Below are 115,343 nucleotides of genomic sequence, written 5' to 3'. Positions count from 1 at the left end.
CGTACTTCGCCTACGTCGAGGACGAGGGCGGCGCGTTCCGGCTGGTCTTCGAGTCCGACCTGACGAACGAGCCCGCCGTGCGTGAGCGCGTGGACCGGGTGGCGCTCCAGTGCGCGGAGGCGATCTCCGACGTGATCGCGTCGGACACGGGCCTCTCCAAGGAGGAGTCCATGATGCTGGCGGTCGGACTCGGCGGCGTCTCCCAGGTGGTGGCGCGCTACTGGCTCTCCAGCGAGTCGGTCATCCCGCGCGACAAGGCCGTGGAGCTTCTCACCTCCCTCGCCTGGCGCGGCATCGCCGGATTCCCGCTGCACGGCAGCGAGCAGCACCCCGGCGCCTGACGGGCGGCCGAGCCGACCCTCCGGCCTCCTGACGCGGTCCGTGTTCGCTGCGGGCGTGCCCCACCACCGTCATCGGCGGCGTCTCTCCGGGCTAATGTGTGCTGCGTACCGCGCGGTTGACCGCGCAACGCACTGACCGTTCGGAGGGACATAGCGGTGGAGGTCAAGATCGGCGTGCAGCACACGCCCCGCGAGATCGTTCTGGAGAGCGGGCAGTCCGCCGAGGAGGTCGAGAGCGCCGTGGCCGACGCACTCGCCGGCAAGGCGAAGCTGCTCAGCCTCACGGACGAGAAGGGGCGGAAGGTGCTCGTACCGGCCGAACGGATCGCGTACGTGGAGATCGGCGAGCCGACGACCCGACGGGTGGGCTTCGGCGCTCTCTAAGGGCACCACAGCGACAGAGGAGTGGCCCGGCGGGATTCCCGCCGGGCCACTCCTTTGTTGGGTCTTCGGATCGCGGAGGGTTGCCCCGCGCGCACTCCGGGTAGACCGGGCTACGACTCAATCGGCCCGGCTCGCTCGGTGAGGTGATCAGCGGTGATCTTGGAAGCTCTCGGTGCGGTCCTGCTCGGACTGGGTGCCTCGTGGGCCGCGCTCCAGCGGCTGCCCCACCGGCTCCCCTCCCCCCGTCTCGTGCTCACCGCGGGACCCCTGGGCGCCGTCTTCGGCGCGATCCTCACGCACGCGGCGCTCGGCCCCGGTCATGTCGTCGCGACGCTGATCGGCGCGGTGGCCGTGGGGGCGGTTCTGCTCTCGCTGCTGCTCCGCCCCGCAGGCCATGTCCTGAGCCGGCCGATGCCCTCGTGACGCCGGCCTGTCTCAGGCGGCCAGTCCCAGCGCCGCCATCCGCTTCGTGTGCGCCTCGGTGATCCGCGAGAACATCCGGCCCACCTCGGCCAGGTCGAAGCCGTCGGCGACCCCGCCCACCAGCATCGTCGAGAGCGCGTCGCGGTCGGCCACCACACGCTGCGCCTGCGACAGCGCCTCGCCCATCAGCCGCCGCGCCCACAGCGCGAGCCGCCCGCCGACCCGCGGTTCGGCCTCGATCGCGGCCCGGACCTTCTCGACCGCGAAATTGCCGTGCCCTGTGTCATCGAGCACAGCGAGCACCAGGTCGCGGGTGTCGGAGTCCAGCCGCGCGGCCACCTCGCGGTAGAAGTCACTGGCGATCGAGTCGCCCACATAGGCCTTGACCAGGCCCTCCAGCCAGTCCGACGGCGCGGTCTGCCGGTGGAAGTCGTCCAGCGCGGCGGCGAAAGGATCCATCGCGCCCGTCGGATCGGCGTCGATTTCACCGAGCCGGTCGCGCAGTCTCTCGAAATGGTGGAATTCCGCTGAGGCCATCTTCGCGAGTTCCGCCTTGTCGTCCAGCGTCGGTGCGAGTTTGGCGTCCTCGGCGAGGCGCTCGAAGGCCGCCAGTTCGCCGTAGGCGAGTGCTCCCAGCAGATCCACGACCGCGGCCCGGTACCTCGGATCGGCGGAGGCGGTCGCCCAGTCCTGGGCGGCGATCCCGGTGTGCTCCGCGGGCGCGGACCCCGGTGTGGACTCGGGCGCAGTGGCGTTGTCAGACGTCTCCATGGAGCGCACAATAGCCCGCTCGGCGCAGGGCGCAGAGTCCGCTCCGCGCACCGCGTAAGGGCCCGGCCGACAACTGCCCGGAGCCTGTTCCGACGAATTCGTCCAACACACCTGCGCGATTCCGGGGTACAGTGGTAATGCGCCTGCCGAGTATTCGGTGGGCCATCGCAGTGTTTGACCGGGAGATCTGTCCCGGACAGGCCCCATGAGGATGCCCGGTCGGTGGCCCGATCGGCTCCGCCCCCGACCGCCCTCCGCGCGGACCGTGCGCACAGCTGCGTACGACCTGCAGATGAGGGGCCCCCTCAGCGGCACGAGCGCTCGAGCGACGGCAGTGGTCCCGCGCCATCCGGCCAATCCACGGCCGGCCGAGTACCCAGGTGCGGTACGACCCCCAGCGTTCGCCTCGCGTCGCGTCTCACAGAAGAGGCAGCACCCTGACTACGACTTTCCGAGACCTCGGAATCCTTCCCGAGACAGCCGAAGCGCTAGAAGCCGTCGGCATCCTGTCTCCGTTCCCCATCCAAGAGATGACCCTGCCGGTCGCGCTGTCCGGCAAGGATGTCATCGGCCAGGCCAAGACCGGCACCGGCAAGACGCTCGGCTTCGGCCTGCCGCTCCTGGAGCGCGTCACCGTCCCCGCCGACGTCGAGGCGGGCCGGGCCGCTCCCGAGCAGCTGACCAACGCCCCGCAGGCCCTCGTGGTGGTCCCCACCCGCGAGCTGTGCCAGCAGGTCACCAACGACCTCCAGACCGCCGGCAAGGTGCGTAACGTACGCGTGCTGGCGATCTACGGCGGCCGTGCCTACGAGCCGCAGGTCGAGGCCCTCAAGAAGGGCGTCGACGTCGTCGTCGGCACTCCGGGCCGGCTGCTCGACCTGGCGGGCCAGCGCAAGCTCGACCTGTCGCACGTGCGCGGGCTCGTCCTGGACGAGGCCGACGAGATGCTCGACCTGGGCTTCCTGCCCGATGTCGAGCGGATCATCCAGCTGCTGCCGGCGAAGCGCCAGACGATGCTGTTCTCGGCGACCATGCCGGGCGCGGTCATCGGTCTCGCCCGTCGCTACATGTCGCAGCCGACACACATCAGCGCCACGTCGCCCGACGACGCGGGCGCGACGGTCGCCAACACCACCCAGCGTGTCTACCGCGCCCACTCCATGGACAAGCCGGAGCTGGTCGCGCGCATCCTCCAGGCCGAGGGCCGCGGGCTCGCGATGATCTTCTGCCGTACGAAGCGTACGGCCGCCGACATCGCCGACCAGCTGGCCCAGCGCGGCTTCGCCTCCGGCGCCGTCCACGGCGACCTGGGCCAGGGCGCGCGTGAACAGGCGCTGCGCGCGTTCCGCAACGGCAAGGTCGACGTGCTCGTCTGCACCGACGTCGCCGCGCGCGGTATCGACGTCGAGGGCGTGACGCACGTCATCAACTACCAGTCGCCCGAGGAGGAGAAGACCTACCTCCACCGCATCGGCCGCACCGGCCGCGCGGGCGCGTCCGGTATCGCCGTGACGCTGGTCGACTGGGACGACATCCCGCGCTGGCAGCTGATCAACAAGGCGCTGGACCTGGGCTTCCCGGACCCGCCGGAGACGTACTCGACCTCGCCGCACCTCTTCGAGGAGCTGAACATCCCGGCGGGGACGAAGGGCATCCTGCCGCGTACGGACCGTACGCGTGCCGGTCTCTCGGCCGAGCAGGTCGAGGACCTCGGCGAGACGGGCGGCCGTGGCCGCAAGTCCGCCGGCCCGGCGCGTTCGGCCGCCGCCGTGCAGGAGGAGCGCCCGGCGCGTACGCGTACGCCGCGGCAGCGCCGTCGTACGCGCGGCGGGACTCCGCTGGAGGCCGGCGAGGCGCAGCCGCAGACGGCTTCGGCGGCGACCGAGGCGGTCGACACCGCCGAGGGCGCGGACGAGCCGCGCATCCCGCGCCGTCGTCGGCGTACGCGCGTGAGCGTGCCCGCGGACGCCGCCGTGGCTGTCGCCACGACCGTGGCGGAGCCGGCGCGTGAGGTGTTCGTCGAGCCGATGCCGCAGGCGCAGGACACGGCGGAGGCCGAACCGGCCACCAAGCCGCGTCGTCGTCGTACGCGGGCCGCCAAGCCCGCGGTCGAGGCCGTGGACACGGTCGAGGGCGCGGTCACCGACATAGACGACGGTACGAAGGCCACGAAGGCGGAGACCGAGACCAAGCCCCGGCGTCGTACGCGCGCCGCCAAGGCCCCGGTCGAGGCCGAGACGGCGAAGGCCGCCGAACCGGTGGCGGCCGAGGCCCCCGCCGCCGAGGCCAAGCCGCGCCGTCGCCGTACGCGCGCGGCGGTCGCCCAGCCCGAGAGCTGACGCACAGGGGCCGCGAGGCTCCTCCCGATGGCCCGGTCCCCACAGGGGGGCCGGGCCATCGGCGTACGGGTGAGGCGGCGCCGGGCGCGGGGTCTTACGCTCGTCGCATGAGCCGGCCGCCCACGTTCACTCCCCCGTCCTGCGCACACGCGTACCAGCTGTCGACGCGGCGCGGGCACTTCGCCGTGCTCGACGCGCGCCCCGAGGGGACGCCGCGCGGCACCGCCCTCCTGATGCCCGGATTCACCGGCAGTAAGGAGGACTTCATCGCGATGCTGGAACCGCTCACCGCGGCCGGCTATCGCGCCGTCGCCGTCGACGGCCGCGGACAGTACGAGTCCGCCGGACCCGACTCCCAAGAGGCTTACGCCCAGCGGGAGTTGGCGGCGGACGTGCTGGCGCAGGCCGAGGCGGTCGGCGCCCCCGTCCATCTCGTGGGGCACTCTCTGGGCGGGCAGATCGCCCGCGCCGCCGTCCTTACGGATGCCGGGCCGTTCCTGACGCTGACCCTGATCTCCTCGGGCCCCGCGCGTATCTCGCCCTCGCAGCAGGAGCGGGTACGGCTGCTGAGCGAGGCCCTGGAGCTCACCCATATGGACATGGGAGAGGTCTGGGAGGGCATCCGGGCGATGGAGCCCCCCGAGGAGACGGATGTCGACGGCGGGGATCTGCGCCGTCGCTGGCTGCGCCACAACCCGGCCCAACTGCTCGCCACGGGGCGTCAGTTGACGGTGGAGCCGGACCGGGTCGCCGAGCTGGCCGCCGTGCACCCGCTGCCCAGGCATGTGATGTCGGGCGAGCGGGACGACACCTGGCCGGTGCCGTTGCTCGACGACATGGCGCGGCGGCTGGGCGCGCGACGGACGGTGATCGAGGGCGCCGAGCACTCGCCGAACACCGATCAGCCGGCGCGTACGGCCGCCGCGCTCAGCGCCTTCTGGGACAGCCCCGACCGCGCCGGCTGAGGCGCGCGGGGAACGGGCCCCGCGCTCAGAACTGCGCCTCCAGGTGCTGCCAGAACCCGTCCCGCAGCGCCCGGCGCAGTCCGGCATGGCCGCGCAGCGACCGTTGCAGCAGCTTCTCCGCCTCGATCAGCAGGTCCTGGTCCACCGGCCCCGGCAGATACGGATGACCGGGCAGCAGCTCCGCCATCGCCACCCGCCCGCGTCCGACCAGCCAGCTCGCGGCGATCTGCGCGCCGATGAAGCGCACCTGTTCGCGCGAGGGCGGCGGGTCGCCCTCGCTCTCGTACGTGGTGACCGGCCGCCGCGTCACGTACGGCTGCCAGAACGCGAGGTCGAAGATGCGCTGGCTGTCGACCTCCCAGAGAAGCGGCTCGGCCTGGTTGCGCCCGTCGGCGGCCTCGATGCCCCAGAGGTGGACGCGGGCGCCGTAGCCCTGCGCGGCCTCCACGGCGGACACCAGGTCCTCGTCACCGCCCACCAGGGCGGCGTCGCTGATGGCGCGGTGCCGGGCGAGCGATTCGAGATCCGTGCGGATCAGTGAATCGACGCCCTTCTGCTGGTTGTTGGCGTTGAGATTGCCGAGTCTGACCTTGACGTCGGGCAGTTCCGCGATGCACTGCTGCTCGGGTGTGTGGATGCGCCGCCTGGCACCGTCGTACCAGTAGACGCGCAGCAGCCTGCTGTCAGCGAAGATCGTGCGCGCCTTGTCGATGAACGCCTCGATGAGCCCCTCGGCGTCGAGATCGAAGGACCGCCGGTCCTCGGTCCCCGCCACCAGTAATCCGGCTGCCGCGTAGACGTAACCCGCGTCGACGAAAATAGCGTGGGTGGACGGGGTCTTCGCGACCTCGGCGAGCATCCGCTGGAGCAGCTCGTTCGTGCGCTCCAGACGGGCGCCGACCTCGGCGATGTCGGGATTGATCTCTGCCTCGCTCATACGCGGTCCATTGTCCGTGGACGCGCCTGTACCCGCCAGTAGTTAGCCAGCCGAAAAATTTCTTTAGTGTAGGGAATGTTTGCAGAGGGCAAGGCGTTGTGGCCTTATGTAATCAATGATGGGCTACCCGTCACACACAGTTCTCCTACGGAGGATCAGACGAAGGGAGAAGCGATATGCGCTTCGAGATCATGCGACTGAACGATGCCGACGGCACAGCCGTCGACAGCACCGTTGTGGACGCCGCCTCCGTCAATCAGATCGTGCAGCAGGCCGCCTCAACAGGGCAGCGCCTCTACATCCGCCCGGCCGAACCCACGGCCTCGTAACGCCCGGATCCACCGGATCCACTGATCGGCTCACGTCGAGACGCCCCCGTACGGAGATCCGTACGGGGGCGCTTTGGGTCTCACGCGCCCTGGACGACCTGGGTGACGCCGTTGATGATCTGCTGCACGGCGATGGCGGAGAGCATCATTCCGGCGAGCCGGGTCACCAGCACCACGCCGCCGTCCTTGATCAGCCGGATGATCACCAGCGAGTAGCGCATCGTCAGCCAGAGCACGGCGTGCATCGCCACGATCGCCGCCCACACCGACGCCTGCGCCGCGGCCCCGTCGGCGTGCTGCACGGCGAGGATGACGGAGACGATCGCGCCGGGACCGGCCAGCAGCGGCATGCCGAGCGGTACGAGGGCGACGTTGACGTCCTTCGTCTGCTTGGGCTCGTCGGTCTTGCCGGTGAGCAGATCGAGCGCGATGAGCAGCAGGAGAAGTCCGCCCGCGATCATCAGGGCGGGGACGGAGACATGCAGATAGTCGAGGATCTGCTGGCCGAGCAGCCCGAAGACGGTGATCACGCCGAAGGCGACGGCCACCGCCTGCCAGGCCATCCTGCGCTGGACCTTGGCGGGGCGTCCTGAGGTGAGGGCGAGGAAGATCGGCGTGATCCCCGGCGGGTCCATGATCACGAAGAGGGTGAGGAAGAGGGAACCGAAAACGGCAGCGTCGAACACGGGGTGGCCTTGCGATAAGTGGGTGGACTGAGCGGGGGACGCGGTGGCGGACGTCGTACGGGCGCGGCAGGGGCGCCGTACGGGTCGCTCAGGCGTGTCCGCCCGTACCGGGGACCGGGAACGCGCCCGAGGCGCGGCGGACGATCTCGCCGTAGATCTCGGGGTCGGTGCTGTACTCCCCGAGCCGGACCGTCTTGCGGCTGCCGTGGTAGTCGCTGGAGCCGGTGGTGAGCAGGCCCAGCTCGGCGGCGAGTCCGCGCAGGCGCGCGCGCGTGGGCTCGTCGTGGTTCATGTGGTCGACCTCGACGCCGTCGAGACCCGCCTCGGCCAGGCGCACCAGCGCCGCCTCGGCGACGACCGCGCCACGGGTCACGGCCAGCGGATGGGCGATGACGGTGACGCCGCCGGCGGCCTTGACCAGCCGGATCGCCTCGAAGGGGTCCAGCTCGTGCCGGGGCACGTGCACCCGGCCGTGGTCGGAGAGCCACTGGGAGGTGAACGCCTCGTCGACCGAGCCCACGACGCCCAGTTCGACGAGCGCGGACGCGACATGCGGGCGGCCGATCGAGCCGTCCCCGGCGATCCGGGCGACCTGCTCCCAGGTGATCGGCACACCGAGCTCCTGGAGCTTGGCCACCATCGCCCGGGCGCGCGGCACCCGGTCGTCGCGCACCAGCTCGCGCTCGCGCAGCAGTTGGGGCTCGTCGGCGTCGAAGAGGTACGCCAGCATGTGCAAACTCACACCGTCGGCCCGGCAGGACAGCTCGGCGCCGGTGACGAGCGTGAGATCGCCGTCCAGTTCGGCGAGCGCCTTCAGCGCCTCGGCGTGGCCCCGGGTGGTGTCGTGGTCGGTGAGCGCGACGACGTCCAGACCGGCGGCTGCGGCGTTGCGTACCAGCTCGGCCGGGGTGTCCGTACCGTCGGACGCCGTGGAGTGGGTGTGCAGGTCGATGCGCACGACGCGTACTCCAGGGGCTCCGAGGGGCAGGGGACGCTCCAGGATAACGGGCGTACGAGAGGGCCCCGGCCGGTCGCGGCGCCGGCCCTCAGCTCAGCAGCCGCGGGGACAGCGCCCCGCACGGCAGCAGGTCCACCTCGGCGCCCGCGTCGCGCAGGTCGGTCAGCACCAGTTCGTCGTACATCAGCAGCCCCGTCTGCTCCGGCCAGACGATCGCCCAGAGCCACAGCCCGAGCGCCTCGCCCGCGAAGACCGCGCGGTCCGGCGGGACGTCGGGCACGTGCCAGAGCGGGGTGGGGCGGCCGGCGGCGAGCAGCTTGGCGTGCGGGGGCCGGTCGACGCGGATGTGCGGGCCCGGGTCGGGGCCGTCGATCCCCGCGTACCGCGCCCCGAGTCCGACGCCCAGCTCCTCGGCGACCAGCAGCAGCTCTCCCGAGCCGCCGAGCGGGCCGGGTCCCGAGCAGGCGACGGCGGTGGCCCGGCCGCCGCTGCGGTCGTCGCCCGCGTACGCCACACCGGTGTAGAGCCAGCCGACCGGGAGCGGCCAGGGCATCCAGACGGGGACGCGGGCGCGGTTCACGACGACACCGAGGGCTTCGACGCTGGGCGGTATGACCGGCTGCATGGGATGCACCGTGCCGTGCGTGTCGCACTGCCAGGAGTCGGCGAAGAGACCGGGCGCCCTGACCCGGCCACCGCACTTCGGGCAACCTGGTTCGCCCCTCATGGTGCCCAACGGTCCTCCCCGGCCGACGCCCCGTCAAGGACGATCACCCGTCCGGCACAGAACCCCGGCAAATACCGGCGGCCTGTACGAGACGGGTACTCCTCCGCACGGCGTAGGGGGTTCAGGGGCTACGGGGGTCTTACGCGTACATCGCCCGGTCCGACGCGCGGCCGGACCGGGGGGTCGTCAGTCCAGCGCGACCGAGCCGCGCAGCGGGTCGCGCAGATCCGTCCCGTGCGCCAGCCAGCGCTCCTGGAGCGCCTGCGCGCCCTTGACCCGCTTCCACGCGGCCTCGTTGGGCGTCATCGGGAGCAGTGGCAGAAACCGTACGGGTTCCAGCGGCGCGGCCAGCTCCAGGTCGGGGACCAGGCCGCCGGACTCCCCGACGAGCACGGAGCTGAACGGCGCGCCCGGCCACAGGGGTTCACCGACCTCCAGCGAGGCGCCGGCGGACACGACCAGGCCCTCGACCTGGGGCGACGCTGCCAGTACGGCGAGCGGGTGGAGCACCTTGTCGGTGTCGGCGAGCCCGGCGCGTACGGACAGGATCAGCTCGGCGCGCGGCCCCCGGTCCGGGTCGGGGACGACGACCGTGGGGTCGGCCATCGGCCGCGCGGACATCCCCAGCGTGGCGTACCGCACGACGGCGCCTTCGCTTTCGCCGGAGTCCGGCGACTGTCCCGGGTCGAGGAACCGCAGCACCTCGATCCGGTCCGTGCCCACGAACGTCATCGCCGCGCGCGCCTCGGGTTCGCCGAGCGCGGAGCGCAGCCGGGCCTCGACCGATGAGAGAACTTCTGCCATCCGGTGAGCATAGAACGCCTTCTTAACGGGCAAGAGACCGAATTGGCCCCGATCGGCTGCTAGTCTGGGCCGCCGGTCGGGACAGCACGCACATCGCGTCGCTCTCCGGTCCCGACACACGTCATCCCCTACGGGGGACCGGCCGGAGGAGGTGGGGCTGCGGTGGATCGAAGTCACCCGGCCAGTACCAACCGCTCTTCCTCGCGCTGTACCGCCTCACACATCTGAGGCCCTGCCCCGTACAGGCCCGCGGCTTGTCGCACGACGGAAGAGCACTGCACCAGCACTGTCTTTCCTGTCTGTAGCGAACGCCGTCACCGCGTCCTCGCGGTGCCGCCCGCTTTGCGGACGTATGCGCGCAGCGCCGTGTCAGGTCATGCCACGCCGTTTCGAATCCGTGTCAGCACGTACGCGCGTCACGTCCCCGTTCCGGGCTGCGCCACGCCCCGCCGACGGCCTCTCCGTGAGGAGCCAGCCATGTCGATGATCCGTGACCTGCGGGCGGCGGTCCGCCCGTCCCTGCGCAAGAGCAGCACCGCCTACACCTACGACTCCACCCGCGACCCCTCGGCGTCCAGCGCCGTCGTCGACTGCGCCGTCTACCGGGGCGGCCGGCGGGTGAAGGACGAGCCGTGCCTCACCCCGCACGAGGCGATGCTGGAGGTGCGCAAGGGCGGCGGCTTCGCCTGGATCGGCCTCCATGAGCCGACCGAGGCCGAATTCGCCGGTATCGCCGAGGAGTTCGGGCTGCACCCGCTCGCCGTCGAGGACGCCGTGCACGCCCACCAGCGGCCCAAGCTGGAGCGGTACGACGACACCCTCTTCGCCGTCTTCAAGACGATCCACTACATCGAGCACGCCGAACTGACCGCGACCAGCGAGGTCGTGGAGACCGGCGAGGTCATGTGCTTCACCGGCCGGGACTTCGTCATCACGGTGCGGCACGGCGGCAAGGGCTCGCTGCGCGCGCTGCGGCACCGGCTCGAGGACGACACCGAACTGCTCGCCAAGGGACCGTCGTCGGTCCTGCACGCCATCGCCGACCATGTCGTCGACGGGTACATCGCGGTGGCCGCCGCCGTGCAGGACGACATCGACGAGGTCGAGATCGCCGTGTTCTCGGCGCCCGCCAAGGGCAGCCCGCCGGGCTCGGACGCCGGGCGGATCTACCAGCTCAAGCGCGAGGTGCTGGAGTTCAAGCGGGCCGTGGCGCCGCTGCTGCGCCCGATGCAGCTGCTGAGCGAGCGTCCGATGCGGCTGGTCGAACCCGACGTACAGAAGTACTTCCGCGACGTCGCGGACCATCTGGCGCGGGTGCACGAGGAGGTCATCGGCTTCGACGAGCTGCTGAACTCGATCCTCCAGGCCAATCTGGCGCAGGCGACGGTGGCGCAGAACGAGGACATGCGCAAGATCACGTCGTGGGCGGCGATCATCGCCGTACCGACGGCGGTCTGCGGCGTGTACGGCATGAACTTCGACCACATGCCCGAACTCGGCTGGAAGTACGGCTACCCGATGGTGCTGTGCGGCATCGCCGTCGTCTGTCTGTCCATCCACCGGACGCTGAAGCGCAACGGGTGGCTGTAGGCGCCGTCAGGGACGCCCTGGGCCGTGTCTGACAAATCCCGTCTGGCGCACGACGCCCGGCACGCACGCTCCCTGCGTTGTCGGAGTCGCTCAAGTACGTCCAGTACGAGAGCGATCCTCCGCCTTGCGATCGCACGCACCGGACGCCGTGCGCCCCGCCCTGCGGGCGGACGACGCCATTTGTCAGACACGGCCTAGGCTGCCGGGCATGACAGACACCGTTCCCGGCTCCCCGCTCCTCGGCAAGGCTCTCGTCGAGGAGGCCACCAAGAAGTCCGGCCTCATCTGGGTGCGGGCGGGCGGGCCCGCCCGTGCCTTGTGGCACGTCTGGCTCGACGGGGCCGCGCTGGTCGTCGGGGACGGCAGCGGCGAGCAGCCCCTGCCGGGCCTGGTCGACGGCTCCACCGCCGATGTGACCGTACGGAGCAAAGACAAGGGCGGGCGGCTGGTGGCCTGGACCGCGTCCGTCACCGAACTCGCTCCTCGTACGGAGGCGTGGGAGAGCGCTGTCGCCGAGCTGAAGGGCAAGCGGCTGAACGCGCCGGACTTCGACGAGATGACGGACCGCTGGGCGCGCGAGTCGCGGGTGCTGCGCCTGGAGCCGCGCGACGCGATCACCGACCTGCCCGCCGACTCCCAGGCGGCGGCGCCGCTGCCGACGCCGGCGACGACGCGCCTGCCCGCGCCGGCGGCCGTGCCGAGGCTGCTGTTCAAGCGTCGTAAGAAGGACTGACGGGGCGGCGGCCGGGGCCGGCTCAGGTGCCCGGCAGCGTGCTGCCGTAGTCCACCGTCTCGCCCTTGGCCGGCGCCTTCAGTGGGAAGTCCTTGCCCCAGTCGCTGAGGGTGAGCGTCCCCGCGTCACCCGCGCGGGCCATCTGCAGCGGATACGGCGTACCTTCCAGCGACACGTTCAGCGAGCCGCCCGCGCCGCCGCTGCCGTTGACCGCGATGGTGCGTATGCCGCCGATCTCGGCGCGGTCGCCCTTGTCGCGCTTGCCGTGCAGCCCCAGCAGCCCGTCGAGCAGCACGCTCTTGTCGGTGAAGCCCCGCAGCTGCTCGTAGGCCGGATCGTCCTTGGGGACCTTCACGTACTTGTCGTCGAGCTTCTCCGCGGCCTCGGAGTCGGCCTCGGAGGGCTCGCCGCCCTTGCCCTCGCCGTCGCCCTCGTCACCGCCGTGGCTCCAGAACTCCGCCTTCGCCTTCAGGAACAGCTCGTCGTCGACGCGCAGCAGCTCGAACGTGCCGCCGGTCTCGGAGCTGACCGATCCGGTCCCGCCGGCCTCCTTGAGCGACATGTTGAGCTTGTACGTCTGCCCGTCGGTGACGAGCGTGCCCGACAGGCGCACCGCGTCCGCGCTCTCGGCGGCGGCCTTGGCCTTCTTCTCGATCCCGGCGGCCGACAGCTTGCCGACGCCGTTCGTCCCCGCGTCCGGATCCTCGTCGCCCCCGCAGGCCGTGAGCGCCAGGGTCATCCCGACGCAGAGAGCCACGGGAACCGCGGCCCGGCGAAGTCGGGCGGAGGACCGAAGAAGGGTCACGAACGCACTGCCTCTCATGCCTGACGGGGGACGGCAGACCGCAGCGTACCGGTGCCGGCCGCACCCATCGACAACGAGCCCCGGCGACCGTCCGCCCGTACCGTACGGACGGATCCGCCAAGGCGGCACGGAGCGGTACGGGCTAGCCTGAACCCGTTGTCGCGGTCGATACGGGGACAGTCACGGCACGGCCGGAACAGCCGGCCGGGACAGTCGCGGGCAAGGAGGAGCGGATGATGGCGTCGGCCGCCTCCCGCGTCTTCGTCTCCCACCTCGCCGGTGTGCCGGTCTTCGACCCCAACGGTGACCAGGTGGGACGGGTGCGGGACCTGGTGGCGATGCTCCGCGTCGGCGGCCGTCCGCCACGGGTGCTCGGCATGGTCGTCGAGGTGCTCAGCCGGCACCGGATCTTCCTGCCGATGACCCGCATCACGGGCGTCGCGTCGGGCCAGGTGATCACCACGGGCGTGGTCAACATGCGGCGCTTCGAGCAACGTCCCACGGAGCGGCTGGTCCTGGGCGAGCTGCTCGACCGCCGCGTACAGCTCGTGGAGAGCGACGAGCAGGTGACCGTCCTCGATGTCGCCGTCCAGCAGCTGCCCGCCCGCCGCGAGTGGGAGATCGGGAAGGTCTTCGTACGGCGCGGCAAGACCGGCGCGCTGCGGCGTCGCGGCGAGACGCTGACCGTCGACTGGTCGGCGGTGACCGGCTTCTCGCTGGAGGAGGACGGCCAGGGCGCGGAGAACCTGGTCGCGACCTTCGAGCGGCTGCGCCCGGCCGACCTGGCCAACGTGCTGCACCATCTGACGCCGAAGCGGCGCGCGGAGGTGGCCGCCGCCCTCGACGACGACCGGCTCGCCGACGTCCTGGAGGAGCTGCCCGAGGACGACCAGGTGGAGATCCTGGGCAAGCTCCAGGACGACCGGGCCGCCGACGTGCTGGAGGCGATGGACCCGGACGACGCGGCCGACCTGCTGTCGGAGCTGCCCGAGGAGGACAAGGAGCGGCTGCTGGCGCTGATGCGGCCCGGCGACGCCGCCGACGTACGGCGGCTGCTGGCGTACGAGGAGCGGACGGCGGGCGGCCTGATGACGACCGAGCCGATCGTGCTGCGCCCGGACGCGACGGTCGCCGACGCGCTGGCGCGGGTGCGCCGGCAGTCCCTGTCGCCCGCGCTGGCCGCGCAGGTCTACGTGTGCCGGGCGCCGGACGAGACGCCGACGGGCAAGTACCTGGGCACGGTGCACTTCCAACGGCTGCTGCGCGACCCGCCGTTCACGCTGGTCGGCTCGATCGTGGAGAGCGACCTGCCGCCGCTGTCGCCCGATACGCCGCTGTCCGAGATCACCGGGTATCTCGCCGCGTACAACATGGTGGCCGCGCCGGTCGTGGACGAGAGCGGGTCGCTGCTCGGCGCCGTGACCGTCGACGACGTGCTGGACCACCTGCTGCCCGACGACTGGCGGGAGACCGGCTTCCACGGCCTTCAGGAGGCCGAGGATGGGCATTGAGCGGGCGGACAAGGACGCGTCGAGGGAAAGGGCCGCCGCGGTCCCGGGAGCCAGCGCTGTGGCGCGTGGGCCGCGCGGACGGCTCGACCAGCCGCGCACGCCCCGGCGCAAGCTCCTGCCGGACTACGACCCCGAGGCCTTCGCCCGGCTCTCGGAGCGGATCGCGCGCTTCCTCGGGACGGGTCGCTTCATCGTCTGGATGACGCTGACGATCATCGTGTGGGTGCTCTGGAACATCTTCGCGCCCCCGTCGGTCCGCTTCGACGAGTACCCGTTCATCTTCCTGACGCTGGCGCTGTCCCTCCAGGCGTCGTACGCGGCCCCGTTGATCCTGCTGGCGCAGAACCGCCAGGACGACCGTGACCGGGTCACCCAGGAGCAGGAGCGCAAGCAGAACGAGCGCTCCATCGCCGACACCGAGTATCTGACCCGCGAGATCGCGTCGCTGCGGATGGGACTCGGCGAGGTCGCCACCCGTGACTGGATCCGCTCGGAGCTCCAGGACCTGGTGCGGGAGCTGGCCGAGCAGCAGGCGCCGCCGCGTATCGAACCGGGGCGGCGACGTGACGAATCAGACCGCCCGGAGCACTGACGCGCTTTTTGGAGCGTGCGCGGCGCGCCGTACCATCTCCCTATGGCTACGGACACGCACGGAACCGTCGCGCCCTCGCAGGACGCGGTACGCGCAGCGCTGGCGACGGTGAACGACCCCGAGATCCACCGGCCGATCACGGACCTCGGCATGGTCAAATCGGTCGACATCGGGGCGGACGGCGCGGTGGCTGTCACGGTCTATCTCACGGTGTCCGGCTGCCCCATGCGCGACACGATCACCACGAACGTGACGGAGGCCGTCGCAGCGGTCGCGGGTGTCACCCGGGTCGACGTCACGCTCGACGTGATGAGCGACGAGCAGCGCAAGGACCTCGCGGCGTCGCTGCGCGGCGGGACCGCCGAGCGCGAGGTGCCGTTCGCCAAGCCCGGCTCGCTGACCCGCGTGTACGCGGTGGCCTCGGGCAAGGGCGGCGTCGGCAAGTCGTCGGTGACGGTCAACCTGGCGGCGGCGATGGCCGCCGACGGTCTGAAGGTCGGCGTCGTCGACGCGGACATCTACGGGCACAGCGTGCCGCGCATGCTGGGGGCCGACGGGAAGCCCACCCAGGTCGAGAACATGATCATGCCGCCGTCGGCGCACGGCGTGAAGGTCATCTCGATCGGGATGTTCACTCCGGGCAACTCCGCGGTGGTGTGGCGCGGACCGATGCTGCACCGCGCGCTCCAGCAGTTCCTCGCCGATGTGTACTGGGGCGATCTGGACGTGCTGCTGCTGGACCTGCCGCCGGGCACGGGCGACATCGCGATCTCGGTGGCGCAGCTCGTGCCGAACGCCGAGATCCTGGTGGTCACCACGCCGCAGCAGGCCGCGGCCGAGGTCGCCGAGCGGGCCGGCTCCATCGCCGTACAGACCCATCAGAAGATCGTCGGCGTGGTCGAGAACATGGCGGGCCTGCCGTGCCCGCACTGCGACGAGATGATCGACGTGTTCGGGACGGGCGGTGGCCAGCGGGTCGCCGACGGGCTGACGAAGACGACCGGCGCCTCGGTGCCGGTGCTCGGCGCGATCCCGATCGACGTACGGCTGCGGGAGGGCGGCGACGACGGCAAGCCCGTCGTGCTGTCCGACCCCGACTCCCCCGCGGGCGCGGCGCTGCGGTCGATCGCCGGGAAGCTCGGCGGGCGGCAGCGCGGACTGGCGGGCATGACGCTGGGTCTGACGCCGCGTAACAAGTTCTGACACCTGCCGCACGTACGCGTAAGGGGCGCCCGCCATGGCGGGCGCCCCTTACGCATGCGGTGTCGCGCCGGCTACTCGGGGACGTACGTGTTGATGTCCTCGATCACCGAGAAGCCGAGGCCGTACGCGCTCATGCCGCGCCCGTACGCGCCGAGGTGGACCCCGCTCCCGTCCGGGCCGGTGGCGCCCGTCGAGCCGGCGAGTACCCAGCCGAATTCGGATTCGCGATAGTGGAACGGCGTCGGCACACCGTCAACGGGGAGCGAGAGCACCGACCAGGCGGAGCCGTTCAGATCGTCGGCCAGTTCAAAGGCCGTCTCGGTCTGCTGGTCCAGCCAGTCGTCGCGCAGCGTGTGGTCGAGCTGCGCGGGCCAGGTCGACACCAGGAGCGCCGAACCGGCCAGCCAGGCCGCCGAGGACACCGTGGTGGCGTCGAGCACGCCCGTGCCGTCACCGCTGCGCCGTACGGGGCTCGCCGGGACGGTGACGACCGCCGCGAAGCGTTCCTTCTCCGTGCCGGACGGGTCAGGTCTTATCGACGGCTCCTCGCCGTGGCCCGTGGAACCGTGCTGCACGGTGCCGTCCGCCGCGAAGCCCACCTGCATCAGCCACCGGGGGCCGGTGAACGCGTCGTCCAGTCCGTACCAGGGGAAGGTGGCCCGCAGATAGCCGTCGACGGCGCGCCCCGCCCCCGGCAACCCGTCCGTCGTGCCGGCCGCGCCATGGGCCCCTACCCGACGTGTCGTCTCCATCTGTCCGGACCGCCTCCTCTATCTCGGGGTCCGGGCGGCCCGCCCTCACGGACGTCTCACTACCGGACAGATGGAGGATAGCCACCCGTTACCGGCTCGCCGGGCAGGGTGGGCTTCAGGGGGTGTCTGCGTCGATCCCGCCGGATCGGGAGCGCGAACCGGCGGGATCGCACGACCCGCTCTAGGTGGCGTCGGCGTCGAACGGCGGGCGATCGGCCTGCTGGGGCTTCTCGGGCTTCTTGAGCAGGTCAGAGGTGCCGGACGGGCTCTTGGTCAGGCTCGGCGCCGTGCTGTCAGCCGTACCGCTGTCGCTGCTCGCGGTGTCGTCGTTCCGGCCGTGGACCGAGTCCGCGACGTCGTTGATCTCCTTCTTGAGGTTGAAGCTGCTGCGGATCTCCTTCAGCCCCAGATCGTCCTCGTGCTCCGACAGCTGCTTTCGGACAAACTTCTTGGGATTGAGGTCCTCGAAGTCGAAGTCCTTGAACTCGGGTCCCAGCTCGGAACGGATGTCCTCCTTGGCGTTGTCGGAGAACTCGCGCACCTTGCGGATGAAACGGGAAACGTCCTGGATGACCTTGGGCAGCTTGTCCGGGCCGAAGACGAGCACGGCGAGAATCACGAGCGTCACCAGCTCAAGCGCGCCTATGTCATTGAACACCTAGCTGCTCCTTGTGTTCTCCGTGCCCGCAGGCGAGACCTCGTCGGCCTGGCCTGTGAAGGGGCGAGGCCCGGGCCGCTCCACGGTACCCGGCGGACCTGGCCGGACGGTACCTTCATTCGACACTCACCTGCCTTCCGCGCTGCCGAGGACCAGAGTCATGGTCTGCTCTTTACCTCCGCGAGTCAGTGTCAGCTCCAGTTCGTCACCTGGGCGGTGGGAACGGATCTTCACGATCAGCTCCTCGCCGCTGTGCACCCGCTGGCCGTCCACCTCGGTGATGATGTCGCCGGTCCTGATGCCCGCCTTCGCGGCCGGGCCGCCTTCCTCCACCGACGGTCCGCCGTCGGCGCTCTTGGCGCCGACCTTGGCGCCGTCGCCCGTGTACTCCATGTCGAGCGTGACACCGATCACGGGGTGCGACGCCTTGCCCGTGTTGATCAGCTCTTCGGCGACGCGCTTGCCCTGGTTGATCGGTATGGCGAAGCCGAGCCCGATGGAACCGGCCTGGGCGCCGTCCGGCGTACCGCCGCCGTCGGCGCCGCGGATCGCGCTGTTGATGCCGATGACCTGGGCCTTCGAATTCACCAGCGGGCCACCGGAGTTGCCGGGGTTGATCGGGGCGTCGGTCTGGAGGGCGTCGACGTAGCTGACGTCGCTGCCGTCGCCCTTCTCACCGCCGGCCGTGATCGGGCGCTCCTTGGCGCTGATGATGCCCGACGTGACGGTGTTCTGGAGGTCGAAGGGCGCGCCGATCGCCACGACGGGGTCGCCGACCTGGACGTTGTCCGAATTGCCGAGCGGCAGCGGCTTGAGTCCGGAGACCCCGGTGACCTTCACGACCGCCAGGTCGTAGCCGCTGTCCTTGCCGACGAGCTTCGCCTTGGCGGTCTCGCCGCCGCTGAAGGTGATCGAGATGTCGCCGGACTCGCCGGCCGGGTCGACCACATGGTTGTTGGTCAGGATGTGGCCCGTGCGGTCCAGGACGAAGCCGGTGCCGGTGCCCTGTTCGCCGCCGCCGCTGACATGGAGGGTGACGACGCTCGGCAGGGCGCTGGAGGCGATCCCGGCGACGCTGTCGGCCGGGCGGCCTCCGCCGTCGTTGCCGGCCTGCGGCAGTTCGACGCTGGTGAGGCCGCCGTTGCGCTCGATGTACGCGCCGACGCCGCCACCGATGAGGGAGGCGCACAGGGCGAGGGCCAGGGCGCCGACGAGGCCGATGCCCCGGCGCTTCTTCCGGGGCTCGCCGGGGTCGGGGTACGAGAGGGTGCCCTGCTGCCCGGGGGTGCTCCAGGGGTCGTACTGGAGCCACTGGGTGGGCTGCTGGTGCTGGGGATGAGGCTGGGGCTGCTGATGCGCGTGCGGCGGGGGCAGCTGCTGGGCGGCCTGCGTCGGGACGCCGTAACCGGACGTCGACTGCGACTGCGGCTGCGGATGTGGCTGGGCCGCGGGCTCGGGCATGGGCTGCTGCCCGGTGTAGTGCTGCGGCGGGATGGGGGTGCCCTGGGCCGGGGTGGGCACCGGTCGCTGCACGGGCGGCGCGGGCGCCCAGGGCCCCGGGCCGCCGTAGGGCGGTGTGCTGTAAGGGTCGGGCTCGTGCAGCGGCTGCGGACGGCCCTGTGCGGCCGTGCCCGCTTCCGTACCGTCCGGGGTGTCCGCACCCGTACCCGGGCCGGTCGGCGCGCTCACCGTCGAGGGAGCGCGCTCGGGCGGGGCGAGGACGTGGTCCTCGGGGTCCGGGGGGACTTCATCGGTGACCGGCGACAGTTCCGTCGTCTCCTCTGTGTTCCGGTGCTCCGGTACGCCGGGCTCCCGCGGTATCGCGCGTCCCGATGCCGGGCGGCTCCACCACTTGGCCTTGGGTCCGGTGGGCTTGCCGTCGTCCATGCTCTCCCCGCACCTGCCTCGTCCGTGCCCCGACAAGGGCACCCGTGCAGGGATTCAACCAGGTTTACGAATGTCCGCGCAGGGACCCCGTCACCGACGCTGCGAAAGCGGCGCGCCGGGCTGCGTGGGCGCGGCGAGCTGGGTGGGGTCGGGCGTGGCCGTGGGGGCGGTCGAGCCAGGGTTCGCCGCGAGCTGGAACGCCGTGCCCGTAGGACGTATCAACGGCGCCGCGGGGAAGTGGTTCAGCACCGCCGACTGGAACGGGTGTGGGGTGAGCGGCGCCCGCATCGTGCCGGGGGCGAGCACCGGCGCGCTGTTCACCGACTGCGGAAGAATCCCGCCGCGCTCGCCGCCCTGCCTGCTCCGCGTCCCGTTGCCGGGCGGCGTGGTGGTGGCCCTGGTCAGCGGTGTGATGCCCGCGCCCGTGCCACGGGCGGCCGTGTCGGCGGTGGCGCCCATGGGCAGCGCGCTCAGCGCCATCGCGGCGAACGACACCGCGCTCGCCGCGGCGAAGGCGAACCGCCGGCCGCGCCACGGAGAGCGCTCGGCCTCCGTGCGGCCCACCTCGTGGATCCTGAACCCCGAGCCGGAGCCGGAGGGCAGGGGCGAGGCGTGAGATCCCGCCGGGCGGTAGCCGAAGGCGTCGCTCCGGACGCCGAAGACACCGTTGTTGAACGCCGAGCCGTCGAACGGGCCGGGCGTCCCGTCCTTGTCGTCGTCGGTGGATCCGCCGGGCAGTCCCTGGAGCCGGGCGAGAAAGCCCTCGGACAGCGGCGGGGGCGCCGACTGTGCGAACGCGTTCTTCAGCCTGCGCTGGGCGTCGGCCTCCGCCTTGCACTTGGCGCAGGTCGCGAGGTGTGCCAGCACACGCTCCCGGGCGTCGTGACCGAGCTCCCCGTCCACCAGGGCGGCGAGCCGGTCCCCCAGGTGCTGCTCCGCGGGGGTCGGTCCTGTGCCACTCACGCGAGTCCGCCCTCCCCGGCCACGCTCGCGAACGTGCGCTGCTCGGCCCGGGCCTCGGGGGAACGGTGCGAGAGGGCCTTGCGCAGATGCGAACGGCCGCGGTGGATCCGGCTGCGCACCGTGCCGAGCTTCACGCCGAGCGTGGCGGCGATCTCCTCGTACGACAGTCCTTCGATGTCGCACAGGACGACCGCGGCCCGGAATTCGGGAGCGAGGGTGTCCAGCGCCTGCTGCACGTCCGCGTCGAAGTGGGTGTCGTGGAAGACCTGCTGCGGTGAGGGCTCACGGCTGGGCAGCCGCTCCGCCGCGTCGTCACCGAGCGCGTCGAAACGGATCCGCTGCTTGCGGCGGACCATGTCCAGGAACAGATTGGTGGTGATGCGGTGCAGCCAGCCCTCGAACGTGCCGGGGGTGTACGTCGACAGCGACCTGAAGACCCGGACGAAGACTTCCTGGGTCAGATCCTCGGCGTCGTGCTGGTTGCCCGTGAGACGGTAGGCCAGGCGGTACACGCGGGCGCTGTGCGTGCTGACGATCTCCTCCCAGCTGGGAGGCGTCCACGCCTGCGATTCCGCATCCGATGCGAAGGTCGCCGTAACTGCGGAGTCGGTCGAGCGAGAACGGTCAGCGAAGTTGGTCACGGATTTCGGCTCACCGGCCGACCTGAGAAAGCGCTTGAACGCTCCTCCCCGATCCGCAGGCGCAGCCGCACCTCCCCTATCGACTCTGGTGGTGTCCAGCGGAGCACCTACCATAGCCACCTCGCCCGTTAGCTCCGGATAAGAATCTTTGCCTGAATTTGCGCCTGGTCCCTGGTCTTCATCCATGCGTTCCCCCACGCCTTCATAACGCCCGGTCCCATCAGCGGGTTCCCGCACGCAGCGGATACAGTCACCGGTGCGCCAACTACGGGGACAGGAGAGGGTCATTACCGCCAACCGGCAGACAAGCTGGGCGTTCGCCGACGCTTTTGTCGCCGAGGACGAGGCACTGCGCTGGGCCCGCGACAGGGCCCGGGACATGGGGCTCCGCTCCGTGTCACCGGGCACGGGCGCCGCGCTTCGTCTGCTTGCCGCCACGGCGGACGCCAAGGCGGTCGCGGAGATCGGTACGGGTACCGGGGTCTCCGGGATCTATCTCCTGAACGGCATGCGGCCCGACGGCGTACTGACCACGGTCGACACGGAGCCGGAGCGGCAGCAGTTCGCCCGCGAGGCGTTCCGCGCGGCCGGCTTCACCAACAATCGCGCCCGCTTCATCCCCGGCCGGGCGCTCGACGTACTTCCCCGGCTCGCCGACGGCGGTTACGACCTGGTCTTCTGCGACGGTGACCGGCTGGAGTCCCAGGAATATCTCGCTGAATCGTTGCGCCTGCTGCGACCAGGGGGGCTCGTGTGCTTCGAGGGAGTCTTCGCCAACGGCCGTACGGTCGACTCGGCGGCCCAGCCCCACGAGGTGCTGCGGCTGCGCGAGCTGCTGCGCACGGTCCGCGAGATGCAGGACGAGCTGCTGCCCTCGCTGCTGCCGGTGGGCGACGGGCTGCTCTGCGCCGTACGCCGCTGAGCGGCCGGCGTCCTGGAGAGGCCGACGGCATGAAGCTGCCCCGCCACGGAGGTGTCCGGGGCGGGGCAGCGTGGGAGTGCGCGTTCTGTCCGCGTCAGCCGACGACCTTCTTCAGGGCGTCACCCAGCGCATCCGCCTCGTCGGGGGTCAGCTCGACGACCAGCCGACCGCCGCCTTCGAGCGGAACGCGCATGACGATGCCCCGCCCCTCCTTGGTCACCTCGAGCGGGCCGTCGCCCGTCCGCGGCTTCATGGCCGCCATGCTCGTTCCCCTTCCTGAAACCAGCTCATCGCAGCCGGCGGCCCCATGACAGGCGCTGTGTCACCGGCATCGAACACATTGCTTCCAGGCCATTATCCCGCATGGCGGGACCCGATGACCAACATCGGACGGCATCGCTTGCGCAACGCGCTCTCTCAAAACGACTCAATTCGGCGATCCGCCTGCGATACTTCGCCGCTGTTCACGGCTCCGCGGCCCTGGATTGTTTGACGCAGGTCACATGCCGACCTGCGGTGATCTCCGCCATGCTGGGGCCGGACAGGACAGCGGACAGGCAGTCAGACTCGCGGAGGAGATCCGATCATGGCCGACACGGTGCTGTACGAGGTGAGCGACGGGCTCGCGACCGTCACAATCAACCGGCCCGAGGCCATGAACGCGCTGAACGTCGCGGCGAAGGCCGCCCTGCGGGACGCGCTGCGCACCGCCGGTGACGACCCGGGCGTCCGGGCCGTGCTTCTCACCGCGACCGGGCGGGCCTTCTGCGTGGGGCAGGACCTGAAGGAGCACATCTCCCTGCTCGCGGCCGACGCCGCCGACGGCAGCGGCGGGACCATGAGCACCGTGCGGGAGCACTACAACCCCATCGTGCGGGCCCTGACCGAGATGCCGAAGCCGGTCGTCGCGGGGGTGAATGGGGTCGCGGCCGGGGCGGGTCTCGGCTTCGCGCTCGCGTGTGACTACCGCGTCGTCGCCGACACCGCCTCCTTCAACACCTCGTTCGCGGGGGTGGCGCTGACCGCCGACTCCGGCGTGTCGTGGACGCTGCCCCGGCTGATCGGGCAGAGCAGGGCGGCCGATCTGCTGATGTTCCCGCGCTCGATCACCGCCGAGCGGGCGCACGAGCTGGGGATCGTCAACAAGCTGGTCCCCGCGGCCGATCTCGCGGCGGAGGCGGCGGCGGTCGCGCGCGCCCTCGCGCAGGGCCCCACGCTGGCGTACGCGGCGCTGAAGGAGTCCCTGGCGTACGGCGCCGCTCACTCGCTGTCCGAGACGCTGGAGAAGGAGGGCGAACTCCAGAACCGGGCGGGCGCGTCGCAGGACCACGGGATCGCGGTCCAGGCCTTCATCGACAAGGAGAAGCCGCGCTACGTGGGTCACTGACACCGCCGCCGGGTCGGCCGGCCCGCCGGCCGGTCGGCTCAGGCCGGCGCGTCGGCGAGCTGTCGCCGGACGAGACACCCGGCGAGGTGGTCGTCGACCAGGCCGCACGCCTGCATCAGCGCGTACGCCGTCGTGGGACCGACGAATCGGATACCGCGCTTCTTGAGCGCCTTGGCCAGCGCGGTGGACTCGTCGGTGACCGCCGCGACGTCCCCGATCGTCCTCGGCACCGGGCGCGTCGCCGGGTCGGGGGCGTACGACCAGATGAGGCCGTCCAGCTCGCCGGCGGACCAGCCGGCCAGCTCGCGCGCGTTGGCGAGCGTGGCGTCGATCTTGGCGCGGTTGCGGATGATGCCCTCGTCGGTCAGCAGCCGGGCGGCGTCCGCGTCGGTGAAGGCGGCGACGGCCGGGATGTGGAAGCCGGCGAAGGCCCGGCGGAAGCCCTCGCGGCGGCGCAGGATGGTGATCCAGGACAGGCCGGACTGGAACGCCTCCAGGCACAGCCGCTCGAAGAGCGCGTCGTCGCCGTGGACGGGGCGGCCCCACTCCTCGTCGTGGTACTTGACGTAGTCCTCGGTCGACAGGCCCCAGGGGCAGCGCAGCTCGCCGTCCGGTCCCGCCACCGCTCCGCCGTCGCTCATCACTGGTCCTCCTCGCCCGGGTTCTTGAAGAGGTCGGGCCCGGCGACCGCCGTCGCCTGGGCGCCCGCCAGGCTGGACTCCAGCTCGGCGATCCGCGCGTCGCGCTCGGCCAGCTCGGCGCCGAGCCTGGCCAGCACCTCGTCCACGTCCGCCATCCGGTAGCCGCGGGGGGCGACCGGCAGCCGCAGGGCCTCGATGTCGGCGCGGCCCACCGGGCGGGTCGCCGGCAGGGGGTCCACGAGCTGTTCGCGCGCCGCCTCCGGCAGCACCTCGCGGTCGCCGCCGCCGACCACCGCGAGGGTGACGGCGGCCACCACCACGACCATCGCGATGAGCAAGAACAAGAACACGAGCTTCTCCCCGGGGCCGGATAACGTCCGGTGCCGATGGTGCCATGCGGGACTGACAGTCCGGGACCGGCGGCTAAGGTCGCTGGCGACGCAACGGACGGCGGGAACGGGCGGTGACCAGGGGATGAGCAGCGGCACTCTGCGGCTGGGACGGCGGGAGTTCGACGCGTACGAGCCGGTGGTCATGGCCATCGTCAACCGCACCCCGGACTCGTTCTACGACCAGGGCGCGACCTTCCGCGACCGGCCCGCGCTCGACCGGGTGGAGCAGGCGGTGGCCGAGGGGGCCGCGATCATCGACATCGGCGGGGTGAAGGCGGGGCCCGGTGACGAGGTGACGGCGACCGAGGAAGCGCGCCGTACGGTCGGCTTCGTCGCCGAGGTCCGCAGGCGTCACCCGGACGTGGTGATCAGCGTCGACACCTGGCGGCACGAGGTCGGCGAGGCCGTCTGCGAGGCGGGCGCCGATGTGCTCAACGACGCCTGGGGCGGGGTGGATCCGAGGCTGGCCGAGGTCGCCGCCCGGTACGGCGCGGGGCTGGTCTGCACGCACGCGGGCGGAGCGGAGCCGCGGACCCGGCCGCACCGGATCGCGTACGACGACGTGCTCGCGGACATCCTCCGCGTGACGCTGGGGCTGGCCGAGCGGGCCGTGGAGCTGGGCGTGCGCAGGGACGGGATCATGATCGATCCGGGGCACGACTTCGGGAAGAACACCCGGCATTCCCTGGAGGCGACCCGCAGACTGGGCGAGATGACGGAGACCGGCTGGCCGGTGCTCGTGTCGCTGTCCAACAAGGACTTCGTCGGCGAGACCCTCGACAAGCCGGTGAAGGAGCGGGTGATCGGCACGCTCGCGACGACGGCCGTCTCGGCGTGGCTGGGGGCGCGCGTCTACCGCGTGCACGAGGTGGCCGAGACGAAGCAGGTACTGGACATGGTGGCGTCCATCGCGGGGCACCGGCCCCCGGCGGTGGCCCGCCGGGGACTGGCCTGAGCCGCACTCCTCCGCACGGCCGGGCGGCGTCCTTCGTACGGATGCCGCCACCGGTGCGGCTACTTGCCGGTCTCCTTGGTCACCAGCGCCACCGCCTCGTCCACGTCGTCCGTGACGTGGAACAGCAGCAGGTCCTTCTCGGAGGCCTTGCCCTGCGCCACGACCGTGTCCCGCAGCCAGTCGATGAGACCGGACCAGTACCGCGTCCCGAAGAGGACGATGGGGAAGCGGGTCACCTTGCGGGTCTGGACGAGGGTGAGCGCCTCGAACAGCTCGTCCAGTGTGCCGAGACCGCCCGGCAGCACGACGAAGCCCTGGGCGTACTTCACGAACATCGTCTTCCGGACGAAGAAGTACCGGAAGTTCACGCCGATGTCGACGTGCGGGTTGAGCCCCTGCTCGAAGGGCAGCTCGATACCGAGTCCGACGGAGACGCCCTTCGCCTCCCGCGCGCCCTTGTTCGCGGCTTCCATCGCGCCGGGGCCACCGCCGGTGATCACCGCGAAGCCGGCGTCGACCAGTGCGCGCCCGATCCGCACGCCCGACTCGTAGTCCGGTGAGTCGACGGGCGTACGGGCCGAACCGAACACGCTGATGGCGCTGGGCAGTTCGGCGAGCGCGCCGAAGCCCTCCACGAACTCCGACTGGATGCGCATGACCCGCCAGGGATCGGTGTGCACCCACTCGGAGTCGCCCTCGGTGTCCAGCAGCCGCTGGTCGGTCGTGCCGGGCTGCACCTGGTCCCGGCGACGCAGCACCGGCCCGAGACGCTGCGTGTCCGGCTTCCGTGCTTCCTCAGGACTGCCCATGGACTGCTCCCTCCGCTGCTGTGCCAGTTCTCGGCCAGCGTAGATCCATCGAGGTGACAAACGGCGAAATTCCGGCGGTCGGTCCGGCTCCCCCCGGTGTACCGACCGCCCCGCCGTCGCCTCTTCAGGAGGTCAGCCACTCCCGCAGCCGGTTCTCGCAGTGCGTGATCCGTTCGACGGCCACGTGCTCGTCCCGCTTGTGGGCCAGCAGCGCGTCCCCCGGGCCGTAGTTGACCGCGGGCACCCCGAGCGCGCCGAAGCGCGAGACGTCCGTCCAGCCGAACTTGGGCTGCGCGGTGCCGCCCACGGCCGCCATGAACGCGGCGGCGGCGGGGTGCGAGAGGCCGGGCAGGGCGGCGCCCGAGTGATCGTCCACGACGAACTCCCGGATCCCGCAGTCGGCGAACACCTCGCGCACGTGCGCCACCGCCTCCGCCTCGCCACGGTCGGGCGCGTAGCGGTAGTTGACGACCACGGTGCACGCGTCGGGGATGACGTTGTTCGCCACGCCTCCCTCGATCGCCACGGCGTTCAGGCCCTCCCGGTACTCCAGTCCGTCGATCACCGGGCGGCGTGGTTCGTACGCGGCGAGGCGGGCCAGGATCGGCGCGGCGGCGTGGATGGCGTTGGACCCCATCCAGCCGCGCGCCGAGTGCGCCCGCTCGCCCTCCGTACGGAGGTGGATCCGCAGGGTCCCCTGACAGCCGCCCTCGACCTGCGCGTCGGAGGGCTCCAGGAGGACGGCGAAGTCCGCCTCCAGCAGGTCGGGGCGGGCGGCGGCCACGTGCCCGAGCCCGTTGAGGTCGGCGGCGACCTCCTCGTTGTCGTAGAAGACGAACGTGAGGTCGCGGTTGGGGGCCGGGACGGTCGCGGCGATCCGCAGCTGGACGGCGACGCCCGACTTCATGTCGGTGGTGCCGCAGCCCCACAGGATGCCGTTCTCGTCCAGCCTGGAGGGCACGTTGCCGGCGATGGGCACGGTGTCGATGTGCCCGGCCAGGATGATCCGCTCGGCCCGTCCGAGATCCGTACGCGCGACGACGTTGTTGCCGTACCGCTCGACCGTGAGGTGCGGCAGGGCGCGCAGGGCCTCCTCGACGGCGTCCGCGAGGGGCTTCTCGGTGCCGCTGACGGACGGGATGTCGACGAGCCGGGCGGTCAGCTCCGGGGCGTCCAGCGTGAGGTCGAGCGTGGTTCCAGGCTTCGTTTCGGGCATGGCCAGACCCTACGACGTGGCCGGTACCGGACGGGGTCCGCGGGGTCCGGTCGTACCGGTTCTGGCCGGGCGGCGGGGCCGGTACGGTGTGCCCGTGTCCGAGACCGCCTCCCCTCCTCGCCGTGGCCGTTTTCTCCGCGCCGTGGCCGCGTTCACCGTGCTCCTCGCGGTGGCCGGCTACCTCGTGGTGCGATTCGGCGCCGACGACATCGGCCCGCCGCGCTGCACGGCGCGGGCCGCCGAGCCGTCGGACGGTGAGATCCGCACGTACGAGATGAGTCCGGAGCAGGCGGCGAACGCGGCCACGATCTCTGCGGTCGGCACCACCCGCGGCATGCCCGAGCGGGCCGTCACGATCGCCCTGGCGACCGCTCTCCAGGAGTCGGCGCTGCGCAACATCGACTACGGCGACCGGGACTCCGTCGGCCTCTTCCAGCAGCGGCCGTCGAAGGGCTGGGGCACGGTCGAGCAGATCCTCGACCCCGCGTACTCGGCCGGGCAGTTCTACACGAAGCTCGCCGAGGTGCCGGGCTACTACCGGCTCCCTCTTACGGACGCGGCGCAGCGGGTGCAGCGCAGCGCGTTCCCGCTGGCGTACGCGAAGCACGAGCCGGACGCCACCGTGCTGTCCGCGGCGCTCACCGGCAAGGCCGCCGCGACCCTCACCTGTACGGGCGGAGGCGACGGCGAACCGGGTGACGCGGCGGCCGTACGGGCCGCCCTGACACGCGACTTCGGGTCGAAGGTGCTGCCTGGCGGCGCCGGCAGCGACCCGGGGGCGAAGGTCGCCGAGGCGGGCGGCCAGGCGGGCGGTGAACCGGCCGCGACGACCGGGCCTTCGGAGGTCACCGTGCCGGTCAAGTCCGCCGACAGGGCCCGTAGTTGGGAATTCGCCCACTGGGCGGTGGCGCACTCCGCGGAACTGCGGATCGCGGAAGTCTCCGTAGGAGACCGGGTATGGAGCGTGGCGAAGTCCGGACAGGGCTGGCGGAAGACCGGCGGCGAATCCGGCACCGCGCGACCCGGCGGGAACGACGTCCGTCTGCGTATCGCGCAGTAGTGCGGCGAGGTCACCCGAACGGAGTAGTCGCGGCATATCCGGTCGGCATTGCGCCCACACCTCGGCCGATTCACTCGTCCGGCGTCAAATCCCTTGCGCTAAAGGCGAAGTGACGGTTCGGCAGATCTCCGGGCGGAGGATCCTTTGACCGTTTTTATCCGTAACGGATAATGCGACGCATTGCCAATTCTTTACCCTCGCACACCGCAACCTCAGGTGCCCTTCGAGGGGTTGTCACAGCGTCCGATCGCTGGACACGACAATTCCCTTCCCGTCAAAGGAGCACCATGTCCCTCCCCCTGACCCGTCGGATCGCCCGTGCCGCGCTGCTTATCGCGGCGGGCGCAGCCCCCGTGGTCGGTGCGGCCGGCTCCGCCAGCGCAGCAGCCCTCCCCCAGACCGCCGACCTCGGCAGCGTTTCCCAGCTGGACGGCGCCGCCCTCGGCAACACGCTGGACAACGGCGCCCGCCAGGCGACCGGCATCGCGGGCGAGGTCGGCGCCGAGACGGTTCGCACCTCCGTCCCGGCGGCCGGCGAGACCCTCGGCGGTGTCGCCAAGTCGGCGACCCCCGTCGCGCAACGGGCGGCCGGTGAAGCCGCCGGCGGCGCCGGTCAGGCCCTCGGCGACGCGGCCACGTCCGTCACCGAGAACGGTCTGCCGACGGACTCCCTCGGCAAGGGCCTGCCCACGGACAAGCTCCCGGTCAACACCCTGCCGCTCGGCTGATCGACGCATCCACGAAGGGGCCCGGGGAGTACGTACTCCCCGGGCCCCTTCGTGTTGTGCTTCGGGTGGAACCGCCGGACGTCAGCCGAGCCGTTTGACGGCGGCCTCGACGCGCTCGTCGGTCGCCGTGAGCGCCACCCGTACGAAACGGTCGCCCGCGGGCCCGTAGAAGTCCCCGGGCGCCACCAGGACGCCCAGCTGCGCCAGACGGGCCACCGTCTCCCAGCACGGCTCGTCGCGCGTCGCCCAGAGGTACAGGCTGGCCTCGCTGTGCTCGATCCGGAAGCCGTGGCCCTCCAGGGCCGCGCGCAGGGCGGTGCGGCGGGCCGCGTACCGCGCGCGCTGCTCCGCCACATGGGTGTCGTCGCCCAGCGCCGCGACGGTCGCCGCCTGCACCGGGGCGGGCGTCATCATGCCGCCGTGCTTGCGGATCTGGAGCAGTTCGCCCAGGACGGCCGCGTCGCCCACGAGGAAGGCCGCGCGGTAGCCGGCCAGGTTGGAGCGCTTGGAGAGCGAGTGGACGGCCACGACGCCCTCGTACGAGCCGCCGCAGACGTCCGGGTGGAGTACGGAGACGGGCTCGGCCTCCCAGCCGAGTTCCAGGTAGCACTCGTCACTGAAGAGCAGCACGCCGTGCTCACGCGCCCAGGCGACGATCCGGGTCAGCTCGGCCTTGTCCAGGACCCGGCCGGTCGGGTTCGACGGCGAGTTCAGCCAGAGCAGCCTGAGGCCGGCCGGGTCGAGGTCGGTCGGGTCTTCGTAGGAGACGGGCTCCGCGCCGCACAGCCGGGCGCCCACCTCGTACGTCGGGTAGGCCAGCCGCGGATACGCGACCCGGTCACCGGCGCCGAGGCCGAGCTGGGTCGGCAGCCAGGCGACCAGTTCCTTGGAGCCGACCACGGGAAGGACGTTGGCGTGCGCGACGTCGCGCACGCCCAGCCGCCGTTCGGCCCAGCCCGTCAGCGCGTCGCGCAGCTGGGACGTACCCCACACCGTGGGATATCCGGGCGAGTTCGCCGCGGCGACCAGGGCCCGCTGGATCAGGTCGGGGACCGGATCGACCGGGGTTCCGACGGACAGGTCCACGATGCCGTCCGGATGGGCCGCCGCTGTCGCCTTGTAGGGCTCCAGCTTGTCCCAGGGGAAGACCGGAAGTCGCGAAGAGACTGCGGACACGGTGCTCACTTTCACTTGCCGGTACGACGGGGAAACACCTCGGCCCCGTACGGCGAAGGTTGCCGTACGGGACCGGGGTCGCGCTTGTCAGTCGTTGTGAGGCTGAGGCGGCAGTGCGGCGATGAAGGGGTGGTCACGCTCGATCAGACCGAGCTTGGACGCGCCACCGGGGGAACCGAGTTCGTCGAAGAACTCCACGTTCGCCTTGTAGTAGTCCTTCCACTCCTCCGGAGTGTCGTCTTCGTAGAAGATCGCCTCGACCGGGCAAACCGGCTCACAGGCGCCACAGTCGACGCATTCGTCCGGGTGGATGTACAAGGACCGGGAGCCCTCGTAGATGCAGTCGACCGGGCACTCTTCGATGCACGCCTTGTCCTTGAGATCCACACAAGGCTGCGCGATGACGTAGGTCACGCTGTCGTTCCTCCTCGATAGGGCGCGGCGGGCCATCTGCGGCTCCGTCCACGGGCGCGCGGGAGCGCGGCGTCGTCGATGCCCGCACCTAGTATCTCCGTTCCTGGGCACGATCCGCACAGGAGGGGCGCACGGAGCTGTGGAATTCACAACCGGAGGACGGCTGGAGGTCCGGATCACCCCCGCCGACGTGGGAAAACGCGTGTCCGTCCGCCGTCTGACCGGCGCCGTCGACGGCGCCGAGAAGTTCACCGACACGGTCGGTGTTCTCACATCCTGGGACGAGAATGTGGTCCTCATCACACGACGCACGGGTGAGACGGTCCAAATCGCGGCGTCCTCGCTCGTCGCGGGCAAGGTCGTGCCGGCCGCGCCGGCCCGCCGCCGGGGCCCCGCCGCCTCCTTCCGGGAGCTGGCGCGGGTGGCCGCGCGGGCGTGGCAGCCGGTCGAGCGGGAGGCGCTCGGCGAGTGGGAGTTGCGGGCGTCCGGCGGATTCACCCGGCGCGCCAACTCGGTGCTGCCGCTGGGCGACCCGGGAATGCCCCTGGACGAGGCTCTGACGCGCGTACAGGGCTGGTACGACCTCCGGGGGCTCCCCGCGTACATCCAGACCGCCACGGGCGCTGAGGGGACGCAGGAGGTGCTCTGCGCGGAGCTGGAGGCGCGGGGCTGGCGACGGGAGGTCACGGCGGAGCTGCGCGTCGGCGCGCTGGCGCCGCTGGCGGACGGGGACGCCACCGCGCGCGTGACCCTCGACCGCGCCTGCGACGAGGCGTGGCTCCGCCGCTACCAGCGGTTCGACGAGCCGGGGCCGCACGTGTCGCAGGTGCTCGCCGCGGGGCCGTCCGTGTGGTTCGCGTCGATCGCGGGCGAGGGCGGGGTGCCGGCCGCGATCGGGCGGTGTGTCGTCGACGGTCGCTGGGCCGGGTTCATGGCCGTGGAGGTCGACCCGGCGCGACGGCGGCAGGGGCTGGCGAGCGCGGTGATGCGCGCGCTCGCGGCGCGCGCTCTTGAGGAGGGCGCGTCGGCGGCGTGGCTCCAGGTCGAGTCGGACAACGAGGCCGCGGGCGCGCTGTACGACGGCATGGGCTTCGCCACGCATCACCGGTACCACCACTTCCGAGCCGCGTGAGGAGCGACGGACCGGCCATGGAATCTCAACCGCCCCTGCCCGACCGCCGGAGCCGGTTCGCCGCCGAGGCCCGCGCGGAGCGGCCCGACGTCGCGCTGCTCTGCCTCCTCATCGGCGGGGAGGCCGACGCCTCGCTGGACGAGGCCGGACTGGACGCGGCGCAGATCGAACTCGACCGCCTGGCCGGGATGCTGCCGTTCGGCCTGACCGGCCCGCGCGCGTGGGCCACGGCGCTGGCGGACCTGCTGGGCACGCGTCTGGGCTTCCGGGGCACGCCGGGCGAGTACGGGCGCCTGGAGGCGTCCCTGCTGCACGAAGTGCTGCGGCGCAGGCGCGGGTTGCCGATCCTGCTGTCGGTCCTGTGGACGGAGGTCGCGCGCCGCGCGGGGGCGCCGGTGTACGGGGTGGCCCTGCCCGGTCACTTCGTCGTGGGCCTCGGCGCGCCCGGGGAGCCCGACGAGAGGGTCCTGGTGGACCCGTACGCGGGCGGCGGGCTCCTGACCCGCCAGGACACCGAGAGGCTGGTCACGGGGGCGACAGGCGCCCCTCTGGAGGCGTCGATGCTGAGCCCGGCGGAACCGCTCCACGTCGTGGTGCGCATCCTGAACAACATCCGCGCGTGGGCCTCGACGCGCCCCGAACGCGGCGATGTCGCGCTGTGGGCGGTCGAACTGAGCCTCCTCCTCCCGTCGCACCCGGCCCGTCTGCGCTACGAACGCGCCCAACTGCTCGTACGGCGCGGGGATTTCCTGGCGGGAGCGGCGGAGATGGACGAGTACGCGGAGGTGGTGGCGGCGGTGGAACCGTCGACGGCGGAGGCGATCCGCCACAAGGCGCGGGCGGCGCGGGCGATGCTGAACTGAGCGGGACCGATCGGTTCCGAGCCGGTACGGCGGCCGACCGCGCGCCGCGCGGCCGGCACACGGCGAAGGCCCGCCCTCGCCACCGGAGTCCGGTGGCGAGGGCGGGCCTCGCGGTGAGCGCGGGTGTCAGCCCTGCGGGTTGAGGTCGATCTCCGCCGTGCGTTCCTCCGGGGTCGTGCCCAGGAGGGGCTTCTGCATCGCCTGGGCCACGTCCGCCGCCGACAAGGGGTGTTCCTTGCCGTCGGCCTTCGTGATCGTCAGGCCCTCGAAGACGCCGTCCAGCAGTTGCTCGATCGCCGCCCTGTCGTAGACCTCGACCAGTTTTCCGTCGATCGCCTTCATGGAGAGGATCTGCGGCAGTGACCGGTCGGGGCCGAACTGGATCTGTTTGCCGCCCGCCTTGATCGTGATCAGGCCGGACATCGCCGGTTGCGCGAAGTCCTTCATCGCGCGGTCGAGTTCGGCCTGGTCGATCGTCGGTTCGCGGCTGCTGATGGGCAGTTCGACGGTGTTCGGCTTGCCCGTCTCGACCTGGGCGCGGTACGCGTCCTTCACCGAGATCACCGAGCGCTCGACGTCAAGTGCCTTGCCCGGCTTGCCCGGTACGGCGACGGCCTTGCCCGGTTCGAACTTGATCGTGCCGTCGGCCGCCGAGCCCGAGGCGCCGGCGAGGTCGGTGAGGGCGACGCGGAGCTTCTCCTCGTCGACCGGGATCACCGGTTCGGTGACGCGTTCGCCGCCGAAGAGGGAGCCGATCACGGAGACCGGGTTGTAGTCGCTGCCCGCCGCGTTGCGGACCGTCGCCTGGCTGTCGAGGCTGAGCCCCGCCTTGTCCGGGCCGAGCTCCTCCTTCTTCCCGCCGACGGACAGCTGGAGCGGCGCCGTCGAACGCTTGCCGAGCGTCGATTCCAGCTTGTCGACGGCGTCGTCGCGGGTGCCGCCGCCGATGTCCACGCCGAGCACGGTGGTGCCCTTCGGTACGTCGGAGTGGTTCAGGAGCAGCCCGGCGCCGTAGGCGATCGCGACCAGCGTGACGATGCCCACGCCGGCGCCCATCAGCTTGGAGCGGCCCTTCTTCTTGGGAGGCGGGCTCGTCGTCCGGGCGGGCGCCGGGGTGGGCGACGCGGACGCCGGTCCGGGGAAGGCGGGCGACGAGAAGTCGGGGTTGCCGCCTCCGTGGGAGGAGGGTCCCGTCGACATCGGGCCGCCGGCCGACGGGCCGGGCGACTTGGGCGGCAGGCCGTCCGGGAACCGTCCACCGGACGGGTCGGTGCGCGGCACCGGGCCCGTCTGGGAGCCGGCGGGCGGGAACGGCGAACGGCTCTCCGAGGGCACCACCGGGATGCCGCTGGTGAGTGTGTCGCCGGAGACATGGGTGCCGGCCCCGCCCGGCGGCTCGGGGGCGGGCGGCTGCGGGGTCAGTACGGCCGTGTCGTCGGACATCCGCGGCGGTCCGTCACGGTCGTCCCGCTCGTCGCGTCCCGCCGGTCCGGCGGCTGCGCCAGGCCCGGGCGAGACGCCCAGGTCGGAGCCCTGCGGCAGGTCCAGGAAGGCGAGCGACGACAGACCGTTCGCGGGGCCCGAGGTCGGCCCGTCGGGCGCGCCGGTACCGAACGCGGGTGTGCTGCCGCTGGGCGGCATGAAGGCGTTGCCCTCGGGGGCCGGCGGGCGGGGTCCGCCCGCGCCGCCCCGGGTGTCCGGTCCGGCGGCCGGGCCGGGGACGTTCGGGCCGGGCGCCGTCACGGCGGCTCCGGCGCCCATCCCGCCGCCGAGCGTGCCCCCGCTCGGGGACTTGCGCGGCGCGAACCAGTCGCTCGTCGCGGGCTTGTCCGCCGCCGGCGCGTCGTCGGCGGGCGCACCCGCGTCCGGTCCTGCGCCGGCCCGCGGCGCGCCCCCGGTGTCGTCGGAGTCACCCCGGCCCGCCTGCGCGGGCGGACCGGTGGGCCCGCCCGTTCCGGACGGGCCGCTGTCCGTGTCGCTCATGGGCGTACGCATGACGACGGGCGGAATCGGCCGCGAACCCGGGATGTTGATCCGGATGCGCGTGGTCAGCGTTGTCTCGGTCTTCGGCTCGCCCGGCTGGGCCGGGGCCTCGGCTGTCTCCTCCGGAGCGTCCTGCTCGGGGTGTGGCGACGGATACTGGCGGGATCCGTACGGCGGTGTCCCCGAGGGGTACGCGGCTCCGCCGCGCCCCTGGGGCCCGGAGGACGAACTGTCAGTTTCACGACTCAAAGCAAGTTCTCCCGGGTTGGCTCCGCCGCCCGTTCTTACTGGTACTCAACTGTGTGGGTCCCCCTAGCCGGAGGCCGGGGGCGGCCCGGAGCGCGCACCACCATACTGTCCTGCGCCGGACCACACCCGACGACCGGGGGAAGCGTTTATTCCGCCGACCGTACGGACGGGGTCAATTCGGGCCGACAGTTGATGGGACGGGCTCATCACTTTCCAAGTCGGCCGGACTCCGAGGCCGGTTGCGGTGACCGCGACATGGTGGCACACATCACAGCAACCACCGCACCGCCGAGGAGATAGACGACCGGTCCCAGGCCCGCGGCGAAGACGCCGTCGCCCTCCGGACGGCCCAGACTCAGGAAGATGACGGCGATCAGCCAGCCCGCCGCCGGGGCCCCGACGCCGAAGGACGTGCCGGTCGCGGTCACACCTCCGTAGAAGAGTCCCGCCGATGCGACCAGTGCGAGGACCAGTCCGCCGGGGAACCAGCCGCCCTGGACGAGCGCGCCCGCCGTGCCGACCACCGCGCCGAGGAGCAGGAGACCGAGGTACGCGGCGATGCGCCCGGGTCTCGGCGGTGACGCGAGCCACCCGCCGGGCTCGCCACGGCCACCGGCCCCGGCACCGTCGCCGGCCCCGGCCCCGGCCCCGGCCCCGGCACGGGCAGCGGCGCCCGCGCCCGTACCCACACCGGCTCCACCACCGGCGCGCGCCCCGGCGCCCGCTCTCGTGGCGGCAGTCCTCGCACCACTCGTCGTACCGCTCGTGGCCTTCGGCCGGCCTCCCTTGCCGCCCTTGCCCTGGCGCCCGCTCACCCGTCCACCCCCGCGAAGAGATCCGTCTCACGTACGCCGGCGTCCGCGCCGGAGGCGCCCCGCACCAACTGGTAGTACTCCGTGGTGAACAGCGGCTGTCCGAGACCGTTGGAGAGCGCGAAGAACGCGCCGTCCACCACGATCTGCGTCTCGTGGGCGCGCATCGCGGCGGCCTTGTGCGCCGCGTACGCCGTCCCGTCGATCTCCGCCGTGATCTCACCGTCGTCCACCACACCGGGGACGTCGCCGATCTCCGCCACACCCGCGAAGTCCGCCCCGGAGTCGCGCAGTTGGGCGAACCCCCGCTCGGCGACCGAGCGCGGCACCCGGTTCCAGTAGATCTTCGCGATCGTGTGCGGGGCCCCGAGTCCGGGCCGGAAGTGACCGTCTGCGGCCAGCTCGGCGGCGCGCGTGGCGACGCGGTGCGCCTGGATGTGGTCGGGGTGGCCGTACCCGCCGTGCGGGTCGTACGTCACCAGCACCTGCGGCCGTACGGAACGGATCACCTCGACGAGGTACGCGGCGGCGCCGTCCACCTCCGCGCCCCAGAAGGCGTCCTCGTGGTCGTTCTGCGGGAAGCCCATCATCCCGGAGTCCCTGAACCGCCCCCGGCCGCCCAGCAGCCGGTGGTCGGCCACGCCGAGCTCGCGCATCGCCGCGGTGAGTTCACCGTCGCGGTGGGCCCCGAGCGCGCTGAAGGCGCCCGTCGGCTCGCCGCCGGGCGCCAGATGCGCGAGAGAGGGCGGGATGACCTCGCCCTCCTCACCGAGTGTGCAGGTCACCAGGGTGACCTGAGCGCCCTCGGCCGCGTACCTGGCCATCGTGGCGCCGTTGTTGATCGACTCGTCGTCGGGATGCGCGTGGACCAGGAGCAGACGGCGGTCGGGAAGATCGGTCATGCCCACAGCGTACGAGGCGGGCCCTCACGGACACGCCCAGGCCGTCCGGACGCGGGAACGGACACGTGAACCGACGCGTCGACGGACGCGCCGACGGATGCCGGGCCCTAGAACTGGAGGTCGCCGATCATGCCCGCCACGTTCGAGGTGAGGTCGCTGATCGTGGGAGCCACCGAGGAGCTGGCCAGATAGAAGCCGAGTAAGACGCAGACGAACGCGTGTCCCCCTTTGAGCCCGGATTTCCGGACCAACAGGAAGACAATGATCGCCAGCAGCACCACCGCCGAAATCGAGAGTGCCACGGCGGTTCACCTCCACAGATGGTCGGCGGATATTCGTTCGGGACAGGCAACGCGCATGTGCCGGCGGGTACATACCCACTTGGCGCTATGGATCATAACTATCCGGCGGAACGCATCGATCGGTGCACGGCAGCACATGGGGGCGCACGAACGGCTGGGACGGACGCTAGGTTCGGTCGTATGACCTCGAGGCAACAACTCTCCTTTCCTCGCCAGTACGCAAGGACCCAGCGGTTCACGCTCGGTGCTCCGCGCGCCTTCACGGTGTCCCCCGACGGTTCACGGGTGGCCTTCCTGCGGTCCGCCTCAGGAACGGACCGGACGAACCGGCTGTGGGTGCTCGATCTCGACGACAGATCGGGTACGGCGCGCGAGCGGATCGCCGCCGACCCCGAGGCCCTGCTGGCGGGCACACCGGAGGAGCTCTCGGACGAGGAGCGCGCCCGCCGGGAGCGGAGCCGTGAGGGGTCGGGGGGCATCGTCGCCTACGCGGTGGACGGCGCCGCCGAGTTGGCGGCCTTCGCCCTGTCCGGGCGGCTGTTCACGGCCGAGCTGCGCGCCGGGACGTCGCGCGAACTCCCCGTCCCCGGGCCGGTGATCGACCCGAGGCCGTCGCCCGACGGACGGCACATCGCCTACGTGGCCGGGGGCGCGCTGCGGGTGACGGGCGCCGAGGGGGACGGCGACCGTGAGCTGGCTGTGCCCGAGGACGAACAGACCACCTACGGTCTGGCCGAATTCATCGCCGCCGAGGAGATGAGCCGGTACCGCGGTTTCTGGTGGTCGCCGGAGTCGGACCGGCTGCTGGTCGCGCGGGTCGACGGGGCGGACGTACAGCGCTGGTGGATCGCCGACCCCGCGCACCCCGACCGTGAACCGTCGACGATCGCCTATCCCTCGGCCGGCACACCCAACGCTGACGTGCGGCTTTGCCTGATCGGCCTGGACGGTTCGCGTACGGAGGTGGTCTGGGACCGGGTCGCCTGGCCGTATCTCGCGGCCGTCCACTGGTCGGCGGCGGGCGATCCGCTGCTGCTCGTACAGGCGCGGGACCAGCGCTCCCAGCGCTGTCTCTCGGTCGACACGGAGAGCGGCGAGACACGGCTCCTGCGCGAGGAGACGGACGCGGTTTGGCTGGAACTTTGCGCCGGCGTACCGGCGTTGACGCCCGGCGGCGAGCTGGTGCGGATCGTGGACATCCAGGACAACCCGGCCGACGACGGGGCGCGCGTGCTGTTCGTCGGTGACCGGGCGCTGACCGGGCCGGAGTTGCAGTTGCGCGCGGTGCTCGACGTCGGCGAGCGCGACGTGCTGGTGTCGGCGTCGGCGGGAGAGGCCGCCCAGGCGCCCGAGACCGGTGAGATCCATGTCTACCGGATCCCCTACGGAGCGCCGGGCGAGGTGCCGGACGGTGACCGCGAGGCCGGTACGTGGGGCCCCGAGCGCGTCTCCGAGGGCGTGGGCGTGCACACCGCCGTCCGCGCGGGCGCCGTCATGGTGCTGGCGTCGGCCCGGCCCGAAGTCAGCGGAACCGTGGTGCAGGTGGTGCGGGAGGGCAAACAGCTCGCCGTCATCACCTCGTACGCGCAGCAGCCGAATCTCATCCCGCGCGTCCAGCTGACACAGGGGGGCGCACACCGAATTCCGTGCGCCGTCCTCCTGCCGACGCAGTACGAGGAGGTAGACGGTCCGCTGCCGGTGCTGCTGGATCCCTACGGCGGCCCGCACGGCCAGCGCGTGGTCGCCGCGCACAATCCGTACCTCACCTCCCAGTGGTTCGCCGACCAGGGCTTCGCCGTCGTCGTGGCGGACGGCCGCGGCAGTCCGGGCCGCTCCCCCGGCTGGGAGAAGGCGGTGAAGGACAATCTGCCGCTCACCCTGGACGACCAGATCGAAGCGCTCCAGGCACTCGCCGAGCGGTTCCCGCTGGATCAGTCGCGGGTGGCCATCCGCGGCTGGTCGTACGGCGGTTACCTGGCCGCTCTCGCCGCGCTGCGCCGTCCCGACGTCTTCCACGCGGCCATCGCGGGCGCCCCGGTGACCGACTGGCGGCTGTACGACACGCACTACACGGAGCGCTATCTGGGCGATCCGGCGGAGGCGGCGGAGGTGTACGCGGTCAACTCGCTGGTCACCGACGACGGACTGGCGGAGCCCGCCACTCCGGTACGGCCGATGATGATCATCCACGGACTGGCCGACGACAACGTCGTGATGACGCACACGCTGCGGCTGTCGTCGGCGCTGCTGTCGGCGGGCCGGCCGCACGAGGTGCTGCCGCTCACCGGGGTGACGCACATGACGCCGCAGGAGCAGATCGCGGAGAACCTGCTGCTGCTCCAGGTGGACTTCCTGAAGCGTTCGCTCGGGATGCCGTAGCCCGAGAGCCGGGGGCCCGGGAGCGGGGTCTCACCAACGGGGCGGCGGCGAGGGCGGTGACGGCGGGCCGAACCCGCCGCCGCCCTGGCCACCGCCCGCCGGGTACCCGTATCCGTACCCGTACCTCTCCGGCTCGGCCCGCTGCCCCCGCGCCGGCCCGTACGGTCCGGCCCCCGGCGTGTCCTCCTCGCCCTCGCGGGCGAGCGCGAACAGCGCCAGACAGCCCGCGCCGAGCCCGAACAGCAGGCTGACGAGGGAAAGTTGTTCAATCGTTGCCAACTCGGCGAAGTGGTCGAGGAGTTCGTACCGCAGGGCCGTCGCCAGGGCCGGGCCGCCGACGCCCACCAGCAGCGCGGCGGCCACCATCCCGAGCGGCCGTGAGAACGGGGTGTGGAAGAGCGCGCCGACCGCCGCCGCGAGGCAGAGGAGCGCGATCGAGGCGTTCAGCCAGCCGGGCGGCGTACCGAGGAGCGGCATCAGGACGGACTCGCCGGTGACCCGGTCGAGATACGCGCCGAGGCCCAGTCGCTGCCCCCAATAGACCTCCCAGGCCGCCCAGATGCCCGCCACCGCGCCCAGCAGCAGGAAGGCGACCACGGAGACGCCCTGCGTGGGCCGGGTCGGCGTCAGCGCGTACGCGGAGTCCGGCGGCCTGCGCCCGGCCAGTGCCGTGACGAGCAGCGCGACTCCCGCCCCGAGCATGCCGACGACGCACAGCAGCGCGCGGGTACGCAGCTCGTCCGGGGCCCGGCCGTCCGTCCAGGACGAGTTGAGCACCCACAGCGACGGCAGCCGGACGGCGAGCGTGAGGAGCCCGGTCGCGAACAGCGCGGACGCGGCGACCGCCGAGCGTACGACCATGAAGGCGACGACCGCGTACACGACGAGCAGTGCGGGGTCCAGCGGGGAGGTCGCGGGCGGCGCGGTGGCCCGGCCGCTCGCCTGGTCCGCCCAGGACCACCACAGATCGAGGGGCCCGTCCGTCACCCTCAGGTCCCGTACGATCCACGCGGCGACGACGACGGCGAGCGCGGCGCACAGCACCGCGCCGGTGATCCTGGCCCCGCGGGTGAATATCACACCGCGATGGTCCCGGTTGAACGCTCACGGAACAAGGGCACCGGGGACCACGGGAAGCGCTTGCGGGTGACCGGCCGGGACCTCAGGATCCCGGCCGGTCCAACGGCACCCGCACGGCCGTACATCGACCAATGTGGCCCGTCCGTATATCGGCGAGGCGTCGGTGAAGTTTCCTGCGTGTCAACGGGCCTGACGTCTCAATCACCTCTCATTGTCCGGATCCGGCCCCTGCTCCCCACCCTCGCCATCCGGCCCGCGCGTCTCTCCGGGCCCGGCCCCACTCGTCACCACCTGCCGTTCCTCGGCGAAGTGGCAGGCCGAGTCGTGCTCGGCGGGCCCGTGCGTGTCCCGGAAAACCGCGGGCACCGCGAGCAGCGGCACCTCCAGCGTGCACCGCTCCTGCGCCTTCCAGCAGCGCGTACGGAACCGGCAGCCGGACGGCGGATGCGCCGGCGAAGGCACCTCGCCGGTCAGGATGATCCGCTCACGGCCCTCGCGGGCGGCCGGGTCGGGCACCGGCACGGCGGAGAGCAGCGCCTGTGTGTAGGGATGGGTGGGGTGGTCGTAGATCTGGGTGTCGGTGCCGATCTCGATGATCCGCCCCAGATACATCACCCCGACGCGGTCGGAGATGTGCCGGACGATCGACAGGTCGTGCGCGATGAAGACGTAGCTGAGGTCGAACTCGTTCTGGAGGCGTTCCATCAGATTGATGACCTGGGCCTGGACGGACACGTCGAGCGCCGAGACGGGTTCGTCGGCGACGATGATCTCCGGCCGCAGCGCCAGCCCGCGCGCGATGCCGATGCGCTGGCGCTGGCCGCCGGAGAACTGGTGCGGATAGCGGTTGATGTACTCGGGGTTGAGCCCGACCACGTCGAGCAGGTCCTGCACCCGCCGGCGCCGGTCGCCCTTCGGCGCCACCTCGGGGTGGATGTCGAAGGGCTCACCGATGATGTCGCCCACCGTCATGCGCGGGTTCAGCGAGGTGTACGGGTCCTGGAAAACCATCTGGATATTGCGGCGGACCGCCTTGAGCGCCCGCCCCGACAGCCGGGTGATGTCCTCGCCCTTGTAGCGGATCTCGCCGGACGTCGGACGCTCCAGGTTGACGAGCATCCGCGCCACGGTCGACTTGCCGCAGCCGGACTCGCCGACGACGCCCAGCGTCTCGCCGGGCGCCAGTTGGAAGGAGACACCGTCGACCGCCTTGACCGCCCCGATCTGCCTCTTGAAGAGGATGCCCTGGGTGAGGGGGAAGTGCTTGACCAGATCCCGCACTTCGAGGATGGGCTCAGCGGACCGGGACGTCATCGAGGGTCTCCCTCCAGAAGAAGCAGGCGCTGCGCCGGCTCTCGTCGACCTCGAAGAGCGGCGGCACATCCGTACGGCAGATGTCCTGCGCCCGCGGACAGCGCGGGTTGAAGGCGCAACCGGCCGGGATCTTGAGCAGGTTGGGCGGCAGGCCCTTGATCGCGTACAGGTCCCGGCCCTTCTGGTCGAGCCGCGGGATCGAGTCGAGCAGACCACGCGTGTACGGGTGGGCGGGCGCCTTGTAGATGTAGTGGACGGGGGCGGACTCGACGATGCGGCCCGCGTACATGACGGCGATCTTGTCCGCGACGTCGGCGACGACACCGAGGTCGTGGGTGATCAGGATCAGCCCCATGTTCAGCTCGCGCTGGAGGTCCGCCAGCAACTCCATGACCTGGGCCTGGACGGTCACGTCGAGCGCCGTCGTCGGCTCGTCCGCGATGATCAGCGAGGGTTCGAGGGCCATCGCCATCGCGATCATGATGCGCTGGCGCATACCGCCGGAGAACTGGTGCGGGTAGTCGTTCACCCGCTCCTTGGCCGCCGGGATCCGTACCCGGTCCATGAGTTCGACGGCCCTCGCCCGCGCGTCCTTGCGGGACATCCCCCGGTGGACGACGAACATCTCGCCGAGCTGCGCGCCCACGCTCAGCACGGGGTTGAGCGAGGAGAGGGCGTCCTGGAAGATCATCGCCATGTCGGCGCCGCGGATCTTCCGCCGCTGGTCCTCCTTGGTCTTGAGCAGGTCCTGGCCCTTGAACAGCACCTCGCCGCCCGCGATCCTGCCGGGCGGGATGTCCAGGATGCCCATGATCGCCTGTGCGGTGACGGACTTGCCGGAGCCCGACTCACCGAGCACGGCGAGGGTTTCACCCGCGTCGACCGAGTAGCTGACCCCGTTGACGGCCTTCGCGACACCGTCACGGGTGTGGAACTCCACCTGCAGATCGCGCACTTCGAGCAACATGGACCGGCTCCTCAGCGCAGCTTGGGGTCGAGGGCGTCGCGCACCGCGTCGCCGAGCATGATGAAGGCGAGCACGGTGATGGCCAGGGCGCCGGCCGGCCAGAGCAGCATGTGCGGCGCGTTGCGGATGAACTTCGACGCGTCGGAGATGTCGATGCCCCAGGACACGGAGGGCGGTTTGAGGCCCACGCCGAGGTAGGAGAGCGTCGCCTCCAGCGCGATGTACGTGCCGAGCGCGATGGTCGCCACCACGATCACCGGGGCGACGGCGTTGGGCAGGACATGGCGCAGCATCATGCGCGAGTTGGAGGCGCCCAGCGCGCGCGCCGCCTGGACGAAGTCGTTCTGTTTGATGGTGATGACGGAGCCGCGGGCGATCCGGGAGATCTGCGGCCAGCCGAGCAGCACCATGAAGCCGACCACCGGCCAGACGCTGGAACTGGTGACCACGGAGAGCAGGACGAGGCCGCCGAGCACCACCGGGATGCCGAAGAAGATGTCGGTGACGCGGGAGAGGATCGAGTCCGAGAAGCCGCCGAAGAAACCGGCGAGGCCGCCGAGCACGGTCCCGACGATCGCGACGCCGAGGGTGGCGCAGACGCCGACGGTGACCGAGGCGCGGGCGCCGTAGACGGTACGGGTGTAGACGTCGCAGCCCTGGGCGGTGAAGCCGAAGGGGTGGCCGGGCTGGGAGCCCTGCTGGGCCTTGGAGAGGTTGCAGGAGAGCGGGTTGCCGGAGGCGATCGCCTGGGGCCAGATCGCGATGAACACCAGGAAGAGGATGATCAGGCCCGAGATGATGAAGACGGGGTTGCGGCGCAGGTCGCGCCAGGCGTCGGACCAGAGGCTGCGGGCCTTCTCGTCGGGCCCCTTGCCGTCGCCCTGGTCGAGTCCTTCGAGTCCGGCGCCGTCGCTGGTGGCGAGATCCATCGTGCCGCCGGTGCCGGTGGGGGCGATGGCTCCTTCGTCTTTCGGGGGCTCGGGCTCAGGCATAGCGGATCCTCGGGTCGAGTACGGCGTACAGGACGTCGACCAGCAGGTTCGCGAGCAGGAAGATGATGACGAGGATCGTCACGAAGCCGACGACGGTCTGGGTGTTCTGGCGCAGGATGCCCTGGTAGAGCTGGTAGCCGACGCCGTGGATGTTGAAGATCCGCTCGGTGACGATCGCGCCGCCCATCAGTGCGCCGATGTCGGTGCCGATGAAGGTGATCACCGGGATCAGTGAGTTGCGCAGCAGATGCCGGGTGATCACACGGTGCCGGGGCAGGCCCTTGGCGATGGCGGTACGGACGTAGTCGGAGCGGTTGTTCTCGGCGATGGAGGTCCGGGTCAGCCGGGTGACGTACGCCAGTGAGACGGACGCCAGCACGAGGCCGGGCACGATCAGTTCGCCGAGCGGGGCCGCCGTCGAGACCGACGGGGAGATGACGTTCCACTTCACGCCGAGGAGCAGCTGCACGATCAGGCCGGTGACGAACGTCGGTACGGAGATGACGACCAGGGTCAGCAGCAGGACGCCGCTGTCGACGGGCCGGCCGCGCCGCAGTCCGGTGATCACGCCGAGCGTGATGCCGATGATGATCTCGAAGACGATCGCGACGATCGTCAGCCGGATGGTGATCGGGAAGGCCGTGCCCATCAGCTCGGTGACCTTCTGGCCGTTGAAGGCCGTACCGAAGTCACCGGTGAAGACGTGGCCCATGTAGGTGGCGTACTGCTGCCACACGGGCTTGTCGAGTCCGAACTGGCTGCGCAGCTGGGCGGCCGTCGCCGGGTCGCACTGACGCTCTCCGCAGAGACCCGCGATGGGGTCGCCCATCACGTTGACCATGAGGAAGATCAGCAGCGTGGCGCCGATGAAGACGGGGATCATCTGGAGCAGACGCCGGATCACATAACGTCCCATGAAGGGCTCCGGGGGTCGTGGTCGCTGGGTCTCACGTGGCGGGGGAAGGCGGGCGGCCCGGCGCGTGGGGGGTGTGCGCCGGGCCGGACGTCCTCCGGCGTCAGCTGACCTTGATCTCGTTGTAGACGGGGACGCTGAAGGGGTTCAGCGCGACGTTGCTCAGCCGCTCCGAGTAGCCGGCGCTGCCGTTCTGGTACCAGAGCGGGATCGCGGCCATGTTGTCCCGTACGACGCCCTCGGCCTGCTGGAACTTCTTGATCGCGGTCTGGGTGTCGGTCTCGGCGTTCGCCTCGTTGACGAGCTTGTCGAACTGGGCGTTGGTCCACTTGCCGTCGTTGGACGAGGCGTTGGTGAAGTACAGGGGCTGGAGGAAGTTCTGGATCAGCGGGTAGTCCATCTGCCAGCCGGCCCGGAACGGGCCGGGCATCTTCTGCTGGGTGATCTGGCTGCGGAAGTCCGCGAAGGTGCCGATCGGCCGGCCCACGCACGCCCGGTCGTTGCCGAGGGTGTTGTTGATGCTGTTGCAGACGGCGTCGATCCAGTCCTTGTGGGAGCCGGTGTCCGCGTTGTACGAGAGCTGGATCCGGCCGCCGGGGAGGCCGCCGCCGTCGGCGATCAGCTTCTTCGCGGCGGCGGGGTCGTAGTCGCAGGCCTTGCCGCAGAGACCGGCCTGGTAGCCGCCGGACGTGCCGAGCACCGGGGAGGTCCAGTCGGTGGCGGGGGTGCGGGTCTTCTGGAAGATCGTCTCGGTGATCTGCTTGCGGTTGATCGCCATCGAGAGACCGGTGCGGACCTTCACGGCGTCCGGGGTGTTCCATGCCTTGTCGTAGTACGGGAAGGCGAGGGTCTGGATGATGCCCGCGGGGGTGTTGATGTAGCGCGATCCCAGGTCGGCGGGCGCGTTCTTGAGCTGGGAGGCCGGGACGTCGTCGACGAGGTCGAGGTTGCCCGCCGTCAGGTCGGTGTAGGCGGTGTTGTTGTCGGTGTAGACCTTCAGGTCCACACCGCCGTTCTGCGCCTTGTCCGGCCCCGGGTAGTTGTCCCACTTGCGCAGGGACATCTGGGAGCCCTTGGTGTACGAGTCGATGCTGTACGGCCCGTTGCCGACGGGCTTGGCGAGCCAGGCCGCGTGGTCCTTGAAGAACGCGGAGGGCAGGGGCGCGAAGGCGGCGTACCCGAGGGTGTCCGGCCAGGTGGAGAACTTCTGGGAGAGCTTGACGGTGAAGGTCTGGGGGCCGGTGACCTTGAGGCCGGACAGCGTGGTGGCGGTGGGCTTGCCCGAGTCGGGGTGGACGGCGGTGTAGCCGTCGATCTGGCCGAAGAAGTAGGCGTTGCGCTGGTTGTTCGTCAGGTTCGCGCCGTAGTTCCAGGCGTCCACGAAGGACTTCGCGGTGACCTTCTCGCCGTTGCTGAAGGTCCAGCCGTCCTTCACGGTGATGGTGAAGTTCGTCGAGTCCTTCGTGTCGATCTTCTCGGCGAGCATGTTCTCGGCCTTGGCGGTCTTCGGGTTGTACCGCTTCAGCCCCCGGAAGACCATGTCGAGGACCTTGCCGCCCTGGACCTCGTTCGTGTTGGCGGGCTCCAGCGGGTTCTGCGGGTCTCCCCAGGAGGAGCTGAGCACTCCGTCGGTGCCTCCCCCGCCGCTTCCACCACCGCCGCCGCAGGCAGTCGCCGTGAGGGCGACGGCGAGCGCACCTGCGGCCCACTTGGCGTGCGTGGCTGCGCGCATGGAGTTCCTCCTGAGTCCTGACAGTCACTTAGGCCCAAATATCACTCCGTTTCAGTTGATGCGCATGTGGTGGGCACCCGTGTGGGGCAACGGCGGCCCGGGGGGCGTCATGCCCGGCGGCCCCCGGGCATGACGAAGGCCCGGACCGCGTACGGTCCGGGCCTCTCGTCGTGCGCGTGTTCACGCCTCAGACGGCGTGGACGACGTTCTTCTCCTCGGCGAAGTGGCAGGCCGATTCGTGCGCCGCCGGGGTGGTCGAGCTGACGAAGCGCTCGGGGATCGCCAGCAGCGGGACCTCCTTGGCGCACTTGTCCTCGGCCTTCCAGCAGCGCGTACGGAAACGGCAGCCGGACGGCGGGTTCGCCGGGGACGGTACGTCGCCGGAGAGGATGATCCGCTCGCGGCCGGTACGGGCCTCCGGGTCGGGGACCGGGACCGCCGACAGCAGCGCCTGGGTGTAGGGGTGCGTCGGGTGGTCGTAGATCTGGGTGTCCGTACCGATCTCGGCCATCTTGCCGAGGTACATGACGCCGACCCGGTCGGAGATGTGCCGGACGATCGACAGGTCGTGCGCGATGAAGATGTAGGACAGGTTGAACTCGTCCTGGAGCTTCTCCATCAGGTTGATGACCTGCGCCTGCACGGACACGTCCAGCGCCGAGACCGGCTCGTCGCAGATGATGACCTCGGGGTTGAGCGCGAGACCACGGGCGATGCCGATGCGCTGGCGCTGGCCGCCGGAGAACTGGTGCGGGTACCGGTTGATGTACTCCGGGTTCAGTCCCACGACGTCGAGCAGGTCCTGGACCTTGCCCCGCCGGTCACCCTTCGGCGCCACCTCCGGGTGGATGTCGAAGGGCTCACCGATGATGTCGCCCACCGTCATGCGCGGGTTCAGCGAGGTGTACGGGTCCTGGAAGACCATCTGGATGTTCCGGCGGACCGCCTTGAGCGCCCGCCCCGACAGCCGGGTGATGTCCTGGCCCTTGTAGAAGACCTCGCCCGCGGTCGCCTTCTCCAGCGTCATCAGCAGCCGGGCGACCGTGGACTTGCCACAGCCCGACTCGCCGACGATGCCCAGCGTCTCGCCCTGGTAGAGGTCGAAGGAGACCCCGTCCACGGCCTTGACCGCGCCGACCTGGCGCTTGAAGAGGATGCCCTGGGTCAGCGGGAAGTGCTTGACCAGGTTGCGGACCTGGAGGATCGGCTCCCCGCGCTCCGCCGGCGCCTCGATGGCGGCGACCGCCGCCGACTCGGTGGCGACGTCGATCTCCGCCACCTCGGTGACGTTGGGGGTGACGACCTCGGCCGGTCCGGCCGGGTTCCCCTCCGTCTTGCTGGGCTCAGCCATGGATCGTCTCCTTCCAGAAGTGGCACGCGCTGCCGCGGCCGGGCAGCTCGGTGCCGTCCTGCTCGGTCACCGGGTCGAGGACCGGGACATCCGTACGGCAGATGTCCTGCGCCTTCGGGCAGCGCGGGTTGAAGGCGCAGCCGGCCGGGATCTTGAGCAGGTTGGGCGGCAGGCCCTTGATCGCGTAGAGCTCCTGCCCCTTCTGGTCGAGCCGCGGGATGGAGTCGAGCAGACCACGCGTGTACGGGTGCGCCGGGCGCTTGTACAGCTCGTGCACCGGCGCGGTCTCCACGATCCGGCCCGCGTACATGACCGCGATCTTGTCCGCGACGTCGGCGACGACGCCGAGGTCGTGGGTGATCAGGATCAGACCCATGTTGAACTCGCGCTGGAGATCCGCGAGCAGGTCCATCACCTGGGCCTGGACGGTCACGTCGAGCGCGGTCGTCGGCTCGTCCGCGATGATCAGGTCGGGCTCCAGGGCGAGCGCCATCGCGATCATGATGCGCTGGCGCATACCGCCGGAGAACTGGTGCGGGTAGTCGTTGACCCGCGCCTTCGCCGCCGGGATGTTGACCCGCTCCATCAGCTCGATGGCCTTGGCCTTGGCGGCCTTGCGGGACAGTCCCTCGTGGACCCGGTACATCTCGCCGAGCTGGTAGCCGACCGAGAGCACGGGGTTGAGGGAGGAGAGCGCGTCCTGGAAGATCATCGCGATCTTCCGGCCGCGGATCTTCCGCCGCTCCTCGTAGCTCATGGTGAGCATGTCCTGCCCGCGGTACAGGATCTGGCCCTGCGGGATGGAGCCGGGCGGCATGTCGAGAATGCCCATGATCGCCTGCGCGGTCACGGACTTGCCGGAGCCGGACTCACCGAGCACGGCCAGGGTCTCGCCCGACGAGACGCTGTAGTTCACGCCGTTGACGGCCTTGGCGACACCGTCCCGGGTGTGGAACTCCACGTGGAGGTCGCGTACTTCGAGCAGTGGGGTGGTGTCCGAGTCGCCCGATCGGGGCGTCGGGACACTTGAGGTTTCTTCGATGATGGTCACGTACGCCCTCCTCAGCGCAGCTTCGGGTCGAGGGCGTCGCGGACGGCGTCACCCAGCATGATGAACGCGAAGACCGTGAGGCTCAGCATTCCGGCCGGGAAGAACAGGGCGTGCGGGTTGTCCCTGATGTCCTTGCTGCCCTGGGCAATGTCGATGCCCCAGGAGATGGTCGGGTCGGCGAGGCCGAGACCCAGGAACGACAGGGTCGCCTCGGCCGAGATGTAGCCGCCCAGCGCGATCGTGGCGACGACGATGGTCGGCGCCATGGCGTTCGGCAGGACGTGGCGGAAGAGGATCCGCTTGGTGCCCGCGCCGAGGGCGCGCGCGGCCGTCACATAGTCCGCCTGCTTCGCGGTGATCACCGACGAGCGCATCACACGGCAGATCGACGTCCAGCCCAGGAAGGCCAGGGCGAAGATCACGACGTACACCTTGCGCTCGGTGAAGGCGTTCAGGACGACCATCGCGCCGAGCAGGAAGGGGATGCCGAAGAAGATGTCGGTGATGCGGGAGATGATCGAGTCGAGCCAGCCGCCGAAGTAGCCGGCCAGCATGCCGAGCAGTCCGCCGATGATCGTCACCGCCGCGGTGACGCCCACACCGACCAGGATCGAGGCGCGCGTCCCGTAGACGACACGCGCGTAGATCGAACGGCCCTGACCGTCGTAGCCGAACCAGTCGGGCTGGAAGAAGCTGCCCAGCTCCGGCTTGGTCAGGAAGTGGTTGGTGAGGTCGCCGTCGCGCGGGTCGACGCTGGTGAACAGCCCCGGGAAGGCGGCCACGACTATCAGGAAGAGCAGCAGGATCGAGGAGATCCAGAACATCGGGCGGTGCCGCAGGTCGTACCAGGCGTCGCCCCACAGACTGCGGGGCTTGCCCTGGGACTTGTGGCCGTCGGCCGCGCTCTCGGGGGCGCCTGCCGCCGGCGGCGCGAGGGCGTCGGTGGTCGCGTCCGTCTTGGTCTTGATCACGTCAGGCATACCGGATCCTCGGGTCCAGGACCGCGTACAGCAGGTCGACGACCAGGTTGATCAGAAGGATGATGAGCACGAAGACCGTGACCACGCCGACGATCGTCGAGCCCTCACGGCCTTGGAGTGCCTTGAAGAGCAGGTTGCCGACACCCTGGACGTTGAAGATGCCCTCGGTGATGACCGCGCCGCCGATGAAGCCGCCGACGTCGGTGCCGAGGAAGGTGACGACCGGGATGAGCGAGTTGCGCAGCAGGTGGACACCGACGATGCGGCGCCGCGGCAGGCCCTTGGCCATCGCGGTACGCATGTAGTCGGCGCGCAGATTCTCCGCGAACGTCGTACGGGTCAGCCGTGCCACGTACGCCATCGACAGCATCGCCAGGACGAAGCCTGGCAGGAACAGCTGGGCGTAGTCCGTGGAGTCCTGCACATTGGGCGCGACCCACCCCAGTTCGTCGGCGAGGACGAAGCGGGCCAGGTAGCCGAGCACGAACACCGGGATCGAGATGACGACGAGCGTGAAGATCAGTACGCCGGTGTCGACGGCCTTGCCGGCCTTCAGGCCCGCCCAGGCGCCGAGGCCGATACCGATGATGATCTCGATGATCAGGGCCACCATGGTGAGCCGCAGCGTCACCGGGAATGCCTCGGACATCTCGTCCGCGACCTCACGGCCACCGAACGTCTTGCCGAAGTCTCCCTGGAGGAGCCCCCACATGTAGTCGACGTACTGCTTCCACAGGGGCTGGTCGAGCCCGAAGTCAGCACGTAGCGCGGCGACCTGTGCGGGGTCCGCCGCCTTGTCACCCCACATCGCCCGGATCGGGTCACCGGGAAGGATGTGGACCATAAGGAAAATAATCAGAGTGGTCCCGATGAATACCGGGATCATCTGGAGCAGTCGCCTGGCGACGTAACGCCCCATCATGCCTCCATGCCGTGAGGGGTCGGCGATGGCCTACGTAGTTTTCTCCGCCACGGGGTATGGGGTGGAGTCTCCCGGGGCCTCGGCCTTGGCCGGACCGATGCCGCCGCTCCCCCTGGAGCGGCGGCACCGGCCTACGGGTCCCGCTTGCTACTTCTTCGACTTCACCTGAACTTCGGTGAAGATGGGGTCGCCGTCCTGGCCGTAGACGATCTTGCCGAATACGTTCCGGGACTGGCCCGAGTTGTTCTTGTAGAACCACAGCGGGATGGCAGGCATGTCAGCCTTCAGGAGCTGCTCGGCGTCCTGGTACATCTTCACTGTCTCTTCGAGCGTCGGCGCCTTGTCCGCCTCGGCGGCCAGAGCGTCGAACTCCTTGTTGGAGTAGCCCGAGGTGTTACCGGCGGCCGTGGTGCCGTACAGGTCGCGCATGAAGTTCGAGTTGACCGGGTAGTCGAGCACCCAGCCACCGCGGTACATGGACTTGACCTGCTTGTTGTCACGCGCGTTCAGGTCCGCCTGGAAGTCCGGCTTCGAGTCGCCGGTGCACTCGACACCGGTGCTCTTGCGGATGCTGTTGCAGACCGCGTCGACCCAGGGCTTGTGGTCCTGGTCGGCGTTGAACTGGATCGAGATCTTGTTGCCCGGGACGCCGCCGCCCTCTTCGATGAGCTTCTTGGCCGCGGCCGGGTCGAACTTCGTGATGTCACCGAGGGAGCCGGCCTTGTAGCCGAGCACGCCGCGGGCGACGTACGAGTCCGCGGGGGACCGGGTGCCGTGCAGCACGGTCTTGGTGATCGTGTCACGGTCGATCGCCATGGACAGACCCTGGATGACCTTGGGGTCGATGTCCTTGAACTGGTCCGTGTAGAACGCCGGGACGATCGACTGGACGGCCGAGTACTCGGCGTCGATCGCGCGGTCGCCCAGGTCGTCCTTGTAGCTCGTGAGAGCCGTGGTCGGGACCTGCTCGATCCAGTCGAGGTTGTCCGACCGCAGGTCCGAGTAGGCGGCGTCGGCGGTGGTGTAGTTCTTGAAGTCGATGCCACCGTTCTTGGCCTTGTTCGGCCCGGTGTAGTCCTCGAACTTACGGACCTTGATCAGCTTCTTGTGGTCCCAGGAGACGAACTTGTAGGGGCCGTTGCCGATCGGCTTCTCGCCGGCGGCCTTCGGGTCCTTGAAGAACGACTCGGGCAGCGGGGCCCACACGTCGTAACCGAGCTTGTACGCGAAGTACGAGACCGAGCTGGTCAGCGAGATCGTGAAGGTGTTCTCGTCGACCACCTTCAGACCGGACATCTTGTCGGCCTTCGGGTCACCCTTCTCGGGGTGGACGTCCGCGTAGCCCTTGATGTCCTGGAACCAGCTGGAGTTCGTCTGGTTGTTCTTGACGTTGGCCGACCAGTTCCACGAGTCCACGTAGGACGCGGCGGTGACCGGGGTGCCGTCGTGGAACTTCCAGCCGGGCTTGAGCTTGACGGTCCAGACGGACGAGTCGTCGTTCGGGGTGACCGACTCGGCGTTGATGTTCTTGAGCTCGCCGGTGCCGGGCTCGTAGTCGACGAGACCGGAGAAGATGGTCTTCAGGACACGGCTGCCCTGGCTCTCCTTGGCGTTGGCCGGCTGCAGCGGGTTCTGCGGCTCGCCGAGCTGTGCGGTCAGAATGCCATTCGGGTCGGCCTTCCCCGCCTTCATGTCGTCGCCGCTGTCGCTGTCGCCGCCGCCACAGGCGGTCGCAGCCAGGGCGATAACTATCGCGCCCGCGACCCACTTGGCGCTCTTGGCACCGCGCATGGGTTCCTCCTCATGAGTCCACTTGTCACAACAAGATGGGCACTGACCGTTACGCCGACACCCCTGACGGCGGTCGATCAGTGCACCGAGTGTGTGCTCGTGAGTCGGCGCTCCCCACAGCGCATGACCCATTGACCCGAGCTCAATGGAGCCAACTATTAAGTACGCCCGACCCGTAAACCACACTTACAGCGTCTCGTTTTGACAACATCGACCCAGCACCTACGCCCGAAATCCGGACAAAGTAAGCACAGACAGACACCCGCGAAACGGACTGTTAACGCAGCTTCCGGTGAGCGGTACCCGGTATCCGGACGTTTCGGCAGGGAAAACGAGTTGACAGATACCCCGCGCTCGGGCAAAACACCTTACTGTCCGGCGGTCGGCGCGGGGGCAGACCTCCGGCCCGGCACCTCGCGGGGCCGGGCCGGGGAGACGTACGCCTGGCGGTGTGTCAGCGCTTGGCGCGGGAGGCCGCGCGGCCACGCTCCTTCTGGTCCAGGACGACCTTGCGGATACGGACCGTCTCCGGGGTCACCTCGATGCACTCGTCGTCGCGGCAGAACTCCAGGGACTGCTCCAGCGACAGCCTGCGCGGCGGCACCACGTTCTCCGTGGTGTCGGCGGAGGCCGCGCGCATGTTGGTGAGCTTCTTCTCCTTGGTGATGTTGACGTCCATGTCGTCGGCGCGAGAGTTCTCGCCGATGATCATGCCCTCGTACACCTCGGTGCCCGGCTCGGTGAAGATGACACCGCGCTCCTGGAGGTTGACCATCGCGAACGGGGTCACCGAGCCCGAACGGTCCGCGACCAGCGAGCCGTTGTTACGGGTCCGCAGCTCGCCGAACCACGGCTCGTGCCCCTCGAAGATCGAGTGCGCGATGCCGGTGCCGCGGGTCTGGGTCAGGAACTCCGTACGGAAGCCGATGAGGCCGCGGGACGGCACGATCCACTCCATCCGGATCCAGCCGGACCCGTGGTTGGTCATCGTCTCCATGCGGCCCTTGCGGGTCGCCATCAGTTGCGTGATCGCGCCCAGGTGCTCCTCGGGGCAGTCGATCGTCATGCGCTCGATCGGCTCGTGCAGCTTGCCGTCGACGTCCTTGGTGACGACCTCGGGCTTGCCGACGGTCAGCTCGAAGCCCTCACGTCGCATCTGCTCGACCAGGATGGCCAGCGCCAGCTCGCCGCGGCCCTGCACCTCCCAGGCGTCGGGACGCTCGGTGTCCAGGACCCGCAGCGAGACGTTACCGATCAGCTCGCGGTCCAGGCGGTCCTTCACCTGGCGGGCGGTGACCTTGTGGCCCTTGCCGCCCTTGCCGACGAGCGGCGAGGTGTTCGTACCGATGGTCATCGAGATGGCCGGCTCGTCCACCGTGATCAGCGGCAGCGCGATCGGGTTCTCCAGGTCGGCCAGGGTCTCGCCGATCATGATGTCCGGGATACCGGCGATGGCGCAGATGTCACCCGGGCCCGCCTTCTCGGCGGGCTTGCGGGTGAGGGCCTCCGTCATCAGCAGCTCGGTGATGCGGACGTTGGACATCGTGCCGTCACGCTTGATCCACGTGACGGTCTGGCCCTTCTTCAGCTCGCCCTGCTCGACGCGGCACAGCGCGATACGGCCGAGGAAGTTGTCGGCGTCCAGGTTGGTGACATGCGCCTGCAGCGGCGCGTCCTCGTCGTACACCGGAGCCGGGACGGAGCCCAGGATCGTGGAGAAGAACGGCTCCAGGTTGGTGCTGTCGGCCGGGACCGTGCCGTCCTCCGGCTTGGTCAGCGAGGCGACGCCGTCCCGGGCGCAGGCGTAGACGATCGGGAACTCGATCTGGTCCTCGTCCGCGTCCAGGTCGAGGAAGAGGTCGTACGTCTCGTCCACGACCTCGGCGATACGGGCGTCGGGGCGGTCCGTCTTGTTGATGCACAGGATGACCGGCAGCTTGGCCGACAGCGCCTTGCGCAGCACGAAACGGGTCTGCGGCAGCGGGCCCTCGGAGGCGTCGACGAGGAGGACGACCGCGTCGACCATCGACAGGCCGCGCTCGACCTCACCGCCGAAGTCGGCGTGGCCGGGGGTGTCGATGATGTTGATCGTGACCAGGTTCGGGATGTCACCCGTACCACCCTCCTTGGGGTGGTACTTCACCGCCGTGTTCTTGGCGAGGATCGTGATGCCCTTCTCACGCTCCAGGTCGTTCGAGTCCATCATCCGGTCGTCGAGGTGCTCGGCGGCGTGCGCGGCGAAGGCGCCGGCCTGCTTCAGCATGGCGTCGACCAGAGTGGTCTTGCCATGGTCGACGTGGGCGACGATGGCGACGTTACGGATGTCGTGGCGCGTGGGCATGCTGGCTGGCGCTTCTCTCGATCGTGGGATGCGGCGTTGTTTTCCTCGTACGCCTGCCGGGCGGACACGCCACGGCCTACCCCATCGTACGGGGCTGGCGCTGCGGGGGCTTCCGGGCCCGATCCGATAAGAGGCGGGGGTGCTTCGGTGGGGTGCTTCAGGGGTGCTGAGGGTGTCACTGCGGGTGGTGCTGCGGGGTGTGGAATCGCCTGGGTCAGGGGATGAGCACGATCTTGCCCGCCGGTAGGCCCGGCGGGCAAGTGAATCGTCCGGCTTTCAAGGTCTGACCTGGTGTTTCTCTCCGTTTCTTCTTCTGTGCTACCGCTGTGCTTCTACTGCTCGTCGCTTTCCCCGGCGCTTTCGTTCCCGCTGTCGTTTCCGGTGCCGTCCGCGCTTTCCTCCGGGCTTGCCTCCGGGCTTGCCTCCGGGCTTTCCTTCGGGCTCGCCTCGGGGCTTTGCGTGGCTCCTGCGGTCTCCTTGGCGCCCGCCGACTTCTGCGGCTGCTCCGGGCCGCTCTTCGCGGGGTCCTTGAAGCCGATGTCCTCGTAGCGCGGGGCGGCGAAGGCGAAGGCACCGGCGTTCGCCACGGCCGGCTTGGCCGCCACGAGCTGCGGGCGCTGGTAGAGGGGGATGGACCCGGCCGCCGCCCAGATACGGGCGTCGGCCCGGCGGAGCAGATCGCGGGCCGCCTTCTCGTCCAGCTCGGAGGCCGCCTGGTCGAAGAGCTGGTTGATGTGGTCCGTACCGACGCGGGTGTAGTTCTGCTCCACCAGCAGCGAACCGTCGGAGGCCGGGACGGGCTTGGCGTAGATCGGCCGGCCGTCCGTCGCCGGGTAGGCGGTCGCGGGCCACGAGTACAGGGCCAGGTCGTAGTCGCCCGACGCGACGTGGTCCTTGAAGTAGTTGGCGTCGGCGACCTTGGTGATCTCCGTACGGATGCCGATGCGGTCGAGCATGCGCGCGATCTTCTGGCCGACGGTGCGCAGCTGCTCGGAGCCGGGCCCGGAGGGCAGGACGAAGCGGAGGGTGAGGGGCTTGCCGTTCTTGCCGAGCGGGCCGGGCAGGGGCGAGGCGGATGTGGAGGGGGACGCGGAGGCCGATGCCGAGGCCGACGAGGTGGTGGAGGGGGAGGCGGAGCCGGCGGACGGTGCCGCCGTGCCGCCCGGGGCGTAGGCGCCGGCCATGCCGCCCGGCTGCCGGTCCTGGGCGTTGACGTCCGCGTCGTCCAGCCAGCGGGCCTGGCCGACGGCGGCCGGGGCGATGACGCGGCTGCCGGTCTCGGAGAGGGGGGCGCCGCGGCCGGGCTTGTTGTCACCGACGATGTACGCGCCCTCGTCGGAGGCGCGGTCGGAGTCCGAAGCGGAACCGGATCCCGAGTCCTTCGGGTCGGCCTCCTTGTCCTCCTTCTTCTCTTCCTTCTTCTTGTCCGTCCCGCTCGTCCCGCTCCCGTTCTCGCCCTTCTCCTTGTCCTTGTCCTTCTTCTTGTCGGCGTCGGCCTCGCTGCCGGCCTTCGTGCCGTCGTCCTTCTTCACGGCGCCGCCGGGCGTCCAGCCCGCGTCGGCGAGGAGCGCCTGCGCCTCGCGCGTGTTCTGGTCCCCGAGCGCGTCGCTGCTGTCGGCGTACGCGTGCTGCCCGGCGAGCGCCAGATGGCTGCCGGGCGGGTTGGCCGGCAGACCGAGCGGCTTGAGCACGGCCTCGGCCAGCTTCTTCCGGTCGAGCGCGCGGGCCACCGCCCGCCGTACCCGCTCGTCGGCGAGCGGCCCGGTCTCCCCGTTGAGCGCCAGCTGGGTGAAGGCGGGCTCCAGGGACTTCCGTACGACATAGCCCCCGAGGCCCCGCTGCTCCTTGGCGTACTTCGCGAGGGCCCTGGTCTTCTTCTCGCGCGACTCCCGCGCGGCCTCGGCCCTCTCCTCGTCGGAGCCGTCCTCCTCGGCCGACGAGAGCGACGCCGACGCGGCGGTGGTCCCGGCGACGGGACCCCGCGCGCCGGACGCCGGCCCGGCTCCCGTCTGCGGTCCCGCCCCGCCCTTGTTGTGACGGGCCTGCGTGATCCGCTCGGCCACCGGGCTGTCGATCTCGGCCAGGTCGAGCGTGCCCGCGGCGAGCGCGGCGGCGCGCTTGTCGCGCGGTACGGCGCTGAGGACGATCGTGTCGAGCTTCGGCCGCGCACCCCACCAGCGCGGGTTGCGGACGAGGGTGATCTCGCGGTCCGCGCGGTCCATCTCCTTGAGCTGGAACGGCCCGGCCGTGGCCTTGAGCTTGGCGCGGGCGCCGTCGTTGAACGAGTTCGGCGCCCCCATCACGTCCTTCGGGTACAGCGGGCTGAAGAGGGCGCGCCAGTCGGCGTACGGCTTGTTGAAGGTGACCCTGACCTCAAGGTCGTTCGCGCCGCGCTCGATCTTCTGGATGCGCTCGTACCCGGCGTTGCGCGCGGTCCAGTACGCGGAGTCCTTGCCGCTCAGCGCGCGCCACTGGGCCACGAAGTCGGCGGCGCCGAGCTCGCGTCCGTCGCTCCACACCGCCTGCTGGTTGAGCTTGTAGAGCACGATCTGCTTGGGCTCGCGCTCGATGATCTTCGCGGACTCCAGATAGTCCGGGTTGCGCTGCGGACGGCCGGTCTTGTCGAGCGTGAAGAGGGAGGGCAGTACGGCCCCGGCGATACGCGACGTCGCGGCGTCGGCGTCCGCCTGGAAGGTGTTGAGGGTCGTCGGCACGGTGTCCACCGCCCAGCGCAGCGTCCCCCCGTCGGCGATCCGGTCCCGCGCCGCCGGCCCGACGTCCTGGGCGGCGGCCGGGGCCTTGCTCCGCTCGTCACCGTCCGAGGTGCACGCGGCGAGCACGGGCAGGGCGAGCACGCCGGAGGTGAGTAGTGCGACGGAGCGGATGGTCCGGGAGCATGTCCTCCCGCGTGGGGCGCCGACCTGGGACATGGCTTCTACCTCTTCGTCCTGTTTGTGGAATTTAGAGATGATCACACCTATTGCCCGCCCACTGAAGTGGACCGGTTCCGGCCGATCGCGGCGACACGGCGGCCGGAGGCCCGAAGCCCACCCGAACGGCCCAGCGAGGAACGGGACACAGGGCCGTCCGAGGGGCGAAAATAACGGTGCGCGACATCAACGACGCGGAGCGCACGGCTCACGTATGCGCCGGGAATCCCTGCACGTCCCTTCACAAGCGGGGATGTGACAAGCGACACTCGCAGGCGCGTTACCGATGGCATCGCTCCCCTGCGGAAGTGAGGGCACGTCATGTCCCAGCCGGAAGATCTGACAGCAGTCCACCGTCGTATCGATGAGCTCGTCCAACGCGTCGCGGACCTGGAGCAGACGGTCGGCCGACTGAACGAAGCCGTACCGGTCGCACCGTCCAGGCCTCAGCCCCAAGGCCGCCCGGAAGTGGTCACCATCCCCGACACGCCGTACAACGCGGCGCTGTGGACGGACTCCGACGACGAGGGGCTCGGCCTGCGGAACCGGCGCGCTCCCTAGGCCCTGGAGCCCGGGCCTCTCGCCCCTCGCCCCTCGCCCTCGCCGGGCGTACGACCCCCCACCCGATTCCCACTCCATCTCCATACGGAGTCTTCGTTGGCAACAGGCACGGAACGACCCCAACTGAATACGGGCGTGCACGACACCTCGCGTGCCGCCATCACCGCCCGCCATCTGCGGACCGACCGCTGGTGGCTGGCCCCCGCCGCCACGGCGGCCGGGCTGCTCGCCTTCATCGTCTACTCGACGTGGCGCGCGTTCGGCAACGCCCACTACTACGCGGCTCCCTACGTCTCACCGTTCTACTCGCCCTGTCTGGCGCAGAACTGCGAGACGATGAAGGGCGGCCCCAACCTGGAGATCTTCGGGGGCTGGTGGGGCATCTCGCCCGCGCTGATCATCCTGGTCTTCCCGCTGGGCTTCCGGATGACCTGCTACTACTACCGCAAGGCCTATTACCGCAGCTTCTGGGCCTCGCCGCCCGCCTGCGCCGTCGCCGAGCCCCACAAGAAGTACAGCGGCGAGACGCGTTTCCCGCTGATCCTCCAGAACATCCACCGGTACTTCTTCTACGCGGCCGTGCTGGTGGCGGTGATCCTCACCTGGGACACGGTGCTCGCCTTCCGGAACTCGGACTACGAGTGGGGCCACATGGGCCTCGGCACGATCCTGATGGTCATCAACATCGCGCTGATCTGGGCGTACACCATCTCCTGCCACTCCTGCCGCCACGTCATGGGCGGCAAGCTGAAGCACTTCTCCAAACATCCGGTTCGCTACCGGCTGTGGGGCTGGGTCGGGAAGCTGAATCACCGTCATATGCAGCTCGCCTGGGCCTCCTTGATCAGCGTCGCCCTCGCCGACTTCTACGTGTATCTGCTCGCCAGCGGGGTCTTCGACGATCCGCGCCTCTTTTAGTCCTAGGGAGAGCCTTCAGCAATGACGCAACTCGAACGCGAGCAGTGGGACGTCGTGGTGGTGGGCGCGGGCGGAGCAGGTCTGCGAGCCGCCATCGAGGCGCGGGAGCGTGGCGCCCGTACCGCTGTCATCTGCAAGTCACTCTTCGGCAAGGCCCATACGGTGATGGCCGAGGGCGGTATCGCCGCCTCCATGGGCAATGTCAACTCCGGGGACAACTGGCAGGTCCACTTCCGCGACACCATGCGCGGCGGGAAGTTCCTCAACCAGTGGCGGATGGCGGAGCTGCACGCACAGGAAGCGCCGGACCGGGTCTGGGAGCTGGAGACCTGGGGCGCGCTCTTCGACCGCACGGCGGACGGGAAGATCTCCCAGCGCAACTTCGGCGGGCACGAGTATCCACGTCTCGCGCACGTCGGCGACCGGACCGGCCTGGAGCTGATCCGTACGCTGCAGCAGAAGATCGTCGCCCTCCAGCAGGAGGACTTCCGCGAATTCGGTGACTACGAAGCCCGGTTGAAGGTCTTCCAGGAGTGCACCGTCACCTCCGTACTGAAGGACGGCGACCAAGTCGCGGGCACCTTCTGCTACGAGCGTGAGTCCGGGCGCTTCTTCGTCCTGGAGGCACCCGCCGTCGTCCTCGCGACCGGCGGCATCGGCAAGTCCTTCAAGGTGACGTCCAACTCGTGGGAGTACACGGGCGACGGGCACGCGCTGGCGCTGCTCGCCGGTGCCCCGCTGCTGAACATGGAGTTCGTGCAGTTCCACCCGACGGGCATGGTCTGGCCGCCGTCGGTGAAGGGCATCCTCGTCACCGAGTCGGTGCGCGGCGACGGCGGGGTGCTGCGCAACTCCGACGGCAAGCGGTTCATGTTCGACTACATCCCGGACGTCTTCAAGGAGAAGTACGCGGAGTCCGAGGAGGAGGGCGACCGCTGGTACGAGGATCCGGACAACAACCGGCGCCCGCCCGAACTGCTGCCCCGTGACGAGGTGGCCCGTGCCATCAACTCCGAGGTCAAGGCCGGCCGGGGCACGCCGCACGGCGGTGTGTATCTGGACGTGTCGACGCGGATGCCGGCCGAGGTCATCCAGCGCCGACTGCCCTCGATGTACCACCAGTTCAAGGAGCTGGCGGACGTCGACATCACGGCGGAGGCGATGGAGGTCGGCCCCACCTGTCACTACGTGATGGGCGGTATCGCCGTCGACTCGGAGACCGCGGCCACTCCCGGGGTCCAGGGTCTGTACGCGGCCGGCGAGGTCGCGGGCGGTATGCACGGCTCCAACCGGCTCGGCGGCAACTCGCTCTCCGACCTGCTGGTCTTCGGCCGGCGGGCCGGACTGCACGCGGCCGACTACGCGGCGGGGCTCACCACCCGGCCGGCCGTCGACGAGGGGCAGATCGACGCGGCGGCGACCGAGGCGCTGCGGCCGTTCGGCGCCGAGGAGCCCGCGGGCGGCGGTGCGCCGGAGAACCCGTACAGCGTCCATCAGGAGCTCCAGCAGACGATGAACGACCTCGTCGGCATCATCAGGCGCGAGGGCGAGATGGAGCAGGCGCTGGAGAAGCTGGGCGAGCTTCGGCAGCGGGCCTCGCGGGCCGGGGTCGAGGGCCACCGGCAGTTCAACCCCGGCTGGCACCTCGCGATCGACCTGCGGAACATGCTGCTGGTCAGCGAGTGCATCGCCCTGTCGGCGCTGGAGCGCACCGAGAGCCGTGGCGGTCATACCCGCGAGGACTGGCCCGGCATGGCTCTCGACTGGCGGCGGGTCAATCTGCACTGCGCGCTGAACGATTCGGCCCGCGACCCGTCGGCGGACCCCGCGCTCAGCCGGATCAGCCTCTCCAGGAAGACGACCGAGCCCATCCGTCCCGACCTGCTCGACCTCTTCGACAAGGAAGAGCTGGTCAAGTACCTCGCCGAAGAGGAGCTCCACGAGTGAGTGCCAGTACGACTCCGACTCAGAGCACACCCGACTCGTCCCCCACGGGCGCCGGGGACGTCGCGTCCACCGTGCCCGCGCAGGCGGCCTCGGCCGCCCCGGCCACCTCGTACGAAGCCAAGTTCAGAGTCTGGCGGGGCGACGCGGAGGGCGGCGATCTGAAGGACTTCGCCGTCGAGGTGAACGAGGGTGAGGTCGTCCTCGACATCATCCACCGCCTCCAGGCGACGCAGGCGTCCGACCTGGCGGTGCGCTGGAACTGCAAGGCGGGCAAGTGCGGTTCGTGCAGTGCGGAGATCAACGGCCGGCCGCGGCTGCTCTGCATGACGCGGATGTCCACCTTCACCCGCGAGGAGACGATCACCGTCACCCCGCTGCGGGCCTTCCCGGTCGTCCGGGACCTGGTGACGAACGTGAACTTCAACTACCAGAAGGCGCGTGAGGTACCGGCGTTCGTGCCGCCGCCCGGGGTGGCGGCGGGCGAGTACCGGATGCAGCAGGTGGACGTGGAGCGCTCGCAGGAGTTCCGCAAGTGCATCGAGTGCTTCCTGTGCCAGGACACCTGCCATGTGGTGCGTGACCACGAGGAGAACAAGACCTCGTTCGCCGGGCCGCGTTTCCTGATGCGGGTCGCCGAGCTGGACATGCACCCGCTGGACGCGGCCGAGGAGACCGGCCTGGACCGGCAGACGACCGCGCAGGACGAGCACGGGCTCGGCTACTGCAACATCACCAAGTGCTGCACGGAGGTCTGCCCGGAAGGCATCAAGATCACCGACAACGCGCTGATCCCGCTGAAGGAGCGGGTGGCGGACAAGAAGTACGACCCGCTGGTCTGGCTGGGCAACAAGATCCGGCGCCGTACGACCGGTTGAGCGCGGGGCGCCGGGCGGTTGGTTCCGCCCGGCGCTTGGGGGCCGCCGGTGGTTTCGGGGGGAGTCGTCGTATCGCTGGGGCTCGTGTCACTGCGGCTCGTGTCACTGCGGATCGTGTCACTGCGGATCGTGTCACTGCGGATCGTGCGAGCGCTCGACCAGTGACTCGACGCCGTCCAGCAGCCGTTCGAGCCCGAACTCGAAGAGCGCGCCGAGTTCGAGGTCGAACTCCTCGTCCCCGAAGAGCGTCGACAGGACCGGGTACTCCCCTCTGAGCTGCACCGAGTCCATGTGCGTCTCGTTGGCGGCCAGCCATTCGTCGGCCGTCATCCCCGTGTCCTGCCGCGCCTGCGACTCCAACTCGACGGCCATCGCGACGCCTTGGGCGTAGCCCATGAGGGCGAGGTGGGTGTGGATCATCTCGTACGGCTTGAGCCCGAGGCCCCGCAGGGTTCTCAGCGTCCGCTCCGTGTAGCTCATCGCGTGCGGTGACGCCATCGGCCGGGTCAGCCCCGCCATGGCACGGGCCAGCCACGGGTGGCGCTCGTACTGGCTCCAGAGCCACCGGATCTCCCGTGCCAGTCTCGGCCGCCAGCCGGCCGGCTCGGGGCCCGAAGGGGCGCCGCTGAACACCGACTCGGACATCAGGCGCACCAGTTCGCCCTTGCTGGGGACATGGCGGTACAGCGCCATCGTGGACGTACCGAACTCCGTCGCCACGCGCCGCATCGTGAGCGCGCCCAGGCCCTCGGCGTCGGCGAGCGCAATGGCGGCCCGCACGACGCGCTCACGGCTGAGGCCCTCGCCGCGCGGCGCGCCCCGGCCGCCACCGCCTCGGTCGGGCTCCGTGACCACGGTGCCGACGCCGGGCACGGCGCGTACCAGACCTTCCTGGTTGAGCGCGGCGAGCGCCTTGGTAGCGGTCGCCATCGCGACGCCCCACTCTTCGGTGATACGGCGGGTGGAGGGCACGCGGTCGCCGGGCGCGAGGTCCCCGGAGGCGATACGGCGCCGCAGCTCGGCGGCGATGCGCAGGTAGGGCGGATCGAGGGTCATGACCCCTACCGTACTAGTGCACCTGAGACGCCAATCCCCCCTATGGACAGGGCATCGACGCCGGTGCACTAGGGAGCGGTTTGCCGCGTACGCGCGGAGCCGATTACGTACCGGCCATGGAGAAATCACACGCATCCGAACTCGCGGGCCGCAAGGAGTGGATCGCCCTCGGCGTCCTGATGCTGCCGCTGCTGCTCGTCTCGATGGACATCTCGATCCTCTACTTCGCGATCCCCTACGTCAGCCAGGATCTGGAGCCCAGCGCCACCCAGCAGTTGTGGATCCTGGACATGTACGGCTTCGTACTCGCCGGGCTGCTCATCACGATGGGGGCGCTCGGCGACCGGATCGGCCGCCGCAAGCTGGTGCTGGTGGGCGCGGGGATCTTCGGGGCGGCCTCGGTCGCCGCCGCGTACGCGCACTCGGCCGACTCGCTCATCGGTGTGCGCGCGCTGCTCGGGCTCGGCGGCGCCGCGCTCATGCCGTCGACACTCGCGCTGATCCGCAATCTCTTCCACGACGCGAGGCAGCGCGGCAGGGCCGTGACGATCTGGACGGGCGTGATGACGACCGGAATCTCGCTCGGTCCTGTGGTCAGCGGGCTGCTCCTCGAACACTTCTGGTGGGGTTCGGTCTTCCTGATCAATCTGCCGGCGATGCTGCTCCTGCTGGTGCTGGTGCCGTTCCTCGTACCGGAGTCCAGGTCGGCGGCGGGGGCTGTCGGGGCGCGTGAGCCGTTCGACCTGGCGAGCGCGGTGCTGTCGCTCGCCGCGCTGCTCACCTTCATCTACGGCGTCAAGGAGTGGGCCAGACACGGGTTCGCGCCGGTGCCCGCCCTGGCCGTCGCGGTGGGGCTGCTGCTGGGCCTCGTCTTCGTACGGCGCCAGAAGCGTCTCGCCCATCCGGTGATCGATCTCGGACTGCTGGGGCGACGGTCCTTCGGAGGGCCGGTGTTCGCGAATGTGCTCGCGATGTTCGCCACGGTGGGCATGGCGGTCTTCCTCACCCAGTACCTCCAGTCCGTGCAGGGGCTGAGCCCGTTCGAGGCCGCGCTGTGGAGCCTCGTACCGGCTTCGGGCGTGCTCGTTGCGGCGCCGACGGCGGCGATCCTCGCGCAGCGCACCGACCGCGCGTACGTCATGGGGGGCGGCTTCGTCTTCGCGGCGGCCGGTTTCTTCTGGATGACCCAGGTACGGACGGATTCGGCGCTCTGGTTGTGCCTGGTGGCCGGCGGCATCTATGTGGGCGGTCTCGTCGCCGCCATGACCCTCGCCAACGAACTCGCCCTCGGCGCCGCCCCGCCGGACCGCGCGGGCTCGGCCGCCGCCGTACTCGAATCCGGGCAGGAGCTGGGCGGGGCGCTCGGCATGGCCGTGCTCGGCTCGGTCGGGGCGGCGGTCTACAGCCGGGACATGGCCGGTGCCCTGCCGGCCGATGTCGCCGCCGCACTGCCGGACGGGGCGGCCGACGCCGTACGGGAGACCTTGGGCGGGGCGGCGTCAGCCGCGGCCCGGCTGCCGGCGGAGACGGGCGCCGATGTGCTGGCGACGGCGCGGGACGCCTTCACGCACGGGATGGGGCTGGCGTCGATCGGCGCCGGGGTTGTCATGCTGGGGGCTGCGGTCTTCTCGTTCGTGGCGCTGAGGGGCACGGGGGAGCGGACGGCCGGCGGTGACGGCTCCGAGGGGCGTGGCGGCTTCGAGGGGGGTGACCTTGCTCGTGCACAGACCGGCGCCCTAGAGTGAATGCGCTTACACAACAGGTCCGACCAGTGGAACCAGTGGAACCGGCCTGGTGGCGAGCGAACGGTCAGAAACCAGAACGGCGAGAGCGGACGGTCGGATCGGTTGAGTGCCCCCACGGTGTATGACGTCGCCGAACGGTCAGGCGTCTCCATTGCGACGGTTTCACGGGTCTACCGGAATCCGGACTCCGTACGCGCCCAGACCCGGGACCGCGTCCTGGAGGCGGCCCGCGCCCTCGGCTACGTGCCGAGCGGCAACGCCCGTGGCCTGGCCAGCCGCACCACCGGCGTCCTCGGCCTCTGCTTCCCCGACTACGCGGATCCGGACGCCGAGACCGACGCGGAGGCGGAGGCGGAGGCCGACGACTCCGCCGTCATGCTGTACTCCGACCAGATCATCCGGGGCATGGAGCGGGCGGCGCGGCGGCACGGGTACGCGCTGCTGATCGCGGCCTCGCTGGTCGGCGGTCCGGAGAGCCTGGTCGCCAAGGTGGCGGGGCGGGTGGACGGATTCGCCGTACTGGCGAAGACCGTGCCCACCGAGGACCTTGAGGTGATCTCGCGGCGGCTGCCGGTCGTGATGCTGGCCGGGCCGCGCGAGATCGACCACCTCGACCACATCGAGGTGGCGAACTCCGACGGGGAGCGGGAGCTGGCCCGCCATCTCATCCGGGACCACGGGCTGCGTTCGCTCGCCTTCGTGGGCGGCGACCGTGAGTCGCCCGACGCGCAGGCGCGGTTCCGCGGCTACCAGGAGGCATGCCGGGAGGCCGGGCTGCCGGTCGCCGACGAGCCCGATCTGCGCGCCGAGATGATGACGCAGGCGGAGGGCGTACGGGCGACGGACGCGCTCCTGGACCGGGCGGCCGGGCGGGAACGGCCGGAGGCCATCCTCTTCGCCAACGACCAGATGGCGATCGGCGCGCTGCACGCGCTGGAACGCCGTGGGCTGCGAGTGCCCGACGACATCGCTGTCACCGGCTTCGACGGCATTCCGCTGAGCCGGATCGTGCGCCCGTCGCTGACGACGGTGCGGCAGCCGATGCGGCGGCTGGGCGAGGAGGCGGTGGAACTCCTGGTCCGGCGGCTGGCCGACCCCGCGCGCGACCCGGTCTCCCTGATGCTCCCGGTCTCGGTGGCCCGCCGCGCGAGCTGCGGCTGCGGCTGAGCGGATACGGTGCCCGCGCCGCTCTGACGGTGGTGCTGGTGGCGGGTGCTGGTCTCTGCCGGTTGCGGGCGGGGCGCGGGATCAGGCCGGCGGTGCGGCGAAGAAGGCGTGGCGGGCCTCGGCCAGGGCTGCGAGGTCAGCGCTCTCACCCTCGTACGCGAAGTGCCCGGCCCGCAGCACATGCAGTTCACGCCGCTCGGGCAGCGCGTTGTACACGGCGAACTGTCCCGGTGGCGGCACCGCCGGATCGAACAGCGCGGGCGCGACCATCATCGGCACCCGGATCCGGGTCGCCGCGGTGGCGGCGTCGAAGTACGCGAGGACGTCCATGACCTCGGGGTGCCGCTCCCGGTACGCCCGGACCGATTCCCCGCTTCCCATGCTCGGCAGCGTCACCCGCAGCGGATGATTCCCGAACGTCGGTACCGTCAACTGCCCGCGGGCGAACCGCTCGTCCCAGGGCAGCGCCAGCGCCCCGAGCCCGCCGCCGAAGCTCTCCCCCACATATCCCAGCCGTGCGCCCGCGCCGTCCTGCGACCCGTTCATCAGCTCCGGCACCAACTCCAGCAGCGCGGACGCGGCGCACCACAGGTCGGCCACACAGTCGCCGATCACATAGGTCGCGCGTGACCCGATGCCGTACAGCACATGCTCCTCGGACTCACCGGGGATGCCGGGGCGCCGGCTGCGCGCGCCCATCCCCCGCACGCACGGCAGGATCGCGGCGCTACGGGGCAGCGGAAGCGGCACGTCGGCCCCCGGCTCCTGACGCCCGCCGTAACCGTGCCCGATCACGAAACCGTGCTCGGCGCGCCCCTCGGCCGGCAGCACCAGCCAGCCGCCGACGCGCAGCCCGCCGACCGAGGTGTAGGACACCCCGAAGATCCGGCAGCCGTCCCGCTCGTCCTCCTGGGGGCCGACGGCGGGCGCGGTCGTCACGCCGGTGGCGGCCCCGAAACGGTCCTGCCAGAAGGCGTCGAACCCGTCAGGCGGGGCAGGCGCCGGGATGTCGAGCAGTTCGTCGAGGTTCCGGCCGTAGGCCGGGTCGAACGGGTAGTCATGCTCGAACTCAGACATGAGCGCGACATTAGCCCCGGCCCGCCATCGATCACCGCAACCGGAATCGACTCAGCCACTTCCGCAACGCAAATAGCCCACCTAGCCTGCGGAGGCAGGGCTTCCGGATGTCCCACATGTTGCACGAGTGTGACCAAAGCCCCTCTTGCGGTTCTCGGAATGCCTGCAGCAGAGTGATGTATGCGCTTACAGGCAGCGCATACATCGGTGCGCTCAAGGAGGAGCCGTCCATGCATCCCACCGCCAGAACCGCCTCTGTCGCAGTCGCTCTCACGATGGCCGCCGGACTCACCGGGTGCGGCAGCTCGGGGGGCGCCGGAGTCGCCGCCGACAAGAAGCAGACGCTCACCGTGTGGGCCATGGGCGCCGAGGGCGAGAAGCTCGCCGAGGTCGCCAAGGTGTACGAGGACGCGAACCCGCACATCACCGTGAAGGTCACCCCCGTCGGCTGGGACGTCGCCCACCAGAAGCTGGTCTCCGCCGCTGCCGCCGGCACCCTGCCGGACATGACGCAGATGGGCAGCAGCTACATGGGCGAGTTCGCCGAACTCGGCGTCCTGGAGCCGGTCGACACCAAGACCTTCAAGAAGGACGCCTTCTTCCCCGCCGCCTGGGAACAGGGCGTGGCGGACGGCGAGGTCTACGGCGTCCCCTGGTACGTCGAGACCCGCGTCCTCTACTACCGCACCGACCTGGCGAAGAAGGCCGGCATCAGCAAGCCCCCGACCAACTGGGCCGAACTCCAGCAGGCCGCCACCGCCTACCAGGACAAGGCCGGCACGCAGTGGGGTCTCCACCTCCAGTCCAGCGGCTTGGACGCCGTGCAGAGCTTCTCCCCCTTCCTGTACTCGGCGGGCGGCTCGATCGTCGCGGACGGCAAGGCCACGATGGACAGCCCGGAGGCCGTCAAGGCGCTCAAGGAGTACGCCACGTACTTCGAGAAGGGCCTGTCCAACAAGAGCTTCCAGCCCGGCTACGAGGTCCTGACGGACTTCAACTCCGGTGACGTCCCGATGTTCTACTCCGGGCCCTGGACCATGGCCGGCATCAACGACAACTACCCCGACCTCAAGGGCAAGTGGGCCATCGCCAAGGTCCCGGCCGACCAGGTCTCCGCCTCCATGGCCGGCGGCTCCAGCCTCGTCGTCTCCAAGGACAGCGAGCACAAGGAAGCCGCGAAGGAGTTCCTCAGCTACCTCACCGACACCGAGGGGCAGAAGGACTGGTTCAAGCGGTCCGGCGACCTGCCGGCCAACATCAGCGCCTGGGACTCCGGCGAACTCGCCGACGACGCCAACTTCAAGATATTCCGCGAGCAGATGGAGACCGCCCAGCCCTGGCCGGTCGAGCCCCAGTGGACGGAGATCTCCTCGAAGGCCGATGAGGCCATCTCTCAGGTGACCCAGGGCAAGGCCTCCGCCGAGGACGCCGCGAAGAAGGCCCAGTCCGCGATCGAAGGACTCGTGAAGTAGCCGTCATGAGCACCACGACCGAATCGGCCGCAGGCGCGGCCCCGGACGCGGCTCCCGCGAAGACCGGGCCGGGGGCACACCCCCCGGCCGGCCGCCGGAACCGAGGCAAGCGGCAGCCGGTCGCCGTCCAGCACATGGCGGGCTGGCTGTTCTCGACCCCCTTCCTGGTGCTCTTCGCCGTCTTCATGGCCCTGCCGATCGTCGCGACGCTCGTCATGAGCTTCACGGACTTCGGTCTGCGCAATGTCACCGATCCCCTCTCGGCGGAGTTCATCGGCCTGGAGAACTACACGAAGCTGTTCGGCGACGAGAAGTTCCTCAAGGCCCTGTTCAACACGGCCTACTTCGTGGTCGTGGGCGTACCGCTGACGGTGGGACTCGGGCTCGGCGTCGCGGTGCTGCTCAACAACGGCATCGACCGGGCCCGTACCTTCTTCCGGGTCGGTTTCTACGCCCCGGTCGTCACCAGCATCGTCGCGATCGCCGTCGTCTGGCGCTTCGTCCTCGACCCGTCCGACGGACTGATCGCGGGCCTCGCCTCCGAAGTCGGCCTGACGTCACCGGACTTCCTCGGCTCCGAGGCGCTCGCCATGCCCTCACTGATCGTGATGGCCGTGTGGCGCAACCTCGGCACGGTCATGGTGCTGTTCATCGCGGGCCTCCAGGCCATCCCGCCCGATGTACGTGAGGCGGCGCGGCTGGACGGCGCGAGCACCTGGCAGGAGTTCCGCCGCATCACCGTGCCGCTGCTGCGGCCCACGATGCTCTACACCACGGTCATCACCACCATCGGCTATCTCAACGTCTTCGAGGAGCCGTTCGTGATGACGCAGGGCGGGCCTTCGGACAGCACGCTCACCGTGTCGCTGGCCATGTACCGCGAGGGCTTCAACTTCTTCCACATGGGCTACGCGAGCGCCATGGCGTATGTGCTCTTCGTCGTGATCATGGCGATCACGGTGCTCCAGCTCCGTCTGCTGAAGGACAACACGAAATGAGCGCCGCGCGCACCACCTCGCCCCCGCCTCCGCCCTCGGCACCCGCCGGCCCGGTGGACCCCAAGGGTCCGTCCTGGTCGGACCCCGGGTCCGGCACAGCCCCGAAGTCCGGCGGCGGACGTCTGAGGAAGTCCGGCGTCTACGCGCTCCTCTCGATCGGCCTGCTGGTCATGGCGGCGCCCTTCTTGTGGATGGGCCTGTCGTCCTTCAAGACGGACCGCGACCTGACGGCCAGCCCACCGGTGTGGATCCCCTCCGAGTGGACGCTGGAGCACTTCGACGAACTGCTCGACCGCCTCGACGTCCCGCTCTACTTCTTCAACTCCCTCACCGTGGCCGTCCTGGTGACCGCCTCCAATCTGGTGTTCTGCTCGATGCTGGGCTACGCGCTGGCGAAGCTGCGGTTCGGTGGCCGGAACAAGATCTTCGCGCTGGTGCTCGGCGCCCTGATGGTGCCCGGCAACCTGATGCTGCTGCCGCTCTTCGTCCTGATGAGCAAGCTCCAGCTGATCGACTCCTACGCGGGGCTGATGCTGCCGTTCGCCGCGCAGGCGTTCGGGGTCTTCCTGATGCGGCAGTTCATGCAGTCGATCCCCGACGAACTGCTGGAAGCGGCCCGGATCGACGGTGCCCGCGAGTGGTACATCTTCTGGCGGATCGCCATGCCGCTGGTGAAACCGGCGCTGGCGACGCTCTCGATCCTTATCTTCCTGGGCTCGTGGAACAACTTCGTCTGGCCGCTGATCGCGACGAACGACCCGGAGAAATACACCCTCCCGGTGGCGCTCGCCACCTTCGCCACCGACCCCAACCAGTCGGCCGGCTCCAACGGCATGCTGATGGTCGGCTCCCTCCTGATCATCCTGCCGGTGCTGCTGGTCTTCATCGTCCTGCAACGGCACTTCACCCAAGGTCTCGCCACCACCGGCATGAAGTAGCCGCGACAGCCGCCGCTTCCGGCCTTCCCGACGCGTACCGCGGCCCCTAAGCCGCCGCTCTACCGCCGCGCACTCATCGAAGAAGAGGTTTGTACCGACATGACCGAGAAGTCCACCGCTCGCGCCGACTGGGAGACCCGTATCGGGAAGCCCAGCGATCAGCGGCTCACCGGTATCGGCGAACTCCCCGCCCCCGGCGGCCTGTCCGCCGAGGACGGCACCGGCCATGTGCTGCTGAACTGGCAGCCGGTGGCGGGCGCGCTCGGATATCTCGTGCACCGCGCCGAGTCCGCCGACGGTCCCTTCGAGCCGCTCGACCACCTCGGCGGCGATGTGCTCGCCGTGCCCCATCCCCCGTACGCCGACACCCTCGTCGAGCCGGGCCGCGGCTACTTCTACAAGGTCGCCACCTGGTCCGACGGCGGACCCGGCGCCCTCTCCGAAGCGGCCCCCGGCTGCGCCAAGGCGGCCGGCTCCACCCCGGCCCCGGTCACCGTCACGGTGGACATGGCGGCTGAGGCCACTCCCCTCCCCGGGGTGTGGAACAGGATGATCGGCGCCGAGCACTTCTCCCTGCTGGCCTGGGAACAGCCGGGTGCGGGCGGCTCGGACGTCGCGAAGGAGTACGCCCGGGCCCTGGAGATCGTCCGCGACGAGATCGGCGTCCGCTCCGTCCGGGCACACGGCACCTTCCTCCCGGAGACGCTGAGCGTCCGGCCGGACGGCTCGTTCGACTTCTCCGGCCTGGACGAGGTCTACGACCGCTTCCTGGCCACCGGCCTCCAGCCCGTCGTCGAACTCTCCTTCATGCCCAAGGAACTCGCCGCCGATCCGAACTACACGGTCTTCGACTACCAGGCCCTGGTGTCCAAGCCCGCGGTGTGGGAGCACTGGGGCGACCTCTGCCGCGAGCTGACCGTCCACCTCCAGGACCGGTACGGCAAAGACACCGTCGCGGCCTGGGAGTTCGAGGTCTGGAACGAGGCCAACCTGGAGGTCTTCTGGAACGGCACCCAGGACGACTACCACCGGCTCTACGAAGTCGCCGTCCGCGCCGTGAAGGGTGTCGACGAGCGGATCAGGGTCGGCGGCCCGTCCTCCGCCGCGGCCGGCTGGGTCGGCGCCCTCCTCGAGTACTGCCAGGAGCGCGACGTCCCCGTCGACTTCGTCTCCACCCACACCTACGGCAACGCTCCGCTGGACTTCCGTCCGATGACCCGCGCGTTCGCGGAAGCGACCGGCCGGCCCGAACCGGAGATCCTGTGGACCGAGTGGGGCGTCACCCCCACCCACTTCCACCGGGTGAGCGACTCCGTCTTCGCCGCCCCGTTCGTCCTGCGCGGCATGAAGAGCGCCCTGTCGTCCACCGACGCCCTTGCCTACTGGGTCGCATCCGACCAGTTCGAGGAATTGGGCTGGCCGCCCCGGCTGTTCCACGGCGGATTCGGCCTGCTCACGGTCGGCAATCTGCGCAAGCCGCGCTTCTGGGCGCTGTATCTCCTCTCCCAGCTGGCCGGTGGGCGGATTCCCGCCGACGTGAGCGGTGACGGTGCCGAGGCACTCGTGGAGGCCCTGGCCACCCGCGCCGAGGACGGCTCCACCCTCGACGTCCTGCTCTGGAACGGCACACTCGACCAGTCCAAGATCGACGGCTCCACGCCGCTGAACCGCACGGCGACCGTACGAATCAGCGGACTTGAGCCGGGAGCCGACTACACCGCTCTCTCCCGCCGGGTCGACGAGGAGCACTCCAACATCCAGGCCGTCTGGAACGACCTCGGCGGCGGCGACTGGCCCGACGAACCCCAGTGGGCGAAGCTGCGGTCCGCCGACCAGCTGCCGGTGGAGCCCCTCGCGCCGGTGATCGCCGACGACACGGGCGTGGCGACGCTGACCGTCCCGCTGCCCAACCCGGGCATCCGCTTCCTGCGACTCACCCGCGTCTGATCGCCCCCACAGTCCCGGGGGCCGGCGGCACCTGACCGCCGTCGGCCCCCGCGCCAGCACCGCCGCCATGGCCGGACCTCCGAGAAATCTTCCGGCCATGGCGGCGGCCAAAGACCTGGCCCAGGCACCGGCCCTGGCCACAACTCCACATCTGCCAAGGGGAGCTGGACTCTCATGGACCGTCGTACTTTTCTCGCCGCCGCGGGAACCGGGGCAACAGCCCTGACCCTCGGAGCCGTCACCACACCCGCCATGTCCGCGCCGGCCACAACCGCGTCGCGTGCTCGTGCTGTTCATGCCTCTGATACACCGCTGCTGCGGCGTTGGTTCCGCGACACGTATCACTCGATCGAGGCAATGACGACCGACATCGGTCTCGCCGCCGACAAGATCAACCTCGACGCGCCCGGCGGACCCGTGCCGTCGCAGAACACCTCGCCGACCAACATCGGCTGCGGGCTGTGGTCCACCGTCGCCGCCGCCGGACTGGGCGTCATCGACCAGGACACCATGCGCCGCCGGCTCGAACTGACCGTCACGGCCGTCGAGAAGCTCGAACGGCACCACGGTTTCTGGCTCAACTGGTACGACGCCCACGACGGTTCGGTGCTCACCAGCTGGCCGGGCACCGGTGACCCGGTCCGTCCCTTCCTCTCCTCGGTCGACAACGCGTGGCTCGTGACGGGCCTGCTCATCGCCGCCGACGCGGACAGCCGGCTGCGGCGCCGGGTCGGCAAGCTGCTGGCCACCGCCGACTGGTCGTACTTCTACACGCCGTACGACGCCGCGGACCCGGTGGCCGGCCCCGGCCAGCTCCGAGGCGGTTTCTGGACGGACACCGGCGAGCCGACGGGCCACCACTACGGGGCGCTCAACACCGAGCCCCGGATGGCCAGTTACCTGGGGATCGCCGACGGCAGCCTTCCCTCGGACCACTACTGGCACATGTTCCGCACGATGCTTCCCGAGCACGGCCAGGAGCAGGCGCCCGGCGGCGCGTACGACACCATCGACGGCGTCCGGCTCTTCCAGGGCCACTACACCTACCGGGGCCGCAAGCTCGTCCCGACCTGGGGCGGCTCGATGTTCGAAGCCCTGATGGTGCCGCTGTTCGTGCCCGAGCCCGAGTGGTCCCCCCGCTCGTGGGGCACCACCCACCGGCGCTTCGTCCAGTCCCAGATCGAGCACGGCCTGGAGGAGGCGGAGTACGGCTACTGGGGCTTCTCCCCCTCCGAGGTGCCCGAAGGGGGTTACCAGGAGTACGGCGTGGACGCGATCGGCATGAACATCGACGGGTACGCCTCCAACACCGACCGCACCTATGTCACGCACGGTGAACCGCTGCCGCCCGCGTCCGCTTACACCAACGGCGTCGTGACTCCGCACGCCTCGTTCCTCGCCCTCCCCTACGCGCGGTCGGAGGCCCTCGCCAATCTCAAGGCGATCGCGGACGACTTCGGCGCGTACGACGACGGGTACGGCTTCCGGGACTCGGTCAATGTGGGGACCGGGCACGTCAGCAGTTCGGCTCTCGCCCTGGATCAGGGCATGATCGCCGCAGCTCTCGCCCAGGAGCTCCGCCCCGGTCTGCTCCAGCGCCCCTTCCGCACCGGCGGTTTCGCTTCCCGTATCCGTCCGATGCTGGCCAAGGAACGCTTCAGCATCTGATTCCCTCCCGGATCCCGGGTCCGACCGGCGCCGCCCCCGTATGTGGCGCCGGTCGGAACGGGGTCCGAGCCCGACGCCTCACGCCTTTCCGGCGGGCACGTACTGTCCGGTCGCGGACCACCGAGGCGGGACATAGCCTCCCAAGTGTGACGCGGACCGTATGCCGTAACCGGACTCACGCAGCCGCCCGCAGCTTCCTGGCCCTGCTGGTGACGGCCGGCTGGCTGCTGATGCCCGCCGTCTCGCCGGAGGCCCGCGCGGAAACCCCCGTCACTCTTGCCTCCGACATCCGGGCGGGCGCGGCGATCGGCTACCGGGCGGCTGCGGACGGCGCCCCCGTCTCCGCACCCGCCGCCACTCCCAGCCCGGCGGACCCCGACGGCGAGGTCTCCTCCAACAGGGCGGGCAGCGCCCTCGTCCTCCCCGTCGTCCTGGTGGGCGCCGCGCTGATCCTCGGCGCGTACTCGCACGTGAAGCGCCGGCGCCGCGCCTCGACCCGTACGACGCCGAAAGGCAGCCAGGAAGGGTGGGGGGAACCGGGGCCGGGGACCTCTCTGCCGGACCTTGAACGGCGGGCGGGACTGGCCCTCGTCGAGACCGACGACGCCGTGCGCACCAGTCAGGAAGAACTCGGCTTCGCCACGTCGCAGTTCGGTGAGGACGCGGCGTGGCCGTTCCAGGACGCCATGACGTACGCGCGAGGCGAGCTGACTACCGCCTTCCGGCTGCGTCAGCAGCTCGACGACGCGATGCCGGAGGACGACGGCACCCGGCGCCGCATGCTGTACGAGATCCTCGCCCGGTGCACGGACGCGAACAGCCGGCTGGACGCCGAGTCGGCGGGCTTCGACCGGCTGCGCGCCATGGAGCGCAACGCGCCGGAGGCGCTGGCCGCCGCCGAGGCCGCGTTCCGGGAGCTGACCGGCAGGACCGTCACGGCTGCCGCCACGCTCGCGGCGATGCGGCAGCGGTACGCGGAATCGGCCGCGGCCCCGGTCGGGGGCGCTGTCGAACAGGCCGACGACCGGTTGGTGTTCGCGACGACGAAGCTGGACGACGCGCGGCGCTCGGTCGAGGCGGGCGACAACGGCCGGGCGGCGGTGCGTGTACGGGCGGCGGAGAGCGCCGTGGCCCAGGCGGCGACGCTGGTCGAAGGCGTGGAGCGGCGCGCGCTCGAACTCGCCGAGGCCGCCGGCAAGCTCCTCGCCTCGCTGACCGAGACGGAGACCGACCTGGCGGACGCGCGCGATCTGCTCGAAAGTACGCCGAAAGGCACCTCCACGGCCGATCTCCGGGGCCGGATCGCACGCGCCGAGGCGGTGGTGGCCGACGTGCGCCAGGAGCAGGCCGCAGGGCCGTACGACCCGATCGACGCCCTGCGCAGGGTCGAGGAGGCGGACGCGGCGCTGGACGAGGCCCTCGCGGGCGCGCGCGAGCGCGAAGTGGGTGGACGCCGGGCGTGGGCGCTGCTCGACCGGGCGATGCTCGGTGCCCGCTCGGCGCTCGGCGCCGCGGCCGATTACATCTCGACGCGTCGCGGGGCGGTGGGCAGCGAGGCCCGTACCCGGCTCATGGAGGCCCGGCGGCGGATCGACCAGGCCGGGACGCTGACGGAGCTGGGCGACGCGCGGGGCGCGCTGGCCGAGGCACAGCACGCGGACGCTGTGGCCAGGCAGGCGCTGAGCCTCGCCGAGCGAGATGTGCGGTCGTACGGGAACCGGTCCGGCCCCGGCGGTGTATCAGAGGCAGGAGATGGGCTCGGCGGTGCCGTGCTCGGCGGAATCATCCTCGGCGGCCTGGTCGGCGGCGGAGGTGGACGTGATGGAGGTGGGGGCCTTGACGGGGGTTTCGGTGGAGGTCATGGGAGTGGCCGTGGCGCTGGTCCTGGCAGTTTTGGCGGTGCCGGCACTCGCGGCCGGATGGGTGGCGGCGGACTTTCCTGACGGGGTTCCCGTTGCCCATCGGGCGCAGAAGGAGCAGCACGGGGACGGCGAAGACCGGCGTCAACGAGCGGCTGGGCCAGGCCGAGGATTCACAGAAGATGATCGACCGGCTCATCGGCGATTACGCGAAGGCGGTGGCCGCCTCGACGGCCGATCGAGGTCTGCTGGAGCTCGACCACCAGGAGAGTGTGCCCGCGGCTCGGGTGTGAGGCGGGAAGGCCGAGAGCCTCATCGGGGACAGGGCGGAGATCGAGGTACGCCCGATCGCGCTGAACAGTGCCTGACGCTTGCGCCACGCGCGGGGTCGCGGCCACCGGCCGTCGCCGCGGATGTGGCGGCCCCGGTCCGGCCGGCCCGTTCGCGTGGGCCGGCCGGAGGGGATGGTCCGGGGTCAGAACATGCTGAGGAGCTGTTCGACCGTGGGCTCCGTGGTCGAGTCGCCGTCGGGGAGGGCGAGTTCGAACCAGACCGTTTTGCCGCGCGGAGTACGGCGCGATCCCCAGGCCGCGCTGAGCAGGCCGACCAGCTGGAGGCCGCGACCGCCCTCGTCGGTGTCGCGCGCCCGTCGCCTGCGCGGCTGTACGAGGCCCGCGTCCCACACCTCGCAGACGAGCGTACGGTCGCGGAGCAGCCGCAGCCTGATCTCGCCCTCGCCGTAGCGCATGGCGTTGGTGACCAGCTCGCTGACGAGGAGTTCGACGGTGTCCACCAGCGGTTCAAGGCCCCAGGCGTGGAGCTGGGCGCGGGCGACCTCGCGGGCGCGGCCTACGGAGCGTGGCTCGCGGGGCAGTTGCCAGTCGCCGACGGCGTCGGCGGGCAGCCCCTGGATGCGGGCCATCAGCAGGGCGATGTCGTCCTCACCGTGCCGGGTGTCGAGCGTGTTGAGTACGTGGTCGCAGACGTCTTCCAGGGGCCGTACGGGATTGGTGAGCGCCCGGCGGAAGGCCGTCAGCCCCTCGTCGATCGGGTGGTCGCGGGATTCGACGAGCCCGTCGGTGTAGAGCGCGAGGAGCGCTTCTTCGGGAAGGTCGACCTCGACTTGCTCGAACGGCTCGCCGCCGACTCCGAGAGGCATCCCGGGCGGTACGTCGAGGAGCAGCGCCTCCTCGCCCGGTTCGACGAGCACCGGCGGGGGATGTCCGGCGTTGGCGAAGGTACAGCGGCGGGTGACCGGGTCGTAGACGGCGTAGACGCAGGTCGCGAGATACACCTCGGAGAGGTCGGCGTCCCGCGACTTGTGGGCGACTCGCGAGGCCTGTTGGGCGCCGCTCGGTGTGCCGAGGCCACGGGCGATCTCGTCAAGCGCGGACAGGACTTCGGCGGGCTCCAGATCGAGCAGTGCCAGGGTGCGTACGGCCGTGCGCAGTTCCCCCATGGCGACGGCGGCGCGCAGCCCCCGGCCCATGACGTCGCCGACGACCAGCGCGGTCCGGTGACCCGGCAGCTCGATGACGTCGAACCAGTCGCCGCCGACCTCGGTGGCGGTGTTGCCCGGCAGATAGCGGCAGGCGATGTCCAGCCCGGCGGCCTCGGGGTCGCCCGGTGGGAGCAGGCTGCGCTGGAGTATCAGCGCGCGTTCGTGCTCCCTGCGGTAGAGGCGGGCGTTGTCGATACAGACGGCTGCGCGCGCCGCGAGTTCCACGGCGAGGGCGCGGTCGCGTTCCCCGAAGGGCTCGCTGCCCTTGGTCCTGGAGAACTGGGCGAGTCCGACGACGGTGTCGTGCGCGACCATCGGCACGGCGAAGGTCGACTGGATGAGGCTGCCGGGGCCGCCGGGCACCGTCTGGACCCGGGCGGTGCGCAGGGCGTTCGCGCAGGGCGAGTTGAAGGGGTAGCGGTGGACGGAGCCGGCCGCGGGTGGCTCGACAGCGCCTTCCCCTGTCAGGTCGGCTCCGAGGAAGGGTGCGTCGGCGACGGCGCTGGCGAAGGCGACGCGGCGCAGGGGGGCGCTGCCGCCGCCGGACTCGGAGCCGGAGGAGCCGCCGCGTCCGGGCGGGGCCTCGTCACCGGTGAGCAGTCCCTGATAGAGATCGACGGACGCGAGGTCGCAGAAGCCGGGGACGGCGACGTCGAGGAGTTCCTTGGCGGTGGTCTCCAGATCGAGGGAGTTGCCTATTCGGGCGCTCGCCTCGTTGAGGATCGCGAGGTTACGGCGGGCGCTCGCGGCCTCACGTGCGGCGATCTGACGGCGTGTGACGTCGCTGCCGAGCCCGGCGACCCCGATCGTGCGGCCGGCCCCGCTGAGCACGCGGTACAGGTTGATCGACCAGTGCCGGCGTTCCTTGCCGCCGGGGGCGACGCCGACTATCTGGATGTCGGTGGCGGACTCGCCGGTTTCCAGGACCCGCTTGAGCGAGGTGTTCAGCCGCTCGGCCTCGGGACGGGAGAGATAGTCGTGGACCGTGCGTCCACGGTGGTCGTCCGCCGTGCCGCCGAAGACCGCGGCGAAGCGCTGGTTGGCCCGTTGGACGGTGAGGTCCGTGCCGAACAGCACGAAGCCAAAGGGAGATTGGCCGAAAATGGCCTGCGAGGAGGCGAGTTCGGTCTCGATCTGGCGCAGTGCGCGGACGTCCACGACGATGCAGAGCGCGGCCCGTTCGCCGCTCGTGGTCTCGCTGGGCATCACATAGACCTCGGCGAGGCCGTGAGCTCCGAGTTCACCGGGCACCTGGAAGGGGACGAGCCCCGTCCACTCCTTGCCGTCGAGGATCTCGGCGACCTTGCTGTGCCCTCGCGAGCGCAGATCGGCGGGCATGAACACCTCGACCGGATCCTTGCCCCTGACCTCCTCGGGAGCGATCCCGAACAGCTCAGCGGCTCGCAGACTCCACTGGTCGACCAGCCCGTCGGGGCCGATCGAGAAGGAAGCGACCCTTATGTAGTCATAGATCGAGCCGGGCGGACTGCTCTGCCACACGACACCGTCCGCCGTTCCAGGTATCTCGTTCATGCGACCGTCCCCTCCAGCTCACGCACCGGACCGGCCATCCCCGCAGTATTCAGCACTACGGCCCTGACCGGTACGGCGTTCACGATCACAGCACAGTCTCATTCGTTTTGAGCCGAGACCCGGTGATCGTTGTCCCTCCACACTCCTAACCAGGGAGCGGCAGCTCGAACCACACCGTCTTACCCGTATTCCCCCGGCGTGTACCCCAACGCCGGGCGGAGCAAGCGACGAGCTGGAGCCCACGGCCCCCTTCGTCATCAGGGCCGGGCGACCGTGCGATCGGTGGATCGGGGAGCGGATCGGACACCTCCACCAGCAACGCGGTACGGGTGAGGTCCGCAGGGCCCATGGGAACGAGAGCCAGCCTGACACCGATCGGCCCGGGCGTGTACTGCAGGGAATTGGTGACGAGTTCACTGACCAGCAGGACGGCCGTATCGCGAACGGAGTGGTCGAGACGCCAGACGCCGAGGGCGTCGCGTACCGCGTGGCGTGCGCGGCGTACGGCATCCGGCTCAGCGGGGAAGGCCCACTCGGCGTAGGTGCTCTCCGTCTCGATCAAGCCGACCACTTCCCCAGACTGACAGCAGGTCCATGCCCTTTTTAGGGGGGTTAATCAGCACATACCCGTAATCAAGGAAGAACTATCTTGACGGAGGCTCATGTCAGCTCGCCCGAGGCCCTGAGGTCGTCGAAGAGAAGCTGGTCGACGGGGGCCACGCGGCCCCGGTCGCCGTAGGAGAGCCAGCGGATCTCCTCGATCTCGTTGCTGGCAGCCGGCGTACCCAGGTAGTCGCCGGAGTAACAACTCATCCGGACCAGGACGCCGTCGGGCTGGCCGTGGGCCTGGGCCTCGTACGTGCCCAGATGGGTCGCTGTGGCCGGGAGGAGGGCCACCGCCAGTTCCTCCTCGACCTCGCGCAGCAGGGTCTCCAGATCGCTCTCCGCGCCTTCGCGCTTGCCGCCGGGGATGTAGAACACATCCTTTCCGCGGGAACGCGCGCAGAGGATCCTGCCCTGCTCCACGCGGACCCACGCGACTGTGTCGATCAAGACCGTTGCAGCTCCGCCGTCACTCATGCGCCGGAGCGTAGCCCGGCCGAGGGAGCCTGCTCCACAAGGGTGTCAGCTCCACGAGGGGGCACGGTCCCCGGTCGGTGAGGTCAGCGGCTGGTCTGCTGCAGGCGCTCGACCCAGTAGAGCTGCTTGGGACCCTTGGCGTCGAGGCTGTCCACCGTCTTCTGCGCCTCGTCCTTCGTGGCATACCTGCCCACCCGGTACCGGTTCCCGTTGTCGTCCTGACGTATGACCAGCCAAGGCAGCACAGCACCGCTGTCGGTCATCGTGCCCCTCCCGCCAACTGCCCGCACCACTCGGACGACCTCCTGGAAACCCCAATGCGCATATGCCCGAGCCTACGCCTGACCTTCACTCAGCGGATGCGTGTTTATACAAAGAGGTACACATCTGGCCAAGAAGATTCGGGCTCGTGAGGGCGCGCGGGGGTGAGCGCGCGTCATCTCCCCGCTTCTGACGTCCTGTTGGGGTGGCGCGTGGCCGGCCCTGGCCGGACGAGGGCGGCCCTCCGGTCAGCCGGTTCTCACCGGGCCGTCATCTGACCGGAAGGTGATAGGCGATGCGGTAGCGGTCCGCCGGAACGACCACGTCAGCCGTTTCGACCGCGCGGCCCGACGCGTAGTACGTCCGCTCAAGCACCATCACGACATGGCCGGGCACACCGCCGAGCGACAGGAGCTCCTCCGCCAGCCCCGGGCGCGCGCCGACCTGCTCCACCACGTTGTCCACCACGACGCCGATGGCCGCCATCCGCTCCACGACCCCGCATCCGCCGAGCGGTCCCTCCTCGGGAAGCATCACCGGCGTACGCCCCGTGACCTCCAAGGGCTCCCAGGAGGTGGAGAGCATCATCGGCTCCCCGGCGTCCCTGAAGATGTAGCGCGTGCGCATCGCCGGGTCGCCCGGTTGTATCCCGAGCCGTGTCGCGATCTCCGGCGCCACCTCGTCCCGCTCGGTGCTCGACTCCCAGGTGCCGCGCACCCCGTCCTCGGACTGCTCCTGCCGGAACGGATTGGCGCCGGACGGCGGCCGGTAGCCCGAGCGCGCGATGCGGCGCGGGACGGGCTTCTCCCGGACGTAGGTGCCGGACCCGGAGCGGCCCTCGACGAGCCCTTCCGCCATCAGCACCTTGCGGGCTTCGAGAGCGACCGTGTCCGAGACGCCGTACTCCTCACGGATACGGGCCTGCGACGGCAGCCGGGTGTGCGGCGGCAGAGCGCCGTCGACGATCTTCCGCCGAAGATCACTGGCGACGCGCAGATAGGCCGGCTGCTCACCGAATGCCACAGGGCCACTCCCAACAGGTTGACAGACAGCAACACCCTGGCAACCGTTGGTTGTTGACCGCAAGCATGGGCCACGGGTTGACCCGATGTGACGACAAGGCGTTTACGCAGGGACTTTGCCGCAGATCAGGCTCCGCCGCCAACGGCTTTACCGAGGGGCCCCGTTGACAGGCCGGCTCAGTCCACCCAGTACGTGTCGTGCTTGATGAAAAACGCCGTGCGCTCCTCGTCCGTCATCCGCCCGACCGTGGAAACCTTCTCGAAGTACTCCTCGCGCGGCGCTCCCGGCGCGAACAGGATGAGCGTGGAGGCGGGCGCGTCCGAGTCGTTGCGAAAGCCGTGCAGCCCGCCCGGCGGCACGTACAGGAAGTCGCCCTTCTCCCCGTCGATCCAGCGCTCACCGTCGTACAGCCGGACCGTCCCCTCAAGGATGTAGAAGGACTCCGAGATGGTCTTGTGGAAATGGGTGCTCGGCCCGCCGCCCCTGGGCACCATGTCCATCCGGTAGAGCCCGAACTCGCCGCCCGTCGACACGCTGGACGCCACGAAGTGCGTCTCGGCGCCCGACGGTGACCGTACGTCGGCGGGGGTGCTCGCGGGCCGGTACACCGCGTTGACCTCGCCCTTGTCCCCGTGGTGGCGGGGTTCCGGATACGACATGTGCTGCACTCCCTCGGTGGCGGCGTACGACGCGTGGCCGGCCGGCCTCGCCGATGGCCATCATGCCCGCCGCGCGTATCTCGCCCCCGGGAACCTCTCCGGCGTCACCCTCGTTCACCAGGAGTCACCACGGGTGAACCGATCCGTACGCATCTCCAGCCACTCACCGCACCCCCAGGCGACGGCCGCCAGCGCGAGCAGCACGGCCACCGCCGCCACCCCGTCCCGGGCCCGCAACACCCCACCCACCAGGGCCCAGACCCCCAGTGCGACCGCGGGAATGCCGAAGATCATCACCGGGCCGTCCAGGTAGAGCAGGCTCCAGTCCCGCTCCCCCTCGAAGGCACCGCGCAGACCGGGCGCCGCACCGACGCCCCATACGGCGAGCCCCGTGACAAACCCGGCGACGACGGCCAGGCAGCCGGCCCAGCCGTTCGTCCCGCGTGTCGTTCGTGTTCGGGCCGTCCCCGATCGCGTGGTCACACAGGCGACGGACGCGCGACGGCGCTCGCTCGGTTCCGACGGGTGAGAACGCGTGCCAGGATGGCCGGAGCAGGGGGAACAGGGGGAAGGGGACCGAGTTGGGTACGGGGAAACGACAGCGCCTGCGCGTGCTGTCCAGCAGGCTGACGGTGGAACTGCTGCCCGAGGAGGCCGTCGCGTCCGCCCTCACACGGGCGTGGTGGGCGCTGGTACGTGGCCCCGAGGGGCTCACGGTCATCCACGAGGTACCGGACACGCCGGACGCGACCGGCGCCGTCGAGTTGTGGGCCGGGCTGTACGGGGAGAACGCGCATGAGCTGGACGTGCCCGGGATGCTCGTGGCGCTGCTGGAGCCGCTCGGGCGCGCCGGGGTACCGGTGTTCGTGGCCTCGACCTTCGACAGCGACGTGGTGCTGGTGCCGGTGGCCCGGTTCGAGGACGCGGAGCGGGCGCTGAAGGCGGCGGGTCACGAGGTCGTCGGCGGCCACTGACCCACGGTCACGCCTTGCTCTCCGCAGGGGCGGACGTCGCGACAGGAAGGCGGCGGACGTCCGGCAGGAGCAGCTGCGCGAGCGACATCGCCAGCATGATCAGTCCGCACGCGTACAGCACCGGCTCGGGACCGGTGCGCAGCGCGATGACGGGCACCAGCACCATGCCCAGCGGCTGGCAGGCCATGGAGCCCAGCCACTCGTAGGCGCTGACCCGGGAGAGGCGGTCGCCGGGCACGTTGCTCTGCAGCGTGGTCTCCCAGAGCGTGTTGAAGACCATCAGTCCGCAGCCGCCGAGGAAGGCGGCCACCGCCAGGGACGGTGTGGCCAGTTGCAGCGCCAGCGCCAGGAGCGGCAGGGAGCACAGACAGTCGGCGTAGAGAGCTGAGCGCAGCGGGAAGCGCGCCTTCAGCCAGAGCGTGGCCAGCCCGCCCACACAGGCGCCCGCGCCGTAGCAGGAGACGACGACTCCCCACGCGGTGGCTCCGCCGAGCCGCTCCTCCGCCACCACGGGGCCCAGCACCGAGTAGGCGGCCTGGAGCCCGTTGGCCAGGGAGGCCGCGACGACGACGACCCAGATCCAGCGTCGCCCGGTGAACTCCCGCCAGCCCTCGCGCAGATCGGCCAGCATGGAGTGGACCGTGAGCTTGGGCGGCACCACACCCTTGGGCAGCAGCCGCAGGAAGTAGGCGCTGACGAGGAAGGTCGCGGCGTCGACAGCGATGGCCCAGCCGGAGCCGGCGGTGGCGACGAGTACGCCGGCGAGCACGGGGCCCGCGACGTTCCCACCGGCGCGCGCCAGGCTGCACAGCGAGTTGGCCTCCTGCAACCGGTCGGCGGGTGCCGTCTGCTGGACGAGACCGCTGATGGCGGGCATGAACAGCGCCGAGGCCGTGCCGTGCACGACCTGGAGCACGACCAGGTGCCAGATGCCCGCGCTGCCGGTGAGCAGCAGGACGGCGAGCAGCCCCTGCCCCGCGCCGCGTACGAGGTCGGACGAGACCATCACCAGGCGGCGCGGCAGCCGGTCCGCCACCACCCCGCCGAGCAGCATGAACGCCATCAACGGCAGGACGCGGGCGGCGAGTACGAGGCCCAGGTCCCCGGCGTCGCCGATGTCCAGCACGGCGAAGGCCAGCGCGACGGGCGCCATGAAGTCGCCCAGCACGGAGGCGAGGCTGCCGAGGAAGAACAGGCGGAAGTCCCGTACCCGCAGGACGTCGAGCTTGTTCATCCGCTTCTCACGCGGTGACGGGGGCGAGGACGGGCCAGCGCTCCCCTGTGTCGGTGTGGAGTTCGGTCACGTTCAGCAGGAGCGGGCAGATGTGGGTGGGGGCGAGGGCGCCGTCCGGCAGCCGTACGAAGGGGGCCGGGTGCCACGGCTGTCCGCACTCGGCCAGCAGACCCGTCCCGCCGGGGTCGACCCGTACGGCGATGTCCTTCTCCGTCAGGACGCCCAGCGCGACAAGCCCGGCGTCACCCAGCGGGTAGGCGCCCGCGCCCAGTTCGGTGATGCCGGGCGCCAAGGTGTCGACGCAGGGGGTGCCGCCGAGGGCGACGGTGTCGCAGGGGTGCCCGTCGGCGCGCAGCCGTTCGGCCGTCTCGACCAGCGAGTCGGCGAGGATACGGGCCAGCTCCTGACGGCGTGTCGCCTGCTCGGGCGTCTCGATGTCGAGGTAGCCGACGATCCCCTCCAGGCTGAGGTTACGGGCCCGGTCGACGGCCTCCGCGACGGCGGTGACGTCGGTGCCGCCGTCGACCTGTACGCGGACGGCGGCCCGGGTGCCGTACCGACGGGCCGCGCCGTCGAGGCTTTCGACCGCCGCCACGTCGTCCAGGTGCACGGACAGGGCGCAGTCGGCGGCGAGTTCGGCGAACCGGTCCAGGATCTGCGGATCACGCCAGGGCCACGCGGCGACGAGGTCGGTGAAGCCGCCGGTGACGTAGTGCCGGGCCAGTTGGGGCCGGGTCACCGCGATGCCCCGGGCGCCGGCCTCCCGCTGGAGGCGTGCGATCTCCAGCGTGCGGTGGCCCTTGATGTGGGCGCGCACCGGGATCGCGGCACGGGCATGGAAGGCGGCGATGTTCGCGGCGATCCGGGTCGTGTCCACATGGACGCGGCTGTCGTGCGTCCCGCTCATCCGAGGCCGTCCCACTCGTCGCGCGCGTAGGAGAAGCCCGGTTCGCCGCCCGCCGCCATCTCCCGTTGCCGGGCGGCCTCCTGGGGATGGGGCACACCGAAGCCGTTGATGCCCAGCGGGATCTCGTGTCGCCAGTCGAGCCCGAAGACCTCCTCGACGGGCTCGTCGCGCATCGCCGCCGTGTAGAAGACACCGAGCCCGAGCGCGGCCCCGGTGAGATACGCGGTCTGGCTCACATGACCGAGTTCGGTGTAGACGGCGCGGTAGGTGCGCCCGGTCGGGTACTTCCAGGCGGACCGCTCCAGCACCGCCGTGTAGAGGAACAGCACACCGGCCCGGGGCACGAACGTCTGGTCGCCGAACCAGTGCAGCAGCGTCTCGGTGTCGGGGGCCTCACCGGGCAGCGGCTCCAGGGCGTGGATGTCGGCGGCGTAGTGGTAGAGGCCGGGGGCCAGTCCCTTGACGTCGCGCACCACGGGGTAGATCTCGATGGGGTGCCGTGAGCCGCCGGACGGGCTGGCCTTGAGCACCGCCTCGCCGAAGCCGGGCACGTCGAAACGGTGCTGGACACCGCCGGTCCAGTGCAGCGCGGTGCTCAACTGCGCCAGTGTCACCGGGGCGCCGTCGTCGAACCGGCGGGTGGTGCGGCGTTCACGCAGTGTCCGGTCCATCGCGGAGTCGAGCGCGAGGGGGGCGGGCAGCGCGAGGGCGGGGATGTCGTAGCGCTTGAACGGCTCGGGCTCCGGCTCCTGTTCGGCCTTCTGCCGCAGCCGCGCCGTGTCGTCGGCGGCCGTCACGAAGCGCTCGCCGTCGAGCGTGCGGGTGGCGAGGTGGAAGTAGGTGGCGGCGGTGCCCCAGGAGCGCCAGGGGCTCCGTTCGTCCTCCTGGTGATGCTCGGGCGAGCCCTCCTCGATCAGCACGCCGGCGCCCAGGAGTTGCTTGACCAGCGGGGCGTCCTCGTCGCGGGGCTCGGCCCAGCGCGTGTGGCGCGCGAGCAGCTCCCAGGCCGCGGGGCGCAGCCCGGCCTGTCGGTGACGGTCCGGGACGTCGCAGACGAGCTGCCCGTTCCGGCTCATGAAGACGGCGAGGCGCGAGACACGTACCCGCATCGGACTCCCCCGGGAGAGAGGGTCCGCCACCCCGCGGGGTGGCGGACCCGGATCTTCGTCGGTCTCAGACTCGATCTCGGACCGGGTCTCAGACTCGGACTGGGACTCGAACTCAGACGGAACAGACGGGCAGCTTGCAGTACTGCGCCGTCTCGTACTCGTCGTCGACGAGAACCTCGAACGCGTCCTGCTCCTGGATGTTCTGCATATTCACTCCCCTGGATATGCGCGGCGAGCCACGCGATTGGAATGTGCGGCATCAGAGAATCACAGCCCGCCAGCCGTATCAACCGCTCGGAAGAAATCAGTCCGGGACTTTACATAAATTCCCCGAGGACCCTTTTCCGAGCAAGCCGAAATACGTAACCACAGGTGAAGCGGTGCGCTCCAGGATGGTCACGTATTTCGGCAGAGCCCGTTCTCAGGCGTGCCCGCGTTTCCTCACCGGCTCCCTGGATATCCTCCGCAGCGGTGTCACCGATCGAGTACGCGCCTTCGCGCCACGTACCGCTTCGACAAATTCTCCGAGCGTCGGACGGTCGAATACGGAATCGATCTCCAGCTCCACGGACATTTCCTGACCGACTCTGTCGATCATTCGCAGGGCAAGCAGGGAATGACCGCCGAGGAGGAAGAAATTGTCCTGGAGCGCCGGCTGCTCGCCCCCGAGCAGTTCCGTCCAGATCGCCCGCACCGCGACGGTGATCCGGTCCGACGCCTCCGGCGCGGCGGGTTCGGCTTCACCGGGCCGGGCGGCGCTCTCCACGGGGCGGTACTCCAGCGCCCCGTAGTTGATCTTGCCGTTGCCGAACCGGGGTATGGCGTCGATCCGCAGGAGAACGGTCGGGATCATGTGGCGAGGCAGTCGGCCCGCCAACTCCCGGCGGAAGGCGTCGTGTTCGGCGGGGGTGAGAGGTCCGGACCGCCCGGCGCCGGAGAGCACCAGATGGCCGACGAGAGACATGCCCCGCGCCGTCTCGTGCACCTTGACCACGGCCTCCCGCACCCCGTCCACCCCGCGCAGCGCGGCCTCCACCTCGCCGGGCTCGATACGCAGTCCGCGCATCTTGACCTGACGGTCCACCCGGCCCAGATACTCCAGATCCCCGTCGGCCGTGTACCGGGCCAGGTCGCCCGTACGGTAGAGCCGGGCGCCGGGCGGGCCGTAGGGGTCGGGCACGAAGGACTCGGCCGTACCGGACGGATTGCCCAAGTAGCCGCGTCCGACGCCCGTCCCGCCGACCCACAGGGCGCCGGCCATGCCCTGCGGCACCAACTGCATTCCGTCGTCGAGGATGTAGCCGGTCATGTTGGCCAGCGGCGCGCCGATCAGCACCGGGCGGCTGCGGTCCGACTCGGCGGTGACGCGGTAGATGCTGACGTCGTCGGCGCATTCGGTGGGCCCGTAGGCGTTGTACAGCTCGACGTCCCGGCAGGCGGCGAGCCACCGGTCGGCGGTCTCCCAACTCAGCGCCTCACCACCGGAGATCATCGCGCGCAGCGCGTGCGGACTGTCCCCGATGCCCGCCTCCAGCAGGGCGGCCACCACGGCGGGGACGACCTCCATGAGGGTCGTCCGGCTCTCGACGACAACCTCCCGCAGCCGGGCCGGGGAGAGCGCCTGCCGGTCGTCCAGCACCCGGAGCCGGCCCCCGACCATCAGCGGCGCGAGGAACTGCCAGAGCGAGATGTCGAACGTCGCGGGCGCGGTCTGGCCCACCACGTCGCTCGCCGTCACGGAGAAGTGCTCGATCATCTGCCACAGATGGTTCGTCAGCCCCGCCGCCGTGACCGTCGCGGCCTTCGGCACACCGGTGGAGCCCGAGGTGTGGATGATGTACGCGGCGGAGACCGGCGACACGGCGGCGGACGGGGCCGAGGGATCCGGCTCGCCCGACCCCGCGCACATGACATCGAGGTCGAGCACCGGCAGGGACTCCGTACCTCCCCCGGCCTCCGGTACACCCTCCATCAGGGCCTGGCCCCGGGCGTCCGTGACGACCGCGACGGCGCGCAGCGTCCGCAGCATGTCCGCGATCCGGCGCGGCGCCTCACGAGTGCCGATCGGTACGTAGCAGGCACCGGTCTTGTGGATGCCGAGCAGCACCGCAAGGAAGGAGGCCGAACGCTCCGCGCACAGCACGACGTTGGTCTCCGGGCCCGCGCCGGCCGCGCGCAGCCGCCCGGCGACACGGTTGGCCCTGGCGTCCAGCTCGGCGTAGGTGAGCCGCTCGGTGCCGTCGTCCACCGCCTCGGCGTCGGGGGTACGGGCGACCTGGCGCTCGATGGTCGCGACGTAGTGCTCCTCACGCGGGATCACCGGTCCCGCCGACAGCGCCAGAAGGTCCTTGGCCCCCTCCTCGTCGACCAGTGGCAGCAGCGCCACGTCCACGTCCGGGGCGGCCACGGCGGCGGTCAGCAGCGCCTGGTAGGCGCTGAGCAGCCGTACGGCCTGCGCACGGGGCAGCAGGGCGGTGTCGTAGGACAGCCCGAAGAGCAGGGAGTCCGCGAACTCGGCCACGTTGAGCCCGACGTCGGACTGCGTCGTCCGCTCCGGCACCGGATGGGCCCGCACCGTGGCACCGTCCAGGGCGAGCACCGCGTCGGGATCGCCGAGGACGACTCCGACGGCGCCGCGGTCGCCCGGCTGCGTGGTGGTGTAGTGACTGAACATCGCCTGGAAGACCGGTGGTGCGCCCCCGGCGCGGTCCGGGTTGAGATGCCTGGTCAGCAGGGCGAACGGCATGTCCTGGTGGTCGAGGGCGTCCAGCATCCCGTGATGTGTCGCGGTGGCGAACTCCGCGAGGGGCGTGCCGGTGGTGAAGGCGGAGCGGACCGGCAGCACGTTCACCAGATAGCCGACCTGGTCCACCAGATCCGTCCGGGTCCGGCTGTTCACCGGCACACCCACCACCAGGTCCGACTGGCCGGTGATCCGGTGCAGGAGCACCTGGAACGACGCGAGCAGCAGGTTGTGCAGCGTGGTGCCGCGGTCGCGGCTCAACCGGCGCAGCGCGGCGAGGAGTTCGGGCGAGCCTTCGAAGGAGACGGTGGCGCCCTCCGGGCCGCGCCGGCGGGTGCTGCCGGGCAGCTCCAGCACGGGCAGCTCGCCAGCCAGCCGCTCCTTCCAGAAGGCGAGCAGTTCATCTCCGCGCGAGGCGAGGGCGGCCTCTTCCAGTGCGGCGGGTGAGGTCCGGGCCGGCTCGGCCTCGGGCCAGTCGGCGCGGTCGTCGTACGCCTCCTTGAGCTGGTCCAGAACGACGGTCAGGGAGGTGAGGTCGCAGACGACGTGGTGCAGCGAGAGCACCAGGACGGTGTCCTCGCCGCGGTGCAGCACGAGCGCCCTGACCAGTTCGTCGCGCTCCAGGTCGAAGGGACGGGTGGCCAGTTCGTCGGCCCGGTCCTGGACCCACTGATCGCCATGCCCTCTGGCATCGACCGACTCGACGCGCAGTGCCCGGCCCCGCGCGACGGACGCCTCGGGGACGCCCCCGGCCGAGCGGAGCGTGAGCCGCAGGGCCGGGTTGCGGCGGACCACAGCCCGCAGCGCGGCGGTCAGCCGGTCCGTGTCGAGGTCGCCGGTGAGCAGGAACGCGCGCGTGACGTTGTACGCGTACGAGGAGGGGTCACTGCGCTGGAGGAACCACAGGGCCCGCTGGGCGTGGGTGAGTTCGTAGCCGCCGCTCCCGCCGACCGATGCCGCGTCCGCGAACGGGGCGTCCGCGTCCGGGGCGTCCGCGTCCGGGGCGTCCGCGGTGCGGGCGGCATCCCTGAGGGCGGCCTCGGCCAGGTCGGCGACCGACTCGGCGCGCAGCACGAGGGTCTGCCGCAGCCGCACGCCCAGCAGATCCTCCAGCTCCTGGAGGACCCGGGTCGCCATGAGCGAGTCCATCCCCAGGGACGTGGGGGCCGTGCCGGGCTCCGCCGGGGTGCCGGTGAGCTGTTCGAGCCGCTCGCAGAGCGCACGGGTGAGCAGCGCGGGCCGCTCCGCCTCGGGCGCCTCCAGGACGGCCCGGCCACCGGGCAGCCCGTCGCGTACGGCGCGGGAGTCCGTCGCCGTGACGGTCCGCGACCAGAGCATGGGCAGCTCCTTCGCGAGGAACCGCTGCCGTGCCAGGTGCCGCTGCACCTTGCCGCTGGACGTCTTGGCGATCGCCCCGTGCGGCAGCAGCGCGACCGTGCGGGCCGTGACCCCGTACTCGCGCGAGAGCACCTGGCGGATACGGCCGGCCAGTGCCGGATGGTCCTCCTCGGGAGTGCCCGCGCGGACCTCCTGGACCACGACGACCGCCTCGTCCCCCGCCGCGTCGGCCGGCAGGGAGAAGACCGCGCCGCAGCCCGGCCGGAAGGCGGGGTCGGCGGCGGCGACGTCGATCTCCAGGTCCTCCGGGTGCAGATTGCGGCCCCGGTAGATCACCAGATCCTTCATCCGGCCCGTCACCTGGAGGGAGCCCTCGTGCAGGAAGCCGAGGTCGCCGGTGCGGACGTACGTCCTCCGGTCCTGTTCCGCCTCCCCTGCCTCCCCGACCCCGTCGGCCGCCTCCACCAGCTCGGCGCGGAACGTGGCCTCGGACGCCTCCGCGTCGCCCCAGTAGCCCGCCCCGGCGCTCTCACCGGCCACCCAGATCTCACCGATCCGTCCGTCGGGCAGCGGTGCGCGAGTGCCCGGATCCACGATCCGTACGGCCGCGTGGTCGAGCAGCCCGTACGCGATCAACTCCCGGCCGCCGTCCCCGTCCCCGCCGGTGTCCTCCACGACCGTGGCGTGGCCCTGCTCCAGGGCGGACACCTCGTACGTACGGCTCGCGCACTCCTCGACGGCGTCGGTGCTCGCCACCAGCAGCGTGACCTCGGCCAGCCCGTAACAGGGTGTGTGCGTGGTGGGCCGGAAGCCCACCTCCCCGAACGTCTCCGAGAAGGCCCGCAGGGTGCGCGGCGCGACGGGCGCGGCACCGTTGAACGCCAGCTGCCAGCAACTGAGGTCGAGTCGCGCGCGCTCCTCGTCCGTCACCTTGCGCAGGCACAGCTCGTAGGCGAAGTTCGGGCCGCCGCTGATTCCGGCGCGCTCCTCGGAGATCGTCTCCAGCCAGACGGCGGGGCGGCGCAGGAAGGTCAGCGGGTCCAGGATGACGGAGCGGGCTCCCGTGCACAGAGGTTGCAGCAGCGCGCCGATCAGCCCCATGTCGTGGTGCAGCGGCAGCCAGCTGACCACCGTGTCGTCGGGGGTGACACGGAAGCTGCGGCGGATGGCCGTCTCGTTGTCCATGAGAGCGCCGTGCGTGACCATCACGCCGCGCGGGGCCTTGGTGGAACCGGACGTGTACTGGAGGAAGGCCAGACTGTCCGGGCTCAGCGGATGCTCCGGGGCGTCGTCGCCCGCGGCCTCGTCGATCAGGTCGACGTCGATCCAGGGGATGCCGTCCCGCAGCGCCGCCAGTTCCGGCACCTGCGCCAGGTGCTGGGTCAGCGGCGACAGTGAGAGCACCAGGGCCGGTTCGCAGTCCCGGGCGACGTTGAGGACGCGCCGGACGGAGGACTCGTCCACGGGCATCGGAAGCGGTACGACGACGACGCCCGCCGCGAGACAGCCCAGGAAGGCGGGCACGAACTCCGCCGCCGTCGGCATGATCAGCAGGGCCCGGTCACCGGGGCGCACCCGCTGCCGCAGCAGTCCGGAGACCGCGCGGGCGCGCACGTCCACCTCGGCGAACGTCAGGTCCGTCCGGGTCGTCGACAGAGCACCGGGCAGAAACGTCAGGGCGCGCTTCGTACCGCGCACCGCGGCGTTCTCGCGCACCGCCGAGGGAAGATCAATGAACACGTGCAACCCCGCTCCATCGGTGGGTGGTTGGCGACAGTCCGCGCGTCATCGCGCGAGCCGCGCCGCGAGCAGCGGTCCCATCTCGGCCAGCGGTTCGGGACGGACCATCGCGCCGTGTGCCGCGTCGATCGGACGCACCTCAAGCCGGCCCGTCACGAACGGCTGCCAGGACTCGGGCTCCGGCGCACCGGGGAACCGGTCCGCCATGGCCTCGAAGAAGAGCACATCGCCGTCCAGCTTCTTCGGCTCGTACGTGTGTTGAAGCCCCGCGTTCGTGGCGAACGCGCGGGCCATGGCCGTCGCCCCGTCCTGTCCGAAGTCCTCGGCCATGCGCTCGGCGGTGCCGTAGCCGAGCGAGACGGCGGCCTCCGTGAGGAGTCGCGGGTCGTCCAGGGACGGCGCCCGGTCGCCGGGGGCGAACGGGTAGCTGTCCAGGAGGGTGAGGGAGCCGACCTCCTGCCCCTCCTCCTGGAGTTGACAGGCCATCAGATGCGCGACCATTCCGCCGAACGACCAGCCCAGCAGGTGGTAGGGACCCTCGGGACACACCTCGCGGATCTCCTTGCGGTACTCCTCGGCCACCTCGGCGACGGACGTCGGCCGGTAGTCCCGGTCCCCCAGGGCGCGTGACTGGAGCGCGTACACCGGTCGCTCCGGCTCCAGATGGCGCAGCAGCCCCACATACCCCCAGCTGACGCCGGCGGCGGGATGCACGCAGAACAGCGGGGGCAGGTCGCCGCCCTCCCGCAGCCTCAGCAGTACGGGGAAGCCGTCCGGCTCCCGGCTGCGGGAACTCGCGGCGAGCCCGGCGACGGTCGACGTCTCGAAGACGGCGCGCACGCTCAGCTCCAGGCCGAGCTCCCGCTGGGCGCGGGCGACGAGTCGGGCGGCGAGCAGTGAATGGCCGCCCAGGGTGAAGAAGTCGTCGTCGACGCCGACCTCCGGGATGCCGAGCACCTCGGAGACGAGCCCGCACAGGGCGCGCTCCGTGGCGTTGCGGGGCGGGCGCCCCACCACGGTGAAGGAGGGTGCGGGCAGCGCCGCGCGGTCGAGCTTGCCGTTCGGGGTCAGGGGCAGCCGCTCCACGGTCACCAGCACCCCGGGCACCATGTGGTCCGGCAGGCTGCCCCGGATTCCGGAGCGCAGCGCCTCCAGGTCCGGTTCCGCTCCCCGGGCGGGGACGACGTACCCGACGAGTTGTCCGTCGCCCTCGGGCGAGCGGCGCACCACGACGGCCGCCTCGGCGACGGCCGGATCGCCGCACAGGGCGGCCTCGACCTCGCCGGGCTCGATCCGGAATCCGCGCAGCTTGAGCTGGCCGTCGGCGCGGCCCTGGTAGTGCAGCGCGCCGTCCCGGCCCCAGCGGACGATGTCGCCCGTGTCGTACATGCGGGTTCCCGGTGGGCCGTACGGGTCGGGCAGGAAGCGGTCGGCGGTGAGCCCCGGCCGGTTCAGATAGCCGCTCGCCACCCCGGCGCCCGCCACGTACAGCCTGCCGGGCACTCCGGCCGGGGCCGGGCGCAGCGCCGCGTCGAGGACGTACAGGGAGGTGTTCCAGGCCGCGGTGCCGATGGGGACGGGCCCGTCGGCGGGCTCGGCGCCGGGCGCCACGGTGTGCAGCGTGCAGCCGACCGTCGTCTCGGTGGGCCCGTATTCGTTGAAGACGGTGATCCGGGGGTCGGCCGCTCGGCGGTGACGCAGCGCCGCGCCCGTCAGCTGCTCGCCCCCGGCCACCAGGCTCGCGCCGGGGTTGAGGAAGGAGGGCAGTGTTTCCAGCACCGCGAGATGACTGGGCGTCACCTTCAGGAAGTCGATGCCCTGTCCGGGGTCGGCGGCGGCCTCTTCCAAGGAGGCGACCCGGACGCAGCCGCCGGCCAGGAGGGGGCCGAACAGTGTGGTGATCGTGAGGTCGAAGGAGACCGGCGAGTGCAGCAGTGCCCGACCGCTCAGTCCGGGGTAGTGCGCGCGGGCCCAGTGGAGGTAGTCCGTGACGGAGCGGTCGGCCACGACGACGCCCTTGGGGCGGCCGGTGGAGCCTGAGGTGTAGATGACGTACGCGGGATCGTCCGGGCTCGGCGCCACCGGGGGCGTGACCGGTGTGTCCGCCTCCTCTGCGGCGTCCCGCGGCAGCAGCCGTTCGACACCTTCGGGCAGCGGCACCGCGCAGTCGGCGGTGGTCAGGACGCAGACGGGGTCGGCGTCCTTAAGTACGTCGTGGATCCGTGCCGTTGGGTGGTCGGGCTCCAGGGGGACGAAGCCAGCGCCCGTCTTCAGTACCGCGCAGACGGCGGTGACCAACTCGGCCGAGCGCGGCATCAGTACGGCGACGAGCCGCCCCGGTCCGGCGCCCCGGCGCACCAGCGCGTGGGCCAGCCGGTTGGCCGCGGCGTCCAGGGCGCGGTGGTCGAGTGCGGTGTCGCCGTCGCTGACAGCGGGCGCGTCGGGTGTACGGCGGGACTGCGCCTCGATGAGGTCCGCCAGCCGCAGCGGTGGCCCGGTCCGCGTCTCTACGGGCCCGCGTCCCGCTGCCCGCAGATAGTCCTCCTCGCCCGCCTCCAGCAGGGGCGCCGCGCCGATCCGCCGTGTCGGGTCGTCGGCGACGGCGCGCAGGAGCCGTGTGAAGCGACGGCCCAGTGCCTGGGCGGTGGCCAGGTCGAAGAGGTCGGCGGCGCTGTCGAGCACCCCGCTGATCCCGGCGGGCCGGCCGTGGGCGTCCTGATTCTCGGAGAGGGAGAGGGTCAGGTCGTACTTGGTGGTGGTGGAGCCGACCGGTTCCACCACGGCGTCGAGCCCGGGGAAGGTGAGGTCGGGCTGTTCGTTGTTGTCGAGCGCCAGGCTCACCTGGAACAGCGGGTGCCTGGCCAGCGAGCGGGCCGGCTTGAGCTCCTCCACGAGCCGTTCGAACGGCAGGGCCTGGTGCGCGTACGCCGCCAGGTCGGCGCGGCGCACCCGGGCCAGCAGCTCGTCGAAGCCCGGGTCGCCCGAGGTGTCGGTCCGCAGCACCAGGGTGTTGACGAAGAAACCCACCAGGTCGTCCAGCGACTCGTCGGTCCGGCCGGCGACCGGGGTGCCGATCGGAATGTCGTCCCCTGCCCCCAGCCTGGTGAGGAGTGCGGCGAACGCGGCCTGGAGGACCATGAAGAGGGTCACCTCGTGGGTGCGCGCCAACTCCAGCAGGCTCGTGTGCAGTTCCGCGTCCAGGGTCAGTTCGATCGGCTGGCCCCGGTGGGTCGCGGCGGCCGGACGCGTCCGGTCGGCGGGCAGGGGCACTTCCTCCGGCAGCGCGGCCAGGGTGTCGGTCCAGAAGGCGAGTTCGGCCGCGGCGACGCTGTCCGTGTCCTCGTCGGCGCCCAGGTGGGAGTGCTGCCACCGGGCGTAGTCCGCGTACTGCACGGGCAACGGGGCCCAGTCAGGGGCCTGTCCCGCCGTGCGCGCGCCGTAGGCCGTGGAGAGGTCGCGGGCGAGCGGGACCGTCGACCAGGCGTCGGCCGCGGCGTGGTGGACGACCACGAGCAGGACGTGCTCGGTGGGCCCGACCTCGTACAGACGGGCGCGCAGCGGCAGGTCCGTACTGAGGTCGAAGCCGGCCGCGACGGCGTCCGCGAGGACGTCGGGCAACTGCTCATCGGGGACGGCCCGGACCGGCAGCGCGCCGTCGAACTCGGCACGCTGCTGGCGCGGTTCGCCGTCGACGACGGCCAGGACGGTGTGCAGCACATGATGCCGCTCGACGACGTCGGTCAGGGCGGCGCGCAGCGCCTCCCGGTCGAGCGGCCCGCGCAGCCGCAGGGCGAGGGGCAGGTTGTACGCGGAGCTGTCCGGGTCGAGCCGGTTGACCACCCACAGGCGGCGCTGGCCGTACGACAGGGGGGCGTGGTCGGTGTCCTCGGTGCGGCGCAGCCGCTGCCGGGCGCCTCCGGCGGCGTCGATGCGGGTCAGCAGCCCGGCCGGGGTGGGCGCCTCGAACAGGGCGCCCACCGGCAGTTCCACGTCGAAGGCCGCCCGAACCTTGCTGATCAGTCGGGTGGCGAGCAGGGAGTGGCCGCCCAGGGCGAAGAAGTCGTCGTCGAGCCCGACCCGTGTCAGGCCGAGCAGGCTCTCGTACACCTCGCACAGCAGCCGTTCCCGTTCGGTGCCGGGCGGCCGGGAACCGGCGTCGGCACCGAAGTCGGGGGCGGGCAGCGCCTGGTGGTCGAGCTTGCCGTTCGCCGTCAGGGGCAGCGTGTCCACCGGTACGACGGCGGCGGGCACCATGTGGGAGGGCAGCGTTCCCATCAGATGGGCGCGCAGGGCGGGGGCTCCCGGCGGCTCGGCGCCGGGCTCCGGTACGACGTAGGCGACGAGTTGTTCGCCGTTCTCCCCTGTGTGGGGGATGACGGCGGCCAGGGCGACCTCGGGGTGGGCGGTCAGCGCGGCCTCGATCTCGCCCGGTTCGACCCGGAATCCACGGATCTTCACCTGACTGTCGGCCCGGCCGAGGAATTCGAGTTGCCCGTCCTCGCGCCTGCGGGCGCGGTCACCGGTGCGGTACATGCGGGCGCCGGGCGGGCCGAAGGGGTCGGGAAGGAAGCGGTCCGCCGTCAGGGCCGGGGCGTTGAGGTAGCCGCCGGCGACACAGTGGCCGGCGAGGAACAGTTCACCGGGCACGCCGATGGGGACCTGTCGCAGCCCCGCGTCCAGGACATGAGCGGCGACGTTCCCGATGGGGCTACCGATGGTGGGAGTCGGCGACTGGGCGAAGTCGGCCATCGTGGCGAGTACGGTGCCCTCGGTCGGCCCGTACAGGTTGTACGCGCTCAGCCCCTCCGTCTCCCGCAGCCGCCGCCACATGGCGGGGCTGATCTGCTCGCCGCCGAAGGCGAGGACCGAGGGGATGTGTTCCGGGTCGTCCAGGAGTCCGGCGGCGAGGAGTTGCTCCGCGAAGGACGGCGTGGCGACGATCGCGTCGAGGCGGTGGCGGATCATCAGCCGCGCGGTGGCGGTGGGGTCGCGCCGGGTCTCGTCGTCCGCGAGGTGCACGCTGTGTCCGCCGAACATCCACAGCAGCCCTTCCCAGGAGCCGTCGAAGGAGAGGGACAGCACGTGGCAGGTGCGCAGCGGGCGCCCGAGCGCCTCCTCGGCGGGGCGGTGGACGGTACGCCGCTGGTTCTCGAACAGGTTGAGCAGCCCGCGGTGTTCGACCAGGACACCCTTGGGGGTGCCGGTCGAACCGGAGGTGTAGAGCACGTACGCGGGGTGGGCGGGGCGCAGCGGCGCCGTGCGGTCGGCGTCCGTCGGCGCGGTGGCGGGCCGGGTGGCGAGGTCGGCGCGGGTCTCTTCGGCGTCCAGCACGATCCGCCCGCCGGCGGCCTCCGGAGGGGCGAGGGGCGCCGCGGCCGTGGTGGTCAGCACCAGCGCGGGGTCGGCGTCGGCCAGCAGACGGGCGATCCGGTCGGCCGGATACGCGGGGTCCAGTGGTACGTAGGCGGCGCCGGACTTCATGGTCGCGAGGACGCCGACCATGAAGTGCTCGTGACGGTGGGCCAGCAGCGCGACCCGCTGTCCGGGCCCGGCGCCGTGCGCGATCAGCAGGTGGGCCAGCCGGTTGGCGCGGGCGTCCAGTTCGCGGAAGGTCAGGTCGGTGTCCTGGTGGACCAGTGCCTGGGCGTCCGGTGTCGCCCCGACGGTCTCCTCCAGGACATCGAGCAGCGTGCGCGCGCCGTGGTCGTGGCGGGGGCCGCCGCTGTACAGCTCCAGTTGCGCCCGCTCGGCCGGGGGCAGCAGCTCCAGCTCGCTCAGCCTGCTGTCGGGCCGGCGGACGGCGGAGGTCAGGAACTGCCGGTAGTGGTCGAGCAGTCGGACCATGCGCGGGGCGTCGAACAGCTCGGCGGAGTACTCGGCGGTCAGCCGCATGCCGCCGCCCGGATGTTCGGCGAAGCCGACGCCGAGGTCGAACCGGGACGAGCCGAGATCGACGGGCAGCTCCTCCACGAGGACCTCGCCCAGCCGCGATCCGCTGCGGTCCGCGTCGGCCTGGTAGAGCGCGTGCTGGAACAGCGGGTTGCGGGAGGCGTCCCGTTCCCCGCCCAGTGCCTCGACGAGCTGGTCGAACGGGAGGTCCTGGTGCGAGTGGGCGTCGAGCACCGTCTCGTTCGTCCGGGCCAGCAGTTCCAGGAAGGTCGGATCGCCGGAGGTGTCGGCGCGCAGCACCACGGTGTTGGCGAAGTAGCCGATCAGGGACTCGATCTCGGGCCTGCTGCGGCCGGTGAAGATCGACCCGACGGGGATGTCGTGCTGGTCCGTCCAGCGGCTGAGCGTCGCCGCGAACCCGGCCAGCATCACGGGCAGGATCCGCGTCCCGGCACGCTCGGCCAGCGCGGCCAGCTCACGGCGTAGTTCCTCGGGCCAGTGGGCTTCCACCTGACCGCCCTGCCAGCCGCGTTCGACAGGGCGGGGCCGGTCGGTGGGGAAGTCCAGCGTCGGCAGCCCGGCCAGGCGCTCGCGCCAGTGGGCGAGGTCCGCCCGCGCCGCCCCGGCCGCGAAGCGCTCCCGCTGCCACACCGCGTAGTCGGCGCACTGCACCGGCAGCGTCGGCAGGTCGGGCCGCCGTCCGGCGCGTACGGCCTGGTAGCACTCGGCCAGTTCACGCATGAGGACGGGCACGGACCAGGAGTCGAGGACGATGTGGTGCATGGACAGCACCAGGACGTGGTCGTCGTCCGTGAACCGGGCGAGGGTGACCCGTAGCAGCGGTCCGGCGGCCAGGTCGAACGGCCGGGTCGCCACCTCGGCGGCCAGCGACAGGGCGCGCTCGCCCCTGTCGGCCAGGGGGACTTCGCCCAGCTCCAGGGTCTCCAGCGCGACGGGTCCCGCCGCGTCGACGACCTGCTCGGGGTCCCCGTCGCCGTCCTCCCCCACATACCGCGTGCGCAGCACCTCGTGCCGGGCGACGACGGTGTCCAGGGCGGACAACAGGGCCGCGCGGTCCAGCGGGCCGCGCAGCCGCATGGCGAGCGGGGTGTTGTAGAGGGCCAGTCCGGGTGCCAGCCTGTCCATGACCCACATACGCGACTGCGCGAAGGTCAGCGGCAGCCGGCGGTCCCGGCCGGCCGGCGGGATCGCGTCCTGGGCGGCGGACAGGGCCCGGCCGGCGCGCAGCTCCCGCAGGAGCTGTTCGCGCCTGGCAGGTTCCAGCGACGCCAGTCTGCGTCGCAGATCCTCGCGCATCCAGCCCCTCCCCGCATTTCGGTGGCTCACCGGTATCAGAGTGCGAAAAGGCAGGTCGCCGGGGGCAGTCGGGGATATGACCGACAACCGTGCGGGAGGCCGCGCCAGGAGCATGGCAGCAGGACCGAGGAGGGCACCTTGCTGACCAAGCTCATCCCGAAGACGACCAGGCTCAGCTCTCTGCTGCTGGTCGTGGCGCTCGGTGTCCTGGGCGCGCTCGCGCTGCTGCCGCTGCGCGGTCCGGCCCCGGTCGCGGCTGACGCGTCCGCCCGCGAGTTCTCCGCCGAGCGGGCCCGGCCGGTGATCGAGAAGATCGCCACCGAGCCGCGGCCGATCGGCTCGGCGGCCGGTGACGCCGTCCGGGACCATCTCGTCGCGAAGTTCCGTGACCTCGGGCTCGAACCACAGGTGCGGTCGGCGACCGCGTCGGCCGCCGAGCCGGACCAGACGGCGGTGGTGGGGAGCGCGGAGAACATCCGGGCGACGATCCCCGGCACCGACGGCGAGGACCGGGTCCTGGTCGTCGCCCACTACGACTCCGTCTTCACCGGTCCGGGCGCGACGGACGACGGGATGGGCGTGGCAACGGTGCTGGAGGTGGCGCGGGCGCTCACGCAGGGCCCGGCGCCGCGCAACACCGTGGAGTTCCTCCTCACCGACGGCGAGGAGATCGGCTCGCTGGGCGCCCGGGGTTACACGGAGTCCGAGGACGCCGCCGATCCGCGGCACACGGTCGTGCTGAATCTGGAGGCGCGCGGCACGGACGGACGGGTGGTGATGTTCGAGTCCGGCGCGGACACCGCCGGTTATGTCCCGGCGCTCGCCGGCCGGCCGCCGTTCGCCACCTCCGTCTCCGACGAGATCTACGCGCTGCTGCCCAACGACACCGACTTCACGGTCTTCGAGGACTCCGGCTACACGGGCATGAACTTCGCCGTCGTCGGCGGCTCCGCCAACTACGACATGGAGCGCGACGATCTGGCCCACCAGCGGCCGGAGGTCCTTCAGGACATGGGCTCCACGGTCCTGGCCGCGACGCGCCGACTCGCCGGGCAGGAGCTGGACGTATCCGGCGGCGGTGACCTGACCTGGTTCACCCTCTTCGGACTGCTGGCGCGTTACCCGGTGTGGCTGGGTACGGCGCTCGCCGTCGTCGCCGCGGCCGGCAGCGCGGCGGCGGTGTGGTGGGCCCGCCGGCGGGGCGCGATACGCGGCCTGGCCCTGGCCGCCGCGACACTTCCCCTGCCGCTCCTGGCCTCCGGGGTGGTGGGCTTCCTCGGCTGGGAGCTGCTGGTGCTGATCCGGCCGCACTACGCCGACTTCCTCTTCGGGGACCCCTACCGGCCTGGCCCGGCCGTCGCCGGGCTGCTGGTGCTGACCGCGGTCGTCTGTGTGTCCTGGCTGGTGTGGATGCGGCGCGGCCGGGACGCCATGACGATCGCCGCCGCGGTGCTGTGCTGGTCGGCGGCGCTGACCTTGCTGACGGCCGTCTTCGTGCCGGGCGCCGGCTATCTGTTCCTGTGGCCCACCCTCTTCGGGGCGGCGGGGCTGGCCTGCGCGGTCCGGCTGGCGGAGGGTTCCGTCGGGCTGCCGTGGGCGCTGGCCGCGGGGGCGGTACCGGGCGTGGTGCTGTTCACGCCGCTGCTGGCCGTGCTGTTCCCGACGGCCGGACTCGCCTTCTCCGGTGCGGTGCTGGTGTTCGTCGCCCTGATGCTGCTGCCGGCGCTGCCGGGGCTGCTGCCCCTGCCGGTGCGCCGTTCGGTGCCGGTGGCGCTGGTGACGAGCGCGCTGCTCGGCTGCCTTCTGATGGGCGGCGGCGCGGCCGTGGACGGTGTGGACGAGCGGCACCCCGCGCAGGCGGACCTGATGTACGTGCACGACGCGGACACCGGCGAGAACAGCTGGTACGCGGGGGCGGGCTCCGACAACGACTGGGTCGGGCGCCATGTGCGCGGTGAACGGACCGAGGTGGCGGGCAAGGTGCCCGCGCTCGCGCAGCCCGGCGGCTACCGGAAGGGTCCTGCGCGGGCCGGGAAGACGCCCGTACCGGTGGTGGGCGTCGAGGACGGCGCGAACAGCGGTGGGGTGCGCGAGGTCCGTCTGCGGCTGAGCTCCGAGGGCCCCGCGGCCACCGGGATGTCGCTGTACGCCGCCCCCGGCGCCGCGAAGTTGCTCGACGTCACGGTCAACGGCGAGAAGGTGCCCGGCCGTTCGAATCGCCCCGGCGAGTCGCGCTGGACGTGGGGCTGCCATCTGGTCGCGCCCTCGGACGGCGCGTTCGAGGTGGTGCTGCGGATCCGGGGTACGGAGAAGCTGCCGCTGCGGGTGTTCGCGTACGCCGCCGACGCCCCCGCCGACGCGTTCGTCGCCCCCCGTCCGAAGGACCTGGTGTGGACGCCTTCGGGATTCGGGCACGCCGCCGGTATGCGCGGTGTCGAGGTCTGACGCAACGACGAACAACCGGAACGCTGAACCACCCAACCGGTGCACAACTGAACCGCCGAATCACCGAACCACGAGCCTAGGTACGAAGGAGACGCGACGTGAGCGAAGTCGACAGCGACGGCAGCAACGGCGGTGCCGGTCCCCGAGTGATCGCCCTGTGGAGCGCGCCCCGGTCCCGGTCGACCGCGTTCTTCCGGTCGGCGGTGGAGCGCGGGGATCTGACGGGGCTCCACGAGCCGTTCTGCAATCTCAGGGACTTCGGCGAGACGACGGTGGGCGGTGAGACCGTGCGCTCGACGAAGGCACTGATCGCCGCCATCCGCGAACTCCCCGGCCGGCAGCGGGTGTTCCTTAAAGAGACGACGGACTACCGCTACCCCGAGGTCGAGGCGGACAAGGACTTCCTGCGCGAGGTCCGGCACACCTTCCTGATCCGCCGCCCGGCGGAGGTCGCCGCCTCCTTCTACGCGCTGAAGCCGGACATGTCCCGCGAGCACATCGGCCTGGAGTACATGCACGAGCTGTACGACACGGCCGTGGCGACAGGGCAGCGACCGGTCGTCCTGGACTCCGACGACCTCGTCAACCACCCGGCCGAGATCATGGCCGCCTACTGGGCCGAGATGGGTCTGGAGCACCGTACGGAGGCACTGAGCTGGCAGCCGGGCAAGCGTGAGGAATGGGCCCGCTCGGACCGCTGGCACACCGACGTCAGCCGTAGCAGCGGCTTCACCAAGGCCGCCGCCACATACGAGGTCACCGTCGAGAACAACGCCACGCTGGCGGAGTTCGCGGCCCACCACGAGCCGTACTACCAGAGCCTGTACGCCAAGCGGCTCACCGTCACGCAGGGCTGACGAGGTCCCGCAGCTTGCGCCGGTCCACCTTGCCGTTGGCGGTGAGAGGAAGCTCCTCCACCGCCACGGTACGGGCCGGGATCATGTACGTCGGCAGATGCGGGCGGGCATGGGCCCTTACCTCCTCCGTGGTAGGGGAATCGCCGTCCACGACCAGGAAAGCGACCAGCGTGGGGTCCTCCCCGCTCCCGACCAGATCGACGACGGCCTCGCGGACGGCGGGGTGGCGGCGGAGCACGGCCTCGATCTCCCCCGGCTCGACCCGGTGGCCGTTGACCTTCAGCTGGGTGTCGACCCGGTCCAGGAACTCCAGATGCCCGTCCGGGCGCCGCCGTACCAGATCACCCGTGTGGTAGAGCCGCGCGCCGGGCGGCCCGTAGGGGTCGGGGACGAACCTCTCCGCGGTCAGCGCGGGCCGCCCGTGGTAGCCACGGGCCACGCCCACCCCGCCCATCAGCAGCTCGCCGGGCTCGCCCACCAGGACCGGGTTCCCCCGCTCGTCCACCACATGGGCCGTCAGGTTCTCGATCGGCCGGCCGATCGGCGGCAGCGCGTCCCCCATCCCCGGCGGGCACAGGTACTCGGTGGAGGTCACGGTGACCTCGGTGGGGCCGTAGGTGTTACGGACCTTCCGGTGCGGCGCCTGGAACCGGTCGGCCAGCTCCCCCGCGAGGGCCTCTCCCCCGATGTGCGCGGCCCGCAGGTCCGGCAGCCCCGCCGGATCCAGCAGCCGGGCCACGGCCGGCGGGATGTCCATGACGGTGACCTTCTCGTCCCGGATCAGCGCGGTGAGCGCCCGGGGGTCGAGCAGTGTCAGCCGCGATCCCTGAACGAGCGTCACCCCGTTGCACCAGGCGGCGAAGAAGTCGAAGACGCTCACGTCGAAGCTCGGGTTGGCGAACTGCAGGATGCGGTCCGGGGGCTCAAGCCGGTACTCCCGGCGGCAGTACTCGGCGAGGTTGACCACCGAACGGTGCTGCACCAGCGTGCCCTTGGGCAGTCCCGTCGTGCCGGAGGTGTACAGCAGGTAGGCCAGGTTGTCCGGGTGGACGGGAAAGCCCGGATCGTCCTCCGGCTGCGCCACCAGCGCGGCGGCTACGGAGGCGTCGTCCAGCCGGACGGGCAGCACGTCGTCGGGAAGCCTGTCGTACGCGTCCCCCGCCGTGACCACCACCTCGCAGGCGGCGTCGCGTACCAGATACTCCAGTCGGCTCCTCGGATGCAGGACGTCCATCGGCAGATAGCCCGCGCCCGCCTTGAGGATGCCGAGCAGGGCCACGGGCAGGTCGAGTCCGCGGTCCAGCAGCACGCCGACCACGCTCTCCCGCCCGACGCCCAGCCGGTTCAGATGGCGCGCCAACTGGTTGGCCCGCGCGTTCAGTTCGGCGTAGCTCAGCTGCCGGCCCTCGAAGCGGGAGGCGGCGAGCATGGGGCGTTCCTTGGCCCAGCGCTCGAAGACCTGGTGCACACACAGGTCGGCCACCTCGCCGTACTCCCGGACCGTGTCGTTCCAGCCGCCCTCGTGGTCGTACACAGCTCACCCCTCGCACACACCCGGTTGACGCGGTGATGGTGACAGGGCGCGGCCCGCGGCAGCCATCGGGAATCCTCCTGACTGTGTGTCCGCCACCGCCTCGCACATGCTCGGAATCAACATTGTCCGGCAACCCAAGAGATTGCGGGACCGGGGCGGGGAGGATGACGTGGGCGGTACCCAGGCTCGGATGGCCGAGGCAGCGTTGAGCGACCAGAACGGCATGCCCTATCTGCGGCTGAGCACGGCGGAGCACATCGAGCTGCGCGCCTTGGCGGAGACCTTCGTCAAGGAACACGCGGTGGAGCGGCCGGAGACCTTCGAGGAGTTGCTGGGCGAGCTGGCGGTGTACGCGCACCGGCTGCCCGAGCGGCTCCGGGCTGTGCTGACCGAGTTCCGGCTCACCGGGCGACCGCACGGCGGTCTGGTGCTGACGAATCTGCCGGTGGACGAGACGGCTGTGGGAGCCACGCCGAGCGATTACACGGCGGTGCCCGGCGGTGCCGAGGTGACCACCGCGACGGCTGTGCTGCTGCTGATCGGCTCACTGCTGGGAGACCCGTTCTCCTATCTGTCGCAGCAGCGCGGCAAGTTGGTGCTCGACGTCTTCCCCATCGCGGGGCACGAGGAGCAGCAGCTCGGCTCCAGCTCCGCGTCACTGCTGGAGTGGCACAACGAGGACGCGTTCCACCCGCACCGGGCGGACTGGGTCATGCTGCTGTGTCTGCGCAACCCTGACGCGGTGCCGACGATGTTCGCGCCGGTGGTGGATCTGAAGGTGCCCGATGAGCAGCGGGAGGTGCTCTTCGAGGAGCGCTTCGTGATCCTGCCCGACGAGTCGCACACCGCGGCGTTCAACTCGGAGACCACCGGTTTCGACGCGAACAGCCGGCAGGCGGACGCGTTCGCGCGGATCCAGCGGATGAACCAGACTCCGGAGCGGATCTCGATCCTCAGTGGCGACCCTGACTCGCCTTACGTGCGTATCGACCCGGCCTTCATGCAACATGGCCTGGACGACCCCGCCGCGGAGCAGGCCCTGGAGGCGACCATCGAGGCGTTCACGGCGTGCATGAAGGACGTCGCGCTGACCACCGGTGAGCTGCTGATCATCGACAACAAGCGCGCGGTGCACGGTCGTCGTCCCTTCCAGGCCCGTTACGACGGGACCGACCGCTGGCTGCGACGGATCAACGTGAGCGCGGACCTGCGGAGTTCGTCCGGACGGCGTTTCGGCGCCCATGGACGTGCCCTGGTCTGAGCCGGTCACGGCCGTGCCGCCCCCCACCGACAAGGAGTTCGTACGTGCCCACCTTCATCCGGCACCTCACGATTGACTGCGCCCCTCCGTATCTGCCGCTGGAGGTGGCGACGTTCTGGAGTCAGGTTCTCGGTCTGCCGATCGACGAAGAGGACGAGCCGGACGACGACGAGAGCTGCGTGCTCACTCCGGAAGGCCATCCCGACCTGCTGTTCGTGCGGGTGCCGGAGGGCAAGACGGTCAAGAACCGGATCCACTTCGACCTCGCCCCTGAGCTTCCGCGGGACGAGGAGGTGGAGCGGCTGACGGCGCTCGGCGCGAAGATCGAGGACGACCGCCGCAAGCCGAACGGCCGTGGCTGGGTGGTCATGACCGACCCGGCGGGCAACGAGTTCTGCATCGAGGGCAACCCGGCGGAGTACGCGGCGGCCAAGGCGGCGTACGAGGCGGAGCAGGCGTCGAAACAGAAGGCCGCCGATCCGTCGTGACCATCGCCGCCAAGCCCGCGGGCAAGGAACGCAGCCTCGTACGCGATCGCGACTTCCAGCTGTTCTGGGGTGGCGATCTCGTCTCCCAGCTCGGTGCGGAGATGATGCTGTTCGCTCTCCCGCTGGTGATGGTGAGCACCCTGAACGCCTCCGGCACCCAGATCGGGTTGCTGGAGGCGTTCTACACGATCCCGTTCTTCGCCCTGCCGGTCTTCGTCGGGGTGTGGCAGGAGCGCAGGGCGCGGCGGCCGGTGATGATCGTGGCCGACCTCCTCCGGGGGGCGCTGGTGCTCACGATCCCGGTGGCCGCGCTCCTGGACCGGCTGTCGCTGGTGCAGATATACGTGGTCGCGACCCTGGTCGGCGCGCTGACGGTGGTCTACGACATCGCCGCGCGGTCCTATCTGCCGCGGTTCGTTCCCGACGCGTCGCTCGGCTCGGCCAACAGCAAGCTCACCACCGATCAGGCGGTGAGCGCGACGCTGGGTCCGGGTCTTGGCGGCTGGCTGGCCGGGATATCCAGCGCGGCCGGCGTGATCTTCCTCAACGCTTTGGGGTATTTCGTCTCCGCGCTCGCCCTGCTGCGGATGCGGCACCGGGAAGAGGCGCAGGAGCAGGATCCGGCCGAGTCGCGCAATCTCCGCCGTGAGCTGGTCGAGGGCTTCTCTGCCGTCTTCCGTAATCCTCCGGTGCGGGCCATCGCCCTCCACGCGGCCATCTACAACATGGGTGGCTCGCTGGTGAACGTCGGCTTCGTCGTCTACTTCGTCCGTGATCTGGGCATGAGCCAGTTCGCGTTCGGGATGGTGGGCGTGGTCGGCGGTGTCGGCGCGATCTGTGGCGCGCTCGGTATCCCGTTCCTCTTCGACCGGATCGGGTACGGGAAGGCGCTGCTGGTGGCGCTGTTCTTCGGCACCTGGGCCTACTTCCTTCTCCCGGCGTTCGCCGGGCCCGACTCGGCGGTGTATCTGGCGTCGGCCGCCGGCTTCTTCTTCGGCTTCGGCGGGTCCACGGCGGGCAGTGTGATCGCGGTGACGGTGCGCCAGAAGGTGACGCCCCCCGAGCTGCACGCGCGGATGAACGCCACCTACCGGCTGATCAGTTTCGGGTCCATTCCGTTCGGCGCGGTGATCGGCGGCGTCCTGGTGGACGGGATCGGCGCCCGCGAGACGCTGTGGCTGGCACCGTTCGTGCTGTTCGCGTCCGTGGTGCCGGTGGCCACCCGCACGATGTGGAAGCTCAAGCTCAACTGAGCTCACCTCACCGGACGGTCGATCTCACACCGCCGGACGGTCAGAGCAGTTCGGCCAGTTCGCGGATGGTGTGCTCGCCCAGCACGCGTTCCATGGGGAGTTCCACACCCTGCTCACGGGCCCGCATGACGACACGGACGGCACGCAGCGAGTTCCCCCCGGCTGCGTAGAACTCCTCGTGCACCCCGACCGTGTCCCGCTCCAGCACCTCGGTCCACAGCCGGGCCAGCATGATCTCCGTCGCCGACCGAGGGGTCCCCGTCTGGCCGGCCGGCCGCGTCGAGGTGACCGGTGCCGTCTCCGTCACCGCCTCCTCCTCCCGCGCGGCTGCGCGCTCGTCGGCCAACGGGCAGGGCAGCGCGGAGACCTTGATGCCGGGTGCCATGGCGGCCCCCCGCAGGACCGCGGTGACCGAGCGGGCCAGCAGGTCGGCAGTCTCCTGCGTGAAGAGGTCGGCCTGGAGCACGACGGCGCCGGTCAGTTCGTCCCCGTCGCCGTCCAGGTCGACGGTGATCTCGAAGTGGGCGCGCTCCTGGAGGAGTGTGGTCGGCTCGATGGTGACTCCCGCCGCCTCCGCCCGGTCCGGCAGCCAGGTGTTGTTGACGGCGAGCATCGTCTGGGTCAGGGGCGTACGACCGCTGCGCCGGGGCAGTTTGAGCGTCTCCACCAGCAACTCGAAGGGCACGTCGGCGTTCCCGTACGCGTCCACGCACCGGGCGCGCACCTGCCCCAGCACAGCGGTGAACTCCGGATCCGCCGAGAGGTCCACGCGTACGGGGACGGTGTTGACGAAGAACCCGACCAGGGACTCCAGTTCCTCCTGGCCGCGCCCCGCGAACGGCAGGCCGACCACCACGTCGGGGCTCCTGGTCCAGCGGGCGAGCACCACCGCGTACGCCGCCAGGGCCACCATGAACGGCGTGACGTCGCCGGTGTCGCCGGCGACCGCGCGCAGTTGGCGCACCATCGCGGCGGGCAGCCGCAGCGGTGCCTGTACGGTGCCGCGCTCGGGCGCGGCGGGCGGGACGCGGTCGGTGGGCAGGGCCGGCTGTGCGACACCGGCCAGTCGCTCACGCCAGTGGTCGAGCTGACCGTCCAGCTCTCCCGTGTCGAGGCGTTCCTTCTGCCAGGCGGCGAAGTCGGCGTACTGGACGGCGAGTTCGGGCAGGACGGTGGACAGGTCCGTACCCCGCACCGCCTCGGTGTAGAGCGCGGTCAGCTCCGCCAGGAGCACGCCCAGCGACCATCCGTCGGCGACCGCGTGGTGCACGACGACGGTGAAGAGGTGGTCGTCGGGCCCGGTACGTGTCAGCCGGCACCGTACGAGGGGCCCCCGGCCCAGGTCGAAGGGCACGGCGGCCAGTTCGCGCGCCTGTGCCAGGGCCAGTTCGTGACTGTCCGCCTCGTGCACGGGCAGCGCCAGCGGCTCCGCCTCCCGCACCACCTGTACGACCTCGGCGCCCTCCAGTTCCAGGACGCTGCGCAGCACCTCGTGCCGGGCCACCACCTCGCTCATCGCGGCGGTCAGCGCCGCCGTGTCGAGGGCGCCGCGCAGCCGGAGCCCGACCGCTTCGTTGTACAGCGGGGTGTCGGGGTCGATCTGCTCCAGCAGCCAGAGCCGCTGCTGGCCGTACGAGGCGGGCAGGACGTACAGGTCTTCGGTCATGGTGTCCTCGCTCAGCGGTAGTCGCGCAGCAACTCGGTCAGAAGCGACGTGCCGAACTCCAGGGCCTCGACGGGGATCCGCTCGTCGGCCGTGTGCAGGAGGGTGCGGTGCTCGGCCCCGGCGGGCAGGTTCATCGGCAGCCAGCCGTAGCAGCGGATGCCGAGACCGGCGAAGAATCCGGCGTCCGTGGCGGCCGGTGTCACCATCGGCAGCGGTACGGCGCCGGGGTCGGCCTTGCTGGTCAGCTCCGTCAGCAGGTCGTAGAAGCCGCCGAACATCGGCTCGGCGATGCGGTCCTGACGTACCGCAAGTCCTTGGACCAGCAGGTCCAGTTCGGCGTCGGGGCCGATCAGGGCACGGATCTCCGCCTCGAACTCCTCCCTGGTGTGGTCACCGGGCAGGATGCGGCCGTCCAGCTCGGCGCTCGCCTCGCCCGGCAGGACGTTGATCTTGTCGCCGGCGCGGATCACGGTGGGGTTCACGGTGTGCCGCAGGACCGAGTCGAGCTGGAGTGCCGCCGCCTGCGGGAGCCCGGTGGGAGGCGCGTCGGTGGGGTCGTCGCGCAGGGCGCGTACGGCGGTGGCCAGTTCCTCGGGGAGAGCCTGGGCGACGTCGGTCAGCATCCGCCGGGCGGCGGGCCCGAGATGGCGCGGGAGCCGCGCGCCGGAGAGCCGGGTGAGCAGCGTGCCGAGCTGTCCGGCGGCCATGCCGGGCGGGGAGAGGCGGGAGGCGTGCCCGCCGGGGCCGCGCACGGTGGCCCGGTACCAGCAGGCGCGCTTCTCGGCGACGACGACGGGGTGGATGCGCAGGCCCGCCAGGTCGAGCCCGGCGCCGCCCTCCTCACCGATGCCGTAGCGGATACCGCTGAACAGCTCGGGGTGTTCGGCGGTCAGCCAGCGGGCGCCGTTGATGCTGCCGTGTTCCTCGTCGGCGACCACGGCCAGGACGACGTCCCCGGCGGGTCGTTGACCGGACTCGTGGAGCCGGGTGAGGGCGGTCAGCATCATCGACAGGCCGCCCTTCATGTCGACGGCGCCGCGGCCCCACACCTCGCCGTCGATCAGTTCGGCGGCGAACGGCGGGTGCTGCCACCGCTGCCCTGTGACGGGGACGACATCGCTGTGGCCGTGCAGCAGCAGCGGTGGCGCGACGCCCCGTCCGGGGAAGCGGACGATGAGGTTGGCCCGGTCCGGGGTGCGGGCCAGGACCTTGACGTTCAGCTCGTCGCGGTGGGCGAGCCGCGCCGTGAGGTACTCGACGCAGGCGCGCTCGTTGCCCGGCGGATTGGTGGTGTCGATCCGGATGAGGTCCCGTAGCAGGGGCAGCGGATCCGTGGTGAGTCGTTCGGCCATCGTGTCAGTCCCCCAGGACGTGGTGGCGGGCGGCCAGCAGGGCGGCGACCTCGCGCCGCAGCGCCGTCGGGCTGCCGAGTGTCAGCGTGTCGACGGCGGCGCGGCGGTGGAACACGGAGATGTCCTGTTCCTCCGTCAGTCCGGCGGCGCCGTGCAGATGGACGGCCTCGGCCGTCACGTCCCGCGCCAGGTCGGCGGCGAGGAACAGGGCCTGGGCGGCGGTGGATCCGATGTCCTGTCCGGCGTCCCCGTCCCGCGCGACGGACCGTACGAAGCTCCGTACGACCGTGGCCTCGGCCGCCGCGGCGGCAAGCCGGTGGGCGAGTGCCTGGTGCTGGGCGAGCGGCCGGCCGAAGGCGCTGCGGCTCTTGACCCGTTCGACGGTCAACTCCAGTGCTCCGTGCACCAGTCCGGTGAGATAGCCCGCCTGGACGATCCGGGCGCGGGCCAGGGCGCGCCCGTACGAAGGGCCGTGGGGCAGCAGGCCGTCCGGGACGGGCTCCGCGCGCTCCAGCGTGACCCGGTGGAGGTCGCCGCGGCCGATGTCGTCGTGCCGCCGCAGGGTCAGGCCCGGGGCCCCGGCCGCCACCAGCGCGTGCTCGTGGTCACCGGCGACGAGCAGCAGGTCGACGTCGGGCGCGAAGGCGACGAACCGTCGGGTGCCGCTGACGCGGCCGTCGTGCGTCGTCAGGGGCGCCGGGCGGGACGGTTCGTCGGTGCCGTGTTCGCGGACGGCGACCGCGACGGTGCGCGTCCCTTCCGCGATCCGCTCCAGGAGGGTGTCGTGGCGGCCGTCGGCGGCGAGCAGTTCGGCCGCGAGGACGGTGTCCTGGAAGGGACTCTGGAACAGCGCCGGGCCCATCACCTCGGCGGTCGCCACGAGGCGGGCCAGTGCGTCGACGGGTCCGCCGAGCCGTACGGGCAGCAGCGCGCGCAGTTCGCCGAGGTCCGCGAGGGTGGCCCAGACCAGCTCCCGGGCGGCGGTGTCCGCCTCGCTGGGTGCTTCCTGCCCGGCGCCCTTGGGGCGGTCACCGAGGCGGCGCAGGACGGGGATCAGCTCGTCGTCGAAGAGTTCGGTGAGGCTCACAGCAGACCCAGTCCGTTGGTCGCGATCAGATAGAGCATGATCTCGGAGGTTCCGGAGGCCAGCCGGTGGGCCGGGCCGAGGCGCACGTTGGCCTCCAGCACCCCGTCCGCCGTCGCCTCGCCGTCCCAGGCGGTGAGCACGGAGCCCATGCCGTCGATCTCCTGGCCGGCCTGGAGGACGGGGCGGAACTGTTCGCCCGCGTACCACTTGGACATGGCCGAGGCCACGGGGTCGGGGGCACCGGCGGCCAGATTGTCGACCATCTGCCAGGCCATCGCGTGGCTGGCGCGCAGGCGCGCGTCCAGCTCCGCCAGTCGGACGCCGTGGACCGGGTCGGCCAGCCGTCCGGTCTCGGCCGCCCGTCTGATCACCAGGTCGAGCAGGCGGCGCGCCTTGCCGTGGAAGTCGATTCCGGTGCGTTCCAGTTGCAGCAGGTCGTTCAGGCTTCGCCAGCCGTCGTCGACCTCTCCGACGACGTCCGCCTCCGTGAGCCGTACGCCGTCGATCACGACGAGGTTGAAGCGGTCGTTCTGGACGCTGGGGACGGGCTCGACATGGACGCCCGGTGAGCGCAGCGGCAGCAGGAAGAGGGTGATGCCGTACATGCCGATCGCGCCGTCGCTGGTACGGGCGGCGCAGAGCGCGACATCCGCGAACTGCGACTTCATGTTGAAGACCTTGGTCCCGTACAGGCGCCAGCCGTCGCCGTCCGCCTCCGCCCTGGTGCGCAGCGCGGAGAGGTCGGAGCCGGCGTCCGGTTCGGTGAAGAGCACGCTGGCGGCCCGCTCGCCTCGGGCGAGCGCGGGCAGGTGCTGCTTCTTCTGGCGCTCCGTACCGGCGAGGAGGAGGAATTTGCCGACGATGTCGATGCTGAGTACGTGTACGTCGTCGGGGACCCCGGCCAGCGTCATCTCCTCGGTGACGACGGCGGCTTCGCGGGGGCTCAGGCCGAGCCCGCCGTACTCCCGGGGCCAGTCGGCGGCCAGCCAGCCGCGCTCCCCGAGGGCGCGGTAGACCTCCAGTCCGGCGGCCTCCTCGCCGGGCGCGTGGGCCGCCACCTCGGCGAGGGTGCGGCGGACGGTGTCGCCGGCGAAGAAGGCGTGCACCTCTTCACGGAAGGTGTCGATGCCGGTGACGGGCGGGGCCTGGGTCACGTCGTCTCCTCCAACTGGTCGAGCAGGGAGTCCAGTTCGTCGTCGGAGACGCCCGCGAGTTCGTCGGCCTCGATCAGCTCGGCCAGTTGGGCGATGGTGGAGCGTACGAAGAGCTGGCGCAGTTCCAGCTCGACGCCGAAGGCCGCGCGGATGCGGGAGGCGAGTTGGGTGACCTTGAGCGAGTTGCCGCCGACCGCGAAGAAGCTCGCGTGGATGTCGATCTCCAGCTCCGGGTCCAGCAGTTCGTGCCAGATCTCGGCGAGCTTGTGCTCGGTCTCCGTGGAGGGCGGGGCCGCCCGGTACGTCAGCGGGGCGCCCGGCTCCGGCAGCCTGGCCCGGTCCAGCTTGCCGCTGGCGGCCCGTGGCAGCTCGGGCAGGGCGACGAACTCGGCCGGTACGAGATGGGCCGGCAGCTTGTCGACGAGGTGGCCGCGCAGGGCCGCGCCGTCCGCCGCCGTGTCGGTCGTGGCGTAGTAGCACACCAGCCGTGCGGCGGTGCCGTCGCCGCGGGCGACGACGACCGATTCGGTGACGGCCGGGTGGGACTCGACGGCGTGCTCGATCTCGCCGGGCTCGATACGCAGGCCCCGGATCTTGATCTGGTTGTCCGCGCGGCCGAGGAAGGTGAGGTTCCCGTCCGGGGCGCGTACGACGAGGTCACCTGTCCGGTAGAGCCGCGCCCCCGGCGGGCCGAAGGGGTCGGGCAGGAAGCGCTCGGCGGTGGCCCCGGGACGGTGGGCGTAGCCGCGGGCCACGCCCACGCCGCCGACGAACAGTTCGCCGGGCACCCCGTCGGGCACCGCGTTGCCGTAGCGGTCCAGCACGTGCGCCGTGTAGTTGGCCATCGGCGTGCCGATCGGCGGCATGGTGTCGTACGGGCCGTCGGGGCACCGGTAGTCGATGCAGGCGATGGTGGCCTCGGTGGGGCCGTACCCGTTGTGGAACTCGCGGCCCTCGGTGTTCCAGCGGTTGACCAGTTCGCCGGGGAACGCCTCCAGGCCGACGAACAGGGCCCGCAGGTCGGGGAAGAGCCGCTCGTCGAGCTGGCCGAGCACGGCGGGCGGCAGGTCGGTGACGGTGACCCGCTCCTCCCGCATGAGGCGGGTCAGCTTCTCGGTGTCCCACAGCACGTCGGTGGGGGCGTGCACCAGTTGCGCACCGGCGCACAGCGAGCTGAAGAAGTCGAAGAGGGAGACGTCGTAGGCGGGATTGGCGAATTGCAGGACGCGGTCGCCCTCGCCCAGCCGGAACATGTCGATGGAGGCGCGGGTGAAGTTGACGACGGAGCGGTGCTCGACCTGGACGCCCTTGGGCTTGCCGGTGGAGCCCGAGGTGAAGATCAGATAGGCGAGGTTCTCCGGGCGGACCCCGAAGTGGGGGCGCTCGACGGGCCGTTCCTTGAGGGTCGGGTCGTCGACGCGGAGCGCGGTGACCCCGGCGGGCAGCTCCCCCGCGAGGTCTTCGGTGGTCACCACGACCGTGCAGCGCGCCTCGGTGAGCACGGTGGCCCAGCGCTCCGCCGGGTGGTCGGGGTCGAGCGGCAGATACGCGCCGCCCGCCTTGTGGATCCCGAGGAACGCCGTGGGCAGTTGGGGGCCCCGCCGCAGCAGCACAGCCACCACCGTCTCCGGGCCGACCCCCGCTTCGTGGAGCGCCCGGGCGAGCTGGTTGGCCCGCTCCTCCAGCTGCCGGTAGCTGAGGTGCTCTCCCAGGTAGGAGGTGGCGGGCGCGTCGGGCGCGCGGTCCACCACTGCCTCGAACATCTCGTGCAGACAGCCCTCCGGCACGGGACCGGGGTTGCCGCTGGACTCGACCAGCTTCCGCTGCTCGGCCGCGGTGAGCAGGGGCAGTTCGCTCACCCGCAGGCCGGGGTCGGCGACGACGGCCTCCAGGACGGCCGCGTAGTGCCCGAGGAGCCGTTCGACACGGTCGGCGTCGAACAGATCGGTGGAGTACTCGGCCCAGAGCCGGAGTCCTTCGGGGATCTCCGTGAGCTGTACGGCGAGGTCGAACCGGGCGGTGTCGCCCTCCATGGGATACGCGCCGACGTCGACGCCGGCGATGGTCGCGGACTCCACTCCGGAGTGCTGGAGGGTGAAGGAGGTCTGGAAGAGGGGGTTGCGGCTGGGGTCGCGCTCGGGGGCCAGTTCCTCCACCAACCGCCCGAAGGGCAGGCTCTGGTGGAGGTGGGCGCCCATGACGCGGTCGCTGGTCCGCTTGAGCAGTTCGAGGAAGGTGGGGTCGCCGGAGGTGTCGCAGCGCAGCACGACAGTGTTGGCGAAGAAGCCGATGAGCGGCTCGACCTCGCGGCGCTCACGGCCGGAGAAGACCGATCCGACGACCAGGTCCTCCTGCCCGGTCCAGCGGTCGAGCAGCGCGCCGAACGCCGCCAGGGTCACGGTGAGCAGCGTGACGTGCTCGGCGCGGGCCAGCTGGTTGAGGCCGTCGCGTACGGCGGGCGGGAGCAGCCGGTCCGTCTCCGCGCCCGCTCCGGTGGTGACGGCGGGGCGCGGCCGGTCGGCCGGCAGGTTCAGGGTGGGCAGCGCCGCCAACTGCTCCTTCCAGTACGCCAGGTGCTCGTCCAGCAGCGCCCCGGTCATCCGGCCGCGCTGCCACACCGCGTAGTCCGCGTACTGGACCTCCAGCGCCGGCAGCTCCGCCGGCCGGCCCGTGGTCTCGGCCTCGTAGAGATGCAGCAGTTCGCCCACGAGGATCGGCATGGACCAGCCGTCGCTGGCGATGTGGTGCAGCGCCAGGACGAGGATGTGCTCCCGCTCCCCGGTGCGGACCAGGTTGGCGCGCAGCACGGGGCCGCGCGCCAGGTCGAAGGGCTCCTGGGCGAGGCCGAGAACGAAACGCCGTACGTCGGGCTCGGGCACCCCGGTCAGGTCCGTCACGGGGACGGGCACGGGGCTGCCGGGCGGGGTGATGTCCTGGTAGGGGACGCCGTCGCGCTCGGGGTAGCGGGTGCGCAGGGTCTCGTGCCGGTCGGTCAGTGCGGTCAGCGCCCGGCTCAGGGCCGCGG

General features: G+C 70.9%; 94 protein-coding genes (1 of these 94 running past the window's edge). 38 read left to right on the top strand and 56 right to left on the bottom strand.

The genetic code is table 11. From position 1 onward, the window contains the following. The 3 genes from BHU15_RS11395 to BHU15_RS11385 form a co-directional block, all read left to right on the top strand. Positions 1-341, top strand: partial view of a TetR/AcrR family transcriptional regulator gene (locus BHU15_RS11395; protein WP_031229667.1) — the 3' portion only. The gene continues 310 nt to the left of window position 1, outside the view; the window shows 341 of its 651 coding nt (coding positions 311-651); the start codon falls outside the window, past its left edge; the stop codon is at positions 339-341. A gap of 156 nt (positions 342-497) precedes the next feature. Further along, positions 498-725, top strand: coding sequence for a DUF3107 domain-containing protein (locus BHU15_RS11390; protein ID WP_023538836.1), 228 nt, complete (start codon positions 498-500; stop codon positions 723-725). A gap of 153 nt (positions 726-878) precedes the next feature. Further along, positions 879-1,148 (top strand): hypothetical protein, encoded by a 270-nt coding sequence (locus tag BHU15_RS11385; protein WP_069627071.1) that lies wholly within the window; start codon positions 879-881, stop codon positions 1,146-1,148. Positions 1,149-1,160: 12 nt separating this feature from the next. On the opposite strand, the gene BHU15_RS11380 is transcribed toward BHU15_RS11385, so the two are convergent. After that, the gene (locus tag BHU15_RS11380) at positions 1,161-1,919 is read right to left on the bottom strand and encodes a ferritin-like fold-containing protein (RefSeq protein ID WP_023538838.1); all 759 of its coding nucleotides are present in this window, start codon (positions 1,917-1,919) and stop codon (positions 1,161-1,163) included. Positions 1,920-2,449: 530 nt separating this feature from the next. On the opposite strand from BHU15_RS11380, the gene BHU15_RS11375 reads away from it, so the two are divergent. Both BHU15_RS11375 and BHU15_RS11370 read left to right on the top strand, forming a co-directional pair. After that, the gene (locus BHU15_RS11375; protein ID WP_069627070.1) at positions 2,450-4,258 is read left to right on the top strand and encodes a DEAD/DEAH box helicase; all 1,809 of its coding nucleotides are present in this window, start codon (positions 2,450-2,452) and stop codon (positions 4,256-4,258) included. Between the two features lie 107 nt (positions 4,259-4,365). After that, positions 4,366-5,223 (top strand): alpha/beta fold hydrolase, encoded by an 858-nt coding sequence (locus BHU15_RS11370; protein ID WP_069627069.1) that lies wholly within the window; start codon positions 4,366-4,368, stop codon positions 5,221-5,223. Between the two features lie 25 nt (positions 5,224-5,248). On the opposite strand, the gene BHU15_RS11365 is transcribed toward BHU15_RS11370, so the two are convergent. After that, positions 5,249-6,160 carry an NYN domain-containing protein gene (locus tag BHU15_RS11365; RefSeq protein WP_023538841.1) on the bottom strand — a complete coding sequence of 304 codons (912 nt, stop codon included), beginning with the start codon at positions 6,158-6,160 and terminating at the stop codon, positions 5,249-5,251. 176 nt (positions 6,161-6,336) lie between these two features. Between BHU15_RS11365 and BHU15_RS40080 the strand changes: the two genes are divergently transcribed. Further along, on the top strand, positions 6,337-6,489 hold the full coding sequence (locus tag BHU15_RS40080; RefSeq protein WP_023538842.1) for a DUF8834 family protein: 153 nt from the start codon (positions 6,337-6,339) through the stop codon (positions 6,487-6,489). 80 nt (positions 6,490-6,569) lie between these two features. Here the strand turns inward: BHU15_RS40080 and BHU15_RS11360 are convergent, their stop codons facing one another. The 4 genes from BHU15_RS11360 to BHU15_RS11345 form a co-directional block, all read right to left on the bottom strand. Beyond that, positions 6,570-7,175: a MarC family protein gene (locus BHU15_RS11360; RefSeq protein WP_023538843.1), complete on the bottom strand. Its 606-nt coding sequence runs from the start codon at positions 7,173-7,175 to the stop codon at positions 6,570-6,572. Positions 7,176-7,263: 88 nt separating this feature from the next. After that, a complete protein-coding gene (locus BHU15_RS11355) occupies positions 7,264-8,133 on the bottom strand; it encodes a PHP domain-containing protein (RefSeq protein WP_069627068.1) in 870 nt (289 codons plus the stop codon). An 88-nt stretch (positions 8,134-8,221) separates the two neighbouring features. Continuing rightward, complete coding sequence (locus BHU15_RS11350; protein WP_069627067.1) at positions 8,222-8,860, bottom strand: DUF6758 family protein; 639 nt, start codon at positions 8,858-8,860, stop codon at positions 8,222-8,224. A gap of 186 nt (positions 8,861-9,046) precedes the next feature. Continuing rightward, positions 9,047-9,664, bottom strand: a complete 618-nt coding sequence (locus BHU15_RS11345; protein ID WP_069627066.1) for a suppressor of fused domain protein — start codon at positions 9,662-9,664, stop codon at positions 9,047-9,049. A gap of 477 nt (positions 9,665-10,141) precedes the next feature. On the opposite strand from BHU15_RS11345, the gene BHU15_RS11340 reads away from it, so the two are divergent. Further along, the gene (locus tag BHU15_RS11340) at positions 10,142-11,254 is read left to right on the top strand and encodes a magnesium and cobalt transport protein CorA (RefSeq protein WP_069627065.1); all 1,113 of its coding nucleotides are present in this window, start codon (positions 10,142-10,144) and stop codon (positions 11,252-11,254) included. 208 nt (positions 11,255-11,462) lie between these two features. Beyond that, complete coding sequence (locus BHU15_RS11335; RefSeq protein WP_069627064.1) at positions 11,463-11,987, top strand: hypothetical protein; 525 nt, start codon at positions 11,463-11,465, stop codon at positions 11,985-11,987. A 22-nt stretch (positions 11,988-12,009) separates the two neighbouring features. On the opposite strand, the gene BHU15_RS11330 is transcribed toward BHU15_RS11335, so the two are convergent. Beyond that, positions 12,010-12,810 carry a hypothetical protein gene (locus tag BHU15_RS11330; RefSeq protein WP_069627063.1) on the bottom strand — a complete coding sequence of 267 codons (801 nt, stop codon included), beginning with the start codon at positions 12,808-12,810 and terminating at the stop codon, positions 12,010-12,012. 218 nt (positions 12,811-13,028) lie between these two features. On the opposite strand from BHU15_RS11330, the gene BHU15_RS11325 reads away from it, so the two are divergent. The 3 genes from BHU15_RS11325 to BHU15_RS11315 are packed head-to-tail and all read left to right on the top strand — an operon-like array spanning position 13,029 to position 16,098. After that, positions 13,029-14,303, top strand: coding sequence for a magnesium transporter MgtE N-terminal domain-containing protein (locus BHU15_RS11325; RefSeq protein WP_031229673.1), 1,275 nt, complete (start codon positions 13,029-13,031; stop codon positions 14,301-14,303). Beyond that, positions 14,293-14,895 carry a DUF1003 domain-containing protein gene (locus tag BHU15_RS11320; RefSeq protein WP_069627062.1) on the top strand — a complete coding sequence of 201 codons (603 nt, stop codon included), beginning with the start codon at positions 14,293-14,295 and terminating at the stop codon, positions 14,893-14,895. The genes BHU15_RS11325 and BHU15_RS11320 overlap by 11 nt, the downstream gene beginning before the upstream one ends. 42 nt (positions 14,896-14,937) lie before the next feature. Further along, positions 14,938-16,098, top strand: a complete 1,161-nt coding sequence (locus BHU15_RS11315; protein ID WP_023538852.1) for an Mrp/NBP35 family ATP-binding protein — start codon at positions 14,938-14,940, stop codon at positions 16,096-16,098. Positions 16,099-16,169: 71 nt separating this feature from the next. Here BHU15_RS11315 and BHU15_RS11310 read toward each other — a convergent pair whose 3' ends face one another. The 5 genes from BHU15_RS11310 to sigE all read right to left on the bottom strand — a co-directional run bounded on the left by BHU15_RS11310 (position 16,170) and on the right by sigE (position 21,113). Next, positions 16,170-16,850: a hypothetical protein gene (locus tag BHU15_RS11310; protein ID WP_171908356.1), complete on the bottom strand. Its 681-nt coding sequence runs from the start codon at positions 16,848-16,850 to the stop codon at positions 16,170-16,172. 181 nt (positions 16,851-17,031) lie between these two features. After that, a complete protein-coding gene (locus tag BHU15_RS11305; RefSeq protein ID WP_069627061.1) occupies positions 17,032-17,508 on the bottom strand; it encodes a sec-independent translocase in 477 nt (158 codons plus the stop codon). Positions 17,509-17,634: 126 nt separating this feature from the next. After that, positions 17,635-19,395 carry a S1C family serine protease gene (locus BHU15_RS11300; RefSeq protein WP_069627060.1) on the bottom strand — a complete coding sequence of 587 codons (1,761 nt, stop codon included), beginning with the start codon at positions 19,393-19,395 and terminating at the stop codon, positions 17,635-17,637. 90 nt (positions 19,396-19,485) lie between these two features. After that, complete coding sequence (locus tag BHU15_RS11295; protein ID WP_069627059.1) at positions 19,486-20,358, bottom strand: anti-sigma factor family protein; 873 nt, start codon at positions 20,356-20,358, stop codon at positions 19,486-19,488. Next, positions 20,355-21,113 (bottom strand): RNA polymerase sigma factor SigE, encoded by a 759-nt coding sequence (gene sigE, locus BHU15_RS11290; protein WP_171908355.1) that lies wholly within the window; start codon positions 21,111-21,113, stop codon positions 20,355-20,357. The genes BHU15_RS11295 and sigE overlap by 4 nt, the downstream gene beginning before the upstream one ends. Positions 21,114-21,255: 142 nt before the next feature. Between sigE and BHU15_RS11285 the strand changes: the two genes are divergently transcribed. Beyond that, positions 21,256-21,921: an O-methyltransferase gene (locus BHU15_RS11285; RefSeq protein WP_031229677.1), complete on the top strand. Its 666-nt coding sequence runs from the start codon at positions 21,256-21,258 to the stop codon at positions 21,919-21,921. 94 nt (positions 21,922-22,015) lie between these two features. Here the strand turns inward: BHU15_RS11285 and BHU15_RS11280 are convergent, their stop codons facing one another. Beyond that, a complete protein-coding gene (locus BHU15_RS11280; RefSeq protein WP_003966491.1) occupies positions 22,016-22,183 on the bottom strand; it encodes a DUF3117 domain-containing protein in 168 nt (55 codons plus the stop codon). Positions 22,184-22,507: 324 nt separating this feature from the next. Here BHU15_RS11280 and chcB point away from each other — a divergent pair, with 324 nt between their 5' ends. Further along, positions 22,508-23,308 (top strand): 2-cyclohexenylcarbonyl CoA isomerase, encoded by an 801-nt coding sequence (chcB, locus tag BHU15_RS11275; RefSeq protein WP_069627058.1) that lies wholly within the window; start codon positions 22,508-22,510, stop codon positions 23,306-23,308. A gap of 38 nt (positions 23,309-23,346) precedes the next feature. Here the strand turns inward: chcB and BHU15_RS11270 are convergent, their stop codons facing one another. Both BHU15_RS11270 and BHU15_RS11265 read right to left on the bottom strand, forming a co-directional pair. Next, positions 23,347-23,949, bottom strand: a complete 603-nt coding sequence (locus BHU15_RS11270) for a DNA-3-methyladenine glycosylase I (protein WP_069627057.1) — start codon at positions 23,947-23,949, stop codon at positions 23,347-23,349. After that, complete coding sequence (locus BHU15_RS11265; protein WP_023538861.1) at positions 23,949-24,299, bottom strand: DivIVA domain-containing protein; 351 nt, start codon at positions 24,297-24,299, stop codon at positions 23,949-23,951. The genes BHU15_RS11270 and BHU15_RS11265 overlap by 1 nt, the downstream gene beginning before the upstream one ends. 124 nt (positions 24,300-24,423) lie before the next feature. On the opposite strand from BHU15_RS11265, the gene folP reads away from it, so the two are divergent. Further along, complete coding sequence (gene folP, locus BHU15_RS11260) at positions 24,424-25,296, top strand: dihydropteroate synthase (protein ID WP_069627056.1); 873 nt, start codon at positions 24,424-24,426, stop codon at positions 25,294-25,296. Between the two features lie 59 nt (positions 25,297-25,355). On the opposite strand, the gene BHU15_RS11255 is transcribed toward folP, so the two are convergent. After that, on the bottom strand, positions 25,356-26,105 hold the full coding sequence (locus BHU15_RS11255) for an LOG family protein (protein WP_023538863.1): 750 nt from the start codon (positions 26,103-26,105) through the stop codon (positions 25,356-25,358). 124 nt (positions 26,106-26,229) lie between these two features. Next, on the bottom strand, positions 26,230-27,321 hold the full coding sequence (dapE, locus tag BHU15_RS11250; protein WP_069627055.1) for a succinyl-diaminopimelate desuccinylase: 1,092 nt from the start codon (positions 27,319-27,321) through the stop codon (positions 26,230-26,232). A gap of 94 nt (positions 27,322-27,415) precedes the next feature. Here dapE and BHU15_RS11245 point away from each other — a divergent pair, with 94 nt between their 5' ends. Together BHU15_RS11245 and BHU15_RS11240 are read left to right on the top strand one after the other, a co-directional pair. Beyond that, the gene (locus BHU15_RS11245; protein WP_069627087.1) at positions 27,416-28,381 is read left to right on the top strand and encodes a hypothetical protein; all 966 of its coding nucleotides are present in this window, start codon (positions 27,416-27,418) and stop codon (positions 28,379-28,381) included. A gap of 287 nt (positions 28,382-28,668) precedes the next feature. Further along, a complete protein-coding gene (locus BHU15_RS11240) occupies positions 28,669-29,109 on the top strand; it encodes a hypothetical protein (protein ID WP_023538866.1) in 441 nt (146 codons plus the stop codon). Between the two features lie 81 nt (positions 29,110-29,190). On the opposite strand, the gene dapC is transcribed toward BHU15_RS11240, so the two are convergent. Both dapC and fdxA read right to left on the bottom strand, forming a co-directional pair. After that, positions 29,191-30,285: a succinyldiaminopimelate transaminase gene (gene dapC, locus BHU15_RS11235; RefSeq protein WP_069627086.1), complete on the bottom strand. Its 1,095-nt coding sequence runs from the start codon at positions 30,283-30,285 to the stop codon at positions 29,191-29,193. A gap of 87 nt (positions 30,286-30,372) precedes the next feature. Next, on the bottom strand, positions 30,373-30,699 hold the full coding sequence (fdxA, locus tag BHU15_RS11230) for a ferredoxin (protein WP_023538868.1): 327 nt from the start codon (positions 30,697-30,699) through the stop codon (positions 30,373-30,375). Positions 30,700-30,838: 139 nt separating this feature from the next. Between fdxA and BHU15_RS11225 the strand changes: the two genes are divergently transcribed. Both BHU15_RS11225 and BHU15_RS11220 read left to right on the top strand, forming a co-directional pair. Then, positions 30,839-31,831 (top strand): GNAT family N-acetyltransferase, encoded by a 993-nt coding sequence (locus tag BHU15_RS11225; RefSeq protein WP_069627054.1) that lies wholly within the window; start codon positions 30,839-30,841, stop codon positions 31,829-31,831. Between the two features lie 17 nt (positions 31,832-31,848). Beyond that, entirely contained in the window at positions 31,849-32,694 is an 846-nt protein-coding gene (locus tag BHU15_RS11220) for a transglutaminase family protein (RefSeq protein WP_069627053.1), read from the top strand. Between the two features lie 126 nt (positions 32,695-32,820). Here the strand turns inward: BHU15_RS11220 and BHU15_RS11215 are convergent, their stop codons facing one another. The 4 genes from BHU15_RS11215 to BHU15_RS11200 all read right to left on the bottom strand — a co-directional run bounded on the left by BHU15_RS11215 (position 32,821) and on the right by BHU15_RS11200 (position 36,942). After that, positions 32,821-34,926 carry a peptidoglycan binding domain-containing protein gene (locus BHU15_RS11215; protein ID WP_069627052.1) on the bottom strand — a complete coding sequence of 702 codons (2,106 nt, stop codon included), beginning with the start codon at positions 34,924-34,926 and terminating at the stop codon, positions 32,821-32,823. Positions 34,927-35,132: 206 nt separating this feature from the next. Continuing rightward, a complete protein-coding gene (locus tag BHU15_RS11210) occupies positions 35,133-35,741 on the bottom strand; it encodes a DUF6113 family protein (RefSeq protein WP_368483195.1) in 609 nt (202 codons plus the stop codon). Then, on the bottom strand, positions 35,738-36,640 hold the full coding sequence (gene mshB / locus BHU15_RS11205) for an N-acetyl-1-D-myo-inositol-2-amino-2-deoxy-alpha-D-glucopyranoside deacetylase (protein ID WP_069627051.1): 903 nt from the start codon (positions 36,638-36,640) through the stop codon (positions 35,738-35,740). Before mshB ends, BHU15_RS11210 begins: the two co-directional genes overlap by 4 nt. A gap of 107 nt (positions 36,641-36,747) precedes the next feature. Continuing rightward, entirely contained in the window at positions 36,748-36,942 is a 195-nt protein-coding gene (locus BHU15_RS11200; protein WP_023538874.1) for a hypothetical protein, read from the bottom strand. A 180-nt stretch (positions 36,943-37,122) separates the two neighbouring features. Here BHU15_RS11200 and BHU15_RS11195 point away from each other — a divergent pair, with 180 nt between their 5' ends. Beyond that, complete coding sequence (locus BHU15_RS11195) at positions 37,123-39,321, top strand: S9 family peptidase (protein WP_069627050.1); 2,199 nt, start codon at positions 37,123-37,125, stop codon at positions 39,319-39,321. A 30-nt stretch (positions 39,322-39,351) separates the two neighbouring features. Here the strand turns inward: BHU15_RS11195 and BHU15_RS11190 are convergent, their stop codons facing one another. The 13 genes from BHU15_RS11190 to BHU15_RS11130 all read right to left on the bottom strand — a co-directional run bounded on the left by BHU15_RS11190 (position 39,352) and on the right by BHU15_RS11130 (position 57,685). Next, positions 39,352-40,401, bottom strand: coding sequence for a hypothetical protein (locus tag BHU15_RS11190; RefSeq protein ID WP_069627049.1), 1,050 nt, complete (start codon positions 40,399-40,401; stop codon positions 39,352-39,354). Between the two features lie 201 nt (positions 40,402-40,602). Beyond that, a complete protein-coding gene (locus tag BHU15_RS11185; protein WP_069627048.1) occupies positions 40,603-41,715 on the bottom strand; it encodes an ABC transporter ATP-binding protein in 1,113 nt (370 codons plus the stop codon). Beyond that, positions 41,696-42,682, bottom strand: a complete 987-nt coding sequence (locus tag BHU15_RS11180) for an ABC transporter ATP-binding protein (RefSeq protein ID WP_069627047.1) — start codon at positions 42,680-42,682, stop codon at positions 41,696-41,698. The genes BHU15_RS11185 and BHU15_RS11180 overlap by 20 nt, the downstream gene beginning before the upstream one ends. Before the next feature lie 11 nt (positions 42,683-42,693). Next, entirely contained in the window at positions 42,694-43,674 is a 981-nt protein-coding gene (locus BHU15_RS11175; protein WP_023538879.1) for an ABC transporter permease, read from the bottom strand. Further along, positions 43,667-44,590 (bottom strand): ABC transporter permease, encoded by a 924-nt coding sequence (locus tag BHU15_RS11170; protein WP_031229688.1) that lies wholly within the window; start codon positions 44,588-44,590, stop codon positions 43,667-43,669. Before BHU15_RS11170 ends, BHU15_RS11175 begins: the two co-directional genes overlap by 8 nt. 100 nt (positions 44,591-44,690) lie before the next feature. After that, a complete protein-coding gene (locus BHU15_RS11165) occupies positions 44,691-46,319 on the bottom strand; it encodes a peptide ABC transporter substrate-binding protein (protein ID WP_069627046.1) in 1,629 nt (542 codons plus the stop codon). 187 nt (positions 46,320-46,506) lie between these two features. After that, positions 46,507-47,670, bottom strand: coding sequence for an ABC transporter ATP-binding protein (locus BHU15_RS11160; RefSeq protein WP_069627045.1), 1,164 nt, complete (start codon positions 47,668-47,670; stop codon positions 46,507-46,509). After that, complete coding sequence (locus BHU15_RS11155) at positions 47,663-48,721, bottom strand: ABC transporter ATP-binding protein (RefSeq protein ID WP_069627044.1); 1,059 nt, start codon at positions 48,719-48,721, stop codon at positions 47,663-47,665. The genes BHU15_RS11160 and BHU15_RS11155 overlap by 8 nt, the downstream gene beginning before the upstream one ends. 11 nt (positions 48,722-48,732) lie before the next feature. Next, positions 48,733-49,701 carry an ABC transporter permease gene (locus tag BHU15_RS11150; RefSeq protein WP_069627043.1) on the bottom strand — a complete coding sequence of 323 codons (969 nt, stop codon included), beginning with the start codon at positions 49,699-49,701 and terminating at the stop codon, positions 48,733-48,735. After that, a complete protein-coding gene (locus BHU15_RS11145) occupies positions 49,694-50,620 on the bottom strand; it encodes an ABC transporter permease (protein ID WP_031229690.1) in 927 nt (308 codons plus the stop codon). The genes BHU15_RS11150 and BHU15_RS11145 overlap by 8 nt, the downstream gene beginning before the upstream one ends. Before the next feature lie 150 nt (positions 50,621-50,770). Continuing rightward, entirely contained in the window at positions 50,771-52,414 is a 1,644-nt protein-coding gene (locus BHU15_RS11140) for a peptide ABC transporter substrate-binding protein (protein ID WP_069627042.1), read from the bottom strand. Positions 52,415-52,868: 454 nt separating this feature from the next. Then, complete coding sequence (gene typA / locus BHU15_RS11135; RefSeq protein WP_023538887.1) at positions 52,869-54,755, bottom strand: translational GTPase TypA; 1,887 nt, start codon at positions 54,753-54,755, stop codon at positions 52,869-52,871. 332 nt (positions 54,756-55,087) lie between these two features. After that, positions 55,088-57,685, bottom strand: a complete 2,598-nt coding sequence (locus BHU15_RS11130; protein WP_079128073.1) for an ABC transporter family substrate-binding protein — start codon at positions 57,683-57,685, stop codon at positions 55,088-55,090. Between the two features lie 321 nt (positions 57,686-58,006). On the opposite strand from BHU15_RS11130, the gene BHU15_RS11125 reads away from it, so the two are divergent. From BHU15_RS11125 to BHU15_RS11110, 4 genes are all read left to right on the top strand, one after another. After that, positions 58,007-58,246, top strand: coding sequence for an Rv0250c family protein (locus BHU15_RS11125; RefSeq protein WP_069627040.1), 240 nt, complete (start codon positions 58,007-58,009; stop codon positions 58,244-58,246). Between the two features lie 96 nt (positions 58,247-58,342). Next, positions 58,343-59,164, top strand: a complete 822-nt coding sequence (gene sdhC, locus BHU15_RS11120) for a succinate dehydrogenase subunit SdhC (RefSeq protein ID WP_069627039.1) — start codon at positions 58,343-58,345, stop codon at positions 59,162-59,164. Positions 59,165-59,185: 21 nt separating this feature from the next. After that, positions 59,186-61,111, top strand: coding sequence for a fumarate reductase/succinate dehydrogenase flavoprotein subunit (locus BHU15_RS11115; RefSeq protein WP_069627038.1), 1,926 nt, complete (start codon positions 59,186-59,188; stop codon positions 61,109-61,111). A gap of 71 nt (positions 61,112-61,182) precedes the next feature. Continuing rightward, positions 61,183-61,986: a succinate dehydrogenase/fumarate reductase iron-sulfur subunit gene (locus BHU15_RS11110; RefSeq protein WP_069627084.1), complete on the top strand. Its 804-nt coding sequence runs from the start codon at positions 61,183-61,185 to the stop codon at positions 61,984-61,986. A 132-nt stretch (positions 61,987-62,118) separates the two neighbouring features. Here the strand turns inward: BHU15_RS11110 and BHU15_RS11105 are convergent, their stop codons facing one another. Then, positions 62,119-63,042: a TetR/AcrR family transcriptional regulator C-terminal domain-containing protein gene (locus BHU15_RS11105; protein ID WP_069627037.1), complete on the bottom strand. Its 924-nt coding sequence runs from the start codon at positions 63,040-63,042 to the stop codon at positions 62,119-62,121. Positions 63,043-63,158: 116 nt separating this feature from the next. Here BHU15_RS11105 and BHU15_RS11100 point away from each other — a divergent pair, with 116 nt between their 5' ends. Together BHU15_RS11100 and BHU15_RS11095 are read left to right on the top strand one after the other, a co-directional pair. Beyond that, positions 63,159-64,787 carry an MFS transporter gene (locus BHU15_RS11100; protein WP_079128072.1) on the top strand — a complete coding sequence of 543 codons (1,629 nt, stop codon included), beginning with the start codon at positions 63,159-63,161 and terminating at the stop codon, positions 64,785-64,787. A 102-nt stretch (positions 64,788-64,889) separates the two neighbouring features. Next, entirely contained in the window at positions 64,890-65,954 is a 1,065-nt protein-coding gene (locus BHU15_RS11095) for a LacI family DNA-binding transcriptional regulator (protein WP_069627036.1), read from the top strand. Positions 65,955-66,035: 81 nt separating this feature from the next. On the opposite strand, the gene BHU15_RS11090 is transcribed toward BHU15_RS11095, so the two are convergent. Next, positions 66,036-67,031 (bottom strand): acetylxylan esterase, encoded by a 996-nt coding sequence (locus BHU15_RS11090; RefSeq protein WP_069627035.1) that lies wholly within the window; start codon positions 67,029-67,031, stop codon positions 66,036-66,038. A gap of 230 nt (positions 67,032-67,261) precedes the next feature. Here BHU15_RS11090 and BHU15_RS11085 point away from each other — a divergent pair, with 230 nt between their 5' ends. The 7 genes from BHU15_RS11085 to BHU15_RS11055 all read left to right on the top strand — a co-directional run bounded on the left by BHU15_RS11085 (position 67,262) and on the right by BHU15_RS11055 (position 76,206). Continuing rightward, the gene (locus BHU15_RS11085) at positions 67,262-68,503 is read left to right on the top strand and encodes a sugar ABC transporter substrate-binding protein (RefSeq protein WP_069627034.1); all 1,242 of its coding nucleotides are present in this window, start codon (positions 67,262-67,264) and stop codon (positions 68,501-68,503) included. Between the two features lie 5 nt (positions 68,504-68,508). Then, complete coding sequence (locus BHU15_RS11080; RefSeq protein ID WP_023538898.1) at positions 68,509-69,501, top strand: carbohydrate ABC transporter permease; 993 nt, start codon at positions 68,509-68,511, stop codon at positions 69,499-69,501. Next, entirely contained in the window at positions 69,498-70,439 is a 942-nt protein-coding gene (locus BHU15_RS11075; RefSeq protein ID WP_079128070.1) for a carbohydrate ABC transporter permease, read from the top strand. Before BHU15_RS11080 ends, BHU15_RS11075 begins: the two co-directional genes overlap by 4 nt. A 99-nt stretch (positions 70,440-70,538) precedes the next feature. Next, positions 70,539-72,386 carry a GH39 family glycosyl hydrolase gene (locus BHU15_RS11070; RefSeq protein WP_079128069.1) on the top strand — a complete coding sequence of 616 codons (1,848 nt, stop codon included), beginning with the start codon at positions 70,539-70,541 and terminating at the stop codon, positions 72,384-72,386. A 174-nt stretch (positions 72,387-72,560) separates the two neighbouring features. Continuing rightward, positions 72,561-74,054, top strand: coding sequence for a glucoamylase family protein (locus BHU15_RS11065; protein ID WP_069627032.1), 1,494 nt, complete (start codon positions 72,561-72,563; stop codon positions 74,052-74,054). 146 nt (positions 74,055-74,200) lie between these two features. Beyond that, positions 74,201-75,997 (top strand): TPM domain-containing protein, encoded by a 1,797-nt coding sequence (locus tag BHU15_RS11060; protein ID WP_141726798.1) that lies wholly within the window; start codon positions 74,201-74,203, stop codon positions 75,995-75,997. Between the two features lie 11 nt (positions 75,998-76,008). After that, on the top strand, positions 76,009-76,206 hold the full coding sequence (locus BHU15_RS11055; RefSeq protein WP_069627030.1) for a hypothetical protein: 198 nt from the start codon (positions 76,009-76,011) through the stop codon (positions 76,204-76,206). A 182-nt stretch (positions 76,207-76,388) separates the two neighbouring features. Here the strand turns inward: BHU15_RS11055 and BHU15_RS11050 are convergent, their stop codons facing one another. The 7 genes from BHU15_RS11050 to BHU15_RS11020 all read right to left on the bottom strand — a co-directional run bounded on the left by BHU15_RS11050 (position 76,389) and on the right by BHU15_RS11020 (position 82,453). Then, positions 76,389-78,947 (bottom strand): SpoIIE family protein phosphatase, encoded by a 2,559-nt coding sequence (locus BHU15_RS11050; RefSeq protein WP_069627029.1) that lies wholly within the window; start codon positions 78,945-78,947, stop codon positions 76,389-76,391. Between the two features lie 145 nt (positions 78,948-79,092). Then, complete coding sequence (locus tag BHU15_RS11045; protein WP_069627028.1) at positions 79,093-79,518, bottom strand: ATP-binding protein; 426 nt, start codon at positions 79,516-79,518, stop codon at positions 79,093-79,095. A gap of 89 nt (positions 79,519-79,607) precedes the next feature. Continuing rightward, positions 79,608-80,027 (bottom strand): NUDIX hydrolase, encoded by a 420-nt coding sequence (locus tag BHU15_RS11040; protein WP_069627027.1) that lies wholly within the window; start codon positions 80,025-80,027, stop codon positions 79,608-79,610. An 83-nt stretch (positions 80,028-80,110) separates the two neighbouring features. After that, positions 80,111-80,290, bottom strand: coding sequence for an SPOR domain-containing protein (locus BHU15_RS11035; RefSeq protein ID WP_069627026.1), 180 nt, complete (start codon positions 80,288-80,290; stop codon positions 80,111-80,113). A gap of 268 nt (positions 80,291-80,558) precedes the next feature. Then, positions 80,559-81,311, bottom strand: coding sequence for a GntR family transcriptional regulator (locus BHU15_RS11030; protein ID WP_069627025.1), 753 nt, complete (start codon positions 81,309-81,311; stop codon positions 80,559-80,561). A 176-nt stretch (positions 81,312-81,487) separates the two neighbouring features. After that, a complete protein-coding gene (locus BHU15_RS11025) occupies positions 81,488-81,970 on the bottom strand; it encodes a cupin domain-containing protein (RefSeq protein WP_069627024.1) in 483 nt (160 codons plus the stop codon). Between the two features lie 114 nt (positions 81,971-82,084). Continuing rightward, on the bottom strand, positions 82,085-82,453 hold the full coding sequence (locus BHU15_RS11020) for a hypothetical protein (protein ID WP_069627023.1): 369 nt from the start codon (positions 82,451-82,453) through the stop codon (positions 82,085-82,087). Positions 82,454-82,551: 98 nt separating this feature from the next. Between BHU15_RS11020 and BHU15_RS11015 the strand changes: the two genes are divergently transcribed. Next, the gene (locus tag BHU15_RS11015) at positions 82,552-82,944 is read left to right on the top strand and encodes an ACT domain-containing protein (protein ID WP_079128068.1); all 393 of its coding nucleotides are present in this window, start codon (positions 82,552-82,554) and stop codon (positions 82,942-82,944) included. A gap of 7 nt (positions 82,945-82,951) precedes the next feature. On the opposite strand, the gene BHU15_RS11010 is transcribed toward BHU15_RS11015, so the two are convergent. The 5 genes from BHU15_RS11010 to BHU15_RS10990 form a co-directional block, all read right to left on the bottom strand. Further along, positions 82,952-84,178 (bottom strand): MFS transporter, encoded by a 1,227-nt coding sequence (locus BHU15_RS11010; protein ID WP_023538911.1) that lies wholly within the window; start codon positions 84,176-84,178, stop codon positions 82,952-82,954. Positions 84,179-84,185: 7 nt separating this feature from the next. Beyond that, entirely contained in the window at positions 84,186-85,085 is a 900-nt protein-coding gene (locus BHU15_RS11005) for an alanine racemase (protein WP_069627022.1), read from the bottom strand. Beyond that, on the bottom strand, positions 85,082-86,194 hold the full coding sequence (locus tag BHU15_RS11000) for a SagB/ThcOx family dehydrogenase (RefSeq protein ID WP_069627021.1): 1,113 nt from the start codon (positions 86,192-86,194) through the stop codon (positions 85,082-85,084). The genes BHU15_RS11005 and BHU15_RS11000 overlap by 4 nt, the downstream gene beginning before the upstream one ends. A gap of 421 nt (positions 86,195-86,615) precedes the next feature. Continuing rightward, a complete protein-coding gene (locus BHU15_RS10995; protein WP_069627020.1) occupies positions 86,616-92,015 on the bottom strand; it encodes a non-ribosomal peptide synthetase in 5,400 nt (1,799 codons plus the stop codon). Positions 92,016-92,060: 45 nt separating this feature from the next. Further along, the gene (locus tag BHU15_RS10990; RefSeq protein ID WP_069627019.1) at positions 92,061-99,221 is read right to left on the bottom strand and encodes a non-ribosomal peptide synthetase; all 7,161 of its coding nucleotides are present in this window, start codon (positions 99,219-99,221) and stop codon (positions 92,061-92,063) included. Positions 99,222-99,359: 138 nt separating this feature from the next. Here BHU15_RS10990 and BHU15_RS10985 point away from each other — a divergent pair, with 138 nt between their 5' ends. Next, on the top strand, positions 99,360-101,666 hold the full coding sequence (locus tag BHU15_RS10985; RefSeq protein WP_069627018.1) for a M20/M25/M40 family metallo-hydrolase: 2,307 nt from the start codon (positions 99,360-99,362) through the stop codon (positions 101,664-101,666). A gap of 98 nt (positions 101,667-101,764) precedes the next feature. After that, the gene (locus BHU15_RS10980; RefSeq protein WP_069627017.1) at positions 101,765-102,523 is read left to right on the top strand and encodes a sulfotransferase-like domain-containing protein; all 759 of its coding nucleotides are present in this window, start codon (positions 101,765-101,767) and stop codon (positions 102,521-102,523) included. Here the strand turns inward: BHU15_RS10980 and BHU15_RS10975 are convergent. Beyond that, a complete protein-coding gene (locus BHU15_RS10975) occupies positions 102,510-104,057 on the bottom strand; it encodes a non-ribosomal peptide synthetase (protein WP_069627016.1) in 1,548 nt (515 codons plus the stop codon). The genes BHU15_RS10980 and BHU15_RS10975 overlap by 14 nt on opposite strands. A 190-nt stretch (positions 104,058-104,247) precedes the next feature. Here BHU15_RS10975 and gntD point away from each other — a divergent pair, with 190 nt between their 5' ends. The 3 genes from gntD to BHU15_RS10960 are packed head-to-tail and all read left to right on the top strand — an operon-like array spanning position 104,248 to position 107,059. Then, positions 104,248-105,318 carry a guanitoxin biosynthesis L-enduracididine beta-hydroxylase GntD gene (gene gntD / locus BHU15_RS10970; protein WP_023538920.1) on the top strand — a complete coding sequence of 357 codons (1,071 nt, stop codon included), beginning with the start codon at positions 104,248-104,250 and terminating at the stop codon, positions 105,316-105,318. 44 nt (positions 105,319-105,362) lie between these two features. Then, positions 105,363-105,806 (top strand): VOC family protein, encoded by a 444-nt coding sequence (locus BHU15_RS10965; RefSeq protein WP_023538921.1) that lies wholly within the window; start codon positions 105,363-105,365, stop codon positions 105,804-105,806. Next, entirely contained in the window at positions 105,803-107,059 is a 1,257-nt protein-coding gene (locus BHU15_RS10960) for an MFS transporter (RefSeq protein ID WP_069627015.1), read from the top strand. Before BHU15_RS10965 ends, BHU15_RS10960 begins: the two co-directional genes overlap by 4 nt. Positions 107,060-107,099: 40 nt before the next feature. Here BHU15_RS10960 and BHU15_RS10955 read toward each other — a convergent pair whose 3' ends face one another. The 5 genes from BHU15_RS10955 to BHU15_RS10935 form a co-directional block, all read right to left on the bottom strand. Then, a complete protein-coding gene (locus tag BHU15_RS10955) occupies positions 107,100-108,725 on the bottom strand; it encodes a condensation domain-containing protein (protein WP_069627014.1) in 1,626 nt (541 codons plus the stop codon). Between the two features lie 11 nt (positions 108,726-108,736). Then, positions 108,737-110,077: a M20/M25/M40 family metallo-hydrolase gene (locus BHU15_RS10950; protein ID WP_069627013.1), complete on the bottom strand. Its 1,341-nt coding sequence runs from the start codon at positions 110,075-110,077 to the stop codon at positions 108,737-108,739. A 4-nt stretch (positions 110,078-110,081) separates the two neighbouring features. After that, positions 110,082-111,164 carry an acyl-CoA dehydrogenase family protein gene (locus BHU15_RS10945; RefSeq protein WP_069627012.1) on the bottom strand — a complete coding sequence of 361 codons (1,083 nt, stop codon included), beginning with the start codon at positions 111,162-111,164 and terminating at the stop codon, positions 110,082-110,084. Continuing rightward, positions 111,161-112,318 carry an acyl-CoA dehydrogenase family protein gene (locus tag BHU15_RS10940; protein WP_079128064.1) on the bottom strand — a complete coding sequence of 386 codons (1,158 nt, stop codon included), beginning with the start codon at positions 112,316-112,318 and terminating at the stop codon, positions 111,161-111,163. The genes BHU15_RS10945 and BHU15_RS10940 overlap by 4 nt, the downstream gene beginning before the upstream one ends. After that, on the bottom strand, positions 112,315-115,343 hold a 3,029-nt coding region (locus BHU15_RS10935), incomplete at its 5' end, for a non-ribosomal peptide synthetase (RefSeq protein ID WP_141726797.1). The genes BHU15_RS10940 and BHU15_RS10935, both read right to left, overlap by 4 nt.

Source organism: Streptomyces niveus (genome assembly GCF_001723055.1).
In the GTDB taxonomy this organism is placed as follows: Bacteria; Actinomycetota; Actinomycetes; order Streptomycetales; family Streptomycetaceae; genus Streptomyces; species Streptomyces niveus.
Note: the sequence above shows the minus strand (reverse complement) of the source record. Positions and strands in the feature narration are given on the sequence as shown.

Coding starts and splice junctions, on each gene's coding strand:
- BHU15_RS11280 (WP_003966491.1), bottom strand. CDS start 22,183: ATGGCGGCCATGAAGCCGCGGACGGGCGACGGCCCGCTCGAGGTGACC.
- BHU15_RS11345 (WP_069627066.1), bottom strand. CDS start 9,664: ATGGCAGAAGTTCTCTCATCGGTCGAGGCCCGGCTGCGCTCCGCGCTC.
- BHU15_RS11255 (WP_023538863.1), bottom strand. CDS start 26,105: ATGGGCAGTCCTGAGGAAGCACGGAAGCCGGACACGCAGCGTCTCGGG.
- BHU15_RS11105 (WP_069627037.1), bottom strand. CDS start 63,042: ATGACCCTCGATCCGCCCTACCTGCGCATCGCCGCCGAGCTGCGGCGC.
- BHU15_RS11090 (WP_069627035.1), bottom strand. CDS start 67,031: ATGTCTGAGTTCGAGCATGACTACCCGTTCGACCCGGCCTACGGCCGG.
- BHU15_RS11165 (WP_069627046.1), bottom strand. CDS start 46,319: ATGCGCGCAGCCACGCACGCCAAGTGGGCCGCAGGTGCGCTCGCCGTC.
- BHU15_RS11300 (WP_069627060.1), bottom strand. CDS start 19,395: ATGGACGACGGCAAGCCCACCGGACCCAAGGCCAAGTGGTGGAGCCGC.
- BHU15_RS11175 (WP_023538879.1), bottom strand. CDS start 43,674: ATGCCTGAGCCCGAGCCCCCGAAAGACGAAGGAGCCATCGCCCCCACC.
- typA (WP_023538887.1), bottom strand. CDS start 54,755: ATGCCCACGCGCCACGACATCCGTAACGTCGCCATCGTCGCCCACGTC.
- BHU15_RS11035 (WP_069627026.1), bottom strand. CDS start 80,290: ATGACCGACAGCGGTGCTGTGCTGCCTTGGCTGGTCATACGTCAGGAC.
- BHU15_RS11220 (WP_069627053.1), top strand. CDS start 31,849: ATGGAATCTCAACCGCCCCTGCCCGACCGCCGGAGCCGGTTCGCCGCC.
- BHU15_RS11370 (WP_069627069.1), top strand. CDS start 4,366: ATGAGCCGGCCGCCCACGTTCACTCCCCCGTCCTGCGCACACGCGTAC.
- BHU15_RS11180 (WP_069627047.1), bottom strand. CDS start 42,682: ATGTTGCTCGAAGTGCGCGATCTGCAGGTGGAGTTCCACACCCGTGAC.
- BHU15_RS11115 (WP_069627038.1), top strand. CDS start 59,186: ATGACGCAACTCGAACGCGAGCAGTGGGACGTCGTGGTGGTGGGCGCG.
- BHU15_RS40080 (WP_023538842.1), top strand. CDS start 6,337: ATGCGCTTCGAGATCATGCGACTGAACGATGCCGACGGCACAGCCGTC.
- BHU15_RS10990 (WP_069627019.1), bottom strand. CDS start 99,221: ATGCGCGAGGATCTGCGACGCAGACTGGCGTCGCTGGAACCTGCCAGG.
- folP (WP_069627056.1), top strand. CDS start 24,424: ATGAGCAGCGGCACTCTGCGGCTGGGACGGCGGGAGTTCGACGCGTAC.
- BHU15_RS11350 (WP_069627067.1), bottom strand. CDS start 8,860: ATGAGGGGCGAACCAGGTTGCCCGAAGTGCGGTGGCCGGGTCAGGGCG.
- BHU15_RS11170 (WP_031229688.1), bottom strand. CDS start 44,590: ATGGGACGTTATGTGATCCGGCGTCTGCTCCAGATGATCCCCGTCTTC.
- BHU15_RS11270 (WP_069627057.1), bottom strand. CDS start 23,949: ATGAGCGACGGCGGAGCGGTGGCGGGACCGGACGGCGAGCTGCGCTGC.
- BHU15_RS11325 (WP_031229673.1), top strand. CDS start 13,029: ATGGCGTCGGCCGCCTCCCGCGTCTTCGTCTCCCACCTCGCCGGTGTG.
- BHU15_RS11000 (WP_069627021.1), bottom strand. CDS start 86,194: ATGCGGGTACGTGTCTCGCGCCTCGCCGTCTTCATGAGCCGGAACGGG.
- BHU15_RS11380 (WP_023538838.1), bottom strand. CDS start 1,919: ATGGAGACGTCTGACAACGCCACTGCGCCCGAGTCCACACCGGGGTCC.
- chcB (WP_069627058.1), top strand. CDS start 22,508: ATGGCCGACACGGTGCTGTACGAGGTGAGCGACGGGCTCGCGACCGTC.
- BHU15_RS11100 (WP_079128072.1), top strand. CDS start 63,159: ATGGAGAAATCACACGCATCCGAACTCGCGGGCCGCAAGGAGTGGATC.
- BHU15_RS11315 (WP_023538852.1), top strand. CDS start 14,938: ATGGCTACGGACACGCACGGAACCGTCGCGCCCTCGCAGGACGCGGTA.
- BHU15_RS11160 (WP_069627045.1), bottom strand. CDS start 47,670: ATGGCTGAGCCCAGCAAGACGGAGGGGAACCCGGCCGGACCGGCCGAG.
- BHU15_RS11375 (WP_069627070.1), top strand. CDS start 2,450: ATGACCCTGCCGGTCGCGCTGTCCGGCAAGGATGTCATCGGCCAGGCC.
- BHU15_RS11310 (WP_171908356.1), bottom strand. CDS start 16,850: ATGGAGACGACACGTCGGGTAGGGGCCCATGGCGCGGCCGGCACGACG.
- BHU15_RS11125 (WP_069627040.1), top strand. CDS start 58,007: ATGTCCCAGCCGGAAGATCTGACAGCAGTCCACCGTCGTATCGATGAG.
- BHU15_RS11075 (WP_079128070.1), top strand. CDS start 69,498: ATGAGCGCCGCGCGCACCACCTCGCCCCCGCCTCCGCCCTCGGCACCC.
- BHU15_RS10955 (WP_069627014.1), bottom strand. CDS start 108,725: ATGACCGAAGACCTGTACGTCCTGCCCGCCTCGTACGGCCAGCAGCGG.
- BHU15_RS11185 (WP_069627048.1), bottom strand. CDS start 41,715: ATGACGTCCCGGTCCGCTGAGCCCATCCTCGAAGTGCGGGATCTGGTC.
- BHU15_RS11140 (WP_069627042.1), bottom strand. CDS start 52,414: ATGCGCGGTGCCAAGAGCGCCAAGTGGGTCGCGGGCGCGATAGTTATC.
- BHU15_RS11010 (WP_023538911.1), bottom strand. CDS start 84,178: ATGAACAAGCTCGACGTCCTGCGGGTACGGGACTTCCGCCTGTTCTTC.
- BHU15_RS11150 (WP_069627043.1), bottom strand. CDS start 49,701: ATGCCTGACGTGATCAAGACCAAGACGGACGCGACCACCGACGCCCTC.
- BHU15_RS11080 (WP_023538898.1), top strand. CDS start 68,509: ATGAGCACCACGACCGAATCGGCCGCAGGCGCGGCCCCGGACGCGGCT.
- BHU15_RS11335 (WP_069627064.1), top strand. CDS start 11,463: ATGACAGACACCGTTCCCGGCTCCCCGCTCCTCGGCAAGGCTCTCGTC.
- BHU15_RS11240 (WP_023538866.1), top strand. CDS start 28,669: ATGTCCCTCCCCCTGACCCGTCGGATCGCCCGTGCCGCGCTGCTTATC.
- BHU15_RS11195 (WP_069627050.1), top strand. CDS start 37,123: ATGACCTCGAGGCAACAACTCTCCTTTCCTCGCCAGTACGCAAGGACC.
- BHU15_RS11085 (WP_069627034.1), top strand. CDS start 67,262: ATGCATCCCACCGCCAGAACCGCCTCTGTCGCAGTCGCTCTCACGATG.
- BHU15_RS11050 (WP_069627029.1), bottom strand. CDS start 78,947: ATGAACGAGATACCTGGAACGGCGGACGGTGTCGTGTGGCAGAGCAGT.
- dapE (WP_069627055.1), bottom strand. CDS start 27,321: ATGCCCGAAACGAAGCCTGGAACCACGCTCGACCTCACGCTGGACGCC.
- mshB (WP_069627051.1), bottom strand. CDS start 36,640: ATGACCGATCTTCCCGACCGCCGTCTGCTCCTGGTCCACGCGCATCCC.
- BHU15_RS11005 (WP_069627022.1), bottom strand. CDS start 85,085: ATGAGCGGGACGCACGACAGCCGCGTCCATGTGGACACGACCCGGATC.
- BHU15_RS11320 (WP_069627062.1), top strand. CDS start 14,293: ATGGGCATTGAGCGGGCGGACAAGGACGCGTCGAGGGAAAGGGCCGCC.
- BHU15_RS11130 (WP_079128073.1), bottom strand. CDS start 57,685: ATGTCCCAGGTCGGCGCCCCACGCGGGAGGACATGCTCCCGGACCATC.
- BHU15_RS10950 (WP_069627013.1), bottom strand. CDS start 110,077: ATGGCCGAACGACTCACCACGGATCCGCTGCCCCTGCTACGGGACCTC.
- BHU15_RS11340 (WP_069627065.1), top strand. CDS start 10,142: ATGTCGATGATCCGTGACCTGCGGGCGGCGGTCCGCCCGTCCCTGCGC.
- gntD (WP_023538920.1), top strand. CDS start 104,248: ATGGCCGAGGCAGCGTTGAGCGACCAGAACGGCATGCCCTATCTGCGG.
- sigE (WP_171908355.1), bottom strand. CDS start 21,113: ATGGTAGGTGCTCCGCTGGACACCACCAGAGTCGATAGGGGAGGTGCG.
- BHU15_RS11040 (WP_069627027.1), bottom strand. CDS start 80,027: ATGAGTGACGGCGGAGCTGCAACGGTCTTGATCGACACAGTCGCGTGG.
- BHU15_RS11025 (WP_069627024.1), bottom strand. CDS start 81,970: ATGTCGTATCCGGAACCCCGCCACCACGGGGACAAGGGCGAGGTCAAC.
- BHU15_RS11365 (WP_023538841.1), bottom strand. CDS start 6,160: ATGAGCGAGGCAGAGATCAATCCCGACATCGCCGAGGTCGGCGCCCGT.
- BHU15_RS11330 (WP_069627063.1), bottom strand. CDS start 12,810: ATGAGAGGCAGTGCGTTCGTGACCCTTCTTCGGTCCTCCGCCCGACTT.
- BHU15_RS11065 (WP_069627032.1), top strand. CDS start 72,561: ATGGACCGTCGTACTTTTCTCGCCGCCGCGGGAACCGGGGCAACAGCC.
- BHU15_RS11145 (WP_031229690.1), bottom strand. CDS start 50,620: ATGGGGCGTTACGTCGCCAGGCGACTGCTCCAGATGATCCCGGTATTC.
- BHU15_RS11070 (WP_079128069.1), top strand. CDS start 70,539: ATGACCGAGAAGTCCACCGCTCGCGCCGACTGGGAGACCCGTATCGGG.